The organism is Acidobacteriota bacterium (genome assembly GCA_030949985.1).
Taxonomy (GTDB): Bacteria; Acidobacteriota; Polarisedimenticolia; order J045; family J045; genus JALTMS01.
In genome coordinates this window covers 115,344-230,686 of sequence record JAUZRX010000010.1, presented here as the reverse complement: position 1 = coordinate 230,686, position 115,343 = coordinate 115,344, and the positions used below count along the sequence as shown (strand labels likewise).

The following is a 115,343-nucleotide window of genomic DNA, read 5'->3' as shown; positions in this document are numbered from 1 at the left end:
AGGATGTCGAGGATGGTGTTCGGGCCGCCGGTGGACTGGCCGATGACCACGATCCTGCCGTTTGCGGAGGGACGCGCGGCGGTACGGGTCGCGCGCTTGGTCGCCGTGGCCGGGCGGCGGACCCGGTGGTGGGAGAGGCGCTTCTTGTTGGCGCTGGCTGCGGCCTTGATCTTGTTGATGATTTCGTCAGATGAGCGACGGATATCACGGGAGATGGTGCCGCCGGGCTTGCCGACGAAATCGACAGCTCCCAGTTCGAGGGCCTCGTAAGAGGTCAAGGCGCCTTCCTGGGTCAGGGAACTGATCATCACGACGGGCCGGGGAGAGTCCATCATGATGTTTTGCAGAGCGGTCAACCCGTCCATCACAGGCATGTTGATATCGAGGGCGACCACGTCCGGGTCCAATTTGCGGGTTTTCTCAACGGCGTCCTGGCCGTTGCGCGCTGCGGCAAGAACTTCGATTTGGGGATCGCTCTCGAGAATCCGGGTCAACTCTCGGCGCATCAGCGCGGAGTCGTCGGCGATCAGAACGCGGATCTTTCCCATCACTTGCGGATTTCCTTTCCCATGAATACCGGCTAGGCCGGCTGGTTTTCCACCTGCTGGTCCGGCACGAGGTCGCGATGCGGTTTGGCCGGGCTCTGAACCTGCCCGTTGCGGCCCGAAGGGGACTCGCCGTGCCCGGTGACTTCTTCAGTATTCGGCCCGTCGGAGGCCTCCGGGACCGCAGGCTCGCCGGATCCGGGCAGGGCTTGGATTTCCGCGCGCTGCAGCAGGTCCTCGGTTTTCAACAGCAGCACGGTGCGGTTTCCGTTGTCCAGCTTGCCCACGCCGGAGACGTAGCGACTGGCGACGTTCTCCGTGAGTATTTGTGGAGTCGGTTCGATGTCTTTTTCCGGGATACGCAGGACTTCGCTCACCGCGTCCACGATGAGGCCGGTGGTCTTTCCGTCGAGTTCGACGACCAGGATTCGGCTCTGTTCGGAGTGTTCGAGATCTTCGTGGCCGAATCTCTTGCGGAGGTTGATCACCGGCAGGATATTGCCACGGAGATTGACGATACCGGAGACGAACGATGGAGCGCCGGGCACCGCCGTTATGGTTTCGACACGGACGATCTCCCGCACTTGCATGATACCGATACCGAACTCCTCATCACCAATGCGGAAGCAGACGAGGTGCCGGACGTCCTCCGTATCCTGTCTTGCGGTCATGTGCGCTTCTCCTGCGGTGGCTTGCCGATTGCCCGTGGCCTGACTGATGCTGGTCTGCTCCTCGGCGGAAAGCAGGCCCGCGAGGTCGAGTAAGAGCAGCAGACGGTCCCCGGTTCGGAGTTTTCCGACGCCCTGCAGGTAAGCCGCCTGCTCGGCGTGGGTAATATCGGGGACCGGCGCGACCTCGCGTTCGGGCAGGCGCAGTACCTGGGACACCGAGTCGGTCAACAAGCCGGTGGTCATGTTGTTGATATCGGCGACGACAATGCGCCGGGCGTCGGATTCGGGCGTGGACTCCCGCTCTGCCGGGTCGTGGCATGGTTGGGGGAGTCCAAATCGTTTGCGAAGATCGATGACCGGCAAGAGCTCGTTACGGAGAGGCATGATGCCAACGACGAAAGATGGAGCCTTGGGTATGCGCACGATGTTGCCGGGGCGCACGATCTCCCGGACATCCGTAATGTTGACCGCAAACTCCTCGTCGGCCAGTCTGAACGTGACGAGCAACCTTTCGTCCTCGATTCGGGTTTCGGTTTCGGTGACCTGGGAGGAGGACGAAGGAGGGTTCATATCCTTCGGCTGCTCGGCAACGGGGGGAAGAAGCTGGTCCTGGGAGAGGATCATGATCACCCGCCTGCCGCCCTCGATCTTGGCCAGGCCGAGGAGGGCGCTGCCGCCGGGCGTGGAAAGGTTCGGCGGCGGGGGGGCGATGTGTTCCCGGGGGACTTGGAGGACCTCGTTTACGCGATCGACGATCATCCCGGTCTGTCCGCCCTGGTGACGCACCACGATGACTCTCGAATCATCGCAATAGGTCGTATCGGCGAGGCCCAGGGATCTCCTGAGGTCGATCAGAGGGAGGATGCTTCCGCGCAGGTTGATGATGCCTTCGACGGAAGTGGAAGCGCCGGGCACCGGGGTCACATCCGGCAGTCGGACGATTTCCTGGACAGCATGGATGGGGAAGGAAAATTCCTCGCCGTCCATGGTGAAACTGACCAACTGGTTGACGCTGTCGGGCAGGATCTCGGTTGGCTCCACTGTTCGGCCTCCGTGGGTATGCTCAGTTCTGGAGCTCGTCGGCCATGGCCGAGATGTCTTCGATGGCCTGCGCCAACTCCTGCATGCTGCGCTGCTGCTGTGTGGCGAGAGTAGCCGCCTCGTTGCTTGAAGCGGACGACTCCTGCGCGGCGGCGGCTATCTGGTCGATGCCAGTCCGTGCCTGCTCGACTGCGGATGCGGCGGCTTGGGTGTTGTCGCGAATGGCGGCGGTGCCGTCGTACACCACGCCGATGTCGGTTTCCACATGTTCCAGACTCCGGATGGCGTGCTTGGCGGCTTCGACATCCTGGTCGGCGGCGGCGCCGAGCTGGAGCACGTCACGGGAGACGGTCTGAACCTGGTCCTGGATGTTGCGAACGAGGTCTTTGATTTTTTCGGCGTTGGCGTCGGAGTCCGTGGCCAGGGAGCGGATATCGGATGCGACAACGGCGAATCCTTTGCCGTACTCGCCGGCCCTGGCCGCCTCCACCGCGCCGTTGACAGCGAGCATGTTGGTTTGCATGGCCACGTTGGTGATGGCATCCACGATCTTGTCGATCTGGCGGACTCGGACTTCGAGGGCACTGATGTTCTCGGCGGAGACCTTGGCGGATTTGGCGCTCTCGGATAGATTCGCGACCAGCTCGTCCACGCTCCTCCGGTTGTTACGGATCAGCTCCCGCTGCTCCTTGACCGATTCGAGGGCGGCTTCGACGCTGGAGGCGATGTTCTGCATGTTGCTGGTGATCTGCTTGATGGCGGCGGAGGATTCTTCTGTTGCGGCGCTTTGGGCTTCGGCGCCCTTGGAGATTTGCTGGATGGCGGTCGCGATCTGCTGAGAGGCGGCGCTCATCTCCGCGATGGTGGCCGACAACTCCTCGGAGGCCGCGGCCAATTGCTCCGCGCTCTTGTCCATGTCGGTGGACGACCGCAACGATTCAGCCATTTGGGCCAGTTCATCGGTCGTGCTTTCGATGTCGCGCAGGGCCTTGGTCTGCTCGTTGACCGCGGCGGAGGCTTCCTCGGAAGCGGCGGCCGATTCTTCCGCCGCCGAAGCGATCTGGTCGGTACCCTTTGAAAACTGGGTGATCGCGGCCTGGATCTCGGTCGTGAGGTCGTTGATCTGCAGGGAGATCTGGGTGACCTTCTCCATGTCCGATTCGACCTCGGTCAGCTGAGCGGTGATCTCGTCGCCCTTGGTGGCCAACTCCTGGCCCTTCGCAGCGCTGGTCTTGATTTCCCCGGCGACTTTCTGAACGTCGTCCTGAATCGACTGGACGAGCTCTCGAATTTCCCTGGCGGATTTTTCGGCGCCTTCGGCGAGGTTGCGGACTTCGTCGGCAACGACGGCGAATCCGCGGCCGTGTTCCCCGGCCCGGGCGGCTTCGATGGCGGCATTCAGGGCGAGAAGGTTGGTTTGGTCGGCGATCCCGGCGACGGTCTTGACCACCATGCCGATCTCGGCGGCTTGCTTTTCGAGTTCGGCGATGAGTTCAGCGGATTGCAGGTTGTTGGCGGCAGCGACCTTGGCGTTCTCGACCAGCGCGTTGAGGTCACGGGAGGTCTGGCGGATGCGTTCCTGCAGCTTGAGGATCTGCTCCGTATTCTCCTTGGTGGACGAGGCGCTGTTTTCGGCGACGCGGGCGAGTTCACGTGCGGCCGCGGCGCTCTGCTCGGCGGAGGCACTGGCTTCGGTGGCGGCGGCGGCGATTTGTTCCATGGCGCCGTTGAGCTCGTCGGCCGTCGCATTGGCGCTGGGGACGGAGCTCGCCATCTCCTCCACCGCCGCGGCGATCCGCTCCGCGGCCTGTTGTCGCTTTGCGGCTGTACGACTGGCGGCGCGTTGGGCCGCTCGCTGCTTGGCCAGACGCCTCTTGGTCTCGAGGTCGGCGTTGGAGGGGGCAGTCTCGGGTGCGCTTTCGACAGAGGGTGGCATTGCCATGGTCTTCATATTGTGCTTCTCCAGCTCGGGTTGTGGATTACGACGGTGAGTGCTAAGGGAGCGGTCTTGGAGGTGAAAGGACCTCCGGTGGCTGGGAGAGGGGGGACGGGCGGAGCGAGAAAGCGCCCGGGGGGTGGGCCGGGGTTCGGTTCGACGGGCTCTGGTTGGGTGTCGGGCGTTTTGTCATTTCCGTCTGCAAGCCTCCTGCAAGGTTCACGTTAGGGTCGTGAAAGGGGCGAGGCAAGGGGAAACTCAAAAAGCAGGGTCTGGGCCAGCAAGGTATTAAAAAAAAGTGGGTTGTGGATGTTCGAGGCGGGGCGGACGCTGGCCGCGGTCGGTTGTAGGCGCGGTCGGTCGCTGAGGGCCGGGCCGGCATCGGCGTTCGCTCCCCAGGGTCCGGCAACCGATTTTCCGCACCAGGTATGGGGTGCGAGGCCAAGGGAGGCTGGAGCCTGTCCGAACGGCCTGCGGTGGGCCTCATCGACAGCCGTATTCGCCGGGTGCCGGGGGGTGGGAACCGGGTTGAAGGCCTTCGGAGAGCCTGTTGGCAACCGACCGGAAAGGAGTTCCCCGCCTCGATTGCGATCCAGAGGCCGGCCGGGGCCGCGAGCGGGGCAATTCCCGGTGCTTGGCGGCCTATGGCCGCGATCGGCGAAGAGGGCAGCCTGGCTGCTCTCGTTCCTTCCCGGCGGGGGGGCGGCGTGTAACGCGCCCAGGGAACGTCGTGGAGTGTACTTTTCAGGAGGGGCCGATCGATGGGTAAAAAAGTGCTTAACGAAGGCCCCGGCGGGACCTAGAATGAGCCAGGGCACCCTCGCGATCGTGCTGCCGAGGGGAGTCCCCGCGGAGGAGCCTGTGAGCAAAAAGAACAAGAGCCATCACAAGCCGGGCCCCGATTCCCTGACGGCGGTGTTGGACGACCATCCGCCCCGGACCGTCGATCGCCCCAAGCTCAAGCGCAAGTTCTACGAGAAGGAGCTGGCCAAACTCCAGGTGGAACTGGTCAAGCTGCAGGAATGGGTCAAGGCCGAGGGGAAGAAGATCGTGGTGATCTTCGAGGGACGCGATGCAGCGGGTAAGGGCGGCGTGATCAAGCGAATCACCCAGCGCCTGAATCCGAGGATTTGTCGCGTCGTGGCTCTCGGTACGCCGACCGAGCGGGAAAAGACCCAGTGGTATTTCCAGCGTTACGTGCCTCATTTGCCCGGCGGGGGTGAAATCGTTCTCTTCGATCGCAGCTGGTACAACCGGGCGGGCGTCGAGCGAGTGATGGGCTTCTGCGACGAACAGCAGTACCGCGAATTTTTGCGCTCCTGCCCGGAGTTCGAGCGGATGATCGTTCGTTCCGGCACGACCTTGATCAAGTACTGGTTCTCCGTCAGCCAGGAGGAGCAGGAACGTCGTTTCCAGGCCCGGGCCCGGGATCCGCTCAAGCGCTGGAAGCTGAGCCCGATGGACCTCGAATCGCGGGCCCGATGGATCGAGTACTCCAAGGCCAAGGACGAGATGTTCGCCTATACCGACATCAAGCAGGCGCCCTGGTACGTGGTCGACGCGGACGACAAGAAGCGGGCGCGGCTCAATTGCATCCACCACCTGCTGAGCCTGATCCCCTACGTGGATACGACGCCCAAGGTGATCAAGCTTCCCGAGCGGCCCAAGCAGACCGGCTATGTGAGGCCACCGATCAGCGACCAGACCTTCGTGCCCGAGGTGTACTGAAGATCAGAGAAGCGCGCTGAAAGAGCCGGCCCCGGACAAGGGGCCGGCGCGCGGCGGCCTCAGGCGCTTTGGGCCATTTTCTCGGTGATGGTGGGGAGCAGGGCCCCCAGGTCCAGCAGCAGAACGACTGAGCCGTCCCTCTCACGCCGCGCGGCGCCCGCGAAAACATCCTCGTCCAATCCACCGAGCATGTTCGGCAGTTCCTCGATGGTCTTCGCGGCCAGGTGTTCGACACCATCGACCGTATCGATGGAGATGGCAAACTCGACGTCGTCGTGTTCGAGGACGATGGCTATTTCCCTCGTCGTTTCCCTGAGCATGGTGCGGGTTCGTTCGAAGAGCCGGATCATCTCGTCGAGCAGGCCATGGCGTGCGTTGTTGATCGTCTTGAGCGCAGCTTCGTTGTCGTTGCGTGTGATCAAGTGGCCGACCTCGATCGCGATCGCATGGATTCCCTGGTGCGGTTCGGAGAATCGGCCCAGGAGTTGCTGAAGCAGCGGGTTGTTGGTGTGGAAGCCGGCAAGCCAGCGGCCGAACTTGCACTTGGTGGGATCGGTGGCCAGGCGGAATTCCCGGCCCTCCCGGACCGATGCCTCCAATTCTTCGAGCCAGTTGAGGTGATCTTTTTGGCGCTCACCGAGAAGTTGGACCAGGTCGTTGAGTTCCTCTTCGAGGGGGCGCATGCCGAGCTTGACCCGCAGGTCGACCACGGGAATCAACCGCCCCCTGAGATTGAATGCGCCCCTGACCCATGGGGGAGTTCGGGGAACCGGCGTCACCGGGGGCATGGCGATCATCTCGCGCACAGAGAAGGCCGGAAGAGCCAGGCTCCGGTCGCCGATGTGGAAGATGGTCGCGGGGCTATCACCGCCAAAGAGCGAATTGTTGGTGGACATGACATCCCCCTCTTCGGAGTCGGGCTCCAGAGGGAGATCTAGGGCGCGCGCCGCCGGGAATCCAGTCCGGGCGCCACGGCCCCTGTCGCGGGGTCGGGGCGCCCGTGGAGATCAGTCGGCGGTGGGCAGGTCGGGGTCGGCGGCCTCCTCGCCGCGGGCGAAGCGATCCTTGGCAGAGCCATAGACGTGGCGCACCTTCTCGCCGGCGTCCTCGGCCAGGGAACGCACCTTCTCGCCCGTGTCGGCCGCCAGGGTCTGGACCTTCTCCCGCGTCTTCTGGGCTGCGCCCTCGGTCCAGCGGTAGAGATCTTCCCGGGTTTCCTTACCGGTCTTCGGAGCCGTGAGCAGGGCTACGGCGGCACCGACGAGGCCGCCGAAGATGAAGGCTCCAAGAACTGCCAGTCCGGAATCGCTCTGGTTGGACATTGCCTGCTGCTCCTTATGACTTCGCGTGTTGAGAAACCTGCGGATCCATGGGCATCCAGCCTCGGCTGCGAGGTCCACGGACAACCTCTCCGAAAGTATGGACCCCAACGCTGCGCCGGCCAAATCGCCGTGGGAGCCGCTCCCGATCCGGCCGGAGCGGGAGGGGGGCGAAAGATCGCTGCCGTGCCGGCTCCCAGCGCTTACAATCCCTGACCATGCGTACGCGACCTCTCGTCCCCAGCCGATTCTTTCCCTTCCGCCCGTGGTTGTCGGCCGTCGCGCTGATGGTCGGAAGCATCCTTTCCGCGCTGGGCGCCGCCGGGCCCATGCGGGTCATGCCTGCGGAGGGTGGAGAGATGGCGGCGGTGGTGCTCTGGCCCGCGGAGGGGGCTGCACAGGCGCCGGCCTACCTCGCGGCGCGGGCCCTGGTCGAGGGCACCGGCCGGGAAGACGAAACTCCCCTGACGCTGGCCCTGCCGGGATACGTGGCGGTGGGCTACCGCCTGCCGTCGGGGCGGGTTCAGCGCCTGGCCGCGTTGCTCCGGCCCCTGCTCAGACCCCGGCTCCCCTCCCGGAAAGCCATGGACAGCGCCCGCCGGACCCTCGAGACCCGCGCCCGGGCCGCGCGTGGGGAGCCGGGCGGCCAGGCCCGGCGGATGGCCCTGCTGGCCCTGCTGGGCTCCGGCGCGGCGGCCGAGAGCCTGGAAGCCCAGCCGGGGCTGTGGGCCGAGATCGCCACCGACGAAGTGAAGCGGATGCTCGACGAGTTCTCCCTCCGGCCGCTGCCGGTGCTCTTCGCCGGGCCGCCGGCCGGGGCCCCCCGCCTGGCGGCGGAACTCGAGACCCGGGTGGAGCGGGATTTCGCGTCCTTGCGCTTCGAACTTCCGGAGGTGCCGGCGACGGTCCAGCGCCTGCGGGTGCAGGACCTCGAGGCTCCCGCCGGCACCCTGGCCCTGGTTCACGGTCTGCGTTTCGATCGCCGGGTGGCCGAGCGCCATGGCGCAGCCCTGGAACTGCTCGCCGAGTCCCTGGCCGAGGGTGAAGGTTCCCTTGCCCAGCGCCTGAGAGTCGCCCTCGGCCCGGAAGCCGTGGCTTCTGTGGAAGTGGTCGCGGCGGCCGACGGCGGCGGTGTCCTGTTGCTCGGTGCCGAGGTGCGGCCCGGGCAGGGGGCGGCCGCCTGGAAAGTGCTGATGGCGGCCTTGGACTCGGCTGCCCGGCAATCATTCCGTCGGGATGCCGTGTTGCGCGCTCGGCGACGGTTGGACGGGGCGGCGGACCGCCGGCGCTCGGAGCCGGAGCGCTTGCTGGTCGACGAGTTGCTGACGGCTTCCGCCTGGCGCTGGCCCCCGGCGGACCGATGGAAGAGGCCCATGGATTCGAGCCGGCTCAAGCCGGTCGCCGCCGATCTGCTGGCCAGCGCCGCCCGGGTGGCGGTGGAGGCCGGCGCTCCGGCGGCTGTTTCCGTGGAACTGGCGGGTTTCCCCGAGCCGCGGCTCGTCGCTCCTCTCGATCACTGCGGCCGGGACCTGCCGCGCCCCTGCCGGGTGAAGGAGGAGCAGAGGCGGGAGCGTGCCCGGCAACGGGCGCTGGAACTCCTGCGGGCGCTGGGTGGCGACGGGGCACGGCCGGTTCCCGTGGCCTACGTGGCCCGCTACTCCGTCGAGGAGATGACGCCGGCGGGACCCGTGATCTCCGAGATGCAGGTGGAGGCGGGCCCCGAGCGGGCCCGGGCGAGCTGGCGCGCGGGGGAGCGGAAGCTGGAGATCGACTCGTCCCCGGGGAGCGATCGGCTGGTCACGGGTGAGCAGCAGGAGTCCGAAGTCGGCGCGGTGGGGCTCGACCAGCTCGAGCAATGGGCGTTTCGCGAGCCGGCGGTCCTGGCCGGGGCGGTGGTCTCCGGGCTGCTTCCCGCGGAGGTGCCGGAGGGCGAGGTCGCAGGCGCCGCGCCCCGTCCTTTTCTGCGGGTCGAACTGGCCCAGGGGTCGGTGATCGAAGTCGTGGTGCAGGAGGGCGGCACGCGGCCGGAGGCCCTGCGGGTCTGGTGGCCGGGTCGTGCCGCGGACGCCGAGCCCGACGAGGAACTCGTTTTCGAGAGCTGGCGCCGGGCCGGGGGGCTCGACGTGGCGAGCCGGATCATCGTGCGGGGGCGCTTGGGGCGCCGGCAATACACCCTGCGGGAGTGGTCCTGGTCACGGCCCCTGCCGCGGGTGGGGGAATTGCCCGAAAACCGTTTGGACATAGAATGAGCCCAGCGAAGACGAAAACCACCTGGTGGTCGAGTTAGGCGTATCCGGCGGCGGGACGGTAACCCCGCCCGCTCCCACGAAGGCGCATCTTCCATGACTTCAACGAGCCCCTCCGAAGGTGGTACGCGGCGGCAGCAGGTCGAGGCGGTCATCGTTCGCCTGGCCGGAGACTCCGGCGACGGCATCCAGCTCACCGGCAGCCGTATGAGCGAGACCTCCGCCCTGGCGGGCAACGATGTGGCGACCCTTCCCGACTATCCGGCCGAGATTCGCGCCCCTGCGGGCACCCTGCCCGGTGTCTCCGGCTTCCAGCTTCAGTTCGCCTCCAAGTCGGTGCTGACCCCCGGTGACGAAGCCGACGTGCTGGTGGCCTTCAATCCGGCGGCCTTGCGGATGCATCTCTCGGGCCTCAAGAAGGGGGGCATCCTGATCGTCAACTCGGATGCCTTCGATGGAAACAACCTGCGCAAGGCGGGCTACCAGAGCTCGCCTCTGGAAGGGCACGAGCTGGAAGGTTACCGGGTCTATCCCGTGGGGATCACCAGCATCACCCGGCAGGCCCTGGCAGAGACGGAATTGAGCGTGCGGGAGCGGGATCGCTGCAAGAACTTCTTCGCCCTGGGCATGCTCTACTGGCTCTACAGCCGGCCACTCGGGCCCACCCTGGAATGGTTGCGCCGCAAGTTCGCATCCAGTCCATCGCTGGCGGAGGCCAACGAGAAGGTGTTGCGAGCCGGCTACAACTACGCCGAGACCGCCCGCATTTTCCAGACCGTCTACGAGGTGGCCCACGCGCCGCTGCCGGCAGGGCTCTACCGCAACCTGGACGGCAACGAGGCCATCGCCCTGGCGCTGGCCTCGGTGGCGCACCAATCCGGCTTGCAGGTTTTCCTGGGCAGCTATCCCATCACTCCGGCATCCACCGTGCTGCACCGCGCCGGGCGCCTCAAGGCCCACGGCGTGGTCACCTTCCAGGCCGAGGACGAGATGGCCGCCGTGGGGGCGGCCCTGGGCGCTTCCTTCGCCGGGGCGTTGGGGGTGACCAGCACCAGCGGGCCGGGGCTGGCGCTCAAGGGCGAGATGCTGGGCCTGGCGGTGATGATGGAATTGCCGTTGTTGGTGATCTGCGTCCAGCGGGGTGGGCCTTCCACCGGGCTGCCCACCAAGACCGAGCAGGCGGACCTGGACATCGCTCTCCACGGCCGCCACGGCGAGTCGCCCCTGCCGGTGCTTGCCGCGGCTTCTCCGGGAGACTGTTTCCACATGGTCTTCGAGGCCGCCCGGTTGGCGATTCGCCACATGACGCCGGTCATTCTGCTCTCCGACGGCTACATCGCCAACGGGGCCGAGCCTTTCCGTGTGCCGGCGCCGGAGGATCTACCACCGATTCCGGTCGCCTTCCACAGCGATCCCGAGAGCTTTCGGGGGACCTACGTGCGGGACGCGCGGACGGGGGCCCGGCCGTGGGTGCGTCCGGGTACGCCGGGGCTCGAGCACCGGGTGGGGGGGCTCGAGAAGGACGAGCAGGGGGCGGTCTCCTACGACCCCCGGAATCACGAGCGGATGGTGGCGGCGCGGGCGGCCAAGGTCGCCGCGGTGGCGGAGGATCTTCCGCCGGCGACCTTCGAGGAGGGTGAGGCCGGTGGCGATCTGCTGATCGTCGGTTGGGGCTCGACCTGGGGTGCGATCACCCAGGCCACCCGGGAACTGCGTCGAGAGGGTCGGAACGTGGCCTCCGTGCACTTGCGTTACCTGCACCCTCTGCCCCGGGGGCTGGAGGCGATCCTGCGAGAGTATTCGGGGCGGATCCTGTTGCCCGAGCTGAATCGCGGGCAACTCAGAGACGTGCTGACGGCGCGCTACAACGTGGCCATCGAGGGGTTGCAGAAGATCCAGGGCCAGCCCTTCCGCGTCGCGGAGATCAAGGACCGGGCTCGGAGCCTGCTGGAGGAAAAGCGATGAGCACGCCCGAAGTTCCCGGCTATACGAAGAAGGATTTCAGTTCGGGGCTCGAGGTGCGCTGGTGCCCGGGCTGCGGTGACTACGCGATCCTCAACGCGGTACAGACCGCTTTCGCGGCCATGGGCGTGCCCCGGGAGAACTTCGTCATCGTCTCGGGAATCGGCTGTTCGAGCCGTTTTCCCTACTACATGGAAACCTACGGGATCCACGGTGTACACGGCCGGGCTCCGACCCTGGCCACGGGCATCAAGCTCGCCCGGCCGGAGCTGGATGTCTGGGTCGTCACCGGCGACGGTGACGGCCTGGCCATCGGCGGCAACCACCTGATGCACGCCCTGCGGCGCAACGTGGGACTGAAGATCCTGATGTTCAACAACCGGATCTACGGTCTGACGAAAGGACAGTACTCGCCCACTTCAGAGCAGGGGAAGGTCACCGCGTCGACGCCGCTGGGCTCGATCGATCCGCCCTTTGAGCCGCTTTCGCTGGTCCTGGGCGCCGGGGCGACCTTCGTGGCGCGGACGGCGGACCGTTTCAAGGGGCACTTGCAGGAGATGATCCATCGCGCTGCCCGTCACCGGGGCGCGGCCTTCATCGAGATCCTGCAGAATTGCAACATCTTCAATGACGGTGCCTGGAGCCAGGTGACCGGCAAGCAGGAGCGCGTCGACAACGTGGTCTACCTCGAGCAGGGCAAGCCCCTGCGCTTCGGCGAGGACGGGTGCAAGGCGCTGATTCTCGAGGAGTGCGGCCGGCCCAAGGTGGTGGATTGGAACGATGGCGCCGATCCGCGCCTGATCGTCCACGACGAGACCCTGGCCAGTCCCTCCCTGGCTTTCCTGCTCTCCCACCTGGCGCCGCCGGAGTTCCCGTTGCCCCTCGGCGTGCTGCGGGACGTCTCCGCGCCCGCTTTCGAGGATCTGCACCACGAGCAGATTCGCCGCGCCGAGCAGAGCGACTCCCGCGACCTGGCCGCGCTGCTGGCCGGTCCGTCGACCTGGACCGTCGAGTAGTCGGTCGGGGGCCTCCGTGCCCGTCGGGCGGCAGGGGTCGTGGGCCTACTGCACGTACCCGAGACTGCGGAGCTGGTCGAGCATCTGCTCGTCGACGGGAGAGGGTCGGGGAGTCCGGTCGGCGGGACGGGGCGCGAGGGCCTGGTAGGTCGCGACGGGGGCCGGGAGACGATCGACAAGCCGGGGATCGAGGGCCTGCGCGAGGACGCGGCCGGGCATGTCGCGGGCCGCCGGCCGACCGAGCAGGGCCAGGATCGTGGGGGCCAGGTCGACCAGCCGGGCGTCTTCGACGACGGCCGGCCGCCGCACACCGCGACCGTAGAGGGCGAGGACTCCACGGAGCCGGTGGCGGCCGGAATACTCCCGGTTGCGGCGCGAGTCCTTCTTGCGGGCCGCCCGAAACCCGTGATCCGAGCAGACGATCAGGGTCGTCCGGGAGTCCAGGTCGCGGAGGATGCGCTGCAGGTAGCGATCGACGAACGCGTAGTAGCGGGCGATGACCTTGCCGTAGCGTTCGCGCTCGACGTCGGACGCTCCCTGGAGGGACGGATCCATGAAGCGCCAGAAGCGGTGGGAAACCGCGTCCACGCCGCCGAAGTAGACCGTGGCGAAAGCGGTGCGCTCCTTGGCGCGCAGGTGATCGAAAATGCCGGCATAAGTCCTGTCCGCCGCATGGGCGAAGCGCAGGCTGTGGAGCAGGTCCGCCTCGAGGGCTCCGGGGGCGGGCGGTGGCCGGGAGATGAAGGACCGCATCTCTTCTTCACCCACGTCGGCCATGTCGACGCGCAGGGGGAGGACCTCCGTCAGCAGGGAGGGCGGGAAAACCTGCGCCGGGACGTCCTCCCAGACGGTTCCCTTGAGGGGATTGGCGGTCCTGGCGTGGTCACCTTCGCCGCGGGTGACGGCCATCGGCGAGTAGTTGGTGACCAGGTAGCCCTCGATGGGAGTGGCCGGCCAGGTGGCCAGATGGCCGACCACCGTCGAGCGCAGGCCGGCGGCACCGAGAATCTCCCACAGTGTCGGTGCGCGGCGCATGTTGGAGGTTACGAGTTGCGGATCGCCCCGTTCGTCTTCGAGGGTCCATCCGGGAATGCCGTGATGGGCGGGCAGACGCCCGGTGAGGATCGTGGTCCACAGTGCCGGGGAGTTGTAGCCGGCTAACGATCGCAGGTCACCGGTGGCTCCTTCCTCGAGAAGCTGTCGGAAGGCCGGCAGATCGCCGGCCGCAGCCAGCGGTCGGATCAGCTCCCACTCCGCCCCGTCGATGCCGACGAGCAGCACCCGGGGCGGCGGAGCCGGGCTGGAAACAGTTCGGGTGCAGCCGGGGCCGGCCAGGGTGGCGGCCATCAGCAGCGCGGCCGGGACCAGGGGCCGGGTGACCGGCTTCATGCCCCTGCCCCCCGCCGGGTGCCGTGCTGCTCTCGCAGCACCGCCCGAACGGGCGACGCTTCGAACCCCACCAGGTGCAGGGGGAGAGCGATCAGCTCGTACAAGCCCGGTTCCACGCCGCCGAGCGCCAGGTTTTCGAGGATGCGCAGGTTGCGGCGCAGGCAGGTCTTGTGGGTCGGCAGATCCGGGGCGTCGAAGAGATCCACGCTGGGCGTGTCGATGCCGATCAGGCGCACGCCCCGGTCGGCCAGGCTCTCGGCCAGGCGGGGATCGATGGCCGCGAAATCCTCGGTGAAGACTTCCGGGTCCGGGCGGGTCCCGGTGGCGAAGAGCACGCGCTCGGCGGTGATCGCGACCGGCAGATCCTCCTGGCGGATCGCGGTGCCGCCGCCGACCTCCACCCGCACCACCTGGCACGGTCCGATGAAGTCTTCCAGGTCGAGTTGCTCGATGCTGGGGGCGCCGGCGCCGAAATGGCTGGGGGCGTCGGCGTGGGCTCCCGCATGTACCGTGCAGCGCAGCGCCGAGAGGTTCAGCGCATCGCCGTCACGCATATCCATGCTGACCTCCCGGTGAACGGCCACGTCACCGGGCCATACCGCCAGCGCGGGGGAGAGGGGTGGGGAAATGTCGTGGACCATGGCATGTCTTCCTTTCCTCAGGGAGCCCGATTATGGAACGAAAAGCCCGGGCGGCCCTTCCTGCCGCGGTTGACGATCGGCGCGGGGAATTCGTAAACTGCCGCGGTGGGTCGACAGCGGGGGAACAGTGGAGGGGAGTGCGCGAATGAACTGTGACGGGAAGATCGGCGTCGTGCCGGAGAGGGGGGTCTCCGTCGAGGTCCTGGCAAGTCTGCTGCATCTGCTGGACCGGCCGGCTCTGCTGATCGATGACGCGGGGCGGATGTTGGCCCGCAACGGCGCGGCGCAGGGGCTGGGCGAGCCGGGAAGCGACGTTCTGGCCCTGTTCGAGGCGCGGTGCCGGCAGGGCTGGTCCGATTGGATGGCTGCCGATCCGGGCAAGCGCCCTCCCGGACCGGCCTTCGCGGGCGGCCCGGGAGGGACGGCCCGGATCGAGGTCTTCGAGAAACGTGGCGGGGGGCGCGTCGCGCTGGTGGTGGCGGAGGCCGTGACCGGCGAAGATGCCATCGTCAACCTGCGCCATGACCTGGCCGGTCCGGTGACCGCGATTCTCGGTTCGGCGGAGTGGCTCCTGATGCGGGGATTCGATCTTCCTCGAGAGGTGCGTGACTGTCTGGGGCAAATCCTGGAGAATTGCGGGAGGATCTCCGAGATCCTGGCGCGGAGCGGTCCCGCCTCCCGAGCGGGCGGGTCGCGTTAGGGCCGCGCCACCACCCGCCTTCCTCCCATCCAGCTCGTGACGAGGACGAGCCCTTGACCTCGATAACGCGTACCGGCCGGGTGCTGGTGGTGGACGACGAGATGGCCGTGCGACAGATGGCGGCGGCCATGTTGCGTTCCGCGGGGCACCATGTGGCGGAGGCGGGATCGGTGCACGAGGCCGCGGCCAGGCTGCGCACCGCGAGCTGGGACCTGCTGCTGACCGACTACCTCCTCGGCGACGGCGCCACCGGCCTCGATTTGCTGGACCTGGTGCAGGCCGAAGCCCTGCCCTGCGAGGTGATCATCATGACCGGCCAGGGAGGGGTGGCGGACGCCGTGGAGGCCATTCGCCGGGGAGCCTACAACTTCATCACCAAACCCCTCGAACGGCAGCGTCTGCTGATCGACGTCAGCCGGGCTCTCGAAAAGCGTGGGCTCGAGGAAGACCTGCGTCGCTTGAGCGAAGGGCCCGCCGAGGGTTTCGGCCGCCTGATGGGCCAGAGTCCCGAGATGCAAGGCCTGTTTGCCGCCTTGCGCCGCGCGGCCGGCTGCGAGAGCAACGTGCTGCTGCTCGGCGAGTCGGGAACCGGCAAGGAGGTGGCGGCCCGGGAGATTCACCTGCACTCCCGGCGGCGGGAGGCGCCCTTCGTTCCCGTGCACTGCGGGGCCCTGGCCCCGGAGCTGCTGGAAAGCGAACTCTTCGGGCATCAGCGTGGAGCCTTCACCGGTGCGACCGGCCGGCGCAAGGGGCTGTTCCTCTCCGCCCAGGGGGGCACCCTCTTTCTCGACGAAATCGCCACCGCCCCGGCCCGGGTGCAGATCGGCCTGCTGCGAGCGATCCAGGAAAGGTGCATCCGGCCGGTGGGCGGTGATGCGGACATCAGTGTGGATGTCCGCATCATCGCCGCGACCAACGCGGATCTGGACCGGGAGATGGACGGCGGCGGTTTTCGCCAGGACCTCTACTACCGCCTGGCGACCCTGGTGATCCGCATGCCTCCGCTGCGGGAGCGACAAACCGACATTCCCCTGTTGGCGCGGTTTTTCCTCGAACGCTTTTCCCGCAGGGAGGGCCGCGACCTGGTCCTTTCCCCCGCGGCTCTCGAGCGCCTGATGACCCACCGTTGGCCGGGCAACGTGCGCGAGCTCGAGCACCTGCTCGAAAGCGCGATGGTCCGGGCCGAGGGTGAGGTGATCGGCGAAGACGACCTGGATTTGCCCTCTACGGTGGAAGGCGGCGACCGGCTGCCCACCCTGGCCGAGGTGGAGCGGGCCCATATCGCCAGGGTGCTGGAGGTTTGCGGGGGGAACAAGAAGCGTGCCGCCCGGATTCTCGGTTTGCCCCGGGCGACTCTCTACCGCCGCATCGAACGCTACGGCCTGGCTCCGCTTCCCGCGACCCGGCCGACCCGTCCCGCCGGGCCGGTGGCCTCCCCGCGTCCGCGATCGAAGGATATCCACCCTTCCTGAGGCCGGGTGTCCGGATACGGACACGCCCTTCTTTCCGTAATCCCTTTGATTCCAATTGGTTGGATCCCCGGCCCACAGGGGGTGTCAATATTTGACACCCCCTTCCGGCCCAAGGCGACCTGATTCGGACACCCCAGTCGGAGTCCTCGCGCTCCCGCTCCGGGGAGATTCCGCGCAAAGTCCCGAAAGTTCGCGGCTTTGCTGCCGAAGAGTGGGGCAGACAAGCACTCGGGGGGGGCTGGCACGAGGGTTGCTCTACGGGCTGGCGTGGAAGCGCCGGAGAAACCGGGAGAGCACTTGATGACCCAAGGAAGAGGGAAGATGAAGTCCGAAACCCAGACCACAGCCAGGATCACGACCCGCGGGGAGCAGAGCCACCACCAGCTTCGACCTGTCGACGGTTTCGTCGTCGGCGGAGATGCGGCGTGGGATTCGGGGCAGAACCTCTGGCTCCTTCTTTCCCGTCCCGGTGAGCGTTTGATCGATTTCTTCCTCGAAGACGACGAAGAGGACGGTGTGCGGGATCCTGTGCCCTGCGCCTGTGCGGGGATCCTGCCCGACGGCACCGTGATGATCGGTGAGGTCGACTGGGAGATCGATCGCTTCCTCTCGGAAATGCTCGATGAGCAGGAGGCCTCCCGGGCCGGCTGAGCAGCCGCTCCGAGAGCCAGAGAAAAAGGAGTCCAGGGGAAATGAAGACCGTCCAGTGCGAAGACCCTCTTGGCAGCACCACCGAAGAAAACAGCAGCGTCGAGTGTCTGCCCCGGCGCTGCCGCGCGGCCACCCGGGAAGACCTCGAGCGTCTCGAGGCGGGTGTCTCGGCTCAGGTACTGATCGCCTCCACCGACGAGAGCGTCGCCCCGGTGTCGATTCGTTACATGGGGCGCACGATCCACGCCCAGCCGCTCGACACGCGCCGCTTCATCCAGGAAATGGCCGCCCACATCTGCTTCAACTGACCCGCCGGCCCGCGCCCGGGCGTCCGCGGTCGCACCCCGTTCGTCAGGCGAAGCCCCGGCGGCGGTGGCGGAGCACGACCCCGGCGAAGACGACCGCCAGCAGCAGCGCCACCAGCGTGCCGGCCGGAAGCAGGGGCTGGCCCTCCGGTCCGAGGGGCAGGGGCCAGAGTCCCGCCACGAGCAGGTTGATCTGCACGTGCAGGGCGATCACCAGGTAGAGATTCCGTGAGACTTCGAGCAGGGTGCCCAGGGTCGCCGAGAGCACCAGGACAAAAAGCAGGGGCCGCAGGTTGCCGGCCGGCGTCATGCCGGGATCGTAATGCTCGACGGCGAATCCCGTACTCACGGTGAGGATCGCCAGCAGCCGGGGCATGCGCCCTTCCCCCATGCCGGTCTCGGCCAGCAGGCGGACCAATCCGGTTTGAATCAATCCCCGGTAGAAAAATTCCTCCGCCGCTCCCCGCACGGCCTGGCTGACGCCCACGGCGAGTCCCACCGCCAGGGGCAGGCCCCGGTAGGGGGGCGACCAGGCGCCGGTGGCCAGGACCAGCGCCCAGGCCGCCGTGGCGGTGATGGCAAAGCCGGCCCCGGCCAGCAGCACGGCCCTCCGCAGCCGGTTCCACTCGAGGGTGCGGGCCAGCCGGTGGCGGCTTTGCCGCAGCACCCAGGTCCCTGCCAGGGCGACGCCCATCAAGGCCAGGGCGGTCCAGCCCCGGTAGGCCGCGTCGGCCAGCCGGGGATCGCTCAGGCGGGAGTCGATCCAGTTCCAGGCCGAGGCCAGCAGATCGATCGAGACCCACTTTTCAGCCAGCACCACCGTCAGGAGCGGAATCGCCACCTCGGCCCGCAGCCCCGTGGGGCGGGCCGCCTCGCCCAGCAGGTCCCGTCCGTCACGCCGCTGGAGGAGGTGCAGGGCCAGCAGGGCGAAGGTGCCCAGGGCCAGGATGTCGCCGAACGCGCCGGGGAACAGGCGGGGGGTCTGGTCGTGGAACGAACGGAGCACGCCCGAGGTGGTGACGGCCGCCATCAGCACGGCGGCGTAGAGCGCCTGCGTACCGGGGCGAAGCCGGGCGATGGGGGCCAGGGCGCTCACCTCGTCAATCTCGCCCCCGCCCGGGGGCGAATCAACCGGGCGGGAAAGGCCGGCGGCCCTTGGACGGCCCCGGTGGGGGCGTTTGGCGGAAGCGTGTGGGAATCGAACCCACCCTCCGATGGCGCGACCACCGGAGCGGACGGCTTTGAAGGCCGCGGAGGTCACCAGACCCCTCTCGCTTCCCCCGGTTCCGGGACAGGATAGCATCCGTCCCCGGGTCGTCCGGCGGAAGGATCTCCACAAAGGGCCTTTACCGCCGGTCCCGCTTGGGGTTTAATGCTCCAGACCACTCCGGGCCAATGGTGGCCGGGCGTGCATTCTGGGATCGAGTCCCCTCAGTCATGGCAACGCGTCTTTACGTCGGCAACCTCCCTTTTTCCACGACCAACGAGGAACTGCGTGAACTGTTCTCCTCTTACGGAACAGTCACGGATGTTCACGTCGTCACCGACCGGGAAACCGGCCGTCCCCGCGGATTCGCCTTCGTTTCCCTGGAAACGCCGGAAATGGCGCAGGCCGCGGTGGAAGGCATGAACGAGCGTCGGATCGGTGGACGGCCTCTGGTGGTCAACCAGGCTCGCGAGAGAGGTGAGGCGCCGCCGCGTCGCCCCTCCGGTGGTCCCAGCGGTCCTCCACGGCCCCCTTCCCGGCCTCGCCCCGCGGCCCCCCCGCCAGCCTCGGCGGTACCCCTGGCCCCGGGTGAGGAGGGGGCCAAGGAGATCCGTCGCCGGCCCAAGAAGCGCAAGGGCAAGGCGGCCGAGGGGCGGGGTGAACGCGCCGCCCAGTCGCGGCACCAACTCCTCGAAGAGCGCGAGGTCTCGAGGGGCACCGGCGGCAACTGGCGCCAGTGGCTCGACGACGACGAGGCTGATCTCACCGACATCAAGGCTCCCTGGGAAGAGATCGAACTCGAAGAGGAAGAGACCTCCGGGACCGATGCCGCGGAGGAGGCCGTCGCCCCCGACGACGCTTCCGAAGTCGATTCCGCCGACGAGCCCACCCGGGAATGAGCCGCTGCGGCTAGCTGCCCGGGTCCAGGATCTCCCCGAGGGTCCCCGGGTCCAGCTCCCGGTGCAGGTCTCCCGATGCGGCGAGGCTGTCGAGGCTGCTCTGGCTGAGATCGATCCGAGGTGCGAAGGCGGTCTCGAGCAGCGCTGACGCGCGCCGCCGGTCGGTGTCGGACAGCCGACCCGGATCGAGCCACGACTCCCAGGGCGGCGGGGGGCGCCGGGGCGGGTCCACGGCCCTGGCAGCCGTGGGGCCGGGGTCGGTGGCGCAGGCCAGGGCGCTTCCTTCCAGGCTCTCCAGGCATAAGCGCCGGCCGTCGTCGGTTACCCTCCAGCGGGCCCGGGGGTCGAATGTGAAGCGTTCGGTGGCCGCGGCCAGGCGCGCGGCCCGGGAGGGTGTTTCCGGGCGCAGGGGCAGCGTCTGGCCCAGTCGTCGAAGCATGCCGGGATCCACGGCGAGGACCTCGTCGTAGAGGGCGGCGGCCTGGTCGAGTCGGCCTGCGTGCCAGGCCGCGTCGGCCATCCGGGCGGCCAGGCGCAGGCGAGTCAGTCGCTCGGCCCGTGGGAGTTGTCGCCGGGCTTCGGTGCCGGCGGTCAGGCAGGCCGTCCACCGCCCGCTCAGCCACAGCGCCTCGGTCTCGAGGGCCCGCAAGAAGCCATCGCGGATCTCCCGGGGCAGGAGGTCTTCTCCGGCGGGGCCCTCGGCGAGCAGGGCCCGTACCAGGCCCAGGGTGGGGCCGGGGCCCATCAGGGCCACACCGTCGAGGACCAGCCAGCCCGACGCCGAGAGTTCGGGGCGGGACAGGTCCGCGGCCGTCTCTCCGGGGCGCAAACCTCCCCTGGCCAGCAGCGGGAGCAGGCGCCGACCGACCCGCCAGGCCCGCACCCGGAGCATCATCGCCGCCAGGGCCGGGCGCCAGGCGCGGCCGAGGGGTTCGAGGGAGGCACGCTCGTCGAGATGTTCGGCCAGGGTCAGCAGCGTCGCCCGCAGGGCCAGCGCTCCCTCGCTGTTGACCTCCTCCGCCGATCCCGACCAGTGGGAGTCTCGGTCCGGCCGGTCGAGGGCCTCCTCGAGCAGGGGCAGGGCCCGTTCGGGGTGACCGGCGAGGAGCAGGAGCAAACCGCTGACGGTCACTTCCTCGGCCCGCGAATACTGTTTTTGGCGGGGGGGCAGGCGCCGGCCGTACTCGGTCATCTTCTTGGCCATGCCGAGGGCCTCGGCCAGCCGTCCCTCGGCCAGGTAGAGGGCGGCGAGATCCCGCCAGGGGTTGATGTCGGGATCCGGGTGGGTGGTGGCCTCGAGCAGGAGTCGTTCGGCCTGGTCGTAGCGGCCGAAGGTGGCGGCGGCCACGGCCAGGTTGCGCAGGGCGACGGCCGGTGGCAGTTGGGCCTTCTCGACGGCCTCGAGCATCTGGCGACAAGCCTCGTAGCCATCGAGGGCGCACAGGCCGTTGCGGGCGATGACCTCCTCGATCTCGTCTCCCGTGCCCAACGCCAGGGCGGCGGCCCGACGGGCTTCGTCGATGCGGCCCAGCTTCATCAGGGGCCAGATGTCCACACTGTAGAAGTCGTGCTCATAGAGCCGGCGCAGCCGGGCGGTCAATGCGAGCAACTCTTCGTAGTGCCCCAGATCGGAGAGCACCAGCAGCTTGGCGAGCAGGATCCGGTGATGCCAGGACTCCTGGCCGGGCAGGGGATCACCCGATTCGTCCTGGAGCAACTCCTCGGCCCGGCGGTAGTGGTTGAGAGCCAGAGGCATGTTGCCTTCGCCCTCGTGGAGCGCCGCCCCGAGGACGAAATGGGCCACCGGGTCACCCTCGTTCTTCGCCAGCAGCTGTTCGGCCAGGTGTCGCGCCCGTACGAAACGACCGCTATCGAGGGCCTCGAGCGCCTGCCTTTCTTGCGCATCGGCCGGAGCCCTGTCCTCCGCCCGGGCCAGGCCGCCGGTGAGCAGGAGCAAGATCATCAATACGACGCGCATCACGAGGACAAGCATAGCCCCGGTCCGCGGCGGCTTCCCCCCCGGACCCGAAGGCCGGGCACGGCGTGCGCCGGCAGGCGAACGAGAAAAGAGCCCCGCCACCGGGACTCGCGCGGGGCGCGAAGGTGGCGGGGCGGCAGCGTGCGGAACGGAAGAGGAGAGTGTCAGCGTCGGGCGAGCGCCTGTCCTTCGGGCAGGGTGAGAGGACGGTAGTCGGGCACGGTGGCCACGCCGGCGCTCAGGGCGGCGACCGCCACGGGATGCGGGCTGGTGTCCGGGCGACCGGCGTTCCAGGCGGCCAGGTGGAAGAAGCCACGCTCATCCCGCTGGAACACCACATCGGCACGGCCTGAACCCACACGGCGCTCGAAAGGCCGGTGGTAGATCAGGGCCACCCGGCGGCCGTCGATCTCGACCGCCAGCAACTGGCCGCTGGCACCCACCGTCTGCACCACCACGGTCCCGCCGGGGTAGAGCTGGTCACCGATCACCACGGGGCTGTCCACGTGGGCCGTGTACGTGTCCGCCAGGGTGACGGCGCCGGCGCCGGTCAGCAGGGCGAGTGTGACGAGAGTGGTGGTCCAGGTCCGCGCCTTGATCGTCATTTCGTATGTCCTCCTGCCCCCCCTGGGAGCAAGGGCGGTGCCAGGGGAAATCCCGGAAGAGGACGAACGGGGGTGTGCCGGAAAGAACGCCGGGCCCCGCCGCGGCGCGGGCCGGGGGCGCGGCGCGTCCGGTCACTTGTGGACAGGCTGTCCGATAACAGGCGCGATCAGCGGCGCAGCGTGGCCGCGGTGGCCCGCTCGAGGGGATCTTCGAGGGCGTCGAGGATCACCGCGCGGGCGTCGCCCGCGCCCGGCGCCAGCGCCAGGCGGTGGGCGAAGAGGGGCTCGGCCAGGGCCTCGATGTCCTCGGTGGAGACGAAATCGCGGCCGGTGAGCAGGGCCCGGGCCTGGAGGGCGGGGATCGCCTGGACCAGCGCCCGGGTGGAAAGGCCCTGGGCGACGCGGGCGTCGGCCCGCACTTCCACGGCCAGGTCCACCAGGCACTCCCGCAGGGCCGCGGCCACTTCCACCTGGCTTTCGAGGGCGTCCCGGGCGGCCACCAGGTCGTCCCGCGCTACCGGGGGCAGGCCGGCGGGCTGGTGGTGCAGGTGCCGGCGGAAGCTGGAGAGGATCTCCAGTTCCGCATCCCGGTCGATGGGGGTCATGCGGATCTTGAACAGGAAGCGGTCGAGCTGGGGGGCGGGCAGGGGGAAGGTACCGGCCAGCCCCAGCGGGTTCTGGGTGGCGATCACCATGAACAGGTCATCGAGCCGGTGCGTGACGTTGTCCACGGTGACTTGCCGTTCGGCCATCGCTTCGAGGAGGGCGGCCTGGACCTTGGGAGAGGTGCGATTGATCTCGTCGGCCAGCAGGATGTGAGAGAAGACAGGACCGGGCAGGAACTCGAAGGCGCCCCGGTCCGGGTCGAAGACCGACACGCCCGTGATGTCCGAAGGCAGCAGGTCCGGCGTGAACTGAATCCTGCGGAAGGGGGCGATGGGGCCCGCTTCCCCGCCGGGAGCGATGGACTCGCCCAGGGCCCGGGCCAGGAGGGTCTTGCCCGAGCCGGGGAAGTCTTCGAGCAGCACGTGGCCCCCGGCGAGCAGGGCGACGAGCACCAGGTCGATCACGTCGTCGCGGCCCACCAGCGCCGCGCGCAGGTGGGCCCGGACGCCTTCCGCAATCGCCTGGGCCGCGTCGAGGGTCATGGTCTCGGTGGACTGGGGCGGGATTTCACTCACGGGTTCGCTCCCCGGGGCCTCTGGCCCCATGGCTCTGTGGTCCTCATCGTCGGTTCTTCATCGCGTCCGGGTCCAAAGCCACGGCCGCAGCCAGCCCAGTCGTCGGCGCCAACCGGCCCGGGCCGCGATGTCCCGGGCCACCGCCCGGGCCAGGTTCCGGCCCTCACCCGGTCTCAGGGTGTGGCTGCCGAAGCTCGCCGCCAGGTGGCGCCGGATCAGGGTCGGCAGGGTAGGGGCCGCCGAGGCGGTGCGTCGGGCGAAGGACTCCCAGCTTTCTCCCTCCCGGCGCAGGTGGCCGGCCTCGGCCAGGCGGTCGAGGCTGGCCCGCAGGGCGAGGCGACCGCGGTGGTCCGCGGAAACCAGCCAGGGTGCCACCCGTCGCCAGAGCTTGACCGGGAAGCCCGCCGCCCAGATCACCACGGCCAGCAGGCCCGTCCAGCGCAGCCACTGACGCCAGCCCGGCCAGATGCGCCCCGCCGGCTCACCGCCCGTGGGGGTCGGCGGGCGCGCCAGTTCCCCGAGCAGGCGCTGGAGATCCAGGTCCGTGGGGGGCACCGGCGGATCCAGGCTCTCCGGAGAGGGATCGATGGGCACCCATCCCACGGGGTCGAGGTAGATCTCCGCCCAGGCATGGGCGGAACTGGCCCGGATCAGCAGCGCCGATCCTCCCGCCCGGTCCTCGGAGGGACAGGCATAGCCCGCGGCCACCCGGGCCGGCAAGCCCAGCGCGCGCAGCATCAGCGCCCCGGCGTGGGCCAGGTGGACGCAGTAGCCGATGCGGTCGCCGAAGAGGTAGGAGGCGGTGGGATCCGGGGCTCCGGCGTGATGGGAGCGCAGGGAATAGCGGGTGTGGGTCTCCAGCCAGGAGCCCACCGCCAGGGCCTGGGCCCAGGGATCCTGGCGCCAGCGGGGGGACAGGCGTGCGACCGCCTGGCGGGCCACGTCCAGGTAGCGGGGATCTTCCGGGGCCCGGGTATAGACCTGCCACTGGCGCGGGCTCCACTCGGCGGACCCCGCCGTTCGGCCCAGCAGATCCTCCCCCTTGCCCACCAGGACCTGGGAGACGGAGCGGAAGGCCGAGACGAAGAGAGCGGGATCCGCCACGACCATCGGCTCGATCCGTGCGCCATCGGCCAGTACCGGGGGGTAGAGCTGGTCGTGGAGCAGGGAGACCGTGCAGGCCAGCTCGGAGCGGAACCGGTGGCCGGGAGGGCGCCGGGGCGTCAGGGGCGCGCTCCGGGGAAAGCCGGGGAAGAGGTCCGTGTCGATTCCCCGCTCGAAGCTCCGCACCAGCCGCCGGCCGTTCCATGAAGAAAACGCCACTTGCCGGAAATAGAACACCCCCCAGGCGGGTTCCAGGTCGTCCTCCAGGATTGCCACGCCGACCGGGAAATCCGGCTGGTCCGTCGAATAGTCGTCCCGGAAGGGGACCAGTTGGTTGTTCGGCGCGCCGCCCTTCCTCCCCCCCCGGGAGCCGAGGCCCAGGGGGTCGGGGCGCTGCTTCTTCTTTTTCGCTCCCCTTCCGCCGTGGTCCTCCCGCTGGATCACGTCGGTGTCCTCGGGGTGGCCTTCGAGGCGCAGGGGATCGGGCGTATCGAAGTGGAACAGGGGCAGCGAGGGTATGAGCGCCACCAGCAGGGTCAGCAGCGCGACGACCAGGGCGGCCTGCAACAGGGGCCAGCGGGCCCGTCCCACCCGGTACAGGCCGAGGGCGGCCAGCACCGCGGCGCCGGCGCCGCCCAGGGCGAGAAGCAGCCCCGGGTGCAGGCCGTGGGTCCAGGCCGCGTCGGAAATCAGCCGCGGGCGATGGATCGCCCCGCCCCGGTGAGGTGCGAGGTAGGTCGCCACCGCCAGCACCAGGCCGGCCGCGGGAAGCACGCGCAGCCAGCGCACCCGGCGGGCGAGGAAGGCGAGCAGGACGGCCCCCACCAGGCTCAGCCCCCCCAGCAGCAGGGCGTCCCGCGCCAGCAGCAGGCGTTCGGGCCAGGTGCTCCCCATCCCGCCGCCGAGGAGGGCCACCAGGTGGGCCAGGCCGAACACGACACCGATGGCCGGTGGGGTGGCGGCCGGTACGACCCAGGTGCGCAGGGGACGCAGGGCCAGGCTCTGGCCCACCAGCGCTCCGGCGAAGGCCGCTGTCGCCGCGGTCGCCACGGACGACAGCGGCGCGGCGCCGATCCAGGTCGGAATCGCCGCCAGGGCCAGCACCGCGGCCAGGGGCAGCGCCTCCCGCAGGTGGCCGCTGGTCGTCCGGCTCATGCGGTGCGTCCCAGGGTGGCGTGCCCGCCGCTGAGGGCGAGGAGTTCTCCCGAGCGGCGATCCGCGGCGACGCAGGAGGCGCCCGTGCCGGCCAGCCGCCGGGCCATGGCCAGCCAGGACGGGCGGGGAAGACCGGCAGGCGGGTCCGGGAGCAGCATCCAGCGTTGCCAACGGGTCCGGGGCGGCGGATCGGGCGCCACGTCCGCGGCGACGAAGACGAAAAAGCGGCCGGGGTCGGCCTCCAGGTGGCGGATGACAGGTCGGGTCCAACCGCCCTCGAGGGCGGGGCAGACCAGAACGACCGGATCGTCGCTTCCGATCAGGGGATGGCCGAGGGCTGCCGCCAAATCGACGCCGCCCCGGTTGCGATGGGCGGCGGAAAGAGCGACGGCTTCGATGGCCGCGGCGCGATCTTCCACCGGGGTGGGCCGGCCGTCGGCGGCGAAGCGGACGCCTGCGCCGAAAAGTCCGCTTTCGATGATCAGGCGCATCAGGGCCGCGGCGGGATTGTCGCCGTCTCCCGCCACGAGGTAGATCAGCGGCTGGCGTTCCGGGCTGCGGGCCGTCTCCGGCGCCCGGACCAACAGTTCCCGGCTGCGGGCGTAGACCTTCCAGAGGATCAGCCGCGCCGGGTCGGAGCGGGTGTAGCTGCGGGCGTCGACCAGGTCCCCGCGGGCGGGGCCCCAGGGGTGGGAGAGGAGGTCGCCGCTGGCGAGGCTGCTTTCCAGTCGGGCGGCGTCGAAGCCGCCCAGGTCCGGCAGCACCCGCCAGGGCCCGTCACTGTCGGCGCGGCCCTTCAACCGCCACAGGCCGAAGAGGTCCTCGACCCGGTATTCCCGCCGGAGTCCCTCTCCCCGGCCCCGGTCGGCGGGCCGGGCGTATTCGCGCAGGGTCCGCCGGCCCTTGTGAATTTTCACGTCGGCCGGGGGGCGATGGAGTGTCCACTCCGGCTCCGCGGCCAGCCACCAGCGTCGGCGGGGCAGTTCCAGCCCGGTGGCCAGGGCCCGTCCCTCGATCCCTTCCAGGTTCCCGGGAGTCTCGGCCAGGCTGCGCGCGAGGGTTCGCGCGAAGAGCACGCGGACGGCCAGTGTGGCCAGGCCCACGACGCCCATCAGCAGCAACCCGAAGGTGCCCGCCAGGGTCAGCACCAGGTCCATTTCCCGCCGTCCCCAGGTCAGGGCCGCGGTGGCGAGCAGGACGAGTACGAGGCCCGTCGGCGTCAGCGGCCAGAAGCGCAGCCAGGCAGCGGCGAGCGACCGGAGCCGCGGGGCTCCGCTGCGGGATGGGACTGTCGACGGGGGAAGAAAGGCGTCCACGTTGGTTTCGAATATAGCAGTCCCCCGGGCCGCCGGCTCTGGCCCCTTCGGGGGGCGGGCTCTACAATGCGCCGATACCTCCCGGCCGGGTTCCTCTCGCCCGGGAGGGGGAAAGGAAAAACGATGAGCTGGAGATGCTTTTCCCTCCGCGGCCGCGCGGTCCTGGCCGCTTCGATGGCGACTTGGCTGCTCGCGGGCCTGCTGCTGGCGGGCTGTTCGGGCGAGAAGGAAGAAGAAGAGTCGGCCCTGAACAAGATCCCCCTCCAGGACGCCGTGGTGATCGTCGACGGGATCGAGATCCGTGGGGCCTGGCTGCGCAACTGGTGCCTGACCCAGCTTCTCCAGCTCAAGCGCCAGGGGCTGCCGGTGGAAGTCGACGAGTACTCCCTGATCAAGGCCGGCCGCGACCTGCTCACGCGCATCGTGGTGGTGGCCCAGGAAGCCGAGCGCCAGGGGTTGACGGTCAGCGATGAGGAGATCCAGGAGAAACTCGCCGAGGAGATGTCCCGCTTCCCCTCCACCGAGGCCTGGCTCGAGTCCCTGCGCAACTCGGGGCTGAGCCGGGAAGAGCGCAAGGAAGAGATTCGCCTCGAGGCTTTGTTCTTCAAGTACCAGGACGAGGTCGTCGCTCCCGAGGTGATGAACACGGTGGCGGCTCCCGAGATGGTTCGTGGCTACTACGACAAGTACCGCGACGAGATCTTCCTGCAGCCGCGGCAGGTCCACCTGTTGCACCTGATGCGGTCGGTGGCCCGGGATGCGCCCGAAGAAGAGCGGCTGCGGGAAAAGGAAGTCATCGACAAGGCCCGGGCACGCATCGTCGGCGGCGAGAGTTTCGAGGATGTGGCCCGCGAGCTTTCCTCCGATACCACGGCCCTCAAGGGCGGTGATCTGGGCTGGATCAACGAGAACGCGCCGATGATCCCCGAGTTGAAGGAAGCCGTGCTGGAACTGGAAGAGGGACAGCTCTCCGGCGTGTTGGAGTCGCCCCACGGCTATCACCTCTTCCTGGCCAAGGAAGTCAAGCCGGCGGGGGTGATCCCTTTCGAGGACGTCAAGGAGGAAATCCGCGATCGGCTCTTCGCCGAGGCCCTCAAGAGCCGCATGGAGCGTCACGCCGGTGAACTGGTCCAGCAGCTCCAGGCCCAGGGCAAGATCAAGATCCTGCCTTCGACCCTCTACCTCGGTCGCGCCCTGACCCCCAAGGAAGAGCAGGTTCCCGCCCCTGCGGAGGGCGATGCCACCGCGGCTCCGTAAAGTCCCCCGGTAGGTAGGGCCCGGCAGGCGCAACGGCTCACGGGTCGGCGCGCAAACGCTCCGGATCGATCAGGGCCGCCTTTTCGGCGGGGATCAGCATCGGAGTGGGGCGGTCGTCCCGGCGGGCCCAGACCCTGCCGTCCTCGTCGGCGGGCCCCACGCTGAACACCAGGTCGGGGATCTCCTCCGTGCGCCGCCAGCGCAGGGTCAGCGAGGCTTCCGGGGCGCCCGGGGGGCTGGAGTCGTCCACCAGGGCTTCGGCGTCGAGCAGGCTCAAATCCGAGAGCAGGTCCGCGGCCTTGTCGGAATCGAGGGGGAAATCCTCCGGTTCGAGGGCGATCCAGGTGTTCTCGGCGGTGGCGGAACTTTCCAGCCGTCCGACCCGGACCCGCAGGTCACCCCGCTCGATGACGAATTCCCCCACGTCCCACGGCGAGAAGTCGAGGGCCCGGCTCGAGCGCCAGCCCTGGACCTTCCGGTCGAGCTTTTCCAGCAAGGAAGCCGCCCGCACCACGAACAGGGCCTGCCGGTCGCTGACCGTGGCGAAATAGGTGCCGTCCTTCGTGCCGGTCGCCGCTCCCAGGCGCAGCACCACGTTTTGCTCCTCTCCGGCCAGTTCCACCGTCAGCCGGGGGGACTCCAGTCCCGCCGCCTCCCGCTCTTCGTCCGGGGCGATGCTCTCGGCCCTCAGGCCCACGACGGCGGAGAGCAGGCCATTGACGGCGCCGGGATCGGCCAGGTCTTCGAGGGGACGGGTGATCCACCACTTGCGGCCCTCCCGGCGCTCGAAGGCCAGGTCGCGTCCCTCGAAGACCGCGCGCTGCAAGTCCACGGTGGACAGGTCGATCAGTTCCTTGTCGCGCCAGGTCGCGGCATCCTTGTCGAGTTGACGCCAGAGTCCGTCTTCGACGATCAGCAGGTCCGCGGCGTCATCCCGGCGTGCGTAGCGGCGGCCGCCCGGAACCTCCTTCGTGCCGATCTCGAGAACATGCCGCCCGGCGTCGTCCGTCAGGATGAGCCGAAGCGCCTCGCCGCCGAGCCCCGTGGCCGCGTCGCCGCCCTCGATCCTGCCCGCCTGGAGGGTGCGGGCGGCACGGGCTTCGACCAGCGAGCGCAGGAGATCGTCGACGGCAAAGCGGTCGGCCCGGTCTTCCAGGGGCGCGACCAGGCGCCAGGCGTCCTCGTGACGCTCGATCTCGATGGGATCCCGGCCGGCGCGCTCGATGCGCAGGCGTTCGATGGCCGGCGCCTCGAGCCCGGGGAAGATGCGTCCGGCCTGCTCCCGCCGTTGATCCGTGCCCGGCTGGTCCTTTTCCCAGAGCAGGACGAAGGCGCCGAGGAGCACGGCGAGCAGCAGCAGGATCATCGTGGAGCGGTTGCTCACGGTCTCAACTCCCCCGGCGCTGCCACCAGATGCCGAGTCCCATCAGCACGGCCAGCAGGGGCAGCCCGATGATCACGACCAGCGAGAGGGCCTGGCTCTGCTCGGGGGTCAGCAGCAGCCGGGTCAACTGGCGATCCTTGGGCGGGATGCCCAGCGAACGCTCCTCGTCGATCAGCCAGGACACGGCGTTGAGCAGGAAGGCGCGATTGCTGGTGTTGTCGATCAGCAGGTTGGTAGCCAGGTCCACGTCGCCCGTCACCACCAGGCGCCCCGGAGGGGAGGCCGGGGGCTCGTCGTCGGTGGTGGTGTCGTCCGCCGCCTCGTCGCCGTCGGTGGTGGCGGCCGGTGCGGGCTCGTCTCCACCGTCACGGCGCTCGACAGCCATGGCCAGGGGCAGCGGGCCCCGGTGATCGGCGTCATCGTAAGCGGCCGGCCGGGTGCTGCCGAGCGTCGTCTCGCCCCAGCTCTGGGGCGAGCTTTCGAGCAGCGTTACGGGCAGGGGCGAAGACTGCCCGTCACCGGCGGGAGCCAGGGAGCGGGCGATGCTGACGAGCACCATCTGGCCCGCCATGGGGTCGGTGATGGGATGAGCGCCCACCTGCTCGGCGACGAAGGTCTCCGGTCCCATGAAGGCCGGGGTTCGCGGCGGGTCGAGAACGACGTCGGCCCGGGCTTCCAGGCCCCAGCGCTCGAGCAGGGCTTCGAGCCCGCTGGCCGCCAGCCGGCTGCTGTCTCCGGGCACAGGCACGGGATCGAGCAGCAGCAGCACGCGGCCTCCCGACTCCAGGTACTGTTCGACGGCCCTGGTCTCCGCCTCGAGCCAGGGTTGAGCCGGGCCGGCGATCACCAGCAGATCGGTGCCTTCGGGAACGCTCTGCCGACCGAGGGCCTCCCATGGCTCCACGTCCATGTCCTTTTGCCGGAGGGCTTCGACCAGGGTCGAAAGGCCGTGTTCCCGGGGCTCGTCGATGGAGCGTTCCTGGTGGCCGGTGGCGAAGCGGATCATCGGCCGGTGGTTGCGGGTCACCGCGGAGACGGCGGCGACGATGGCGCCCTCGGCGGTCAGCGACTTGACCGCGGTGGGGCCGCCGAAGGAGCCCGGCTCCAGCTCCACCATCTCGTCCAGGCGGACGTGACGCCGCCGGTCTCCGGACTCCACCACCACCACGTCGAGTTGATCACCGGTGCGGGGATCGATGCCGAACTCCTGGAGCAGGGTCCGGGCGCGCATGGGGTCACGCCAGGGGTCGATCTGCTCGAAGGTGATCCGGGCGGGATTGGCCGCGGCGATGCGCTCGAGGACCGCCTGGATCTCGCCCAGGGCGTCACCGCCGGCCTGGCCCGCGTCGGTCAGGAATGAGACCATGCGCACATCGGCTTCGAGGCTGCCGAGCAGGCGCCGGGACTGATCGGAAAGCGAGTAGAAGCCCGAGCCGGTCCAGTCCCACTCGGTGTAGTACTTGTGGGCGAAGTAGTTCGCCAGGCCCAACAAGGTCGCGGCGGCCAGCAGGGCGATCGCGACTCGACCTCCAGCGCTCCACTTGCGAACGGACATCCTACTTCCCTTTCGAGATTTCGATCAGCCGCGCGGTGGCGAAGACGAAGAAGACGATGCCGCTGACGGGGTAGAGAGCCCGCCGGGTGCTGACGATGCCCTTGGCGAAAGTGTCGAGGGTGTCGAGCAGGTTGAGGTGGCTCCACACCGTGCTCCAGGGCTCGCTGTGTGCGAGCTGGCTGCCGAAGAGGGGCGCCACGTAGAGCGAGAGCACCACCACGAAGCCCACGATGGCGGCGACGATCTGGTTGCGTGTCAGCGCCGAGGCGCAGACGGCGGCGGCGAGGAAGAAACCTCCCACCAGCAGCATGCCCAGCAGGCCTGACGCCGCGGCTCCCAGGTCCACCTCGCCGAAGCGGGCGAGGAGGTAGAGGTAGACCGGAAAGGGGCTCAGCAACACCAGGTAGAAGCCGAGTCCGGCGAGATACTTGCCGAGGGCCACCTGGTTTTCGGTGATCGGCGCGGTGAGCAGGGTCTCGAGGGTGCCGGTCTGTCGCTCCTCGGCGATCAGGCGCATGGCGATGACCGGCAGGGCCACCAGCAGGGGCAACCAGAAGAGGGTGGCGGTGAACAGCGCCCGTTGCATCTCGATGGCCGGGATCGAGTACACCCCGGAGATGCTGACCACCGACCAGAAGGAGAGGCCGGTGAAGAACCACAGGGCGGTGAGCACCACCCAGGCCAGGGGCTGGAGGAAGGTGGAACGCAGTTCCCTGCCGGCGACCAGCAGGGCAGGCATCGGGCCGCTCATGGCTGCTCCTCCCCGCTCGCGGCGGTCGTGTCCGGTGCCGCCGACTCGGCGGTCAACGAGTGGAAGATCTCCTCGAGGCTGAGCAGGCGCCGGGTCAGCTCCCGTAGCCGGATGCCCCGTTCGGCCGCTCGCTCGAAGAGCTGCGCTCGGGGGTCGAGCTCCGCGGTGAGCAGCACCCGCAGCCAGCCGTCGTCGAGGGTTTCCCGGCTGACTTCCCGGGCCAGGCCACGGATCCAGGTCGCCACTTGCTCCCCCTGGTCGGCGGGCAATTCCACGGTGACCCGAGCCCCGGCGCTGGAGCGGTTGCGCAACGCCTCGGTGGAGTCCTCGGCGATCACGCGGCCCCGGCGGAAGATCACCACCCGGTCACACACCTGCTCGACCTCGGGCAGGATGTGGGAGGAGAGCAGGATCGTGTGATCCCCTTTGAGGCGACGGATCAGATCCCGCACTTCCAGTACCTGGTTGGGGTCGAGCCCCGCGGTGGGTTCGTCGAGTACCAGGACCCGGGGCCGGGCCACCAGGGCGTCGGCCAGGCCCACCCGCTGGCGGTAGCCCTTGGAGAGCGTGCCGATCACGCGGCGCCGATGGTCGGCGATGCCGCAGAGGTCGGCGACTTCGTCCGCGCGTTTCGATCGCTGACGGAAGGGAACGCCCTTGAGCCCGGCGCGGAAGCGCAGGTACTCGCCGACCCGCATTTCCGGGTAGAGCGGCGTGTTCTCGGGCAGGTAGCCGATCAGCCGGCGCGTGATCATCGATTCCCGGGCCACGTCGTGACCGTCCACCAGGGCTTGTCCGCCGTCGGGGGGCAGGAAGCCGCAGAGGATGCGCAGGGTCGTGGTCTTGCCCGCGCCGTTGGGGCCGAGAATGCCGAGGATCTCCCCCTTTGCGGCGCGGAAGGAGACCGATCGCACGGCTCTGACGGAAGCGAAGTTCTTGGACAGTTCGCGGATCTCGATCATGGCACGCCGTCCGCTGCTTGGATGGGATGAGGTTCCAAGTGTTGTCGGCCGATCCGACCGGCGGCGATTATAGCCCCGCCGGGGAACGTGCAACTACTCGTCGCCGGGGGTGGGGGGGAGATAGGTGAAGGGGGGGACCTCGACCTGGACCCGGGTGCCGAAGAAGCGGTAGTCCCGGTACTCCACCACCCGCCGGCTGGTGATGCGGCGCTCGCCCCGGTGGACCTGGCGGAAGGTGCGCAGCTCGACCCGGGTGGGGTAGGTCTGCCCTTCGTGCTCGAAGCCGAAAAGCACTTCCAGTTCGAGCCCTTCGGGAGGGGGGGCGACCGAGAACCCGAGGATCCGGAACGCGGTGAGGAAGCGGTCGAGTTCGGCGAGGATCCGGTCTTCCTGGAAGTTGGGTCGGGCCACGATTTTCAAGAGGTTGCCCGTCCTGTACTCGACTTCCGCCGTACCCGACCATTCGGTGATGCGCCGGCCGGAATGGCTCGGTGCCGAGGAGATCCAGTCCAGGGGGATCGCCAGCTTCCAGGGTGTGGTGTGCCACTGCCCGACCTGGAAGCGCAAGGTCGAGCGTACGGCCGGAGAGAAGATCTGGCTCCACAGGTAGGGGTCGGGGAAGGGCAGGTCGACCCGCCGCTCCCGCCGGCCGGAGGAGCCGGGACGCGTGCGCAGGCCGCGAAAGCCCCCGGGGGCGGCGCGGTCCTCCACCAGAAGGTAGTCGTAGTCGTCGGCCTTTTCCTTGCCCGCCCCCTCGTTGCCGTAGCGCGTGCGGCGGATGCGCTCGGTGCAGGAAAAGCCCCGGGCTCGCTGGCGGTAGGCTTCGGCCTTCCTTTCGAGCACCCTGGCGATCTCGGCGGGCAGGGGCTTCCATGGGCTTCCCGTCTCCCGGGCGGGGCTGCCCGCCTGGATCGCCGGCCCGGCCATCAGCAGGAGCGCGATCGTCACCGCCCGTTTCACGAGAAGAGGCCCTCGGCCCCCGTGATGAAGCTGTAACGGGCCGCCTGCCGGTGGATACGCAGGACCTGCTCCTCGCCGCCGGGGCCCAGCCAGGAGGCCACCAGGGCGCTCTCCCGGGCCAGGTTGGTGGTGGAGACGGTGGTGTTGTCCGTGCAGATCGCGACGGGGATGCCGCGTTCGAGGAAAGTGATCAAGGGGTGGGGTCGGTCCGCCGGCACGGCGCCGGTCTGGTAGTTGCTGGTCGGGCAGCATTCCACGAGCAGTCCGTCGCGCTCGAGGCGGGCCATCAGGGCCTTGTCGCCAACGGCGCTGCAGCCGTGTCCGATGCGGGTGGCTCCCAGTTCGTCGATGGCCTCCCAGATGTACTCCGGGCCGGCGTCCTCGCCGGCGTGGGCCGTGATGCCCAGCCCCCCGGCCCGGGCGATCTCGAAGGCCTCGCGGAACAGGCGCGGAGGGTTGCCCCGCTCGGGGCCCGCGATGTCGAAACCGATCACCCCGGTGCGCTCGTGGAGGTGTTGGGCTTCGGCGATGGCCTGGCGGGCGAGGATCTTGGCGATGTGGGGGCCGTGCTGGCGCATGGCGATGACGATCAAGCCGCAGTGGATCTCGGGATGGGACCTGCGCACCCGGTTGAAGCCCGAGAGCACGGCGCGGATCGCTTGACGGACGGTCAGGCCCGCATAGGTGTGGATCAGCGGCGAGTAGCGCAATTCCAGGATGCGCACGCCGGCGCGCAGGGCGTCCCGCACGATGGCTTCGGAGATGGCTTGCAGGTTCTCGTAGAACTGGGTGATCCACAGGGGGTAGTGAAACTTGTCCAGGTAGGCCAGCAGAGACCCTTCCTCGCCGGGCTGCAATTCGAGGCGACGACGCATCTCGTCGGCGGAGTCGACGGGATTGAGGCCGTGCCGGACCAGCATGCGCCAAGTGGTGGAGAAGGGGATCGACCCGTCCACGTGCTGATGCAGTTCCACCTTGGGTGCCGCGCGGAGCGCTTTCGGGATGCGGATCCGGCCCATGGTCACGGGACTACTCCCCGGCGGCTTCACGGGCGCCCAGGCAGAGGGTTCGGGCCCAGCGGGGGCGTTTGGGGACGGTGGGGAGCAGTTCGAGATTGGCGCCGCCCTGGGGACAGCGGGCGCAGACCGCGGTCGTCTTCCAGGCATGCCGGAACACGCAGTCCTTGAGGGAATACCAGACCCCGTACTTCCAGCAGTAGAAGTCGTCTCGGGGTCCCCTGAACCCGTCCGGCACGCCGCTCCCTTCCCCGCTAGCCGCGGGCCTGGATGCGCCGGAGAATCTCCGCCTCCTCGGGGAAGTCGCCTTCCTCGTGCTTGCTGAAGATTCTCACGTCATCCACCCACACGTCGAAGACGCCCCCGCTGCCGCGCTGGAGTTCGCCGTCGACACCCAGGTGCTGCTTGAGATAGGCCGCGAGACTCGCGGCCCGGGGCTCGTAGTTTCAAACCCCGCAGTAATGAATGACCACTTTCACCGCTGCTCTCCTCGACCGGGTCGACGGCGGCGGCGCCGCCTCCCGGGAGCGTCAACTTAACCCGGATCGGCGTGAAGCGCGAGAGCCCTTCCCGGGGGGGTCAGGAGTTGAGGGGGGCGGGAACGCGAGAAAGGGCGACCCGGTTACGGCCGGCTTCCTTCGCCTCGTAGAGCGCCGTGTCCGCGGCGCGCAGAACTTCTTCGCCGGAGCGAGGGAACCGGGGGTTGAAATCGGCGACCCCGACGCTGATGGTCACCACGCCGGTGGGCGGGTTGGCCGGGTGGTGGATCCGCGCCGCCTCGGTCATTTCCCGCAGGCGCTCGGCGACGAGCACGGCGCCCTCGCCGTTCGTCTCCGGGAGCAGACAGACGAATTCCTCACCGCCGTAGCGGAACGCGGAGTCGGAGGTTCGGATGCTCTCCGCGATCACCTGGGCCACTGCCTGCAGGGTTTCGTCACCCGCCTTGTGGCCGAGGGTGTCGTTGTAGTTCTTGAACCGGTCGATGTCGATCATCAGTACCGAGTAGGGGTGCTGGAAGCGCTGGCAGTGGCCGCAGAGTGTGCGGAAGGCATCGTCGAAAGCCCGGCGGTTGGGGATGTTGGTCAGGCCGTCGACCATCGCCATGGTTTCGAGCATGCGGTTCTGGGCGGCCAGTTTCTCCTCGAGGGCGAGGACCCGCTCTCCGGCCCGAATGCGCACCATCAACTCGTCCCGGTCGAAGGGCTTGGTGATGTAGTCGTCGGCGCCCGCGTCGATGCCCCGCACCACGTCCGACTTCTGGGTCCGGGAGGTGAGAAGGATGACGTAGACGTATGGCGCGTCCTGGTTTTCCCGGGAAGAGCGAATGCGGCGGACCAGTTCGAGGCCGTCGATGTTCGGCATCTCCCAGTCGGCGATGACCAGGCGTGGATCTTCGCTGCGGAGGATGTGCCAGGCCTCGAGGCCGTCCGAGGCCGCCAGGACCTCGTGGCCCATCGTGGCCAGGGCGCGGCCGAGCATGCGCCGGGAGACCTTGTCGTCTTCTGCGATGAGGATACGCACGAGGCTACTCGAAGGTGCGCAGGTATGCCGCCAATCGATGGATCTCATCCTGCAGTTTCTCGACGAGGGCCGAGGCCTGGGAGAGATCGCCTTCGCGCCCCTGGGTCTCGATGCTCAGCGCGGTGTCCCGGATGGCCAGCGCCGAGAGATTGGCGGCCGCACCCTTGATGCTGTGGGCGACGCCGGCGACCTCTTCCGCCTGGCCGGCGGCGATGGCGGCGCGAAGCTGCTCCATGCGGCCGGGGACGTCGTCGAGAAAGATTTCGAGCAGTTCCTTGTAGAACTCCCGGTCGTCTCCGGCCCGCGCCAGGCCGTCTTCCAGGTCTACAGGGCAGGTGGTATCGGTGGACATTGAACCTCCCTCGTGGCGCGGCCCTTTTCAGGAAGCCCTGCGCCGAGTGTTGTCCCCACCACCCTGCGCCCCGTCGGGGCGCCGCAGGGAGAATCTAGGGTGATTCGCGTGCAAAATGCCAGTGCTCCCGCTAAAGTTCCTGCTCACAGCGAGGTAGAACATGCCCGGCAGCCCATCGCGCGCTCTCGAGACGGTTCCCAACCCGGCCCCCGACCGCCCCTACCGGGTTCGGATGGAGGCCCCGGAGTTCACCTGCCTGTGTCCGCGGACCGGGCAGCCGGACTTCGCCACGATCGTCGTGGATTACGTCCCGGGTCCGCGCCTGGTCGAACTCAAGGCCCTCAAGCTCTACCTCTGGTCCTGGCGGGACGAGGGCATCTTTCACGAGGCCGTGGTGAATCGGATCCTGGACGATCTCGTGGCGGCCTGCGAGCCCTGCTGGATTCGGGTGACCGGGGCCTTCAAGGTACGGGGCGGGATCACCACCACCGTGGTTGCCGAGGCGGGGGCGCTTCCCGCGGGGGCTGCCCGGCTGCCCGGCCAGGAGACGCAGCGATGAGCCGTCCGATCCCCGAGAAGGTCGTCGTCTTCCCCACGCGGGAGGTGGGAATCGTCTGGTCCGACGGGCGGGAAGACTTTTTCCCGGCACGGGACTTGAGGATTTCCTGCCCCTGCGCCGAGTGCGTCGACGAGATCACCGGCGAGCGCCGACTCGACCCGGAGTCGGTGCCCGCGGATTTGCGCGTCGAACGATGGGAGGCCGTGGGGCGCTACGCGCTGCGCTTCCACTTCTCGGACGGCCATGCCACCGGCATCTTCACCTTCGAGGTCCTGCGCGCGTAGGATCCGCTTTCCCTACCGCGCTTTCTCTACAGGGCGACTCGTTCGATCCTGACCTCCCGGGTGGGACGGCCGGATTCGGAGCCCAGGGACTCCAGGCGGCCGAGGGTCTCGTGGCCGTCCACCACCTCGCCGAAGATCGTGTGTTTGCCGTCGAGCCAGGGGGTGGCGACGAAGGTCAGGAAGAACTGGCTGCCGTCCGTACCGGGGCCGGCGTTGGCCATCGACAGCAAACCGGGGCGGTCGTGGCGCACCGAGGGATCGAACTCGCCGCTGAACTGGTAGCCGGGGCCGCCCGTGCCGCTGCCCAGGGGACAGCCTCCCTGGGCCATGAAGCCGGGGATCACCCGGTGAAACGCCAGGCCGTCGAAATAGCCCAGCTTGGCCAGGTAGAGAAAGCTGGTCACGTGCATCGGGGCCACTTCCGGCATCATGCGGATGACAAGGGAGCCCTCGCTGGTTTCCATGGTGACCCGGTACTCCTTGTCGGCCGCGAAAGTGGCCACTTCGGGGGCCGGCACGCTCAGGCGCCAGCGGGGGTGGCTTTGATCGACGCCGGCCTGGGCCAGCAGTTCTTCGATGGTCACGAGATCTCCTCTCAAGCTTGGTCCAGGCCCCGGTGGAGGGTGATCAGTCGCTGCACGACCTCCGGGTCGGCCAGGGTCGTCAGGTTACCCAGGTCCTCGTACTCTCCCGCGGCGATCTTGCGCAGGATCCGGCGCATGATCTTGCCGCTGCGGGTCTTCGGCAGGCCCGGTGCGATGAGAATCGCGTCGGGGGTCGCCACGGGACCGATCACGTGGCGCACCTGCTCCTTGAGGGCTCCTTCCACCTCGCCGGGGGCCGCGCCCTCGGCGGCGGAGTTGAGGATCACGTAGGCGAAGATCCCCTGGCCCTTGATCTCGTGAGGGTAGCCGACCACCGCCGCTTCGGCCACGGCTTCGTGGGAAACCAGGGCGGACTCCACTTCCGCGGTGCCCATGCGATGCCCGCTGACGTTGATCACGTCGTCGACCCGGCCGGTGATCCAGTAGTAACCGTCCTCGTCCCGGCGGCAGCCGTCGCCGGTGAAGTAGAGCCCCGGGTAGTGGGTGAAATAGGTCTGCTGGAAGCGTTCGTGGTCGCCGTAGACCGTACGGGCCTGGCCCGGCCAGGTGCGCTCGATGCAGAGGTTGCCCGCCACGCCGTTGCCCTCGAGCCGCTGGCCCTCGGCATCCACCAGCAGGGGCTTGACGCCGAAGAAGGGGAAGGTCGCCGAGCCCGGCTTGAGGGGCGTGACCCCGGGCAGGGGCGTGATCATGATCCCGCCGGTTTCCGTCTGCCACCAGGTGTCGACCACCGCGCAGCGGCCTTCGCCCACCACGTCGTGGTACCAGCGCCAGCTTTCCGGGTTGATCGGCTCGCCCACGGTGCCCAGGACCCGCAGGCTCTTGCGCGCATGCCGGCGGACGAATGCGTCGCCGGCCCGGGCGATGGTGCGAATGGCCGTCGGTGCGGTGTAGAAGATGTTCACGCCCAGGTCGTCGACCACCTGCCAGTAGCGACCGGCATCGGGATACACCGGCGTGGACTCGAACATCACGCTGGTGGCGCCGTTGGCCAGGGGGCCGTAGATGATGTAGCTGTGCCCGGTGATCCAGCCGATGTCCGCCGCGCAGAAGTAGACGTCGCCCGGGTGATAGTCGAAGACCAGCTTGTGGGTCAGGGCGGCGTAGACCATGTAGCCGCCGGTGGTGTGCAGCACTCCCTTGGGCTTTCCTGTCGATCCCGACGTGTAGAGGATGAACAGCGGATCCTCCGCTCCCATGTGCTCGTAGGTGCAGGTGGAGCGCTGACGGCGGCACTCCTCGTCGAGCCAGAAGTCCCGTCCCGCGGTCATGTTCACCTGCTTGTCCGTGCGGCGGGCGACGAGCACGGTCTCGACCAGGTCCAGGCCGTCCACGGCCCGGTCCACCGTGTCCTTGAGCGCCAGCCGTCGACCGCCCCGCAGGCCTTCGTTGGCGGTGACCACCACTTTGCAGCCCGCATCGAGGATGCGGTCGCGAATCGCCTCGGCGCTGAAGCCGCCGAAGACGATGGAATGCACGGCGCCGATCCGGGCGCAGGCCAGCATGGTGTAGGCCAGCTCGGGGATCATCGGCATGTAGAGGCAGACCCGGTCGCCTCGCCGAACCCCGTGGTGGCGCAGCACGTTGGCCACCCGGCAGACCTCGTGCTTGAGTCGGCGGTAGGAGATGTGCTCGTACTGCCCGGGCTCGTCCCGGACCCAGATGATGGCGTCCTGTTCGCCCCTCTCCCGCAGGTGCCGGTCGACACAGTTGTAACAGGCGTTGAGGCGGCCTCCGAGGTACCAGGCGAAGTCCACGTTGACATAGTCGTGGTCGTAGACCATCTGCCAGGGGCTGAACCAGTCGAGGATCTCCGCCTGCCGGCCCCAGAAGGTCTCGGGGTCGTCGAGGGACAGGCGGTAGAGGCGCTGGTACTCCTCCATCGAGGCGATGTGGGCCCGGGCCGCGATATCGGCCTTGGGGGGGTAGACCTCCGGCGGGTTGTCATGACTCATGGTCTCGGCTCCTGAAGCATGGCGGTCGGGGCGTAAGTTACCATAGGCGTCATGGCGGTGGACGCGGAGTTCCCGCCCCGATCCGCAGGAGGCTGACGGACATGGCAACATCGAAGATCGAGGTCGGGCGCCGAGCCCCCCTTTTCACCCTGCCCGCCGCTTCGGGGGGCAAGGTGGCGCTCCGCGACCTGGCGGGGAGCTGGGTCGTTCTCTACTTCTATCCCAAGGACGACACGCCGGGCTGCACCAAGGAGGCCTGCGAATTCAGCTCGGCGCTGAAGGATTTCGAGAAGCTCGACGCGGTGGTCTACGGCTGCAGCCCCGACAGCCTCGAGCGGCACCGGCGCTTCATCGAGAAGTACGACCTGCAGATCGATCTGCTCAGCGACGAGAAGAGGACCGTGATGGAAAAGTACGGCGCCTGGGGCGAGAAGGTGCTCTACGGGCGCAAGTCCATCGGCGTGATCCGCTCGACGGTGATCATCGATCCAAAAGGAAAGGTGGCCCACCACTGGAAGAAAGTGCGAGCCGCCGGTCACGCGGAAAAGGTACGGGAGCGGCTCGAGGCCTTGCGGGAGACCGGAGATCGGGGCGTCGGCGGCCGCTGAGCCGGCGTCCCGAAGACCCAAAAGGAGTTTTCTGGCGGTGCAGATCGAAAAGGGGGGGCATTCGTGAGTGGAGTCGCGAGAATCGGCATCCCGGCCGTTCTCGTGATGGGATGGGCGGGAGTTGCTGTCGCCGAGACCACCACGCACGTGGCTACCTTCCTTTTCGTGCCCCAGCGGTATTCCGCTCCGGCTCGGGGTGGAGGGAGACGATTTTACCTGCTCCGAGCTGGTGCCCGGCGCATACGAGTGTGTGGACCTGGCATTGGAGGATTCAGCTTCTGCCACGTGCACGCGGGGGTGCGAGAAGGTCGTGATCGGGACTCTCGCCGGGTGCTATCACGGCACGGGCAGTCCCGACATCCTGGAGCCCCATTTCAGCGTCTGCCGGGTGTCCCCACCGCCGGGTTTTTCCCGGTCGCCTTCAGCTCGTTCACCCAATGGCGTCTGCTGAGGCTCGACCCCGGGCCAGGATGGCCCATCGCCCGGCTTCTCTTTCGAGCACCCGGTACTCTCCCGTTCGCAGCAGCAGGCCGGGCCTGAACGGCGCGGCCCGGCGGCGGCCGGTCAGGGCGGCCAACAGGTAGAGCAGGATCACCCCATGGGCCAGAACCGCCACGGTGCCGCCGGGTTCGAGGGCCGCCAGTTGCCGGGCTGTGTCTTCCGCCCGGCGGCGTACCGCCGCGGGGGAGTCCACACCGACGGTCAGCCCCACCAGCCAGCACCAGCGCAGCAGAGGCGGCCACAGGGGGCGGGGCAGGGGGACCCCCGCCAGCACGGCTCCCAGGCCTTGCGGTCGGGCCAGGCCGCGCACCCTGCCGAAACTGACCTCCGCCAGGGCCGGGTCGGGTTGGGGGGTCAGTTCCAGAGGGGCAGCGAGGGTCTCGGCGGTCGCCCAGGCTCGCTCGAGGGGGCTGGTCAACAGCACCGTTGGCCTCCAGGGGGCGATCCGGCGGGCCAGGTCCGCCGCCCGGGCCCGGCCCACCGCTGTCAGCGGCCGCCGTCCTTCCGAGCGTTGCCAGGCATGGAGCCGGGCCAGGGTCGGCCAGGCGGGCAGGTCGGGCTCCTCGTCACAATGGCGGATCAGGACCAGTCGGCGGGCCATGTTCAGCGGATCCCGGCTGCCGATTGGGGCATAATGCGGAAGGGAGCAGGCGGACGGCGAGCCGGTCCTTCGGTTCGTGCCGCAGGCTCCGTGGACAGTCGAGGGCAGGGAAGATGCTCAGGAAAAAGCCGATCAAGGGAAGCCGGATGGTCTCTGTCACCTTTTCCTGCCAGGTTCCCGAGGCAGCAGGTTCCGTGGCGCTCGCCGGCGATTTCAACGACTGGGACCCCTCCGTCCATCCCATGCGGCGTCGGAAGGATGGCGCCTGGGCGGTGACGCTGCGCCTGCCCCGCGACAGTCAGTACCAGTATCGCTTCCTCGTCGGCCGGGAACAGTGGCTGACCGATACCGAGGCCGACGGCCTGGTGCCCAACGACTTCGGCACGGAGAATGCCCTCGTCCGGCTCTGAGACCCCGGGCGCGGCGCTCACTTCGATGTACGGAAGCGATCCTCCTCGTCGGCGAAGAGGATATTGAAGCTGGTCAGCGAGCCGTAGCAACCGGTGATGTACCCCTGCAGCTTGAGCTTGAGTTCGGTGGGAATATCCGCGGCGTTGACTTGCTGCTCGAGGGTGCGCAGGCGGTTACGAAGCATGACGATCTTCTTGAAGAAGACTTCGATGGGCCAGCTCTTTTCTTGCAGGCCCTCCCGGCCGGGCCTGAGCACGAGCTGACCGCCGAGCCACTTGGCCGCGGGAGCCACCGGTGTCAGACCGAGTTCTTCCCGAAAGATCCGTCTCAGGAGTGACTCGAGGCCTTCCATCTCGGATGACGGAGTGGCGGCCGCGGTGGACGCGGCAGGCGGTGAGGGCTGCGGTGCGGCGCGGGACCCACGGTAGTTGTGCTGACTGCCGCAGGAATCGCAGACCACGCGCATCGGGCGGCCCTCGCCGTCGGTGACGACGATCGTGTGGCGTCGGGTCTCCTTGCAGACACGGCAGAGATCCTCGACGCTCATGCCCGCGCGATAAGAGTTCATGTTCCCTCCCGGGCCGTCCGCCGCCGGGGGGCCGGCAGGGGCCGGAGCAGACGGCGAGTGATGGCCACGAAACGATCGGCGGCCTCCCGCAGGTCGGGAGCCGTACTGGGTCTGAAACCGTAGACCTCCACCCGCAGACCCCGTAGCTTGAGCTGCTGGACCAGGGGCACGAAGTCGCCGTCCCCGGTGGCCAGCACCACCACGTCCAGGTGCTCGGCGGTGGTCAGGGCGTCGAGGGCCATCTCGAGATCCCAGTTGCCCTTCATGCTGCGGTCGGGGCGGATCTTCAGCGGCTTGCGTTTGACCTCGTAGGCCTTCATCTGGAGCAGGTGAATAAAGGAACTCTGGTCGATCTCCGGTGTCTCCACCACGTAGGCCACCGCGCGCACCAGGCGGCGGCCGGAAGTGACACTGGCCAGCAGAGCTTCGAAGTCCAGCCGTGCGCGTTTTTCCCGGGCGCCGTAGAACATGTTCTGTACGTCGACGAACAGGCCGATACGGGGCTTGCCCTCCGGCTGGGTCGGGCGCGCCGGCTCGACCCGCGGGGCGGGTAGGGGGTCGCCCTCGAGACGACCTCGAATCGCCCCCAGTTCCCGCAGGATCTCTTCCTGGGCCCGGGCCGCCACGCGCGCCTGGGCCTCCTCCACCGACGCGACGCGTTCGAGCAGTCCGGCCAGTTGCTCGATGCGCCGGCCCTGCTCGCGCAGGATTTCCCGCCGGCCGCCCTCCCCGGCACGCAACTTGTCGAGAGTGGCGCCGGCCCGGCGCTGCTCGGTGGTCAGGCGTCGCAGCGCGGTGGTGATTTCACCCGTGCGTTCCCGGGCGCGGCGTTCGAGCAGTTCGTCGACCCGGCGCCTGAGGCGCACCGCCTCGCGCTCGAGACGGCCCCGTTCGTCCCGGGTGGATTTGAGTTCTGCCCGCAGAGTCTTGATTTCTTCCAGGCGATGGGAGAGACGCTGTTCGAGTGCGGCGGAGCGCTCGAGGGCCTTTTCCAGGCGCGTTTCGAGCTGGCGGACGCGGGTCTCCAACTCGCGCCGCTCCTGCTCGAGTTCCCGGACTTCGCCCCGGGCGGTGGCCACCTTGGCGACCCACTTGGGGCGGGATCCGGGATCCTGCTGCAACACCTCGGGAGCCACCAGTTCCGCGGCGGCTCGGATCTCGGCGGCGGGCAGGGGCGCCGGGCGGGCGCGGGCCAGGTGGTGCAGCACGGCGGCCGCCTGGGGGCCGGGAGCCCGGAGGATGCCTGCCATGGTTTCGTGGAGTTCGGCTTCGGCCCAGCGTTCCGGACGGGGCGCACGGGCGGCCGCCCGCGCGTCGAGCCGCTCGAGCAGCCGTCGGGCCACGGCGGCGTCTTCCGCGGCCAGGTCGGCGATCCACTGGGCTCGGTCTTCGTCGGGCGTCGGGGGGGGGGCTTCTCCGCGCAGGGTTTCGAAGTCGGCCTCCTCGAGCAGGGTCGAGACGACCAGGCGCAGGCCCTGGGGGCCGAGCCGTTCGAAGTAGGTGTCCCAGCCGACCTGCACTGCTCGTCTCCGGCACGGAATGCCGCGGCCTCCTGGCAGCCCGCGAAAACCGGACGATGATAGCACCCGCCCGGGCTGTCGGCCCGTCGGGGGCCTGCTAACTTGCTGATAAAACGCGCTTTGACAAGTCCCCCGAGGCGCGGTGTATGCTTTGCGGTCTTTCGGGCGAAAGTTTCGGGGCGGTCTGGGTGAAGGCGAGGAGCGATGATTCTGGGTATCGGCGTCGATGTCATCGAGCTTGACAGGGTGCGGCGGATCATGGCCCGCCATGGAAATCGCTTCTTCGACCGGGTGCTCACCGAGCGCGAACGGGCCTATTGCCTGCGGCACCGGGACCCGGCGCCCAGTGTCGGCGCGCGCTTCGCCGCCAAGGAGGCCTGGCTCAAGGCCCTGGGTACGGGTCTGGCCCAGGGGATCGGCTGGCACGACGTGGAAGTGGTGCGTCAGGCGCAGGAGGACCCGCCGCGCCTGGAGCTGCGCGGTCGGGCGGCCGAACTGGCAGCCCGGCGGGGCGCGACGGCCAGCCACCTGTCGATCAGCCACGAGCGCTCCGTGGCCGTGGCCTTCGTGATTCTCGAGGGACAGGCGTGAGCGCCCCGGGCCGACGGCGGGGCGGCCTGCGCGGCGTGCTCAGGCGGGGCCTCGAAGCGGTAGCCTGGTTTTCGGTATTCCACCCCCGCTCGGTGCTGGTGGGAGTCGCCATCGCCACGGCCGTGGCGGGATACCTGGCGGCCGACCTGCGTCTTTCCACCGACATCGACTCGCTGATCCCCGATGACGTGCACACTGCCCAGCGCATGCGCGAACTCTTCCGTCGCTACGGCGGCGCCGAGCCCATCGTGGCCGCGATTTCCGGCAAGGGCGAGGAAGACCTGGACGATCGTACGGAACTGGCCCTGGCTCTGCGTGACCGCCTCGAAGAGTGCGAGAACGTGCAGGTGGTGGCCGGGATCTTCGGTGAGGATCCGTGGGCCCTGCTTTCGGGATCCCAGGCGCGTTCGCTGATGCTCTATCTCGACCCGCAGCAGCTCGACAGCCTGGCCGGGCAGCTCACGCCGGAGGCCATCGATGCCCGGGTGGCGGCCAACCGCGAGCGACTGCTTTCTCCGCTGGGGCCGCTGACCACCCGATTGCTGCGGGAAGATCCCCTGGGTCTGTCGGGCTTTCTCGTCTCTCGCCTGGCCGAACTGAAGGGTGAATTGCGCGTCATGCCCCGCTCGGGGATGCTGGTCACCGAGGACGGCAGCTATGTCCTGCTGCTGATTCGGCCCGAGGGGGCGGCCCACGATCTGCGTTTCGCCCGCCAGGTGCTCGCCGAGGTGGCCGGCGCGGCCCGCCTGGCGCTCGAAGACATGGAAATGGAAGGAACCGTGGGCCTGGGGCCCGCCGACGAACCGGGCGGTATCCACGTGGGCCTGACCGGCGCGCCCGCGGTGCTCGTCGACTACCAGGAGATCCTCTCGCGGGATATTCGCTCGATCTCGGTGGTGGCCTTCGTCGCGGTGCTGGTGCTCTTTCTTTTCGCGTTTCGTCGCATGGTCGGCGTGCTGGTGGCAGGCGTACCCCTGCTGGTGGGACTGACCTGGTCGCTGGGCTTCGCCTACCTGGCCATCGGCGAGATCAACGTCTTCACCGCCGGATCGGTGGCGATGCTCTGCGGGTTGGGAATCGACTTCACGATTCATCTCTACAACCGCTACCTGGAGGAGACCCACGCGGGCAAGGACATGTTCACCGCTTTCGCCGCGGCCCACGGGGAGACCGGGCTGGGCATCCTCTCCGCCGCCCTGACCACGGCCTGGGCTTTCCTGGCGGCGGGTTTCTCGCGTTTCCAGGGCTTACGCCACCTGGGGCTGATCTGCGCGGCGGGCATCGCGCTTTCCCTGGTGGCCGCGCTCCTGCTGGTGCCGGCCCTGACGGCGCTGGCCACCCGCTGGCGCCCGGGTCCCGACCGGCCCCGGGGCCTGGCCGGTTTCGGTCTCGGGCCCATCCTGCGCGGGGTCCTGCGTCATCCCGGATGGGTCGCGGGGACGGGGTTGGTGGTCACCGTCGCCCTGGTGTGGCCGACCCTCAGCGTTCGACTCGACGAAGACTTCCGTCGCTTCCGCCCGACGGGCGCTCCCAGCATCCGCCTGCAACTCGACATCAGTCGCCAGGTGGGCACTTCCTTGCAGCCGGTGGCCGCACTGGTACCGGGGGAGAGCGATGCGGAGATCCTCGAAGCTTCCGCGGCGGTGGAAGAGCAGTTTCGGCGGTTGATCGGGGACGGGGAGAGTTCCCTGGCCGTGGTGGTGGGCCCGGCCAGCGTGGTGCCCCCCCCCTCCCATCAGCAGGCCGTGCTGCAGCGACTGCGGGAGTTGCGCGCGGCCGGGAAGATCCGCCCGGCGGCCGTGGAGACCGACCTGCTGGCGGCGATGGAGCGTCATGGTTTCCGTGTGGACGGCCAGGCCCGGCGGGCGGCGGCACGCATCCGGCGGATGCTCGAGGTGGACGGTGAACTGACCCTCGAGCGGGCCGAGAGCGGGATGCTGGCGGATGTGCTTTCGGATCTGATCGTCGAGGCCGGGGACGGCAGCCGGGAAGGCCTGGTGATCGCCTACCCGCGGCCCAACGCCCGTTCCCGGGATCTGGTCGAGGCTCTCCAACAGGCGGTGAAGGCTTCGGGGCATCGGGCGGACCTGGTGGGAGGCCGGGTGCTGAGCCAGGAACTCAAACCCCTGATTCTGCGGGACGGTGTCATGGCCGTCGCCTTGACGGTGGTGGGTGTGCTGCTGATCCTCTTCCTGACCTTTCGCCGTCCCCTGCTGGTGTTGTTGACCTTCCTGCCCCTCGTGGTGGGCGTCGTGGGCTCGGTGGGCCTGATGCACCTCTTCGGCATCGATTTCAACCTGGTGAGTATCTCCATGGTGCCGCTGATCCTGGGTATCGGCATCGACAACGGCATCCATGTGGTGCACCGTTTTCTCGAGCATTCCGCGGAGGATCTGGCCGAGGTCTTCGAGCACACCGGTCGCGGGATCGTGATGACCTCGCTGACCACCATGGTGGGTTTCGGCGCGCTGATCTTCGCCGACTATCCGGGCCTGATCGCCTCCGGCTTTCTAGCCATCCTCGGCGTGGGGGCCACCCTGGTCACCGCGGTCACCCTGCTGCCCGCCATGCTCCGCCTGACTCACGTCCGCTGACCCGGTCGGGACGGGGCCGGCGGGGCGGGAGGGGGTCTTCGTGGCGCGGGATCAGGCCGAGGGGACCGATGACGAGGCGAGACGGACCAGCCCGCGACGGACCAGTCGGCGCAGCAGGCGGATCGTCTCGGCTTCCCTCATGGGGGCCAGTTCCACCAGGTTGCGCACCGTGGTGGTTCCGTCGAGCCGGGAGAGCAGGAAGTATTCTTCGGAGCGAATGGTCTCGCCGGTGAGCTCCTGGAGGGGACGGCCGAGTTCGGGAACCGCGTCGGCCGGGAACTCGTCCCGGTAGACCTTGGCCAGGAAGGCCTGTTCGGTCTTTTCCAGCAATTCGGCGGCCTCCGCGTCGTCGATCGGAGGCTCTTCGCAGAGCAGCGCCATGGCCGCCTCCGGGTCGCCGGCGTCGAGGCGGTCTCGAGCCGCGGCGATGCGGGCCGGGCCGGTCAGACCCACCAGCTCGGCATCCGGGGCCTCGCCGGTGACCAGCATCAGGGGGGGGCCTTCGAGGGTCACGATGGTGGCCAGGCCCAGGCGGTAGGCTTCGTAAAGGAACTTCATCACCGGGAAGGGGCTGGCATGAAGCAGAAAGGCCAGCTCGTCGATCGAGCGGCGGCCGTCGAGGGTTTCGAGAATCCGGCGGGCCAGGGGATGCTGGAGGATCGCTTCCGGAGGTTCCTTGTCGCTGCGGGCGAGCACCACCCGCCCGTCGGGAAAGATTTCGCGGATCCGCGCCTTTTCGTCACAGCGGTGCACGCCCCGTAGCAGCACGTGATCCACGGGCAGGGAGATCAGCACGACCTGGGGCCCCGGCCTGGCATCGGGCTCGAAGTGGAAGTCGGCCTCGTCCCACTCGAACAGGGAGTAGACGATCTCCTCGGTGCGCTCGGCGAGGGCCCGCAGCAGGTCATCCCGGGTGATGAAGCCGAGACGGACGAGGATCTGGCCGAGAAACTCGCTGGATTCTCTTCGCGCCAGGAGGCCCGCCCGCAGTTGTTCCTCGGTGAGCATCCCCCGGGCGACGAGGACGTGGCCGAGCATCTCCGTGGGCTGGTTCGAGGCGGCGCCGACGATCAGGCCTTCCTGGAGGTAGACCTCCTTCACCACCGTCGACTGGCGAAAGTCGAGACGGCCCGTTTTCTGGGCAGAGGCGACCCACTGCAGCAGGTCTGCCAGATTCATGGTCCTTGTACTTCCGCTCAGGCTCATGGTCAGGGCAAAGCTAGGATCCCGGGTTCCGGGGGGCAAGTCCGGCGTGCGCTGGTGGAAGGCCGAACCTATCTTGATTCCGACGTGTTCCCGCCCCGCCGGGGGCGGAGGAGGTATCGATGAGCCGGAACGCCGAGATCACCCCTGACGCGCCTGCCGCGGGCAACGAGCAGTACCGGGTGCCCAAGGTTCAGGTGCCGCTGTGGCTGATTCTCGACGGCGGACACGCCATCGAAGGTCATGTCCATCTGCTTCCCGTGGCGGGTGTGCACGCCGGTCGGGAACGGGTGATCGACCTGCTGTGCGCCGAGCATTCCCACTTCCTCCCGGTCTCCCTGTCGGACCGGGTGCGCCTGGTTCATCGCAGCCGCGTCCTGCTGGCGGGGGTTCAAGACCCCTACGACGCCGGCCTGGGGGATGACAACGGCGTGGAGGGGCGGGACGTGGAGGTCGAACTCGAACTCAAGGGGATCGAGGCGCCGGCCCATCGTATCGCCGGCACGGTACACATCGTGATGCCACCGGGAAGTCAGCGCCTGGTGGACTACCTCAACCAGCCGGCGCCCTTCTTTCCGCTCAGGAACAGGGAGAAAGGACTGGTCCTGGTCAACAAGTCCTTCGTCGTCGACGCGTTGTTGGCCTGAAACGGGGTGGGGCTCAGGCCAGCAGGTCGAGGACCGTTCCGGTCAGCTCGTTGGCGATCTTGAGCACCGCCACGTTGGCCTCGACCGTTCGCGCTGCCGCGAGTTGTGTCGTCACTTCTCCCGCCATGTCGGTCTCGCCGCGGGCGACCCTTCCGGCGGATGCGGCGAGACGGTCGTTGGCGGCGAGGATGGCGGCGCTCGAGGCGCTTTGCACGCTGGATATCATCCCGGTGAATATAGGTTCCCGCGGCGGTCGGCGCAGCCCGTTTCCGGTGTCAGGCGTGGCGCTCCCCGCTGGTTTTCCCATGCAGGAGGCGGACGCGGTCTCCGGCCGTCAGGCCCAGGCGCCGCGCGGCGGAGTCTCGGGCCAGGGCGATCTCGAGGTAGCCCGCTGAACCCCAGAGGGCCAGCACCCGCCCGGGGTCGGCGCCGCCGTAGGTCAGGGCCGGTTCCAGGACCCAGCGGTCGGGGCCGGTTTCCAGGACGGTGGGGAGAGTGCCACCGAGGTGTTCGGGGCGCAGCGCGAGAATCACGTTGCCGAAGTGATCCACGTGGAGGACCGTGGTCTCGAGGCCGCCGTCCCGGCTGCGCACCGGTGGAGGTGTCACGCGGCGGGGGTCGGGTACGGCCGGGCCCACCTCCGCGGGATCGAGGCCGAGGGCCAGCCGGGCGGCTACTGGAGCGAAGAGATCCCGGCCGTGGAAAGTGGGGTGCGCCGGCGGCAGGCCGAGCCTTGCCGCCTCGATGGACCACAGCTCTACCTGCCGGCTGCGGTCGAAGACGGCGGTGAGCAGACCGTTGTCGGGGGCGACGAAGAGGCGGCCGTCGCAGCGGGCCACCAGGGCCCGACGGTCGGTGCCCACGCCCGGGTCCACCACGGCCAGATGCACGGCGCGCGGGGGGAAGCGCCAGGCGGCGCAGGCCAGGACGAAGCCGCCGGCGAGTATGTCGTGACGCTCGAGGTCGTGGGTGACGTCCACGAGTTGGCAGCCCGGAGCCTGCTCGAGCAGCACGCCCTTGATCTCGGCCACGTAGGAATCCCGCCGGCCGAAGTCCGTGGTCAGGGTGATCAGGGGCGGCGGCTGATGGTCGACTGGGCTACCCATGGCACGAATTCTACCCCCGCTCGTGGTTGGCGGGGCCATGATGCATTGACCGGCGCGACGACGCATCCCATGATCGCTCGGATGCCGCGAGGGGACCGCGGCCCCATGGAACCCAGGAGAAGCCGTCATGCCCCGGTGCTCTCGAGTGCGATTCCGAAAGTCTGAGCCTGTGAACAGGTCGTTGTGTGGGGTTCGTGGACCGGTCCTGCTGGCGCTGGCCGTATGGGCGAGTCTCGCCCCGGGCCTCGGCGAGGAAGTGTTGCCGGGGCAGAGTACGGCGCCGCGGCCGGGGCTGACCCTGGCCCGGGCGGTGAGCCTGGAACAGGCGCCTTCCCTCGCGCCCCTGGCTTCAGGCGGCCAGCCGGTGTGGACCTTGGTGCGGCTGAGTTGGCAGCGACTCGAAGCGACGGCGGGCCAGGTGGACACCTCGGCGCTGACCTCGGTTCTGGGGGCGATTCCGCCGGAAGCCGGGCCGGTGGTGCTGGAGATCGATGCGGACCCTCCCGCCTGGACGCGCGGTGAGGTCACCGCGCGGCGCCGGGCCTGGCAGGCCATGCTGCGGGCGGTGGCGCGCGCCGCCGGCGGTCGGGTGGACTGGTACCTGGTGGGGGGGGTCCTGACGGGCCGGGACGAGCCTTCGGCGGCGGCCTTCGAAATCAAGCTCGCCTCGGTGACTCTGCGGGCCGAGGACTCCGGGGCCGGTGTCGGCTTCCGGGTCGAGGGTGAGGCGGGCATCCGGCAGATCGCCCAGGCCTATGCGGAGACCGGCGACCTGGCTCCCTACGTGGACGCTCTTTGCCTGGCGGCCCCTTTCGCCCGGGTCGAAGCCCTGGCCGTTCGGCTGCGGCAAGCGACCCTCGAGGCCGATCCGGGGATTTCCCTGTGGGCGGAGTTGCCCGCGCCCGCCGGTGGGGAGACGGAGGTGCAGGAGCAGGTGCTGGCCCGGGCCATTGGCCTGTTCGCGGTGAGCACCGACCTGGTGACCTTCGCCCGGGCCACCGGCCCCGCCGCCGCCGCCCAGGACCGCGTGCTGGCGGCGCTGGCCGGCCATCTGCCGGAGGGACTCTCCCTGTCTCCCACCGAGGGGGCGGGAATCGAGGTGGATCCCCGGGGACCGCCTCTGCGCTGGGTGCGCTTTTTCGACGAGAAGAACTTCCAGGAGGTGGTCGCCTACTGGTCCCCGGGCCCCGTGGAAGGGGGGACGACGGGGCGGTTCCTGTTCAAGAAGGTCTTGCGTCGAGGCTACCGGGTGGTCGACCCGGTCACCGGCCGCCTGCGCTACGCCCGCAGCGAAGCGGTGGACGACGCCTGGGTCCGGGTCGAGGCGCCGCTGGACGCGCGACCGCGCTTGTTGCTGGTCACCCGGCAGAAATTCTCGCCGGGCATCATGGCCCAGCTCGAAGAGACCGAGGCCACCGGTACCCACGAGATCACGGCCGAGGAGATCATCGCCGCTCACCAGCGCTGGCGAACCTTCCAGGACGACCGCCTGATGAGTGTTTCCCGGCGGAGCGAGATCAACCTGCGTTTCCGCTACGCCCTGGTCACGGGCACCATCGACGTGACCATGGACACCGACTACTTCTGGGACCGTCAGACGGGGCAGGAGTGGTCGATTCGCGAGAAGTACGTCAACGGCGTGCGGCTGAAGTGGGACAAGCTGCCCGAACTCCCCCTGATCAACCAGGAGCAGGTGGTGCAGACTCCTCTCGACCTGAACCTGGACAAGCGCTACAGCTACCGCCGGGACGGTGAGGAGCGGGTCGAAGGCCGCGACTGCTGGCGGCTGCGCTTCGAGCCCCTCGACAGCAGCCTCTCGCTCTACAAGGGCCGGGCCTGGATCGACAAGAAAACGGGGGCGCTGGTCAAGGTCAAGACCGTGCAGACCGGCCTCGAGCCGCCGCTGATCAGTGACGAGGAAACCCAGGTCTACCATCCCTACGTGGGGCCCGACGGCACCGAGTACTGGTTGCCCGACGGTATCGACGGGCAGCTGATCTACAGCATCCAGGGCGGGAACCTGGTGGTCTTGCGCAAGATCTCCTTCCAGGAACCGAAGATCAACGAGCCCGGCTTCTACGCCGCGCGGGACGCGGCCTACGGCTCCAAGCGGCAGATGCTGCGCCAGACCGGGGAAGGCTTCAAGTGGCTCACCCGGCAGCCCGACGGCACCCGCAAGGTCAACGAGGAAGGCGACACACGCCAGCTCTTCGCCCTGGCCGGAGCCCTGAAGGACGAGGGCACCGACGGGGTCGTGCCCCTCGCCGGCGTGAACTACGTCGATCTCGATTTTCTTCAGCGCAAGATGATTCTCAACGTCTTCTTCGCCGGCGCCCTGGCCAATGTCTCCCTCTCCAAGCCCGGCGTGGGAGGCAGCAAGCTGGACATCGGCGTGATCTTCAACGGCGTGGCCTTCAAGGCCACCGACAAGCTCTACGACCTCGGTGTCGAGGATGAGAGCCAGAGGGTGCGCAGCCTGACCCAGAGCCTGGTCTTCAACGCCGGCTATCCACTGGGCGACTTCTTCAAGCTGCGGGCCACGGCGGGCTTCAACCTGGTCGACTACGACACCGCCGACGAGACGGCTTCCGACTTCACCCTGCCCCAGGATCATCTGCACACGCGCCTGGGTCTCGAATTGGCCTACGATCGTGCCGGCTGGGGAATTCTCGCCCGGCGGGAGTGGATTTCCCGCTCCAGGTGGAAGCCCTGGGGCCCGGCGGGCGACCTGGTCGACGCCGAGGCGGTGGCGGCGGCCAAGGACTACACCCGGACGTCCCTCGGGTTTCAGAAGAGCTGGTTCCTGCCCCTGTTTCAGAAGATCGAGATCGGCGGTACCTGGCGGACGGGGGAAGATCTCGACCGTTTCTCCGCCTTCGACTTCGGTTTCTTCGGCACCAGTCGCGTACGGGGCTTCGGCGGTTCGGGAATCCGCTATGACCGGGGCGCCCAGGCCCAGATCCAGTACTCTTTCAACCTGGGGGACGTGATTCGCTTCGATGCGGTGGTGGATCACGCCCGGGTGCGCGATCGGACTCTCAGCGCGGAGATGACCGATCATACCGGCGTGGGCATCGCCGCCAATTTCGTCGGTCCCTGGCGTACCCTCTGGCGGCTGGATTACGGCTACTCGCTGAAGAGCGACCTGGAGGCCGCCGAAGGACAGAGCGAATTCATGCTGGTCGTGCTGAGGCTCTGGTAGCCTCGAGGAACGGTGGATGAGCGCTGAGCCCGCCGGCGTCCTGGTCGACGGACGGCCCCTGCAGGGGGCGACCGGTCGCCGGGGCGTCGGGCGCTACGTGCGGGACCTGCTCGGCGGCCTGGCAGCCAGCGGCCGTATTCCCCGTCTCGGTGCTTTGATCGATCCTCGCCGCGAGCCCCCCGAGGGTTTTCCGGCGGGGGTCACCGCCGTCGACCCGGCTCGTCCGCCGGGGCCGACCCTGGGCTGGGGGCGGCTGCTGGGGCCCGGCTGGATCCGCGCCTTCGCCCCCGAACTGTGGCACGCGACCTTTCTCGCTCCCCCCCGGGTGCCCCGGGGCCTGCCCTGGGTGGCTACGGTCCATGATCTGATCCCCCTGCGCCATCCCCGGCGTTTCAGCCGCCGCCACCGGCTGGTCTTCGGACTCTCCTTGCGCTGGTCCTGCCGGGCTCCGTTGATCATCGCCGTCAGCCGCTGGACCGCGGATCAGCTCGTCACGCGCTTGGGCGTGGAGGCGGCACGGATCCGGGTGGTGCCCCCTCCCGTGGATCTAGGGGCCATCGCCTCGGCGGGGTCGGCCGGCGTGGAGGGGGTGGAAAGCCCGTACCTGCTGCACACCGGGGGCTTCGATCCTCTCAAGGGGGTCGACGACCTGCTGCTCCCGGCTTTCGCGCAACTGGACCGGCCGGAGATCGCCCTGGTGCTCACCGGAGGGAGCGCGGCCCAGCGGCGAAGGATGCGGGACGTGGTCCAGGCCCTGGGGCTCGAGGGGCGCGTGCACCTGACCGGTCACCTCACCGCGGCCGATCTGGGGCGGGCGCTGGCCGGTGCGGCGGCGGTGGTGGTCTCCTCCCGCGAGGAAGGTTTCGGGATTCCCGCCGTCGAGGCGCTGGCGGCCGGTACGGCCCTGGTCGTGGGTCCGGCGGAGGCCACCCGGGAGATTGCCCGCGGCGTCGGTCACCTGGCCGACGGGGACGACCCGGCAGCACTGGCCCGGGCCATGGAAACCGCCCTCGAGGAAGGGGGCGCCGAGAGCCCCGCCGCCGAGTCCCGCCGCCGCCGCGCCCGACTCTACTCCCGGGACGTCGTGGCCGAGCGCATGATCGAGGTCTACGGGGAGGCGGCGGGATGGTGATGCGCCTGGCGGTGGACGCCCGGGTGCTCTCCCACCGGCCCACGGGCGTGGCCCGCTACCTGCGGGGGCTGCTCGGGGCGATGGTGCCGCAACTCGCCCCCGGCGAGCAGGTGGAGCTGTGGAGCGATGGTCCCATCGAAGATCCCCCCGGTGGCCTGGAGGTACGACCCCTGCGCTGGCTCCTGCCGGGTGGGGATCCCGCCTGGAGGCAGATCCGCCTGGCGGTCGCCGCCGGGCGCCGTCGTCCCGACCTGCTCTTCTGCCCGTTCTACAGCGTGCCGCTGCTGGCTCGTGTGCCCCGGGTGGTGACGGTGCACGACGTCTCCTTCGCAGCTCACCCGGAGTGGTTCAGGCGACGCGCACGGGTGGCCTTCTCCCTGGCCGGCCCGTCGGCCCGGCGGGCGCGGGCGGTGCTCACTCCCAGTCACTTTTCCGCGGGAGAGATCGAACAGCGGCTGGGGGTGCCGCGGGAGAAGATCCATGTCACGCCCCTGGGGGTCGAGGCGAACTGGAGTGACGAGGTCGGCGCCGCCGAGCGCAGGGCCCTGCGGAAGTGGCTGGGGTGGGAGGGACCGTACCTGCTGCACCTGGGAGCGGTGCACCTGCGGCGTCACGTGGACGTGACCGTCGAGGCCTTCGCCCGCCTGGCGACGGCGCGGCCCGAGTTGCGACTGGTGGTGGCGGGTCCCGACCAGCCCCCGGCTCCCGATCTGGCCGGGCTGGCGGCGCGCCTGGGTGTGGCCGGGCGCGTTCAGCGTCGCCCCTGGGTTCCCGGGGAGCATCTGAGGGGACTGGTGGCCGAGGCCCGGGCGCTGGTCTACCTCTCCGACTACGAGGGTTTCGGCTTGCCGGCCCTGGAGGCCATGGCCTGCGGGACGCCGGTGGTCGCCCTGCGTCGGGCCAGTCTGCCCGAGGTGCTGGGCGAAGCGGCGGTGTGGGCCGATCGCCCGGACGCGGAACAGGTGGCCACGGTCACCGCGCACCTGCTGGACGACGAGCTGCTGGCGGCGCGCCTGGCCCGGGCGGGACGCGGCCGGGCCCGGGATTTCACCTGGCAGGCATGCGCCCGGCGGACGCTGGCCGTGCTGCGCAGGGCCGCCCGGCTGGAGGTCTGAACCGGCGCCCGCCGCTCGTCGACAAAGTCTTTTCGGCTCCTCGCGCGCAAGAGATTCCTGGAGCGGGCTGCCGGGTCCAGGCGGCGTGTCGTGCTGCGGCCCGGGGGGGCGACGGACTTTGCCGGCCCCTCTGGCCCGGCCTGTTCGTGAAGATCGAGGAGGGGGGGGCACGCCGACCGCGGGGAGGCGTGACGAGGCGCGTCAGTCGTTTGCGAAAACCGTCCGGACCCCTTCCGCGCCGCCTTGTCGGGGAGCGGGACGGGCTTCGGCGCACGCGGGGTTCGCGGAAATGGTTTCGAGGAAATTTGTCTGCTATGGTACCGGGGAGAACCCGGCCAGCCGAGGACCAGCCGAGGAGACGACCATGGCCTACACCCCCCCGGGGCAGACGCGGCGGAAAATCTACGAGTTCATGCGGGAGCGACTGCTGGCCGGGCGGCCGCCGAGCTTGCGGGAGGTGCAGGACGCCTTCGGCTTCAGGGCCGTGGAGTCGGCGCGTTCCCAGCTCGAGGCCCTGGTGGCCGAAGGGCTGCTGGTCAAGGAGCCGGGCCGCTCCCGGGGCTACCGCCTGCCCAGGGGACAGGAGGGCGGGGTGACCCTGGTGCCCCTGGTGGGCCGGGTCCAGGCCGGTCGGTTGACCGAGGCCGTGCGCGATCCCGAAGGCTACCTGGCGCTGCACTCCCCCCTGCCTTCCGGCAAGCTCTTCGCGCTGCGCGTGGAGGGCGAGAGCATGACCGGTGTGGGCATCCTGCCCGGCGACCTGGTCATCGTACGACGCCAGGGGCGGGCCGAGCCGGGGGAGGTGGTGGTGGCCCAGGTGGACGACGAGGCCACGGTGAAGATTCTCCGTCGACGGCAGCGCCGGGGGCGGGTGCAGTGGCTGCTCGAGCCCGCGCATCCCGACTTCGCGCCGATCGTGCCCCGCCAGGGAGAGTGGCGGCTGCTGGGCAAGGTGGTCGAGGTGCATCGCTATCTCGAGCGAGTGCCCCTGGTCGACAAGGCACCATGAGCCGCCGAGCTGTCCGCGACGAGGCGGCCCTCGAGGGTATCCGGCTTTCCGGCCGCCGCTGGTTGGATCTTCGGCGTCGTGGCGCTGTCGGTGGGAGTGCCGCCCACTGGAGTCTCGACGAAATGGCTGGAAGGGTGGGGGAGCTTTCCGGGGTGGGTGCCACGGCGCGGTTGAGCCTGGCCTTCAGCCTGGTCCGCGAGGCCCAGGGTCGTGGCGAGCCGGTGGTCTGGATCTCCTCCCGGGAGAGCACCTTCTTCCCCCCCGACGTGGCCGCCGCCGGCGTCGATCTCGAGGCCCTGCCGGTGATCTTCGTGCCTGACGGGGCGGCGGCGGCCCGGGCCGCCGAGCGACTGGCGCGCTCCGGCGCCTTCGGGCTGCTGGTGCTCGATCTGGCCGGCTTTCCCGCCGGGCCGGCGCAGGACGTTCCGGCGCCCCTCCAAGCCCGCCTGGCCGGCCTGGCCCAGCGCCACGAGGCCGTCGTTCTCTACCTGACGGAGAAGGCTCCGGATGCCGCTTCCCTGGGTCCCCTGGTCTCCCTGCGCTGTCAGGCCCTGCTCGAGGCGGCGGAACCGGCGGCCCCAACGGTCTCCTACGCCCGCTGGCGTTGCCGGCTCCGGGTGCTCAAGGACAAGCGTCGCGGTCCCGGATGGGAACATGCCGAGATGCGCCGCGCTCCCGCCGGCCTGCGCTGAAGGGGCGTTGCCGACCGGGCGTCCGTGGTGGCCGGGGGGTGGACTTCGCCGTAGCTTTCCAGGCCGGTTCGGGGGTTCGAGGAGGCGCTTGTGTCGATCGCGCGGACGTTCAAATTCCGATGGAGGTGTGTCGCCGGTCCGGCGGTGGTGCTGGCCCTGGCCCTGCCCGCGACGGTGGCGGTGACGGAGCTGTCGGGGACGGTGGTTTCCGAGGAAGACGGCCTGCCCCTCGCCGGCATCACCATCGGTGTCACCCGCCGAAGCCAGGCGGACTCGGTCGCGGCGGATGCGGCCATCGTGGTGGAGTGGACCGTGGACACCGACGCCGAAGGTGTCTATCGCTTCGATCTCGACGAAACCCTGCCCGGCATGGATCGGCTGCTGGTTTTCACCAACCACCACACCCGCTACAACGAACTCTACCCGGCGGTGGACCTGCGCGGTATGACACCCAAGGGTGCCGACCTCGATGAGCCGGGCGTGGTGACCATCGACCTGACCGCGGGCGCCGCCACCGGCATCGACTTCGAGGTGGCCCTGGCTCGCACGAAAGAGATGGTGTTGATGCGTGACGGGGTGACCCACCTCGATACCCGCATCTGGCGCCCTTCCCGGCGGCCCGGTATGAGTTGGCCGGTGGTGCTCCAGCGCACGCCCTACGCGCAGGTCGGCCCACCTCGCTTCATCATCGGCAACGACTTCGTCTTCGTCATGCAATCCACCCGCGGGCGCTTCGATTCGGAAGGGGTCGACGACGTCTTCGACGACGACGGGTGGCTCGAAAACCAGGATGGTTACGACGCGGTGGAGTGGATCGCCGCCCAGGATTTCTGCGCCGGGGGACGGGTCTGCACCTATGGCCCTTCGGCCTCGGGAATCACCCAGTACATGATGGCCGGCGCCGCGCCGCCGCACCTGGTGTGCCAGATCGCCGAGGTGGCGACGGGCAATCCGTACCACGACATGTATTTTCCCGGAGGCGAGTTCCGCAAGAACTTGGTGGAAACCTGGTTGGGTGACCAGGGATCGCTGCACAAGCTCGACGAGGTCTTCGAGCATCCCAACGAGGATGCCTATTGGAACCAGCGCAACCTGCTGCTGCGCCTGGACCAGGTGGTGGTGCCGATCCTCCACATCGGCGGCTGGTACGACATTTTTTCCCAGGGCACGGTCGACCTTTTCAGTCGCCTGCAAACCGAGGGGGGGGCGGGCGCCCGTCGTAATCAGAAGCTGGTCATCGGCCCCTGGGTGCACCGCCGGTATCTGGTTCCCAAGCAGGGCGAACTGCTCTATCCCCTGCACAGCCTGTTCAGCGACGTGGAAGATGTGATGCTCTCCTGGTACGAGTTCTGGCTCAAGGGGAAGGACACGGGAATCATGGACACGCCTCCGGCGCGGGCGTACGTGATGGGACCGGGGCTGCCGGAGGGGTTCACCGCGCCGGGCAACTTCTGGCGCACCTCCGCCGGTTGGCCGCCGCCCTCCACGGAGACGGCTTTCTACCTCCACGCCGGCGGGCTGCTCAGCCGGGATCCTCCCACCGAGGCTGCGGCGGAGACGACTTTCACCGCCGACCCCAACGACCCGGTGCCCACCCTCGGCGGCAGCAACCTCTACGACGAGATCGGCAAGGGGCCGATGGATCAGCGGCCGGTGGATGATGAGCGCGCCGACGTGCTGGTCTGGCAGACTCCCCCCCTGAGCCGGCCGGTCGAGACCAGCGGGCCGGTGTCGGTGGTGCTCCATGCCGCCTCCGACCGACCGGACACGGACTGGGTGATCAAGCTGGAAGATGTCTACCCCGACGGCCGGGCGATGCTGGTCACCGACATGATTCTTCAGGGGCGCCACCGGCTGGGCTTCGACCGGGAAGACCTGCTCTCCCCGGGCCAGGTCTACGAGTTCACGATCGGGCTCTGGGATACGTCGATCACCTTCCCCGCCGGCCACGCCATCCGCATCGCCGTCGCCTCGACCAACTACCCCCGCTTCGAAGCCAACCCCCAGACCGGCGAGCCTTTCAACCGGCACACCACCACCGCGGTGGCCTTCAACCGCATCGTCCACGACCAGGGCCACCCCTCCCGCCTGTTGCTCTCGGTGGTCGATCCCGCCGAGGTCGAGGGTTGCCCCGCCACCGCCCATGTCACGGGCCTGACCGTCACCCGCACGGGGCCCGACGAGGTGCGCCTGAGCTGGGCCCCCGTCGCCGATGCCTGCCACCGTCGGTACCGCGTTTTCGCCGGCATCGAAGGCCCCCGGTGGCCCTGGATCGTCCGCCGCCCCGTGGCCGAAACCACCGGCACGACACTGACCACCTCCGATGCCGGCGTGTTCTGGCAAGTGGTCAGCGAAGGGACCGACGGGGGGAACGGGCCCCATGGGGTGGCGCCCTGAGTCCCGGGCCCCGGTCCGGGGATGGCCGGGCCGCCCCGTCCCTTCCCGGGCCGCCGGATCTCCCCTGACGGAAGCGCCCCACGCAGGCGAGACCTGCGGGCCGTTGCGGCTCGAGCCGAGACCGGAACGGCCCGGTCTCCTGCCGGTTGGCGGCCGTTGATTGGCAGAATTTTGTCTTGTATGATGAAGCCCTTTGCCGGGGAGGGACGCTTTCATGAGCCCGAACTTGCCGAGGAAGGGGTCGAGCCTGCCGCCGCTGGCCTGCGTCGATCTGCCGGCCCTTCCGCTGCAACTCCTGCTCCGCCGCCACCCCCGGTGGGCGGAGTCTCCCGTGGTGGTGGTGGAGCGGGACGAGCCCCGGGGGCGGATCTCGTGGGCGAGCGGCCGGGCGCGACGGCTGGGCATCCTGCCGGGACAGACCTATGCGGCGGCCCTGGCCACGAGTGGCAGCGTGCGTGCGGGCGTGGTGGCGCAGGCCGATGTCGAGCGGGCGGTGGCCGAGGTTTTGGAGCTGCTGAGGAGCCTGACGCCGGAGGTGGAGCCCGCGGGGCGCGATGGCCTGGGCGGGCCGGGGGTTTTCTGGCTCGGGGGGGCGGGGCTCGACCGGTTGTGGCCCACGGCGGAACTGTGGGCCCGGGCGGTGCACCGGGCCGTGGCGGCGACGGGCTTTTGCGCCACGGTGGTCACGGGTTTCCGCCGTTTTGCCACCTACGCCGTGGCCCGGGGAGGTCCGGGGGGCGTGCGGGTGCTGCGGGATCCGGCGGAGGAGGCCCGCGCTCTCGAGCCGGTGCCCCTGGCCCGCCTCGATCTCGCTCCCACCCTGCGGGAGGCCCTGGCCGCCCTGGGGGTGAAGACGGTGGGCGCCTTTCTCGCCCTGCCGGCCGTGGGGTTGCGGGAGCGCTTCGGCCCCGAGGCCTGCCGCTGGCATCGCCTGGCCCGGGAGCGGGAGGAGGCGGCTTTGCTTCCCGCGGCTCCCTGCGAGCCTCTCGAGGCTGCGGCCCTGCTCGACCGCCCCGAGGAAGACCTCGACCGCCTGCTCTTTCGCGTCAAGAGCCTGCTCGACCCCCAACTCGATGAGCTGGTGCGCCGGGGTTGGCGGCTGGTGGGAGTGGGCCTGGATTTCCGCCTGGAGGGGGGAGGCCGGCGGGAGGAGTGGCTGCAGACCGCCGAGCCGACCTTGCTGGGGGCCCGAGTGCTGGACCTGGTGCGCCTGCGCCTCGAGGGACGGCCCCTGGGAGCGCGGGTGGAGGAAGTGCGGGTGGAGGTGCGGGGGGAAGCCGAAAAGTGGCAGCAGCTTCGGCTCTTCGTGGAGCGTTCCCGGCGGGACGCAGCCGCCGGCGCTCGAGCCCTGGCCCGGCTGCGGGCGGAGTTCGGTGAGGAGGCGGTGGTGCGGGCTCGGCCACGGTCGGCCCATCTGCCCGAAGGTCGCTTTGCCTGGGAGTCCCTGCCGGCGGAGTGGCGACCGGCCCGACCGGGGCCCTGTCTCCAGGTCCCCCTCGTGCGCCGGATCCTCCGCCGTCCCCGGATTTTGCCCCCCCGCGCGCATCGGCTGCGGGACGACGGCTGGCTGATCCGGGGTGTCGAGCATGGCCCGGTGGTGCGGATGAGCGAGCCCTGGATCGTGGCCGGAGGCTGGTGGACCCGTCCCCTGCGGCGGGAGTATCGCTACGCCACCTGCCGCCGGGGCGACGTGCTGTGGGTCTTCTACGACCAGCGCCGTCGCCGGTGGTTTCTCCAGGGGCAGGTGGAATGAGCGCCGGGTACGCACCCCTGTGGTGCAAGAGCAACTTCTCTTTCCTCGAAGGGGCTTCCCACCCGGAAGAGCTGGTGGCCGCGGCGGCGGATCTGGGGCTGAGTGCCCTGGCGTTGACCGATCGGGATGGGGTCTACGGGGTGGTGCGGGCCCACCTCGAGGCCCGGGAAGTGGGTCTGCGGCTGATCCTCGGCTCGGAGATCCACCTCGACGACGGCTCGCCCCTGGTGCTGCTGGCGGAAAACCGCCGGGGCTACGGCCACCTCTGCCGGATGATCTCCAGCGGTCGCCTGCGTTGCCCCAAGGGTGAGTGCCGGGTGCGCCTGGAGGAGGTCTGCGGGCAGGCCGAGGGATTGATCGCCCTGTGGGGCGGTCCCGCCGGCGCCCTGGCGGGAGAGGTGGAGCCGGCTTCCACCCTGGGGGCCCTCAAGGAGGCTTTTGGCGAGCGCTTGATGGTGCTGATCGCCCGCCACCGGGCGGAAAGCGACAGCGTGATCGAGGCCCGGTTGCGCCGCCGGGCCGAGCGTTGGGGCCTGCCGCTGGTGGCGGCCACCGAGGTGCTCTACCACAACCCCGGCCGCCGGGAGTTGCAGGATGTGCTGGCCTGCCTGCGGGCGGGAGTGGGCCTGGCGACGGCAGGGCGGGTGATCCGCCCCAACGCCGAACATGCCCTCAAATCTCCCCACGCCTTCCGTCGCCTCTATGCCGACTTGCCCGGGGCGGTGGAGCGCACTTTGGATATCGCCGCCCGTTGCCGCTTCAGTCTCGACGAGGTCCGCTACCGCTACCCCTCCGAGCGTCTGCCCGACGGCAGCACTTCGGCCCAGTGGCTGAGACGGCTGACCTTCGAGGGTGCGCGGTGGCGTTACGGAGACGCCGTTCCGGAAGCGGTCCGCTCCCAACTCGAAAAAGAGCTGTCCGTGATCGAAGAACTCGACTACCCGGGCTATTTCCTGACCATGTACGAGATCGTGCGTTTTTGCCGGGAGCGGCGGATCCTCTGCCAGGGACGGGGATCGGCGGCCAATTCGGCGGTTTGCTACTGCCTGGGTATCACGGCCGTCGATCCCGTTCGCTCGGGGCTGCTTTTCGAGCGCTTCCTTTCGAGGGAACGGGCGGAGCCACCGGACATCGACCTGGATATCGCCCACCAGCGCCGAGAAGAGGTGATCCAGCACGTCTACGCCCAGTACGGCCGGGAGTACGCGGCGATGGTGGCGGTGGTGATCCGCTACCGTCCCCGCTCGGCGGTACGGGACGTGGGCAAGGTGCTGGGCCTGAGCGCCACGGCTCTCGATCGCCTGGCCCGGCTGCTGCCCCATGACGGCGAGGTGGAAGAGACCCTGTTGCGGCAGGCCGGTCTCGATCCGGAGGTTTCGCCTGCTGCCGGACACTTGCTGCGCCTGGCCAACGAGGTGCTGGGCTTTCCGCGCCACCTCTCGATTCATCCGGGCGGGTTCCTGCTCGGCGAGAGACCGGTGTGCGAGCTGGTGCCGGTGGAAAACGGCGCGATGGAGGGTCGCACGGTGATCCAGTGGGACAAGGACGACGTGGCGGCCCTGGGGCTGTTCAAGGTGGATCTGCTGGGGCTGGGGGCCCTGACCCAGATCGACACGGCTTTTCGCCTGATTGAACGGCATCGGGGCGAAAGGCTGTCGATGGCGACGATTCCGCCCGACGACCCCGAGACTTACGAGGCGATCCGCCGGGCGGATACGGTGGGAGTGTTCCAGATCGAGAGTCGGGCCCAGATGGCCATGCTGCCGCGATTGCGGCCGGAGCGCTTCTATGACCTGGTGGTGGAGATCAGCATCGTGCGTCCCGGGCCGATCTCCGGCGGCATGGTGCACCCGTATCTGCGACGTCGGAACGGCGAGGAAGAGGTGCAATATCCTCACCCCAGCCTGCGTCCCGTGCTCGAGAAGACCCTCGGTGTGCCTCTGTTCCAGGAGCAGGTCATGCGCCTGGCGGTGGTGGCCGCGGACTACACCCCCGGTGAGGCCGACCAGCTGCGCCGGGACATGGCGGCCTGGCGCCGCACGGGGCGCATCGAAAAACACCACCAGAGACTGGTCTCCCGGATGGTGGCCAAGGGCATCGCCCCGGAGTTCGCCGAGCGGGTCTTCGAGCAGATTCGGGGTTTCGGGGAGTACGGTTTTCCCGAGTCCCACGCGGCGAGTTTTGCGCTGATCTGTTACGCCGCAGCCTATCTCAAGCGGCACTACGCCCCGGAATTCACCTGCGCGTTGCTGAGGGCCCAGCCGATGGGCTTTTATTCGGTGGCGACGCTGGTGGAGGACGCCAGGCGTCACGGGGTCGAAGTGCGGCCCATCGATGTGACCCGCTCGTTTTGGGAGTGCACCCTCGAACCTGCCGCGGACGGGGATCACCCGCTGGCCCTGCGCATGGGGGCCCGCTGGGTCAAGGGTCTGCGTCGGCAATCCTGGCAGCGGTTGGAGGCGGTACGGAAGCAGGCGCCCTTCGCTTCTTACGAAGACTGCGTGCGTCGCAGCGGCGTGCCCGAGGCCGACCTGCTGCGCCTGGCCGGGGCGGGGGCTTTCGAATCTCTCGTTCCGGGGCGCCGCCAGGCCTTGTGGGAGGGGCGACGGCTGGCGCGCCGCCGGGGGCGGGCGCTGCCCCTGCCGATGGAAGACGAGGATCAGCGTTTCGATCCCCTCGATCGGTTCGAGACCGTGCTTTGGGACTACCGGTGCACCTCCCACTCGCCCCGGGCGCACCCGGTGGAAACGGTGCGCGGGCAACTCGCCGCCCAAGGGCTGCCTACCGCCGAGCAGGTGCGCCGGATGCCGGATGGCCGCCGGGTGCGCTACGCCGGCGCCGTGATCTGCCGCCAGCGCCCCGGCACTGCCGGGGGGGTGACCTTCCTCACCCTCGAAGACGAGACCGGCTTCGTCAACGTGGTGATCTGGAAAGACGTCTGGCGGCGCTACGCCCTGCTGGTCAAGACCCGTCCCCTGCTGGGTTTGACAGGCAAGGTGCAGGCGGGCCGGGGCGTCGTCCACGTGGTGGCGGAGCGTTTCTGGGCCCCTCGACTCGAGCGTGTTCCGTCCCGCAGCCGAAGCCGTGATTTCCATTGATCGAGGCATGGGAATCCCGTGAGGCTGGCTCGACCCGGCCGATAATTCAGGCGCTGCGGCCTTCAATTCTCGGCCTGTCCGGGGTGGGATGATATCCGGTCATGTTTCGGCGCCTAAATCTCATGTGCGGGAAATCTCCCGCTCGTTTTTATGCTTCCTGACGTAAATTCATTTGTAATGCATGTTGACAATGATAGTTTTTTCGACTTAGTATGATTCGGGATGGAGGGTCTCACGGGCTGACGCCGGTGCTTCCGGGGAGGGACGGGGCCGCAAAAAGAACAAAAAGAAGTCGGAAGAGTTCCTGGCGGACGGCCGGGAGGGGCTTCGGCCGGCTCATGGCCTGGCATGGGGGTCGCTCTTCTTCGCGCCCGGGGTGTCACGTCGTGGCAGTCGGCGAGGCGGCCTTGCATCGTGCCGACGGTCCATTCTCAGGCATGGGAAAATAAAACCTTTTGTCAATAAAAAGAATCTATAATTCTTGCTGAATGAGGTTGACAGGGTAATTTTTTCTCGCGTAGCATGGGCCGGTGAGGAGGAATTCACGGGCTTGATGCCCAAGCTCTCGAGGAGGGAAGGGAGTGCAAAAAGAAATCGGAATGGCTCTTGGTGGGCGGTTGAAGGATCTTCGACTGGCTCATGGCCTGACGCTGGAGTCGCTTTCTTCGCGCCTGGGGGATCACGGCGTGGAAGTCAGCGAGGCGACCTTGCATCGTGCCGAGAAAGGTACGTGCATGCTTCGCCTGGACACCGCCCGGGCCGTCTTCAACTGTCTCGGTGTCTCGCTGGGCTACGTCGATGAGGTGATCGCCGAAGCCCAGGTCCGCGAAGATGTCGACCTGAGTGGTCGCTCTTTCGACGACTTGATGAGGGAAGGCCGGGAATTGCTGGAATATGGCGACTACCGCAGCGCCCTGGATCGTTTCAAGGCGGCGCAGCAGTGGAGCGCTCTCGCAGAGGATGATGATCCCGAGCGACTTGCGCTGGCGCTCATTTCCGAAGCCGACTGTCAGCGGCGACTTCGCCGGTTTCAGCTGAGTGAGATCGCGCTGCGCCGTGTCCTCAATCTGCCCGGCGCCCCGGAAGAGCGCCGGCTTCAGGCGGCGCTCTTCCAGGTGAACCTGGGCTACGCCAGCGGAGATTTCTTCTCCGCGAGGCTGCATGCCAAACATGTCGAGCCTCTTCTGGCTGCCTGTGACGGCCGGTTCGCGGCGCAGGGTTATGCGATCATCGGCAATCTCTTCGTGGCTCAAAAAGCATGGGCGGATGCTGTCCCCCGTCTCGAGAAGGCCAAGCAGGCATTTGAACGTGAGGGGCTTGACGTTCAAGCGAATCAGGTTCGCATCCATCTGGGGCTTTGTTTTTTCAAGACGGGGCACCGGGAGTCGGGCCGGAGAATGGTCAATCGGGCTCTCGACGAAGCGCGAAGCGGTGAGAAAATGGTTGTGGTTCTCTCCGCGCTGCGGGTGTTGGGCGAAATGGCTGCCGAAGAGGGTGGCATCGATCGCGCCCGAAGAGAGTACTCTGCGGCCGCGAGCCTGGCGCGTAAGCTTCGGCTGGAAAATGAGGAGTTCGAAGTGTGTTTTCGGATTTGGCGCCTCGAAGTTTCTGCGGGAGATCGCGTCGACCTGGAAAGAATGGCACGGCGGGCGTTGCAGAGACTGGTGAAGAAGGTGGACAGGGCTCTCCCGGAAGTCAAGGAGTACGTTGCCCGGATCAAGTTGGAAGCGAAGGAGGCAGGGCAATGATGGATTCGAAGTTGCGCCCGGTTTTTCTCATCGTAGCGGCCTCCCTTCTACTCCCGCTTTCTGTTGCGGAGATCTCCGTTGGCAAGGGCGCCACGGGTCGTGGTTTCTTGATGGCGGGGGGAGGAGGCAGTGGTGCGGATCCGTTCCCCGTATTCGACATCATTCGCATCGACATCGACCCGGCGTTGATTCTCAACGCCACGGGTGCGGGCAACGGGGACTACGGGCCGTCGTTCGCGATCGATCCGGTGACGGGCGATCCTGAAGTGGCGTGGGCCTGGTGGGACGGGAACGACTACGAGATCGCGTTGTCGCGTTGGACGGGCGGCAGTTGGAGTCCGTGGGAGATCCTGACCGACAACGCGGTGGACGATCTGGAGCCCGCGCTCACGATCGATGCGGCGGGGACGCGTCGCGTGAGCTGGTGGCGGTCGGGATCGGAGCCGCAGGTCTGGCTGCTCGAGCGTTTCGTCGGCGACGAAGTCTGGACGCCGGAAGAGCGGGTGACCCGGGTGGTAGAGGGCGGTTCCCGGCCGGGGGTGGTGGCGCTTTCGGGCGTGGTGCGGGTGGCCTACCAGCGGGAGGGGGCGGCGGTGCGCGAGGTGGTGGTCTCGACCCGGGACGGCGCGTGGCAGCCCGAGGTGCTGGCGGTGACCGGCTATCAGGGTCCGGGTGGCGATGGGGACATCGACGTGGTAGCCCACCGGAAGGGGACGACTCTCTGGGTCGACTGGATCGATGCGGAGGGCGTTCTGGCCTACCGGGTCTATGACCCCCACACGAACACCTGGGGTGTGCGGCAGACCCAGGTCTATTCCTGGGACACGGCTTCCGGAGAGACGGAGTACTGGGCGCGGGAGAGTGCGCGCGCGCTGATCCGGCGCGGTCTCGCGCCCTGAAGGTCGGCCCCCCCGCGGCGTGGCCGCGGGGGGGCGCTTTCCCTGCCGGGTCGCGGGTCGCAGCATCCCTCCTGCGCGGGATCTGCCCGCCCGCAACGGCGCGCACCAGGGCGGCTGCGGCCCCGGGGCCTGCTGCGTCGGCAGGGCGCCTGGTCACCCGCGTATCCCACCCTTACGACCGGGTACGGTGGGGTGGGTTTCCCCGCCGGCCGGGGAAGCGGTAAGGTGACCTCCATGACGACGCGGAGTGAAGGGCGCTGGTGGCGCCGGCTGGGCTGGTCCTTTCTCGCGGGAGCCTTGCTCGACACGGGTTTCGGGTTGGCGATTCTGCTCGTGCCGGGGCCGGCGGCGCGGCTGCTGGGGGTCAGCCTGGTCGCGCCGGCCGTCTACCTCGACCTCAACGGTCTGTTCCTCGTCGCCCTGGGGGGGATCTACCTTTTGATCTTCCGGCAACCCCGGCGACTGGCGCCGGTGGCGGTCGTGGCCACCTGGTTGCGCTTCGCCGGCTGCGCCCTTTTCGCGGTGGACGTGGTCACCGGACGCGCCGATGAGATTTTCGCCCTGATCGCTGTCCTCGACGGCGCCCTGGCGCTGGTCCACTTCTTCTTGCTGCGTCGCGCCGCAGGGTCACTGGTCAATGCGTTGAGTCAATGGGAGACTCCTCCTTCCCCGGGTGCCGGGGAGGAGTGAGGAGCGGCGCATGTCCTATCTGGCCGATCTGGTCCGCAGGGTGGGCGACATCACAGTGTTGACCGGCGCGTGTCTGCGGGAGTTGCTGCGCCGTCCCTTCGAGTGGGCCCTGGTCAGCGAGCAGATGTTCCGCCTCGGCGTGCGGTCGTTGCCCCTGGTGGGCCTGACCATCGCCTTTACCGGCGCGGTGATGGCCCTGCAGGTCTCCTACACCCTGGCTGCCTACGGGGCCAAGCTCTACGTGGGTAGCTTCGTCGCCGTGACGTTGATCAAGGAACTCGGCCCCGTGCTCACCGCGGTGATGTTCGCCGCGCGGGTGGGCGCCGGGATCACCGCCGAGCTGGGCTCGATGAATGTCACCGAGCAGATCGACGCCCTGCGGGCGTTGGGCGCCAGCCCGGTCAAGAAGCTCGTCCTCCCGCGGTTGGTGGCCTTGATGGTGATGGTTCCCATTCTGACCATGATCGGCGACCTGTTGGGCATTCTGGGGGGGATGTACGTGGCGGTGGCGGAGATCGAGCAGGGAGCGGGCTATTACTGGTCCAAGGTGCGAGAGTTCCTCGTCCTCGGTGACCTGCTTTCGGGAGTGGGCAAAACCTTCTTCTTCGCTTTCTTCATCGGCATCATCGCCTGCTACAACGGGTTGAGCACCCGGGGGGGGGCCTCCGGGGTGGGGCGGGCGACGACGAACACGGTGGTGGCCGCCTCGATCGCCATCTTCACCAGCAACTTCTTCCTGGCCAAGCTTTTCCTCGTCCTGCAATCCACCTTCGGAGGGGCGTCGTGGTAGAACCGCTCCAGCACGGCACCGAGGACTTCTCCTGCGCCGACGAGGAGGGCCGGCAGGCCTTCATCTGCCTGCACGGCATCCACAAGCGCTTCGGCGACAAGGTGATCCTCGAGGACTTTTCCCTCAACGTCTTTCCCGGCGAGACTCTGGTCATTCTCGGCGGTTCGGGCACCGGCAAGTCGGTCAGCCTGCGCCATATCATCGGCCTGATCCGTCCCGACAGGGGCGAGGTGTTGGTCGACGGCCAGGAGGTGCATACCCTGCGGGAGAGCCGGCTCGTGGAGGTGCGTCGCAAGGTGGGCTACCTCTTCCAGGGCGGGGCCCTGTTCGATTCGATGAATGTTTACGACAACATCGCGTTTCCCTTGCGGGAAGCCGGCTGGAGTGCCACGGACATCGCCTCGAGAATTCCCGAGGTGCTCGCGCTGGTGGACCTGGACGAGGATGTGGCGGCGCAGATGCCTGACTCCCTTTCCGGAGGCATGCAGAAACGGGTGGCCCTGGCTCGGGCCATCGCCGTCAAGCCCCGCGCGATTCTCTATGACGAACCCACCACGGGGCTCGATCCGGTCACCGCCAACACCATCAACGAGTTGATCCGCTCGATGCAACAGCGCCTGGGAGTGACTTCGGTGGTGGTCACCCACGATATCCAGTCGGCCTTCCGTGTGGGAGACCGTATCGCCTTTCTCTATCGGGGAAGGATCCGTTTTCTCGGCACCGTGCAACAGGCGCGGGAGACCGATGACCCGGTGCTCGCGGCCTTCATCGCCGGTCGCAGCCTGGAGGAGGGACGAAGCGATGCGTAGCTTGGCCGTCGGCCTGGTCGTGATCTTGGGTCTGGCGATTTTCATGGGGGCCGTACTCGTCGTCGGACAGGAAACTCACCTTTTCGCCGCCAAGATGACCTACCGCACCAACTTTCCCGATGCCTCGGGACTGCGGGTGGGTTCGCCGGTGACCATCGCCGGCGTGCGAGTCGGCACGGTCGCGCGCATCGTGTTGCCCACCAACCCGGATTCCGAGGGCATCGAGGTCTTCCTCAGCGTGGACCGGAGCTATGCCGCCAGGGTCCGGCAGGGAACCGAGGCCTCGCTGGTAATCCTGCAGTTCGTGGCCAACGAGAAGTCCGTCGACCTTTCGCCCGGCGACCCCGACAAGAATCAACTCGGTGACGGGGCCTTCATTCCGCCCGCGGTGCAGCAGGCGATTCTCGAGCAGGGGCGCACCATCGCTTCGACCCTGGAGTTGGCCACCAGCGACCTGAGCGAAATCCTCGGCGCGATCCGTCGCGGAGAAGGTCTGCTGGGCAAGGCCATCGTCGACCCGGAGTTCGGCACCGAGGGGCTCGAATCCCTGCAAAGGGCTCTCGACGCCTCCGAAGCCCTGTTGGCGCGGGTCAATCGAGGGGAGGGCCTGATGGGGCGCATGGTGTCCGACCGGGAATTCGCCGAGGCCGTGACGGGGGACCTCAAGACGGCCACTTCCGGCATCGCGGCAGTGGCCCAGCGCATCGAGCGGGGCGAAGGCCTGCTCGGCCGGCTCAGTACCGGCAGCGAGGGGGAGGCCCTGGCCGAGGATCTCCGCCAACTGGGCCGGGCCCTGCGCTCGGTGGCCGACGGCCTGGAGCATGGTGAAGGGCTGGCCGGGGTCCTGCTGCGGGACGAGGCCCTGGCCGAGCGCGTTTCCGCCAACCTCGACGAAACCCTCGCCCGCCTGGCGTCCATCAGTCGCAAGATCGACGAGGGGGAGGGGACCCTGGGGCTGCTGGTCAACGACCGGGGTCTGTACGACGAGGCCCAGACCCTGGTGACGGGGGTGCGCTCGAGCCGGCTGGCCTCCTGGCTGATTCGCCGCTATCACCGGCGGGGGGAGAGGGAGCGGGAGAAGGCCGAAAAGCGCCGCAGCCGGGAGGAAGTCCCGGAAGGCGCTGGCCTGACGGGGCCCGAGGCGACATATTGGCCTCCGTTCCCCGGTGCGGACAGCCGCGGGGAGCGGGCTGCCGTGGAGGCGGCGGAGGCGATGCCATGACTCAGTCGGAAACGGTGGCGGCGATGAAGAACGCGCTGCTCGAGAAGATTGCCAACAAGACGGCCCGCGTGGGTGTGGTGGGCCTGGGATACGTGGGTCTGCCCCTGGCGGAGGTCTTCTCCCGGTCCGGGCTCGAGGTCCACGGATTCGACGTGGATCCCAAGAAGATCGAGGCGATCCGTGCCGGGCGGACCTACATCGGGGATTTGACGGACGATCAGGTCCGGGCCCAGGTGGAGGCGGGCCGTCTGCACGCCAGTTGCGACTTCGATGGTCTGGCCGAAATGGACGCGGTGCTGATCTGCGTGCCGACCCCCCTGCGCAAAACCCTCGATCCGGACATCTCGTACGTGGTCTCCTCGGCCCGGGAGATCGCCCGGCGCCTGCGTGTGGGGCAACTGGTGGTGCTCGAGTCGACCACCTACCCGGGAACCACCGAAGAGGTGATCCTGCCCCTGCTGGAGGAGAGCGGCCTGAAGGTCGGTGAGGGCTTCTTCCTCGCCTTCTCCCCCGAGCGGGTCGATCCCTCGAATCCCCAGTACAAGACGGAGAACACGCCCAAGGTCGTCGGCGGTACCACAGCGGGCTGCCGGGAGGTCGCCGAGGCTCTCTATCGCACGGCGATCCCCGCCGTGCACGTGGTCTCGTCGGCCCGGGCGGCGGAAATGGTCAAGCTGCTCGAAAACACCTTCCGCCTGATCAACATCGGCCTGGTCAACGAGGTGGCGGTGATCTGCGAGAAGCTCGGATTGGACGTCTGGGAGATCATCGACGCGGCGGCCACCAAGCCCTTCGGCTACATGGCGTTCTATCCCGGACCGGGGCTGGGTGGGCACTGCATTCCGATCGATCCCCACTACCTGAGCTGGAAGCTCCGCTCGCTGAACTACTTCACCCGCTTCATCGACCTGGCCTCCGAGATCAACCGCTCCATGCCGGCCCACGTGGTCGATCGCCTGGCCGAGCTCCTCAACGAGGTGCGCAAGCCGATCAAGGGCTCGAAGGTTCTGATCCTCGGCGTGGCCTACAAGCGGGACTGCGCCGACACCCGGGAGTCGCCGGCGGAAGACGTGATCCACCTGCTGCTGCAGCGGGGCGCCGAGTTGAGCTTCCATGATCCCTACGTGGCGGCCTTCTCCGTATCGGGGACTTCGATCCCCGCGGTGGATCTCGATCCCGCCATGCTGCGCGAACAGGACGCCGTGCTGATCATCACCGACCACAAGGGCGTCGACTACGAGAAGGTCTGCCGGGAGGCGGCCCTGGTCTTCGACACGCGCAACGCGACCCGCGACGTCGGGGACAAGAGCAAGGTCGTCCGTCTCTAGGAGGGTCCGTGGCGAGTACCTACCTGGTCACCGGGGCGGCGGGCTTCATCGGCTCCCACGTCACCGACCGGCTTCTCGAGCGCGGCGACCGGGTGGTGGGCCTGGACAATTTCGACGACTTCTACGATCCCGGAATCAAGCGCGCCAACCTCCGCCGATGGGATGGCCACGAGGCCTTCCGCCTGGTGGAAGGGGATATTCGGGATCGGGAGCTGGTCCGCCGGCTGATGGCCGCCGAGTCGGTCGACGTGCTGGTGCACCTCGCGGCTCGGGCCGGCGTGCGGCCGTCCCTCGAGCAACCTGAACTCTACGCCGATGTCAATGTGCGGGGGACCACGGTGCTGCTGGAGGCTGCCCGCCAGGCCGGCGTGCGGCGGGTGATCTACGCCTCGTCTTCATCGGTCTACGGGGGCAACGAGAAGGTGCCCTTCTCCGAGGACGACCCGGTCGACCACCCGGTCTCGCCCTATGCCGCGACGAAAAAGGCCTGTGAGGTCATCGCGCACACCTTTCACCATCTCTACGGCCTGGATACCATCGGGCTGCGCTTTTTCACCGTCTACGGGCCCCGGCAGCGCCCGGAAATGGCGATCCACAAGTTCACACGGCTCATCGACCAGGGCCGTCCCGTGCCCATGTTCGGCGACGGTAGCAGCGAGCGGGACTACACCTACATCGACGACATCGTCGCCGGCGTGCTGGCCGCCATCGACGCGGCCCGCGGATGCCGGGTCTACAACCTGGGCGAGTCGGCCACGATTTCCCTGGCGGATCTGGTCGCTCTGATCGGTCGCGCCCTGGGTCGTGAGCCGCAGATCGAGCGCCGGCCCTTCCAGCCCGGCGACGTACTCCGGACCTGGGCCGATGTCTCGCGCGCCCGGCGGGAATTGGGGTACGATCCGCAGGTTCCCGTCGAAGAGGGGATCGAGCGTTTCGTCCGCTGGTACCGGGAGTCGGCCCCCTGAATCCGGACGGGGTTCCTGCAGACGACCGCGCCGGCGCAAGCGCCAGGGAGGCCGCGAAGAGATGAATATCGCCGTCATCGGCACGGGGTACGTGGGCCTGGTTTCCGGGGCCTGCTTTGCCGAGTTTGGGACCACCGTCACCTGCGTGGACAGCGATGCGGCCAAGGTCGACTCGCTCCAGGCGGGCAAGGTGCCGATCTACGAGCCCGGACTCGAGCAGCTCGTGGCCCGCAATACCGCCGCCGGTCGGCTGCGCTTTTCCACCGATCTCGAAGAGGCCGTGCGGGACAACCTGGTGCTCTTCATTTGCGTCGGCACCCCCCAGGATCCCCATGGGCGGGCCGATCTTTCGTCCGTGCTCGCCGTGGCGGGATCGATTGCCGAGGCGATCAACGGTTACAAGGTGATCGTGATCAAGTCCACCGTGCCGGTGGGCACGGGGGACAAGGTCGAGGCGTTGATCGCCGAACGCAGCGGGGGCGGGCATCCCTTCTCGGTCGCCTCCAACCCCGAGTTCCTGCGGGAAGGTGCGGCCCTCGAAGATTTCATGCGGCCCAACCGGGTGGTGATCGGCACCGAAGAGGAGCAGGCCCGGGCGATCCTGGAGGATCTCTACCGCCCGCTCTACCTGATCCAGACCCCGATCCTCCACACCTCCCGCCGCACCTCGGAACTGATCAAGTACGCCTCCAACGCCTTCCTGGCGGTGAAGATCTCCTACATCAACGAGATGGCCGCCCTGTGCGAGAAGGTGGGGGCCGATGTCCACGACATCGCGCGGGGCATGGGGCTCGACCAGCGTATCGGGCCCAAGTTTCTTCATCCGGGACCCGGCTACGGCGGTTCCTGCTTCCCCAAGGACACCCAGGCGATTTTGGCTACCGCCGAGGAGTTCGGCGAACCCCTGCGGATCATCGGGGCTGCGGTGAGTGTCAACGATGATCAGCCGCGGCGGATGGTGAACAAACTGCGGGAGGCGGTGGGTGGCGAGTTGAAGGGCCGGACGGTGGCCATGCTGGGCCTGGCTTTCAAGCCCAACACCGACGATGTGCGGGAGTCCGCCGCGTTGAAGATCGCCCACCAGGTCCGGCGGGAGGGGGGTCGGGTGCGGGCCTTCGACCCGATCGCCGTGGAGACCGCCCGGGCCGCCGGCTTCGACGGCGAGATCGGCGAGGACGAATACTCCACCTGCCGGGGTGCCGACGTGGTGGCCCTGGTCACCGAGTGGAACCAGTTTCGCAACCTGGACCTCCAGCGCCTGAAGGAGGCCCTGGCCCGGCCGGTGCTGGTGGACATGCGCAACATCTACGAGCGCGAGGACGTGGAGCGGCAGGGCTTGCGCTACATCGCCGTCGGGCGTTAGACATTTCCCAAGGCCGGCGGTGAGGACCGGCAGGAGGTAGGACCTTGCGAGTTTTGGTAACGGGCGGTGGTGGATTCATCGGCTCCAACCTGGTGGAGGCCCTGCTGCGCCGCGGCGACGACGTGCGCGTGATCGACGACTTCTCCACCGGACGCCGCTCGAATCTCCAGCAGGTGGAGGCCTGGCGCGCCCTGGGGGGCGGCAGCTTCGAACTGCTTGAAGGTGACATCGTCGATGCCGAGACCGCGCGCCGGGCCGTGGACGGGTGCGAGGTGGTGCTGCACCAGGCCGCGATTCCCTCCGTGGCCCGCTCGGTGGCCGATCCCGTCAGTTCCCACCGGGTGAACATGGACGGTACCCTCAACCTGCTGCTCGCCGCCCGGGACCTGGGTGTGCGCCGTTTCGTGGCGGCCTCCTCCTCGTCCCTCTACGGTGAGTCTCCGGCATTGCCCAAGGTGGAGACCATGACCCCCGCGCCCCTCTCCCCCTACGGCGTGGACAAGCTGGCGGCGGAGACCTACTGCCGCGTCTTCACCCATCTCTATGGACTCAAAACCGTGGCCCTGCGCTATTTCAACGTCTTCGGGCCGCGCCAGGACCCCGGCTCGGAGTACTCGGCGGTGATCCCGAAATTCGCCTCGATGATGCTGGCCGGCCAGGCGCCGACGATCAACGGCGATGGCCGGCAGACGCGGGATTTCACCTTCATCGAGAACGTGGTGCAGATCAACCTGCTGGCCGCCGAGGCCCCCGAGGAGGCCTGTGGCGAGGCTTACAACGTGGCCTGCGGCGAGAGGATCTCACTGCTCGACCTGGTGGACCGCCTGAACAAGATTCTCGGCACCGCTATCGAGCCGGTGCACGGGCCGCCCCGGGCCGGTGACATCCAGCACTCCCTGGCGGACATCTCCAAGGCCGAGCGCCTTCTCGGCTACCGGGTCAAGGTGGGGCTGGATGAAGGCCTGGCCCGCACGGTCGAGGCCCTCCAGGAGGCCTAGTCCGTGCTCGACCGGGCCGTGATCCTCGCCGGAGGCGGCGGCAAGCGCCTGTGGCCCTGGACCGGTCCGGATCGGCCCAAGCCCCTGCTGCCCCTCGGCGGAGACGGGCGCAGTCTGCTCGAGGCCACCGTCGAACGCCTCCTGCCGCATCTGCCCCTCGAACGCATGGTGCTCCAGGCCGAGCCTCGTCTCGGCCGCCGGCTCCTCGAGGCCTGCCCGCGCCTGGCGGGGCTTCCCCTCGGCGAGGAGCCGGCCCCCCGGGACACGGCCGGGGCCGTCACCCTGGCCATGGAGCGGCTGCGCCGGGAGGATCCCCGGGCCGTGGTGGGTGTGTTCCCCGCCGATCACCGGGTCGCGGATATCCGGGCCTTCTCCCGGACCCTCGGCACCGCCGCCCGGGCCGCCCGGGAAGGGGCCCTGGTGATTCTCGGCGTACGCCCGGATCGGCCCGCCACGGGCTTCGGTTACGTGGAAGCGGGTTCCGCCGACGGCGGGGTTCTCCCCGTGCGGCGCTTTGTCGAAAAACCCGATGCCGCCGCCGCCGCCGAGTACCTGGCCGGTGGCCGGCACTTCTGGAACGCCGGGATCTTCATCTGGCAGGCGGAGGTCTTCCGCCGGGCCATGGACCGGCACGCTCCGCAAGTGGCGTCGGCCGTGGAGCGATACGTGGACTCGGGACGTTTCCAGGAATGGGAACAGGTACCCCGGACCTCCATCGACTACGCCTTGCTGGAACGGGCCGGGAAAGTCGTACTGGTGCCCCTCGAGGCGGGCTGGAGCGACATCGGCGGATGGGAAGCGGTGGCGGCCCTGGCGGCGCGGGGCGACGCGGGGCCCGCGGTCTGCCTCGAGGTGCGCGGCGAGGGGGCCGGGGACAGCGTCGTGCTGCGGCTCGACGGTGCCGGGGGGCGGGCGGTGGTGCTCGGCGAGGGCGGTCGGATGGTGGTGATCGGCCCCGAAGGCGTGCTCGTCTGTCCCCGCCATACTTCACAGCGGGTCAAGGACTTCCTCTCCTGATCCGAACCGCCGGGCCCTGCCGGATTCTCGCCGAAACAGTCCGCGATTGCCCGAAGGGGGCCGCATGCATTATGTTGTCAGCCGACTGGCCCGGTCCCGTCCGGTCCGGGTGTGGGGAGAGTGCCCGATGCAGGATCGTCCCGCCGAGATGGCTCCCGAGCAGAACGCCGAGGGGGATTGGAGTCTGAAAGCCGTTCAGCGTCTGCTTTGGCAGCGACGCTGGCTGGTGGTCGCCATTGCCGCCCAGGTTTTCATCGTCACCGGCCTGGTGACCTTCCTGCGCACGCCGCTCTACGACGCGTCCGCCCGGATCCTCATCGAACGTTCCACGCCCAAGGTGCTGGAGTCGGACGACGTGATGCCGATGGTCTGGAACGAGTTCGAGATCCAGCGCTTCTACCAGACCCAGTACCTGCTGATCAAGGACGCCAAGGTGCTGATGCGGGCACTCCATCGGGAGGACTACCCGATTCGTGAACGCATCGTCGAGTTGTTGACCTCCAGCGACGAGGAGAGCGCCGACGCCACACCGGACGACAAGCGGATGGCCCGCTGGATTCGTGAGCGGCTGAAGGTCGAGCAGCTCGAGTACTCCAGCGTGGTGGGGGTGAGTTTCCGGCATGCCTCGCCGGAACTGGCCGCCGACGTGGTCAACGCCGTGGTCCATGCCTACCAGGATTTCTTCGTCGAAGAGATCGGTCTCGCTCCGCGGAGGCGGGCGCTGGAAGTGATCGAAGACGGCATCGAGGAGGCCAACGCCGAGCTGCGGGAGATCGAACGCGAGCTGGAGCTGGCGACCCGGACCCACGATGCGGCGCTGGTGGCTTCCGACAGCGACATGCGCCGTACCCGGCTCGAGCGTCTCGACGCGACCCTGACGGAAGCCAAGTCCCGCCGGGCCAGTGCCGAGGCCCGGCTCCATGCCTACGAGCAGGCCGAGCCCATGGCCCTCGACGTGGTGCGTTCGAACCTGCAGGTGCTCAAGTATCACGAGCAACTGGCGTCGATCCAGGCCGCGATCGCCGACATGGAAGGCAAGGTGGGGCCGAACTGGCCTCGCCTGCGAGAGTTGCGCACCGCCGAGCAGGAGACGCGGCGGAATCTGCTCGCCGAAGCCGAAAAGCTCTACCACCAGGCGATCGCCGGCGCCCGGGCGGACCTGGTGGCCGCGCGGGAGCAGGAGCAGCGCCTGCGCCAGCTCTACGAGCAGGAAAAACGGCTGGCCAACGCCAAGCAGTACCAGGCCAGCGAGGTGGAGTCGCTTCGCCGGGAGTACGAGCAAAAGAAGGCCAACCTCGAGCGTCTGCTGGCGCGCCGGGAAGAAGTGGCCCGCAGTTCCGACCTGCGGGAGATCCTCGAGCGCCAGGTGGCGATCATCGGGCCGGCCAGCGTGCCGGAGAGTCCGGCGGTCCCCCGGGTCAAGCTCAACCTGGCGCTGGGCCTGGTCTTCGGCCTGTTCCTGGGCGTGGGCGCGGCCTTCCTGGCCGAGGCGATGGACAACAAGGTCCGTGGAGGCGCCCACCTGGCAGAACTGACCGGGCTGCCCCTTCTCGGGAGCATTCCGCGCCTGGTCACGCCCCACAAGCCGCGGCTCGCCTTCTCACGCAAGCGGAGCGGCACGACACCGATGATGGCGGCCCAGAGGAACCACGACGTGGAGGAGGCCTTCCGCGCCATGCGCTCGGCCCTGCTCCTGGCCCAGGCCGGGCGTCCGCCGGCCTCGCTGATGGTCACTTCGGGCTTGCCCGGGGAGGGCAAGAGCACCATCGCGGCCAACCTGGCTCGCACCCTCGCGTCCTTCGGCCATGGGGTGGTGCTGATCGATGCCGACCTGCGTCATCCGCGGCTGCACAGGGTCTTCAAGGCGGACAAGAACCGGGGCTTGACCAACGTGCTGGCCAGCACCCTGCCCATCGAGGACGTGGTGGTGCCGACGGTCTATCCCAACCTCTTCCTGGTGCCCGGGGGGCCCTGTCCGCCGGATCCGGCGACCCTGCTCGACCGGCGGAAGCTCAGCGAGGTGGTGCGTCGCCTGGGAGAGCGTTTCGAGTTCGTGATCGTCGACACGCCCCCGGTGCTGGTCTTCGCCGACGCCTTCAACATCGTTCCGGCGGTGGAGGGGACGATTTTCGTCGCCCGCTCGATGGCGACCCAGAAAGACGCCGTGCGCCAGGCCATGGAAGCCCTGCGCAAGGTCAAGACGCGGCTTGTCGGTGTGGTCCTCAATGGCGAGATCACCGAGGAGCGTTCCGGCAGCTACTACCGCTACTACCACTACCGGCGGGGCTACTACCGCAAGGCCATGGAGCGGCGGGCGAAGGGGGAGACCGTCCCCCAGGCGCCGCCGGCCCAACGGCCCGAGACGCGACGTCGTTCCGCCGGAGGCTGACGGCCGGGCCGGGTGACCGGGAAGCGCCCGCGGTCACGGTCTTCTCGAGAGATCGGCGAAAAAGCGCCGGACCTCCGGGTGGGAGGGGTCGATCTTCCGCGCGTTGCGGTAGGTCTCGAGGGCCTTGCGGTACTCCCCCCGCCCCCGTTCGAGCTGGCCGAGGAGGATCAGCGCGCGCAGGCGCGTGGGGTCGGGAAGAGGGTTCTTCCGGGCGCTGACCGCTCGCTCGAGAAGTTCGATGGCCTGTTCCTTGTCGCCTTCCTTGACGTGTACCAGGGATCGGTAGTAGTCGATCCAGGGCCGGGCTTCTCCTCCGGCCTCCAATGCGTCGATGGCCCGGCGCATCTCCGCTCCGCGCCCGAGGGCGGTGAGAGCCTGGATCCGCGTGCGCAGGACAGCCCGCCGCCAGCGCGGGTCCTCAGGCAGGGGCCGGGCGTCGAGAATCTCGAGGGCGCGCTCATGGCGGCGCGCTCCCGACTCCCGCTGGGCCAGTGCGACGCGGAGCTGCCAGGCCTCGGGGTGCCGCTCGAGGGCCCGGGTGAGGACGATCCTCGCCCCGGCCGGATCCTTGCACTCGAGCACCAGGTAGCGGGCGAGCTGGGCCGCGGCCCCCGGCGTATTGGGCGTGGCTTCCATCAGGTCGGCGAGGGCGAGCCGGGTGCCGCCGAGGATCTCCCAGGCCTCGCGGGCCATCGACGGGCGCATGGCGAGCAGGTCGCGGACCACCTTGCGGGCCTTGTCGGGGCGGCCGGCGAGCATCCACTTGCGGGCCAGCACGAGCCTGCGCTGTCGATCCGCGGGGGCCAGCTCGAGGGCCCGGTCCAGGTAGTGGTCGAGCAGTCGGCCGACCTCCGGTTTCCGGCCCAGGCGCGCGGTGTCGAGGGCGACGAGGGACTGGCCGGCCAGCCACTGGGTGATGCGCAGTTCGCTGCGGAGGGGCGCGCGACGGGCGGAGCGCTGGAGGGTCAGCCAGGCTGCGGACAGGGCCTGGCGGGCTTCCTGGCCACTTCCAGGCCCCCCGCGAGCCGCCTGGCGAAGCACCCGGTCGATCTGCTGTCGGGACCACTTCCGGGCCGACTCCACGGCGATCAGGCCCCCGGGAGGTGTTTCGGGCCACGCGGGCAGGGGCCGCAGACTCACCAGGCGCACGCCCGTCGCCGTCACCAGGACCAGGCTCAGGGCGAGCAAGGTCCGGGGCCAGGTGGCCGGCCCGCTGTCCGCCGGGCGGCCCGGGCCCCACGCCACCGGTGCGAAGAGCGCGCCGGCGAGCAGGGCCGCCGGAATCGCCACACCGGGAAGCTGGAGGGAGAAGTCCACTGTCTCGTGCAGGCCGAGGGCTGCCAGCCCCGCAACCATGGCGGCGGAGAGCGGGCGCTCCGATCCCTCGGAGCGCAGGATGCGCCTCGCCGCCAGGAGCAGCACGGTCAGCCAGGCCACCAGCAGGAGCGCGCCGGGCAGGCCGGTATCGCTGATCCATTCCAGGTAGTCGTTGTGGGCGTGGACGAAGCGGGTGTTGGATGCCGCGCGGCGGTAGAGGGGGTGCAGGTAGCGGAAGGTGCCGATACCGCTGCCGCTGCGCCAGAAGTCCCCGACGATGGCGACGGCCGAACCCCAGATGCCCACCCGGCCCCCCATGTCCACCGAGATATTCTCCACGTCGTTGGCCAGGGGCTCGGGAGGGCGGATCCAGGCCGCGCCCGCGACCAGGGCGATGATCAGCGCCGCACCCGCGGCGATGCCGGTCCAGCCCAGGCCCCCGCCTTCCCGGCGCCCGGAGCGGAGCAGCCAGAAGAAAAGCAGCATGCTCAGGGCCGCCGCCCCCAGGGCGGCGCGGGAGGAAGACCAGATCATCGCGATCAGGATCACGCCGGCCACGGTGGCGGCCAGAGAGGTCTTCGCCCGCCGGTCGCCGGCGCCGGGGCCGGCGCGGAGCACCTCGATCAGGAGGCCCAACAGGGCGAACAGGCCCAGCGAGAGCAGGGCGGCGAAGTGGTTGGGGCAGATGAAGGTGCCGCTGGCCAGGGGACGGTAGTGCTGCTTGGCCCAGGTGAAGATGTGGTGGTGTCCCGAGAGGGATTCGGCCAGGCCGTAGACGGCCTGCAGGGAGGCGCTGGCGCCTATGGCGGCGAGCAGCAGGCGTCGATCGCGGTCGTCGCGCACCGCCAGCAGGCCCAGGCAGAACGCCCCGAAGGCCATGGCCAGGCGCAGGAGGCCGTCGAGACCGCCGTCGGGATCGGCCACCAGGGGGTGCCAGGTGGTCTCGTCCCGCTCGCCGCCCGCAACGGCGCTCAGCTCGCGTTCTCCCTGCGCCAGTCGCGGATCTTCGTCAGGGCGGCAGAGGGAGGCCCGGGCCTCGGCGGCCAGCCGTGGTGAGAGCCAGTCCACCGCCGTGGGGGGCAGGGGGACGAACTGGAAGCCGATCCAGGCCCCGGTGACGGTGATCAGCAGGGCGAAGGCGGCGGGCGGGCGGGCCAGGCGGCTGCGGTCGGTCCAGAGCAGGGCCAGGCCGGTGGCCGTGGCCAGGGCCAGCAGGATGACCGCCATCGGGGGCGTGCCGCCGAAGGGCAGGGGGGCGACGAGCGCGAGAGCGACGGCCAGGAGCAGGGCCGCGCTGCGGCCATGGAAAGACATGACTCCTCCCGCCCGGCCGGAATCCCCCGGCCCGAGAAAGCCGTTTTATATCGTGGACGCCCGCCCGGGTCCATGGGCATCACCGGCGGCCCCCTCGCCGCCCCCGCCGCGGCTCACCCGGCCCGGTTCGTGTGGCCCGGCATCCTCCCCGGGGTGGGCGCCTGGCGGCCTGGCCGGGGGCGCGGCGAGGAGGTGGGGAGAGGGTGTGGAGGACGCGCCCCGGCGGGATCGGGCGATCCGGCGGTGGGGGGGCGGGTGTGGGCCTCCCGCTGTTCCGGCTCGCACCGCCGGGTGGGTGCGGGTGTGGCGGGGGGAAGGTAGATTGACCGCCATGCCGATGCCGGAGACCATCGGAGCCGGGGTGCTGGCGGGTGTCGCCTGGCTGGCCATCGCCGCGGCTCTCTACGCCTACGCGGGCTATCCGCTGCTGGCCGCGTGGCTGGTGCGGCGCAGACCCCTGGCCCGGGCGGCGCCGCCCGTCGCCTGGCCGGCGGTGAGCGTTTTCATCGCGGCCCGCAACGAGGCGCGGGTGATCCGCCGACGCATCGACAACCTGCTCGAACAGGAATATCCCGGACCGCTCGAGGTGCTGGTGGTCTCCGACGCCAGCGACGATGGCACCGATGGTCTCGTCGAAGAAGTGGCCGATCCGCGCGTGCGGCTGTTGCGCCAGGAGCCGCGGGAGGGCAAGACCGCGGGGATCAACCGCCTGGCCCGGGAGGCCCGGGGGGAGATCTTCATCCAGACCGACGCCAACGTCATCTTCGCTCCCGGTGCCGTGCGGGCCCTGGTGGAAGCGTTGACACCGCCCGAGGTGGGGGTGGCCATCGGCCGGGTGCGCTTTACCAACGAGGACGATCCCCTGGTGGCTGCGGGCGAGGGCCTGTACTGGCGCTTTGAGAACTGGACCAAGCGCATGGAGGCCGAGCGCGGTCTGCTGGCGGTGGCCAACGGGGGGATCTACGCCCTGCGCCGGGATCTCTGGCAGCCCCTGCCGGCCTTCATCTCGGGGGACGCCGCCGAGCCCCTGCTGGCGGCTCGCGCGGGCTACCGGACCGTCGTCGCCGAAGGCGCCCTGGCGTACGAGCGGGCGGCGGATTCCCACCGGGAGGAGTTCCAGCGCAAGGCGCGGATCATCGCCCAGCAAGTGGCCTGTGCCCGATGGATCGGCTTGCCGGGACTGCCTGTCCGCATCGCCTGGGCCTATCTCTCCCACAAGCTGCTGCGTTACCTCGTGGCGCCGATCGGGGCGCTGGGCCTGATCGCGGGCCTGGCGGCGGCCGCCCTCGGCTCGGTGGCCGGCGCGGTGGCCGCGGCCCTGCTGGCCGCCCCCCTGTTGACTGCTCCTCTGGGGTTGCTGCCCTGGCCCGGTGTGCCGGGTAAGGTGTTCAAGCTCCCCCTCTACCTGGTCACCGTCAACCTGGCGGCGGCCGCCGGGCTGTGGCGTGGCCTGCGTGGCCGGGCCCAGGCCACCTGGGAGGTTCCCGACTCCACCCGCCGCGCGGCTCCTGATTGACGAGTCGTGGGGGCTCGGTAGGATGGGCCCTTCCCGCTTGGCACCCTCCGGGTTCTTCAGGGGTTCGGATGAAGATCCTCGTCTTCCTCATCGCCGCCCTGGCGGCCTCGGGGCTCGCGCCCCTGGCTCGCGCGCTGGCCCTGCGCCTGGGGGCGGAGGATCGTCCCGGCCCCTCCCGCAAGATTCATGACCGTTCCATGCCCCGCCTGGGCGGACTGGCCCTGGCGGCGGCGGCGGGGGTGGCGGTGATCTTCGCGGCCTGGATCGGCACCCCCGGCGGTGATCTGATCCGGGAGTTTCCCCAGCCCGTGCTGCGACTCGCCCTGGCCGGGCTGGTGGTGGCCCTGGTGGGCATCGTGGACGACATCCACAACCTGGGTCCGTGGCCCAAGCTGGCGGCCGAATGGATCGCCGGCGGCCTGGCCTTCTGGGCCGGCTTTCGGATCGAGGTGCTCGACCTGGGCTTCGCTTCCTTCGGCCTGGGCGTGCTGGCCCTGCCGGTGAGTTTGTTGTGGTTCGTGACGATGATGAACGCCCTGAACCTGATCGATGGGCTGGACGGCCTGGCGGCCTCCCAGGCCCTGATCGCTCTGGGGGCGTTGCTGATCCACTCCCTGCTGCACCGGGGCGCGGTGGCGGGCACCCTGTCGGTGGCCCTGGCGGGAGCGACCGTGGGCTTTCTGGTGCACAACTTTCACCCCGCACGGCAGTTTCTCGGCTCCTGCGGCGCCCTCCCTCTGGGGCTGGTCCTGGCCGCCCTGGCGGTGGGCACCGTGCAAGGTCGTGCGGGGCTCAATCCCGTGTTGCCCGTGCTGGCGGTCGGCGTGCCGTTGCTGGACATCGTGCTGGCGGTGGCCCGGCGTCTGCGCCAGGGACGCTCGCCGCTGTCCGCGGACCGCGGACACCTGCACCACCGGCTGCTCGATGGGGGCCACGGGCAGACCCGGGCGGTGCTGCTGCTGGCCGCGTTGGGGTCGGCCTTCGCCGTGCTGGGCCTGACCAGCGAGCTGCTGCCGGCTCCCTGGCGCCTGGCACCGTTGCTGCCGGCCGGAGGGCTCGCCCTGGAGGTGACCCGGCGGCTGGGATATTTCCGTTCACAGGTCCGGGCGACTTCCGCCGGAGACCACCGGTGAGGGGGCGGCCGGCCGACGATGCCGCCCTGGTCGAGGCCCTGTGTCGGGGGTTGCACCCCGCCAGGCCGGATGTCGAGGCGCTGGGGGCGGTGGCCGCCTCACCCCGGGGCCTCGACCTGGCTCTCGAGCACCTGGTGGTCGGCCTGGTGGCCCGTGAACTCGGCGCAGCCGGGGCCCTGGCCTCGCTGCCCGAAGACCGGCGCCAGCGGTGGCGGCTGCGACTGATGGAAGTCCAGCGCCAGCGCGCCACCCTCGATGAAGCGGCCGATGCGGCAGTGGCGGCCCTGGCCGAGGCCGGGATCGTCCCCGTTCTGCTCAAAGGCGCCGCCCTCGGGCGAACGGTCTACGCCGAGCCCCACCTCAGGCCGATGAGCGACGTGGATCTGCTGATCGATGCCGGCCGGCTCGCCGGGGCGCTGGCGGCGCTGGCCCGCGCGGGAATGCGCGTGCCGCCGGAGGAGGATGTCGATTTCTGGCGCCGGGCCTACTACAACCTGCCGGTGGAGTGGACCGGTCGCGGCAGCGTGCAGATCGAGATGCACTGGTCGATCTCGCAGCCCGACCGCCATCCGGTGGCGGTGGCCGGGCTGCTCCGGCGGGCGGTGAGCTTGCCTGCCGGGGTGGGGCGTGTGCTCTCGCCGGTGGACCTGCTGCTGCACCAGGCCCTGCATCACTCCTACCACTTCTTCCAGCCCAAGCTGATCTGGGTCCATGACCTGGCCCTGCTGCACCGGGATCCTCCCCCCCTCGAGCCGGTGCTCGAGCGGGCCCGGCAGTGGGGCATGCTGCGTCCCCTGGCCCTGTCCTGTCTGCAGGTGGAGAAGGTCTATCCCGGCTGTCTGACCGAGGCCTATCGTCGTTGGGCCGCGGACTACCGGCCCGCCGTACGCATCGAGCGGCGCTTCCGCAGCGCCGATCCGGTGGCCCTTCTCGATGGCTGGCAGCGCCGGCGCCGACAACTCGTGTTGAGCTTTCTGATGCTCGATGGGCGGGCCCAGCGCCTGGGCGCCATGGCGGGATGGGTCGGGCGGGTACTGCGCTTCGGCGACCGGGAGGGGCACCGGCGCCTGGAAGCGTTCCGTCCCCGCGAGAAGTGACAAAATGGCGGCGGCGCGTTTTCGAACCCGCCCCGAGGAGGCTAGCGATGTTCAGATGGAATCTCCCCCGACTCCTCCCGCCCCTGGTCGTCGTGGCCGTGCTTGGGGTGGCCTGTGGACCTCAGGATCCTCTCGCGACCCTGGCCCGGGCCCGGGCGGCCCACGAGATCGAGGCCCTGTCGTGGGTCATGGGTACGCCCGAAACCGACGACCAGGGCGTCGAGCATGTTTTCGGGGTGGTTTCCCTGCGGGTGACCGATACGGGCTCGCCCCTGGCTCTCGACTGCCTGACGGTGGACGTGATCTTCAAGGCCGCGGGAGAGGACGGCGCCGAACTCGGCCGGGTCCCCGTCGAACTCGACTTGGCAGGCTTGATCGATGCAGGCGGATCGCTGGAGCTGACCCGCCGGGTGGAGTTGCCCGCCGGCACCGAGAACATCGGCCTGGCCCTGCACGCAGCCGAGGGCGAGGCCTTGCGCGCCCTGTGTGAGGCCCGGGCGATCGACGCCGGAGAGTCGTGAGCGCGGAATCCGTCGGCTCTTCCAGGGGAGAGCTCTCCCCCCTGGTCCGCACCCTCGTCCCTCCGTTGGCGGCGGGGGTGATTCGCGTGTTGCGCGCCGGCGTGCGGCTGCGTTGCCACGGCCGGGAGATCGTCGAGGAGTTCGCGGCCCGGAATCGGCGCTATGTCCATGTTTTCTGGCACGCGCACCTGCTGTTGATGGTCTACAGCTACGTGGGCCCGCAACTGGTGTTCATGATCAGCCGCCACAGGGACGGCGAGATGATCGCGCGCACGGTGGAGCGATTCGGTTACGTGCCCGCCCGCGGCTCGAGCAGCCGCGGTGGCGCGGCGGCCCTGCGGGGCATGCTGCGGCACCTGAAGCAAGGTAGCGACATCGGCTTCACCCCCGACGGCCCTCGGGGGCCGGCCCGCAAGGTGCAGCCCGGATGCGTGATCGCCGCGCGGCTGGGTCGGGTGCCGATCATTCCCGTGGCCGTGGGTTACGACCGGGCATGGCGCCTGAACTCCTGGGACCGTTTCATGATTCCCCGTCCGGGCAGCCGGGGCCTGATGGCCTACGGCGAGCCTCTCGAGATCGCCCCGGGTGAGGACCTGGAGGTCGCGGGCCGGCGGGTGGAACAGGCTCTCAATCGCCTGGAGGCCTTCGCCGCCGAGCACGCCGCCGATCCCGGTGTGGGGAGGCCGTTGTGAGCGCACCGCGGGTGATGGTGATCGCCGGCGAGGCTTCCGGCGACGCCCATGCGGCGGGGCTGGTGCGTCAGGCGCGGCTGCTCGACCCCTCCCTGCGTTTCGAGGGTACCGGCGGCGATGGGCTCGAGGCGGAGGGTGTGCGACTCTTCCACCGGGTGGAGCGGCTCTCGGTGGTGGGGATCACCGAGGTCTTCGCCCGACTGCCGGCCCTGCGGGCCGCGCTCGGGGATTTGCGCCGCCGCCTGCGGGAAAGTCCTCCGGACCTGCTGCTGCTGGTGGACTTCCCCGATTTCAACCTGATGCTCGCCCGTACGGCCCGGAGGTTGGGCGTGCCGGTGCTCTACTACATCAGCCCCCAGCTCTGGGCCTGGCGCCGGCGGCGGGTGAAGATCCTCGAGAAACTGGTGCGGCGGATGATCGTCTTCTTTCCCTTCGAGGAGAGCTTCTACCGCGACCACGGCGTGCCGGTGAGCTTCGTGGGCCACCCCCTGGCCGACGACCACCGGCATCATCCCGACGCGGCCGCCGCCCGCCGGGCCCTGGGGATCGAGCCGGAGGGCGAGGTGCTCGGCCTGCTCCCCGGCTCTCGTCCCGGGGAGTTGAGGCGTCACCTGGCGCCGATGCTGGAAGCCGGGCGGCTCCTCCGCGACCGCCGACCCCATACGCGCTTCGTGCTGCCCCTGGCCGCCGGTCTCGACGCCGAGGCCGTCACCGCCCGGGTGGCGGCTTCGGCCCTGCCGGTGAAGGTGGTGGCGGGCGATTTCGCCGCCGCGGTCGAGGCCTGTGACGGGGCGCTGGTGGCCTCGGGAACCGCCAGCCTCGAGGTGGCTGTCAGGGGCGTACCCGAGGTGGTGGTCTACCGCACCTCCTGGCTCACCGCGACGGTGGGTAGAATGGCTCTCGATATCGACCACGTCAGCCTGGTCAACCTGGTGGCCGGGCGGGAGGTGGTGCCCGAACTGTTGCAGGAAAGATTCACCGCCCGGCGGGCGGCGGCGGCGCTGCTGCCCCTGCTGGACGAGGGGCCGGCCCGGCGGGCGATGCTCGAGGGGCTGGCCGATGTGCGGCGACGCCTGGGTGAGCCGGGGGCCTACCGGCGTGCGGCCCAGGTGCTGATCGGGGAGTTACGGGCCACGACCCGCCCGGCGCGGGAGGAGCGAGACGGCAGATGATGCGTAGCATGACGGGCTACGGCAGGGCGCGGGCCGGGGCCGACGCGATGACCGCGACGGTGGAGATTCGCTCGGTCAACTCCCGCCAGCGGGAGGTGCGGTTCCGCTTGCCCCAGGTGCTGCTGGCCGGTGAGAGCCGCTGGCGCGAACAGGTGCAGGAGACGGTCGCCCGGGGCCGGGTGGACGTGATGGTGGCCCTCGAGGGCGAGCGGGCCGCCGCCAGCCGCCTGAAGCTGAACCTGGTCGTGGCCGGGGAGCTGGTGCAGGCCTGGCGCCGGCTGGAAGAGGAGTTCGATCTCGACGGCGGTCCCCGGGCCGAGGTGCTGTTGCGCCTGCCCGGTGTGCTCGAGTCGGCGACCATCGAAGAAGAGCAGGTCGAAGAGCTCTTCTCCCTGGTGGACCGGGCCCTGGTCGATGCCCTGGCGGCCTTCGACGCCAGCCGGCGCCGGGAAGGCGAGACGTTGCTGGCCGACTTGCGGCTGCGGGAGCGCGCCGTGCGCGATGCGGTGGCCCGGGTGCGGAAGCTGGCGGGCCCGGTGCCCGCAAGACTGGCCGCGGAGTTGCGGCGCCGGGTCGAAGAACTGCTCGGGGAGACCGCCGTGGACCCGGCCCGGGTGGCCCAGGAGGCGGCGCTGCTGGCCCAGCGGGCGGACGTCACCGAAGAGCTGGTGCGCCTGGCGGCTCACCTCGACCGGCTCGAGGAACTCTTCTCCGGCTCCACCGGCGAGATCGGCCGGGCGGCGGAGTTCCTCGTCCAGGAGATCCGCCGGGAGGTGAACACCATCGGCTCGAAGGCCTCCGATCCGGCCGTCGACGAGCAGGTGCTGCGCATCAAGGGCGAGCTGGAGAAGATTCGCGAGCAGGCCGCCAACCTGGAGTAGGGAGAGCGAGAACGGGATGACAGGGCGAGGTGATCTCTTCGTGGTGTCGGCCCCCTCGGGGGCGGGCAAGAGCACCCTGATCGGGGAACTCGTCGCCCGGATCGAGGGGCTGCGCTTTTCCGTCTCGTGGACGACACGGTCGCCGCGCCCGGGGGAACAGGACGGGCGGGAATATCATTTCACCGACATTCCCACCTTTCGCGAGATGATGGGACGGGGCGAGTTCCTCGAGTGGGCGGTGGTGCACGGTGAGTACTACGGCACCTCCCGGCGGCAGATCGAGGCCCTGCGCGCCGCCGGTGCGGACGTGATACTCGACATCGACGTGCAGGGCGCCGAACAGGTGCGGCGGGCCGTCGGGGATTGCCGGACGATCTTCATCTTGCCGCCGGACTTCGAGACTTTGCGTCGGCGGCTGGTCGCCCGGGGCACCGATGCGCAGGAGGTGATCGAACGGCGCCTGCGGGGAGCGCGCCAGGAACTCCTGCGCTGGCGGGACTTCGATTTTCTGGTGATCAACGACGACCTGGAGCGGGCCGCGGGAGAGCTGTGCGGCATCGTTCTCGCCGCCCGCTGCCGGCGCGAGCGCCGCGTGGAGCAGGCGTCCCGGATCGTCGATGGCTTTCCGGTGGAGGGGACCGGGGAAGGGGAAGGGTCGTGAGCCGTCGTCCCCCCCGCGTTCTCTTCGGCGTCAGCGGTGGCATCGCGGCCTACAAGGCCGCGGAACTGGTGCGGGCGCTGGTCCGGGAAGGGGCCGAAGTGAAGGTGGTGCTCACCGGCCGGGCGGCGGAATTCGTCACACCTCTGACCCTGGCCACCCTTTCGGGCAACCCGGTGGCCACCACCGAGTTTCACGAACAGCCCTCGCCGGCCATCGATCACATCGACCTGGCCCGTTGGGCCGACGTGTTGCTGGTGGCTCCGGCCACGGCCAACCTGCTGGCGCGCTTCGCCCGGGGGTTGGCCGACGATCTGCTGTCGACGATCCACCTGGCCTTCCGCGGGCCGGTGGTGCTCGCGCCCGCGATGAACCCCGGCATGTGGGAACACGAGCAGACTCGCGAGAACGTGGCCCGCCTCGAGGCCCGCGGCGTGGTGGTCGTACCGCCGGAGGAGGGGTTCGTGGCCTGCGGAGACGACGGGGCCGGACGCCTGGCGGACCTGCAGAGGATCACCGCCGAGGCGCTGATCGCCGCCCGCCGCTCCCGCTCGATGGAAGGGCGCCGGATTGTCGTCTCGGCGGGGCCGACCCGGGAGCCTGTGGATCCGGTGCGCTACCTGGGCAACCGCTCGTCGGGGAAGATGGGCTACGCGATTGCCGCCGCGGTACGGGCCCGCGGCGCGGAGGTCGTGCTGATCAGCGGACCGGTCTGCCTGCCGCCGCCGTGGGGAGTCGATCGAGTGTCCGTGGAGACGGCCTCCGAGATGCATCAGGCGGTCTTCGAGGCGGCGGCAGGGGCGGCGGCGGTGGTGATGGCCGCGGCGGTGGCCGATCACCGCCCCGCGGATCCGCCACGGGAGAAAATCAGCTTGCCCAAGGGCACGGGTTATACCCTCGAGTTGGAGGCCAACCCGGACATTCTCGCCGACCTGGCGCGGGCGCGCGCCGGGGGGCGTCTGCCGGCGGAACTGCTCCTGGTGGGCTTTGCGGCGGAAATCGGGGACGCGGTGGCCAAGGGCGTGGCCAAGCGCGAGCGCAAGGGCTGTGACCTGCTGCTGGCCAACGACGTTTCTCGTCCGGGGTCGGGTTTCGAAGTGGAGACCAACGAGGTGGCCCTGATCGGCCCGCAAGGAGGCGTCGAGCGCTGGCCGAAGATGAGCAAGCGGCAGGTGGCCGAGCACCTGGCCGACGCCATGGAAAAATGGTGGCGCCGGTGAGTGCCTCGCGTCGACAGGCTGCCGAATGGCTGCGGCTCTATCGCGACCTGGGGGTCGAGGCGGTGGCTTTGCACGGGCCTGCGGTGGCGGAGTCCGGCGGTGGCGGCGGGAGCGGCGGCGCCGCCGAGGCCCTCGAGCGCCTGCGGGAGGAGACCCTCGGCGATTGCCGGCGTTGCGCTTTGTGGAAGGGCCGGACCCGGCTGGTCTTCGGTACCGGCAACCCGGAAGCCCGCCTGGTCTTCGTCGGGGAGGGGCCCGGGGCCGACGAGGACAGGCAGGGCGAGCCCTTCGTGGGCAAGGCCGGTCGGCTCCTCGACAAGATCATCGGCGCCATGGGCCTGAGTCGCGAAGAGGTCTACATCGCCAACGTGGTCAAGTGCCGACCCCCGGAAAACCGTGCGCCTCTACCCGACGAGTCGGCGACCTGCCTGCCGTTTCTCCACGAGCAGATTCGCATCATTCAGCCGGAGGTGATCGTCACCCTGGGCCGTACGGCTCTCGAGGGCCTGCTGGGCGAGCCGGTGCGGTCGATCACCCGCGCGCGGGGCCGCTGGTTCCGTGTCAAGGGCGTACCGGTGATGGCCACCTTTCACCCCGCCTACCTGCTGCGCAACCCCGCCGCCAAGCGCCCGGTGTGGGAGGACATGCAAGAAGTGCTCGCACGCCTCGGGCTGTCACCGCCGCCGCGACAGGGCCGATGATCTTCGACCCGCCCCTCGCCGAGGCGGTGCTGCGGCGGCGCTACAAGCGCTTTCTGGCCGACCTGGAATTGCCCGCCGGCGGGATTCTGACCGTGCACGTGCCCAACACCGGAGCGATGACCCTCTGCGCCGAGCCGGGGAGCCGGGCCTGGTATTCGGTCCGCGACGATCCCCGGCGCAAGCTGCCCGGCACCCTGGAGATCGTCGAGTCCGTGGGGGCGCTGGCCGGGGTCAACACCGCGCGAACCAACGCCCTGGTGGAAGAGGCCCTCGCCACAGGGACGATTGCGGAACTGGCGGGCTACCCGCGCCGGCGTCGCGAGGTGCGCATCGGCGACAGCCGCCTCGACTTCCTGCTCGAGGGGGCCGGTCCTCCCGCCTGGGTCGAGGTGAAGAACGTCACCCTGGTCGACGGCGCCGCGGCGATCTTTCCCGACGCGGTGACCACCCGGGGACTCAAGCACATCGGGCGGTTGCGCGCGCTGGCGGGGGAGGGCGCCCGGGCGGTGTTGCTCTTCGTCGTCCAGCGGGAAGACGCCGATCATTTCCGTCCCGCCGGTGCCATCGATCCCGCCTACGCCCGTGCCCTGGCCGCGGCCCACGCCGAGGGCGTCGAGATCCTCTGCTACCAGGCCCGGGTCACACCCGGGGAGATCCGCCTGCAGCACCGGCTGCCGGTGGTCGTCGGCTGAGCCGCGGTCTGCGGCGGCGCTGGAGGCCCTTGCCGCGACCCGGCCCGCGCATTATCCCGCGTCCGTCCCCGCCGGTAGAATGGGCGGGATACGCTGGAGGGAGCCATGAGCGCCGAGCCTGTCACGTTCCGCGACGAGATCGCCCGGGGTCTGCCCGCGAGCCTTCCTGACCCGCCCCCCATCGATCCGGCCGTCGATCGGGCGCCGGCCAGGCAGCCGGGACTCGATGCCGTCGGTCGGCGCCTGGCCCTGGCCAACGCCTTGCGCTACTTCCCCCGGGCGTGGCACGAGGCTCTGGCTCCGGAATTCGCAGCGGAGTTGGAGGCGTGGGGCCACATCTACATGCATCGCTTCCGCCCCCACTACCCGATGCATGCTCGCCCCATCGGCGCCTACCCCGCCCGCTGCACCCAGGCGGCGGCGATCATGTTGATGATCCAGAACAATCTGGATCCCGCGGTGGCCCAGTTTCCCTACGAGCTGGTGACTTACGGGGGCAACGGCGCGGTGTTTCAGAACTGGGCCCAGTATCTGCTGACCATGGCCTACCTGGCCCGAATGACCGACGAGCAGACCCTGGTGCTCTACTCCGGTCACCCCCTGGGACTCTTCCCCTCCCACCCCGAGGCGCCGCGGGTGGTGGTGACCAACGGGATGGTGATTCCCCATTACTCCTCCCTCGAAGCGTTCGAACGTCTCCATGCGCTGGGGGTGACCTCCTACGGGCAGATGACGGCCGGCAGCTACATGTACATCGGCCCCCAGGGCATCGTGCACGGCACCACCATCACCCTGCTCGGTGCCGGTCGGCGCTACCTGCGTTCGGGAGAGGATGGATTGGCCGGCCGGCTCTTCGTCTCCTCGGGGCTGGGTGGGATGAGCGGCGCCCAGGCCAAGGCGGCGGTGATCGCCGGGGCGGTGGGCGTGGTGGCCGAGGTCAACCCCGCCGCCACGGCCAAGCGTCACGCGCAGGGCTGGGTGATGGAAGTCGAGGCCGATCTCGACCGCCTGCTGGCGCGCATCGAGCGAGCCCGCCGTGACCGGGAGGCGGTCTCCATCGCCTACGACGGCAACGTGGTCGATCTCTGGGAACGACTGGCGCGGGAGGGGGTGAGCGTCGATCTGGGTTCGGACCAGACCTCCCTGCACAACCCCTACTTCGGGGGGTATTACCCGGTGGGGCTGAGCCTCGAGCAGGCCCGCACGATGATGCACGACGATCCGGAGGGCTTTCGCGAGGTGGTTCACGCTTCCCTGCGGCGGCAGGTCGAGGCGATCAACACCCTGGCCGATGCGGGGATGGCTTTCTGGGACTACGGCAACGCGTTTCTGATTCGTGCGCGGGACGCCGGGGCGCGGGTGGCCGGTGAGGCGACCGAGTTCCGCTACCCCTCCTACGTGGAGGACATCATGGGGCCGGTCTGTTTCGACTACGGTTTCGGTCCCTTCCGCTGGGTCTGCACCTCGGGAGACCCCGCGGACCTCGAGCGCACCGACGCCATCGCGGCGGAGGTCATCGCGGGCCAGGCGGAGGGAGCGCCCCCGGAGATCCGCCAGCAAATGCTCGACAACCTGCGCTGGATCCGCCAGGCGGGAGCCAACCGCATGGTGGTCGGCTCTCAGGCCCGGATTCTCTACGCGGACCGGGAGGGGCGGCGGGCCATCGCCCTGGCCTTCAACGACGCCGTCGGCGACGGGCGGATCCGCGCTCCGGTGGTGCTGGGCCGGGATCACCACGACGTTTCGGGCACCGACTCCCCCTGGCGGGAGACGGCCAACATCCGCGACGGTTCCCGCTTCTGCGCCGACATGGCCGTGCAGAACGTGATCGGTGACGCCTTCCGCGGCGCGACCTGGGTCAGCCTGCACAACGGCGGCGGGGTGGGCTGGGGCGAGGCGATCAACGGTGGCTTCGGACTGGTGCTCGACGGCAGTCGCGCGGCCGGCGAGCGCGCGGCGCGCATGCTCTGCTGGGACGTGGCCAACGGCCTGGCCCGCCGGGCATGGGCCCGCAATGACGAGGCGGTGTTCGCGGCGCGGCGGGCGATGGAGGACGAGCCGCGGATGACGATCACCTTGCCGGAAGCCGCGGACGACGATCTGATCGCCCGGGCGCTGGACGCCGCCGGCCGGCAGGAGTGATGGGGGAGCGGGTGCGGCTCCGCGGGGAGGACCGGGAGGGCGAGGCCGCCGCGGTCCGTTCCGCTTCCCGCTGCCTTGGAGGGGGGCTGCCGTGAGTCGCGCCGCCCCCCTGCTGGCGCAGGTGGCCGTACCCGCACCGCTGCCCGAACCCTTGACCTACCGGGTGCCCGAGGTCCTGGCGGGCCGGGTGGGACCGGGCGTGCGGGTGCGGGTGCCTCTCGGTCGCCGGCAGGTGGTGGGTGTGGTGATGGGTATGGCCACCCGCCCGCCGGAGGGTGTCCGCCTGCGGGAGATTCTCGAGGCTCTCGACGAGGTGGACCGGCCGGCGCTGCCTGCGGACCTGCTGGCCACCGTGGAGTACGCCGCGCGCTACTACCTGGCGCCTCCGGGCGAGGTGGTGCGCGCCGCGCTGCCCGCGGCCGTGGCTCCCGGTCGCGGAGCGCCCCCGCGACGCAAGCTGCTCGTTCCGGCCGGGGAGGTGGCGGCCGACCCCCAGGCGGCTCTCGACAGGCTCGCTCGCACCCCCGCGCGCCGCAAGCTGCTGGCCGAGGCCCTGGCCGGTCCGCCCCGCACGGCCGCCGCACTGGCCCGGGCGGCGGGTGTCGGGGCCGCGGCGGCCACCGCGTTGCTGCGGGCCGGAGTCCTCACCGCCCAGATGGAATCGGTACCGGTCCCGCCCCCGCCGCCGGTGGATTTCCCCGTCAAGCCGCCTCCTCACCTGTCCGAGGCGCAGGCTCGCGCCGTGGATGCCTTCTGCGGCTGGCTCGAGCCTCGTCGTTACCAGGCCGGAGTGCTCTACGGCGTGACCGGATCGGGCAAGACCGAGGTCTATCTGCGGGTGGCCGAGCGCTGCCTGGCACTGGGCCGCCCGGTGCTCTTCCTCGTGCCCGAAATCGCGTTGGCTCCCGGGCTGAGCCGGGCCCTGGCCGGGCGCTTCGGCGAGGGCCTGGCCGTGCTGCACTCGGGCCTGTCCGACCGCCAGCGCCACGAGGCCTGGCAGCGCTGCCGCCAGGGGCGAACGCGCATCGTCGTCGGGGCCCGCTCGGCCCTCTTCGCGCCCCTCGTGCGCCCGGGACTGATCGTCGTCGACGAGGAACACGACGGGGGTTACAAGCAGGAGGAATCCCCCCGCTACCACGCCCGTGATCTGGCCCTGGTGCGGGGCCGGGAGGCGGAGGCCGTGGTGTTGCTGGGCTCGGCCACGCCTTCGCTGGAGGCCTGGGTGCTCTGCGAGCGGGGCAAGGCCGAGCTGCATCGGCTGCCCGAACGGGTGGGAGGAGCGAGCCTGGCGGAGGTCGAGATCGTCGACATGCGCAAGGAATTCGCCCGGGCGGGAGAAGATCGCCCCCTGTCGGCGCGCCTGGCCGAGGCGCTGGAAGCCACCCTGGCCCGGGGAGAGCAGGCGATGATCCTGCTCAACCGGCGGGGCTACACCCGGGTGCTGCACTGCCGGGCCTGCGGGCAGGGGGTGGGCTGTCCGGCCTGCTCGATCTCCCTGACCTGGCACCAGGTCGGCGCGCGCCTGCGCTGCCACTATTGCGGCTACAACGCGCCGCGGCCCGCGGCCTGTCCCACCTGCGCCTCGCCCCACCTGGCGGACGTGGGCTACGGCACCCAGCGGGCCGAAGAGGCGGTGCGGGAGGTGGTGCCCGAGGCCCGGGTGGATCGTCTGGACCGGGACGTGGCCCGCTCCCCGCGGCGGCTGGGAGAGTTGCTCGGCCGCTTCGCCCGGGGCGAGATCGACGTGCTGGTGGGGACCCAGATGATCGCCAAGGGGCACGACTTCCACCGGGTGACCCTGGTGGGGGTGCTTTCCGCCGACATGACCCTCGAGATGCCCGACTTCCGTGCCGGCGAGCGCACCTTTCAGCTGCTGACCCAGGTGGCGGGTCGCTCCGGCCGGGGCGAGCGGCCGGGCAAGGTGGTGGTGCAGGCCTTTCGCCCGGCGCATCCCGTGCTCGCCGCCGCCGCCCGCCAGGACTACGACACCTTCGTCAAGCGGGAGTGGCACGCCCGGCGCACCCAGCACTATCCCCCCGACTCGGCTCTGGCCAACCTGATCGTGCGCGACGAGGACCAGGCCCTGGCCCTCGAACGGGCGGGCTCGCTGGCCGCCCGTTTGCGGGAGGCGGGGGAGGGGAGGGTGGCCGTGGTCGGCCCGGGCATCGCGCCGCTGGCGCGTCTGCGAGGCTTGTGGCGGGTGCAGATCCTCGCCCGGGCCCGCAAGCGCTCCCGCCTGGCCACGGCCCTCGCCCGCGCCGTCGCCCCCCTGCGCCGGGGGGACGGCGCCCTGCCGCGTTGGCTGATGCTCGACGTGGATCCCCAGCAGTTACTGTAGGTTTGCAGGTCCGGGAAGGTGTCGCTCCCGCTTCCTTCGGTCCGGCTCGGACGCGAGGTTAGGTTTGACGACCGGCCGCCCCGGGTGGGGCTGCGGCAAGGTGGAAAAGGGAGCGAGGCGTGCTGCCGTCGGAGCGAGTCGAGGGGGCCTTTCCAGCGGTGATCCGGCATCGCGGCGAGCACTACCTGTGCGCGGGCCGGGTCGTCGAGGCCCGAGGTTGGGAGCAGGGGCTGTTGGGCGTCGTCGAGGGCAGCGGGGGACGCGGGTACATGGTCGGGTTGCGTTGCCTCGCCGGCGGAAACCGGCTTCTGGTCAGTTGCGAGTGTCCCTATGGTCTGTCGGGCAGGCTGTGCAAGCATGCCTGGGCTCTCCTGCGGGAGGGAGAAAGCGGGGCGGCGCTGGAGCGTCTGCGCGACGGTTGCAAGGTGCAGGTCGCCGGTCCCGCCGATGTCTATCCTCCCCGGGGGGCTCGTCTGTTCTCCCTCGGAGAGGACACGCGGAGCGGGCCCGAGCGAACCTGGCAACAGGCCCTCGCCGAGCTCGAGCCGGAGCCCGCCGACGGCTTGCCGGTGGTCGACGCCGAGGTGGTCGTGCCACCGGCTCGGGAAGAACTGGTCTATCTGCTCGACCGGGAGCCGGGCCAGCGGCTGGCCGGCGACGTGAAGGTGCATCTGCGTCTCCGCCGGCAACTCAAGGGTGGGCGTTGGGGCAAGCTCAGGCCCGCCATCTTGCAGCGAAGCCACCTGTCGAAGCTGCCCCGGGCCGATCGCCGGGCACTCACCCTTCTCTGGGGTGGCGGGTTGAGTGTCGAGCCCGGCAAGCGCTGGTTCATGGGCCAACCGGACTCCGACGCCGTGCCGGAAATGTGGCTGGTCGGAGAAACGGCGGTCCCCGATGTGCTCGAAGCCCTGTGCGCCACCGGACGGCTGCGCCTGCTCGACGGCGATCGGGGAGAGGTGGGAGAGCCCCTGAGCTGGGATGCGGGGCCGCCATGGGAATTCCATGTCGAAGTCAGGAGGCGGGAAGGCGGCGGCGCCGAGATCGGCGGAACGCTGGTCCGGGATGACCAGCGTCGCGATCCGGAGAGTATCGGCCTGCTCTTCCGTGACGGTTTGCTGCTGCTGGACGATGCCATCGCCCGCTACGAGGATCATGCCGCCCAGCTCTGGTTGGTGGCCATGATCACCGGTAGCGGCATGCCGGTGATACCCGAGGAAGAGGTGGCATGCTTCACCCGGGAATTGGTCGGCAGACCGGGGCGCCCCCCGGTGGCCCTGCCCGAAGACCTGGCCTGGGAGAAACGCAGCGTGTCGATGCATCCGCGGCTGTCCGTGCGCGCCCCGCTCGAATCGCGGCGCAAGCGCCTGTCGGTGCCTTTGCAGGTCTTTTTCGAGTATGGCGACCGGCCGATCCTGGCCGGAACGCCCGGCCGGGAAGTGCCCTTGCCCGGTTCCCGGCAGATCCTGATGCGCGACCCGGCGGCGGAGCGCCGGGCTCTGCGGCGCCTGGCGACACTGGGTTACCGGCCGATGGTCGATCAGGAGCGCGGCGTGGGCACCGGCACCGTGGACGATCGCCTGCTGGCGCCGATGATCGCCGCCCTGCTCGAGGAGAGGTGGCTGGTCGAAGCCCAGGGCAAGCGATATCGCCATGCGGGCAACGGCTCCCTGCGGGTGTCTTCGGGAATCGACTGGTTCGAGGTGCGGGGTGAGGTGGAATTCGATGATCAGTCCGCCAGCCTGCCGGCTCTCATCGCGGCCCTCGCCGAAGGCAGTCCCGCCGTGCGCCTCGGCGATGGCAGCTACGGCATCCTGCCGAGCCAGTGGCTCGAGCAGTGGCGGCCTCTGGTCGGCTTGGGCCGGGTCGAAGGGGAGATCCTGCGTTTTTCCCGCACCCAGGTGGCTCTGCTCGACGCGCTGCTGGCGGCCCAGCCCCGGGTCGAGGTGGATCGCGTCTTCGACCAGGCCCGCCGACGGCTGCGTCGTTTTGCGGGTATCCCACCCCATCCCGAACCGCGGACCTTCGAGGGGGAGTTGCGTGACTACCAGCGCGAGGGGCTGGGCTGGATGCTCTTCCTGCAGCACTTCGGTTTCGGGGGGTGCCTGGCCGACGACATGGGCCTGGGCAAGACGGTCCAGGTGCTGGCCCTGCTGGAGAAGCTGCGTACGGCCCGCGGCCGCGGGGCCCGGCGTCCTTCCCTGGTGGTGGTGCCCCGCACGCTGATCTTCAACTGGAAGCAGGAGGCGGCGCGCTTCGCCCCCCGGCTGAAGGTGCTCGAGCATACGGGCCCCGATCGAGGGCGGTCTCCCGGCGATCTGGCCGGCGCGCACCTGGTGCTCACCACCTACGGTACCTTGAGGCGGGACATCCCCTGGCTCAAGGATCTGCGTTTCGAGATGGCGATTCTCGACGAGGCCCAGGCGATCAAGAACCCTCACACCGCGTCCGCCAAGGCCGCCCGCCTGCTCCAGGCCGATCATCGCCTGGCTCTCTCGGGAACTCCCATCGAAAACCACCTCGGCGAGCTGTGGAGCCTGTTCGAGTTTCTCAATCCCGGCATGCTCGGAGCCAGCTCCGCCTTTCGCGCCTGGGTTTCCGGGAGCGGCGACGGTGACGAGGGCGATCGAGAGACCCTCCGCCGGGCCATCGCGCCGTTCATCCTGCGCCGCACCAAGGAGCAGGTGGCGCGGGAATTGCCTCCCCGGCGGGAGCAGACGATCTACTGCGAGATGTCCGGGCGCCAGCAGAGCCTCTACGACGAGCTGGCGGCGTATTACCGCAACTCCCTGGCCGGCCGTATCGAGACCAGGGGCCTCGAGCGCTCGAAGATTCAAGTCCTCGAGGCCCTGCTGCGCCTGCGGCAGGCGGCCTGCCACCCGGGGCTGGTGGACCGGGCCCGGCGGAACGTGCCCTCAGGCAAGATCGAGGTGCTGCTCGCCCGCTTGGAGGAACTCAGTGCGGAAGGACACAAGTCGCTGGTCTTCTCCCAGTTCACCTCCCTGCTGGCCATGGTGCGCAAGCAGCTCGACGAGCGAGGCGTCGGTTACACCTATCTCGATGGGCGAACCCGCAAACGGGAAGAGAAAGTGCGTGTCTTTCAGGAAGACGCGTCCTGCCCCGTGTTTCTGATCAGCCTCAAGGCCGGCGGCCTGGGCCTCAACCTGACGGCGGCGGAGTCCGTCTTCCTGCTCGACCCCTGGTGGAATCCCGCGGTCGAGGCCCAAGCCATCGATCGTACCCACCGTATCGGCCAGACCCGGCCGGTCTTCGCCTATCGACTGATCTCACGCGGTTCGGTGGAAGAGAAGGTGCTCGCCCTGCAGGACAGCAAGCGCGAACTGGCCGAGTCGATCATCCGCGCCGACGACGGTTTGCTGCGCCGCCTGACGGCCGAAGATCTGAACTATCTTCTGTCGTGATTCACGATTTTCTCCCGCCGTCCGCCCCGGCCAGCGTCTGCGTCGATCGTCCGCGCTTTCCGTCAGACCGGACTGGTGTTGGATTCTCGCTGGGCGATCCGGCGCGCGCATGTCTCCAGGACAATCTTGAGAGTTTCGGCTCGCACGGGCTTGGTGATGTATTCGTCCATGCCCGCCGCCAGGCACTCGGCGCGGTCCTGATCCATCGCTCCTGCCGTCATCGCGACAATCAGCGGCCTGCTTCCCGGCGGCCACTTGGCGCAGATCAGCCGGGTGGCCTCGAGTCCATCCATCTCCGGCATGCGGACGTCCATCAGGATGACGTCGTACGAACGTCGATCCAGCGCCTCGATCGCCTCCACGCCGTTGGCCGCCACATCCGCCCGCAGGCCCATCTTCTCCAGCATGCGGAGAGCGACCTTCTGATTGACCGGATTGTCTTCGACCAGGAGAATCCTGAGCTTCAGCTTCTCCCCGAGGCGATGATCCACCTCGAGTCCGCCGGGCTGGGGCGAGGCGGCGGGATCGCGGTGGGCGATCACCTGGGTCAAGACCCGCTTGAGGACCGCGGCTTTGACCGGCTTGGGCATGATGGCCGAGAATCTCGAGGCCATCGCGGCATCCGGCCGGCCGCCAATCGAAGAAAGCATGATCAGGGGCATGTCCTTCGCCAGGGGTTCGGATGCCATGGCCCCGGCCAGCATCCATCCGTCCATCCCAGGCATCTGCATGTCGATAATCGCCAGGTCGAAGACTTCTCCGTTGCGAATCCACTCGAGAGCTTGAGGACCTGAACATGCCGCCCTGGGAATCATCTCCCACTTCTTCGTCTGCAAAACGAGGATCCGGCGTGCCGTGGCGTTGTCATCCACGATCAGCAGCCGCTTGCCGGAGAGCTCGGCGGCCGCATCCACGCCGGCGGCGTGCGGCCTTTGGCTGGCGGCCTCGCCACGGATCGTGAAGTGAAAAGTCGATCCACGGCCCGGCGTGCTTTCCGCCCATAGCCTGCCGCCCATCATCTCGCTCAGCCGCCGGCTGATGGACAGGCCCAGGCCGGTGCCGCCGTAACGCCTGGTCGTCGAGGCATCGGCCTGGGTGAAGGCGTCGAATAGCGACTCCAGTCGATCGGGCGGGATTCCGATCCCGGTGTCCCGCACAGAGAAGTGTACGATGCAGGGTGTACCGGCCTGGCTGCCGGCGTCCTCTTCGCCTTCCACGGAAGCCGAGACCTCGATGACGACTTCTCCCCGGTCGGTGAACTTGATAGCGTTGCTGAGCAGGTTGACCAGGATCTGGCGCAGCCGTGCCGCGTCTCCGACAAGAGCGTCGGGTACGGTAGGGTCGATGAAGTAGGCCAGTTCGAGTTCTTTGCCCGCGGTGGCGGGAACGACCAGGTCGAGAGACTCCTCCACGAGGGTTTGGACATCGAAGGGGTGGACTTCGAAGTCCAGCTTGCCCGACTCGATCTTGGAGAAATCGAGGATGTCGTTGATCAGGTGCAGCAAGACCTCCGCGCTGTTCCGGGTCGTCTCCACGTACTCTCGTTGTTCGTCGGAGAGTTCGGTGTCGGCAAGCAGGCTGGTCATGCCGATGACGGCATTGAGCGGGGTGCGGATCTCGTGGCTCATGTTGGCCAGGAACTCCCCCTTGGCGCGCGCAGCCGCTTCAGCTTCTTCCCTTGCTTTCTCGAGGGACTGAGTCGCTCGCTCGAGTCCCGCTGCGTGATCGGCGAGTTTTTTCATCAACACCCGCTGTCGATGAGCGAAGCCGGCCACCAGGAAGAGCATCGCCGAGGAGGCGCCGAGAATCATCCAGAGGGCCATTCTCTTCAGCGTTGTCACGTGGCCCAGCAGATCGGCGCTCCGGGCGCCGACCGCGACGTACCACCGCGGACCCTGGACGCCATCGGGCAGTGGAACTTCCGCCGACCGGATGCGGATCTCGCCGTGGTCGGGGTGAGTGAGGATGTTGTCACCGAGCGGCACCTCCCGGCCCAGGTCCGGTCCGTGCTGGACGACCAGCTTGCCGGAAGAGTCGGCGAGGGCGACCCACCACTGCTCCTCGACTTCGAGGAAGGCGTCCATCGAAACCGTCGCCTGGAGGCAACCGATTCGTTCTCGCCGGTCGAAGACCCACGACACGGGAATGGTGAGCCGGATGTTGTGGCCGGGCGGAGCTGCCGGCTGAAGAACGGCTTCGGAGGCGGAACAGGGATCTGTATCGCTCTTGGTCGTTTCGGCAGGCTGGTCGAGCGATCCGGACCAGGCGATGAGTTGTCCGTCGAGACGACGACACGTCAGATCGATGACGTACGGGGAGCGACGCAGTGCCGTGTCGAGGAGGTCCGCTATCTGTCGATCCACGTCCAGATCCAGGATGCGAATCATTCCCGGTTGGCGGGCGAGCATTTGGAGATCATCGACGAGGCTGGTGATGGCCCTCCGGGTCGTGTTCCTGGCGGCGCGCAATTCCCGTTCCAGTTGCCGTTCGGCGCGCTGCCGCAGGATGACCGCGCTCTGCTGGTAGATCAGGTAGGTGGCCGTCGTCACGATCGCAAGGATCAGGACACAGAGCAGGATCACCGGCCCCAGGCCTGGCAAGGAGCCGTCTCTACGGCGCATCGCGGGACACCTCGAGAAGGTGGATCACCTTCAGCGACGCGTCGATATCGGCTTCGTAGAGATAGCCGATGCCACCCTTGACGCGGCGGAGATAGCTCTTGAGGAGAGTTGTGCTGTGGCAGATCGCAGGACCTTTCAGGCCCCTGGTGAGCTTCAGGTTCAACCAGTACTCGGCAAGACGCTCGGGGCTCTTTCGAAGGACCAGGCTGGAGAACTGCCTGCGTATCGGGTGGTCGCTCGCCCATTCGAAGACGGTGATCATCCAGCCGTTTTTCCACTTGATCTTCTGCCGCAGGAAAATGCGTTCGAGTTGGGCGGGGTCGAGACTGTCGACGGGATTCAGGGGGTTGACCACCACCGCGATACGTACCGGCCCGTCGGTTCCGGTCGATGCGTCGTCCTCGGCGCGCGCCGCCGGCGTGGCGACGGTGACGGCGCAGGCGAGCAGGCAGAGGGCGAGCGATCGGGTCCGCATGAGCAACGCCCTAGAAGGCCATGGCCACCGACGGCGCGATGCCGAAGAAAGCGGGTTCGTCCGGAACTTCCGCGCGGTAGATCTCGAATTTCAGGGAGACGAGGGGCTGGGGGCGGAAGTTGAGTCCCCAGGTATATTCGGTCCTCCTTCCGGATCCTGAGACGTCGAGGCGGTCGTACCGCAGGTAGGTGGCCCAGCGGTTGTCGAATCGCCAACTCGGTTGGATGTAGAGGCCGCTGCGGTTTTCGGCAGAGTGACGGCGGGCGTACTCCGACAGGAGGCTGAAGCGTCCCATGGCGAATTGAGCGTCGTAGCCGACGGTACGCGTGCGGGGGCCTTCCGCGGGGTTGTCCGTGTAGCCGCTGATCCCCAGGCGGAGGCGGTCGATGGCCCGGTTCGGCGACAGGTCGAAGGAGAGGTGCCCGCCGACGGCTTTGCTCTCATTGTCATCGTTTTTCGTGGAGAAAGCGCCGGAGCCGTTTCCGATGTAGGCGTTGTAAAGGAGGCCGAAACGGCGGCGATACCACGAGCCATAGCCCATCACCCCGGTGATGCTCTTGGGGAAGATCTCGTGGACGAGCAGTGGGTTCCGGGTAGAGAGAATCACGTTCGGGTAATGGTTCACGTTCCAGTAACCCGGGGTCAGGACGATTCCGCTGCGGAGGGTGAAGAGATCGGATTGGACCCATTCGACCCAGGCGCGTTCGAGCTTGATCGCGCCGTGGGCCTCGTCGAGGACGGTGTCGCCGGATCCCGAGAACTCGGGGCCGTATTCGAATTCCAGTTCACTGAAGAGGCGGAAACTGTCGAGTTCCTTGGAGAGATGAAGCGACATGCGGTGATGTCGAAAGGCCCCGGGGCTGTTCTTGCGGTTGTCGTTGCGGTATTCGAAGTCGAAGTAGCCGGAGATATCCGGGAGGAAGGCCAGGCGCGAGTCGATGATTTCCATCTCGTCCGGCCATGCTTCCCGGGGGCTGTCTTCGCCCAGGGTTGCGGCCTCGGGGCTCGTGGGCGCGGTCGCCGGGGTGGGTGGAGCCGGCTTGCAGGCGGAGCGCTCGAGGGCTTCGATGCGTTCGAGCAGGCTGTGGATCAGGGCCTGCTGTCGGGCGACAGTGGCCTCCAGGGACTCGATTCTTCGCGGAACGGTGGGGCCGGGCTGGGCTGTCTCCGCCTGTGCCGCGGTGAGCGAGAGCGCAAGCGCGAGTAAGCCGACGGATGCCCGGACGTCGCCCCCGGAAAACCAGGAAGCCGGCCGTGGTCGGGCGATCCTCTCGGGCATCAGAACCTCGATCGTTCGGGGTGCCAGGCGGAAGACCTGGGTCTTCCGCTGCCTACGGGAGGCTCATCGGAAGCGGAAGGGGGGAGCTTGAGACGCAAAAGTAAAGTGAGTGCGGATATCGGATTTGTCGGGCTGCCGGGGCCCAGGATCACTCCGCCTCGATGTCCCCTGCCGGCTTGCCCGGGGCGGAGTCCTTTGGCTTCGGCAGGCGTCCGGCGCGAGCCAGGGCGTCGCGCAGGAGGAACTCGATCTGGGCGTTGACGCTGCGGAGTTCTTCGTCCGCCCAGCGGCGGATCGCCTCGTGGAGACGAGGATCGATCCGCAGCAGGAGGGACTTGCGCGTGGCCATGGCTCCAGGTCTCCCGGCCGGCGCTAGGTGTAGAGGCTCCCGGTGTTGACCACGGGCTGCGCTTCGGTCTCAGCGCAGAGCACTACGAGGAGGTTGGAGACCATCGCCGCCTTGCGCTCCTCGTCGAGTTCGAGGACATGGCGCTCGGCGAGGAGTTCGAGGGCCTGCTCGACCATACCCACTGCGCCTTCGACGATTTTCTGGCGGGCGGCCACCACGGCGGTGGCCTGCTGGCGCCTGAGCATGGCCGAGGCGATTTCCGCCGCGTAGGCCAGGTGGCTGATCCGGGCTTCGATGATCTGCACACCTGCCTTCTCCAGTCGGGCCTGGGTCTCCTCGCAGATGCGCCTCGAGATCTCGGCGGTGTGGCTGGCCAGGGCCACCTCGCCCTCTTCGTGGGCGTCGTAGGGGTAACCCGTCGCCATGTTGCGCAGGGCGGCCTCGCTCTGCACCCGGACGTAGTTCTCGTAGTCGTCGACCTGGAAGGCGGCCTCGGCGGTGTCCACGACTCGCCAGACCACGATCGCGGCGATCTCCACCGGGTTGCCGCGGGAGTCGTTGACCTTCAGCTTGCCGGTTTCGAAGTTGCGGACCCGCAGGGAGATCGTCTTCTTGGCGTAGAACGGGTTGGCCCAGCGCAGGCCGGGCTCCCGGGCCGTCCCCCGGTAGTCGCCGAAAAGCTGGAGCACCTTGCCCTCGTTGGGGGCCACCATGAACAGTCCCGCCAGCAGGAAGACCACGAGGACGATCAGCACCCCGCCGGCGATGATGCCGGGGACGGCCTGGATGAGGATCATCCGGAGCATGCCGAGGACGGCGGCGGTCAGGGCGATGATGCCCAGGACGAGGACGGGAACACCGGGCAAACCGTTTCGGATCGTTTCACGGAGCATGGCTGCACCTCATTCGATGGGGTTGAGGATTCATGGGTTGATAGTAATGTGATATCACTATGATTGCAATCCGCCCCCTTCGGCAGGGCCCAGGTCCATGGGGGGAGAACGGGAACGCCCGGCCCTGCGCGAATGGTTCCGGTGGCGCCTGAACGGGTTCCGGTGTCGCCGGCGGTCTACTGGCAGGGCGCGCCGCCCAGGTCCAGGTCGTTGCGCGGGTCGGGGGCGATGCCCACCCCGTCGCCGAAGGAGCTGCGGTCCGCGCCATTCTGGGAGCGCACCAGGTAGTAGTGGGCATCGCCGGCGGGCGGGGGGGTGCGCCAGTCCTGGAAGGGCGTGTCGGGCCAGTCCTCGGCCAGGCACTCGGAGGCGGAGTAGTCGCCGGTGGCCAGCAGCGTGCCGACCCGTCCGGTCACCAGGTCGTAGCGGGTTTCCGGCCCGTAGAGGGGGTCCTGACTGGTCCAGGAGACCACCACGGGGAAGCCCTTTGCCACCTGCAGGTCCTGCACCTCGTCGAGGGGCAGGCCCACGGTGACCGGGTAGTAGTCGTAGAAACTCTGTACGCGGCTCGAGCCCACTTGACTCGACTCCACCCGCAGTCGCAGGGTCCAGGGCCCCTGGGCCAGGGCCGACGTGTCCCAGGTGCCAAGGAACTGGTGCTCGGTGTAGCCGCTGTCACCGGTGACGCCGGTGGGCGTCCAGCTCCCGTCCAGGTCGCAAGCGTGGAAATCGCTGCCCGGGCAGACGTCCACGCTGTAGGTCGTGTTGACCTGTGCCGGATCGCGGCCATTGATCGCGCTGCCGTAGAGCGGTACGAAAGCGTCGATCGCCAGGTCGTCGTCGTTGAAGTAGTCGAGCCGTACGGCCACCGGCGAGTAGAGGGGATCGCCGTAGAGGATGCCGCTGTTGTGGGGCTCGGCCCACCATACGGCGTCGCCCAGGGGCAGGCCGCGCAAGAAGTAGAGCAGGGTCTCCTGGGGGTGATTGTCGAAGGAGTGCCCCCCCGACTCGTGGTGGCTGAGGGAGCCGAAGAAGGCGGCGCCGTTGAGGCGCGAGAGGAAGTTGGCGGCGTGGTCGCCACCGCTGACCTGCTCGTGGCCCTGGTCGAAGCTGCCGTTGACGGCCAGTTCGGTGGGGTCTCCCACCTCCTGGATGGAAACATCGTCGAGGGCCAGAAAGCCACCGAAGACACCGTTGGTATCGAGGCGGATCCGCAGGCCGTCGTAGAGTCGATCCCCGCGGGTGTGAAGCGCGGGATCGAGAGTGAAGGTCGCTGCGGCGTAGGTCCAATCGGTGGTAGCGCCGACCGTGGCGAGGGTCTGGATGCCGTAGTCGATGGCGTCGCTGCCCGCGTCGACCTCCCGGATCCAGAGCTGGACCCGCAGGTTGCGCGTCGGTGACATGCCTTCACTGCGATACCACAGGCCGATGCGGTACTGCTGGGGGCTGGTGGTGTCCACGGCCCGCTCGGTGAAGACGACGCGCTGGTTGATCATCATCCGTTCTTCGTCGGGGCAGGGCTCGGTCGGCGCGCCGCTGAAATCGCTCGTCGCGTAGCACAGAGGGTCGGCGACCTCGTCCCGGTTGCCGAACCACAGGCTGTAGCTGTCGGTGCGGCCGACGGTGTCCCGCACGTCGGGGAAGGCCAGCCGGTTCATGTCGCCTCCGCCCAGGCTGGTGAAGCTCGACCCGGAGTTCTGGTACCAGGCCGTGGGCCAGGCGGTGAAGTAGGAGACGGGGTAGGACTGGAAGTTGTAGCCCCAGAAGCCGTCCGCCACGCCCATGCAGGAGGTGTCGATCTCGCGGAAGACGTCGGTGGAGGCGGCCTGGCAAGCTGCGGGGTCGGCAGCTTCCCGGCACAGGGTGTTGGTGCAGGTGTCGTCCTTACGCCAGTTGCGGAATTCGTTGAAGGATCCCGTGGTGGGCTGGCCATCGAGAGAGCCGAGATAGAACAGGCCATCGAAAGGATTCGGTTCGCGGGAGCTGGCGCGGCCCGGGGGCGGGTCGTTGCCCGAGGTCATACGAGCCCGGCAGTCGTCCGGAGCCTTGCCCGCGGCCGAGGAGGCGGGCTGATCGAGGTAGTCCATGCAGGCCGTGCGGTCCTCGCCGACCAGGCCGAGCTGCACCCGCCAGGATGTACTCGCGTCGCCGTAGACGTAGCGGTTGTTCTGGTAGTCGTACCAGCGGGCCAGGCCTCCCGTGCTGCCGTACTTCGAGCCATAGAGCTTGCCGTAGATGCCGGTGGCTTCCGCGGCCTTGGCCCGATCGACCAGGGCCCTGGCGTGGTCGAGATCCAGCCCGTCGATGCGGGAGACGATCAGCTCTCCGTCGGTGGGAACATCCACAGTGCGCATCCCGCGGCCATCGAGGAAGGCATGGCGTCGCTCGGTGAAGGAGAACGGCACGTCGTCGGTGAAATAGCGGACGATCCAGTACTTCAGGTAGTTGTCCGCCGAGGTGGGGCCGTTGTAGGGCAGGTTGGAGTTGTCGACCTTCATCCGGGTCGGCACGCCGCGGGTCATCACCAGGTAGCGGATCTTCGAGTGCTGCCGGAGCTGGTCCACCGACTCCTGGCAGTAGTAAGGCGAGTCGGTCCCCGTGCAGACCACCGGCTCCAGGTTGGGATCGTCGAAGGTGTTGTCCTGCATGCAGCGGATCATCTGGTCGCGAAGGTTGAGAAATTCGGTCCAGGTGAAGAAGTAGCCGGCGGTGACGCGGACGTGGCAGATGTTCGTGCGCGGCACGTCGCGCTGTCGGGCGTAGTCTTCGCCCACCAGGGGCGAGTCGGTCGAATTGTCGTTGACGACGATCAGGATGTCGTCCCGCACCCCCTGGGCTGCCACCGGCCCGAAGGCGAGGGCCAGGCCTGCCGCGAACAAAAACGCTGCCGTGGTCCTGGTCACCCCGATACCCTCCTGCCGCGCGAAGCCTTCCTGGTATACGGTGAAATCTTCGCGGGTGCAGGCCCGCAACGATCTTCGCGGGCTCCTCGCCCCCACGATCGGCATCGGTGATAATCAGCGGCGGGAGAAAGAAGATGAGAGCGTACCGCCTTGTGATGAGCCGCTGGGTCGTCGCCGTGTTCCTGCTGGTCCTGCTCGGCGGCTGCCACTATCGCGGCATACTGCCCCGGGAGGAAGGACTGCACCCCCGGCTGACTCCCTTCACCTACCTCGAAGAAGGCAGGCTGATCGCCTTCGCGGTGGATACCGAGGCGGCCCGGCAGCGGGAGAAGGACCTGCTGATTCCCTTCGGCATCGGTGTGACCAACCTGGGCCTCAAGTCGCTGAGCCTCAGCCGGGAGTCCTTCACCCTGATCGACGACGCCGGCCGTCGCTACGGCATGGTTTCGCTGCAGGAGATGAGGGCCGCGGTGGTGGCTCCCGATTTCGACGTCAAGGTGAGCCGGGACTTCTTCGGCATCTGGAAAACCCGAAACCGTCCGTGGCCCCGGGTCGCCTCGTCGTTCTTCCCCCTCGCCCGGTCGCGGCGTCTCGTGCAGGATCGCGTGCAGCTCCACCGCCACGCCTGGATGAGCGATCTGGTCTATTTCTCCCATCCCGAAGGACGGCTGGTGGGGCGGGTCTACGAGATGTGGATCGACGCGCCGGAGCTTCCCGAGCCGACTTTCGTCAAGTTCCGCATCAAGTGATCCTGCCCACTCGTACCGTGGTCGACGGGGTCAGCGATCCCGGCCAGGCCGCCGAGGCCGCCGCCCTGGGGGTCGATGGGATGGTCCTGCGTGTGGGAGAGCCCGGGCCGGTGGGCATCGATGCCCGCACGGCGCAGGCCATCGCCGCGGCGGTGCCACCCCTGGTCGACCTGTGGTGTCTGCCGGCGTCGGGGGTCGAAGCGCCGGGCCTGGCCGACGCGGTGGTCACCGCCGCCCGGACCCGTCCCCCCCTCCAGGCACGCCGCCACATCGTGCGTGTGGCTCACGACCAGCTCGATGCGACGGCGATCCCCGAGACGGCGGACGCGGTCTGGGTTCAGCCTCGCGCGACCCGGAGCGGCGCCGCGACGGCCTTCGACTTCCGTCGCCTCGAACGGGCCTCCCGAAGCCTGCGCCTGGTGCTGGAGATTCCCGACGGCGCCGCGGGGGTGGAGACGGCCATGCGTTTGGGCCGCCCCTTCGCGCTGCTTTTCGCAGACGCCGTCTGGCGCCACCCCGGCATCATCGATCTCGATCGTCTCGAGGCCGCCATGGCGGTCACCGCCCGCCTGAACAAGGCGGCCTATCCCTGACACGGATCCGCGGGCACCGGATCGGCAGGCGGCGGGAGAGTCTGCCGCCGATACCGGGCGCCCGGTCCCCCGCGCGGAAGAGGCTTGTCGAGCGGGCTGCTAGGGGCGAGCGGCGCGCCGGGGACCTGCCCGGCGGCGACGGAGCCTGCGTCCGCACCAGGGACAGCCGTTCCAGCGGGGGGAGACCCCCCACGCGCAGCTCGGGCAGGGAACCTTGAACTCCACGTCCCAGCTCAGGCGCTCCCGGCAGTGCGGGCAGAAGCGGGCGTAGAGGGGCACGCTGCGCCGGCAGGAGGGACAGTGGCCCCGGGCGATGGCGGGATCTTTGCGCCCCCGCGGGCGGGAGAAGGGGTTGCCGCACCAGGCGCAGTAGTGCCAGTTGGAGGCCTTTTCCCAGCCGCATTCCTGGCAGCGGCCGGGCAGGGAATCGGACCAGGTCAGGCGCTTGCGATCGGCGCACTGGGGGCAGTAGCTCATGTGGGTGATCAGGTCCGAGCCGCAGGCCGAGCAGACCCGCCGGATGTTGTAGTAGGCGTCGAGGAGCTGTTCGAGGTTGCGGCCGCGGCGGCGCACGCGCAGTGCGGCCAAGGCTCGCCGCAGGGCCGCCGCCGAGGCGAAGCGTTGGCGGGGATCCCGGGCCATGGCCCGCAGGAGGACCGGCCGCAGGCCCTCGGGCAGGCTGCTCATCTGCCGCGAGAGGCGCTTGCGGTCGAGCCGCAGGATGCGATAGGCGATGATCGCCGTCTTGGCCTCGCCCCAGGGCACCTGGCCGGTGAGCATCTGGTAGAGCAGCACGCCCAGGGCGAAGATGTCGCTCTTCGGTGTGGAGCGGCCCCGCATCTGCTCGGGGGGCATGTAGGCCAGGGTGCCGGCGCCCGAGCCGGTCTGGGTCGACAGCCCCAGGTCCCGGGCGATGCCGAAGTCGCAGAGGATCGGGCGCCGGGTGCGGCGGTCGAGGATCACGTTCGAAGGGGTCAGGTCCCGGTGCACCAGGCCTTCACCGTGGATCGCTCCGAGGGCATCGGCGATCTCGTCGGCCAGTTGCACCGCCACGGCCATCGGCAGCTTGCGGTGGAACTCGAGGAAGTCGTGGAGGGTCGGCCCCTCGAGGAAATCCATCACCAGGAAGGGGCGGCCCCGCTCGTCGCAGTCGACCTCGTGGACCCGCACGATGCCCGGGTGGGAGAGGTAGCGCAGGCCCCGGGCTTCCCGCAGCAGGGACTCGTCGCCGGAGCGATTGGCCACCTTCACGGCCCGAAGTTCGCGACGGATGCGGTCGCGGCAGAGCAGTACCCGGGCGAAGCCTCCCGTCCCCAACTCGTTGAGGATGCGGTAGCGCTTCTGGGTATCCACGTAGGCGTCGAGCACCGGTGCTGCCCCCTCGAGAATCCGCCCGCCAGCGGAGATTCATTCTACCAGCCCTTCCCGCAGGCGGTCGGCGCCCGCATTGGCCAGCAGCACCGCCAGGGCCAGGGCCAGGCCGGGGAAAGCCGTCAGCCACCACGCCTCGAAGAGCAGATCGCGGCCGTCGGCCAGGATGTTGCCCCACGAGGGCAGGGGGGGGGCGATGCCGAAGCCGAGGAAGGAGAGCGCCGCCTCGAGAAGCACGAAGGGACCGACCCGCAGGCTCATGGCCACCAGCACCGTGGGAGCGGCCAGGGGCCCAAGATGTCGCCAGGCGATACGTCCCGGGCCCGCTCCGGCGGCCCGGGCGGCGAGGACCCGTTCCGACTCCGCCCACGAGCGCACTTCGGCGCGCACCATGCGGGCGATGGGGGCCCAGCCGGTCAGCCCGACCAGCAGGGCGATACCCCAGGGGGCCGGACGCCAGAGCGCGGCGATGGCCATCACCAGCACGATGCGCGGCACCGCCAGCAGGGCATCGCCCAGGCGGGAGAGGATCGCGTCGACCCAGCCGCCGAACAGGCCGCCGGTGAGCCCGGCCAGTGCTCCGAGCCACCCCGCCAGCAACACGGCTCCCAGCCCGACCAGCAGGGAGGTGCGCGCCCCGACCAGCAGGCGGGAGAGCAGGTCGCGGCCGAAGCGATCGGTGCCCAGCGGGAAGTACGTGGTCGTCAGGCGGGGGGCTCCTCCGGGCTGTCGCTGCAAGGCGGCCAGGTCCACCTCGACCCATCGCCGACCCCTCAGATAGCGCACCCGTGAGCCTTCCACGCGGAAACCCGGTTCCGCGTCCCGGGCCAGGGGCAGCAGGGAGCCGTCCAGCCGGACCAGCGCCCGGGCCTGGGAGACCGGGGGCAGGAGTTTGAGGTTCACTGGGTCGGGGGAGACCAGGGGATCGGCTGGAGCCAGCCAGGGGCCCGCCGCCGCTGCCAGGGGCAGCAGGGCCAGCAGTAGCCAGGCCCGCCTCACCGCGCCTCCTCCGAGCCGAGACGCTGGCGGGGATCGAGCCAGGCGCCGAGCAGATCGGTGAGAATGCCACCGACCAGCACCGCCGCCCCCACCAGGATCAACCCCCCGAGCACCAGGGGCAGGTCCCGGGCTTCGAGGGCCTGGTGGTGGACCCGGCCCAGTCCCGGCCAGGAGAAGACCACCTCCACCACCACCGCTCCACCGACGGTGACCGGCAGGGCCAGTCCCGCCAGGGCCACCACCGGCTGGGCGGACTCCCGCAGGGCGCGGCGCAGCAGCACGCGCCGCGGAAGACCCATGGCGCGACCGGCGAGGGCGGCCGCGCCGGCCAGGCTCTCTGCCAGGCGCGTGGCGTGGTGCCGGGCCACCGCCGCGGCCGACGGCACGCCGATCACCAGGGCGGGCAGCAACAGGTGCCGCAGCAGGTCGGGGAGATCGAACCCCTGGGCTCCGGCTCGCCGCATGTGAGAGGCGGGCAGCCAGTCCAGCTTCCAGGCGAAGAGCCAGATCGCCAGCAGACCGAGCCAGAAGGGAGGCAGGGCGTCGAGGGCCGGGAGCAGGCGGTGGACCACCATGCCACTGGGCCCCCGCGGATGGAGGGCGGCCCGGGTGCCGAGGGTCAGGCCCAGGGTGAAGGCGATGGCCAGGGCCGTTCCGGTCAGCAGCAGGGTGGGTCCCAGGGCCGTCAGCAGGACTTCGAGGACCGGTCGGTGGCGGCTGAGGGAAATGCCGAAATCGCCTCGCAGGGCATGGCTCACGAAGGTGAGAAAACGCTCGGCGGGAGGCCGGTCGAGGGCGTAGACCGCTTCGAGACGCTGGCGGTCGGCCAGGGTCAGCGACGGGTCGTCGCCCCGGGGCAGGGGATCGCCGGGGAGAGATTCGAGCAGCAGGAAGGCTGCGGCCACTACCACCAGCAGGGTCAGCGCCGCCTGGGCCACGCGGCCTGCGATCCACCGGAGCACCGCCTCAGGGCTCCCGCCGCCACCGCTCCACGCCGGCCAGGGGCGCGCCGGGGAGGATGCTCTGTTCGGGGCCCTGCCACAGGGAGCGGACCGCGGTCGCTTCGACGGGGGCATAGAGCAGCGTGTAGGGCAGCTCCCGGTGGAAGAGGCTTTCCCACCGGCGCCAGAGGGCGACCCGCTTCCCGTCGTCGATTTCATCCCGCGCCCGCTCCGCCAGGGCGTCGGCCTCCGGGTGGCTCCAGCAGCCGAAGTTGGCCCCGCCGCTGGCGCAGGCCGAGGCGTGGAGCATCTCGCTCATGTCCACCCGCAGCGAAGTGCGCCAGCCGCCGATCCAGGCGTCGATGCGGTGGGCGCCGAGGGCCGGGTAGAAGGCGGCGTTCTCGACCGGGTCGAGTTCCACGCGGGCCCCCACCGTAGCGAGCTGCCGGGCGACCATCTCCGCCGCCCGGCGCCGTCCGGCGCGGCCCGCCTGCACGGTCAGGCGGAAGGCCAGGGGCCGGCCTTCACGCTCCACCACACCGTCGCCGTCGGTGTCGGCGAAACCCGCGGCCGCGAGCAGCCGTCGAGCCTCGGCGGGGTCGAAGGGCCAGGGTTCGATGGCCGGATCGTGCTCCTCGAGGGGTGGAGGCATGGGGCTGGGTGGGATCGAGCCTTCCCCGTCGAGGAGGGTGTCGATCAGGGTCCGGCGATCGATGGCGAGGGTCAGAGCCCGTCGCACCCGGGGGTCGCCGAACAGGGGGTGGGGATGCAGGCGTGCGAGCCGGGCCATTTCTTCGGCGCTGTCCAGGCAGGCGTCGTCTCCTTTCCGGCGGCAGCCGTCCTCCTTGCTCCGGCGCCAGGTCGCGTAGGCCTGGGGGTCGAGCACGTTCCAGCCCAGGTAGGTGTAGCGGTGCCCCGGGCGACGAACGATGCGCACGTCGGGGTCGCGCTCGAGGCGCGGCAACTGGTCGGGGGCCACGGCTTCGATCAGGTCCAGGTCGCCGGCGAGCAACTGGGTCGTGCGGGAGGATGCGTCGGGCACGACGCGCAGGATGATCTCCTCGATCGCTCCCGCCGCAGCGGGAGTGCGGCGGGTGAGGACGATCTCCTGGCCCGCGGACACTCTCTCGATACGGAAGGGGCCGCCGGCCACCAGGGCCTGGGCCCAGTCGGTCTTGCGCCACTGGTCGAAAGGGATCGACTCGAGGCTGCTGGAGAGCACGTGCAGGTCGTTGATGTCCATGACCTGTCCCGGGTAGCCCCGGTCGAAGTGGTAGACCGCCGTCAGGGGGTCGGGACATACGAGCCGCTGGATGTGGCGCTTGATCGATGCGCCGCGCCAGGCGACGGCCTCGCTGGTCTGAGCGGCGAGGGTGAACTGAAGGTCTTCGCAGGTCACGGGCCGGCCGTCATCCCAGCCGTGTCCATCCTCCAGGTGGAACGTCACCCGCCGGCCCTGGTCGTCGATCTCCCAGCTCGCGGCGAGGTCCGGAACGAGGCCGCCGGGATGTCCCTCGAAGGGCAGTTCCTCCCGGGCCAGGCGGGGCAGCACCAGGTCGGCCACCAGCAGCGAGGCTGCCGAGCGCGCGAGGTAGATGTTGAAGGAGTCCGGCTCGGCGCCCAGGCCGACCACCAGCCGCACCGGCCCCCCGGGCTCTTCGGCGCCGGGGCCCCCGCAGCCCGGGGCGGCGATGCCGCAGATCAGCATCAACGGGAAGGTCGCATTCCAGATCCAGTTTCGGCTCAACTCTCCTCCTCGCACCCGGCGGGGCGGGGCAGCACCACCGTGAAACGTGAGCCCCGGCCCGGGCTCGAGTCCACCTCGATGGTGCCGCCGTGGGCTTCCACCGCCTGGCGGGCGATGGGCAGACCCAGCCCGCTGCCCGTCTCCCGGGTGGTGACGTCGGGTTCGAAAAGACGCCCCAGGGTGCCGGGTTCGATGCCCGGGCCGTCGTCCTCCACGCGGATCCAGATCGCCGGCGCCGGTTGATCCCGTACCCCCCAACGGACCCGCACGCGGCCCCCGGTCTCCGCGGCCGCCGCCCGGGCGTTGTCCACCAGGTTGACCACCGCCCGGCGCAGCAACCGGGTGTCGGCGGGCAGGGGCGGCAGGTTCGCGGGTCCGTCCATCTCCAGCGGCGTGGCGTCATCTTCCGCCATGGC

General features: G+C 69.2%; 96 protein-coding genes and 1 tRNA gene (2 of these 97 cut by a window edge). 53 read left to right on the top strand and 44 right to left on the bottom strand.

The window, feature by feature from the left end:
- The 3 genes in view from Q9Q40_02330 to Q9Q40_02320 are tightly spaced (at most 32 nt apart) and all read right to left on the bottom strand, a layout consistent with a single transcriptional unit that may run on beyond the window.
- Window positions 1-548 carry the 5' portion of a chemotaxis response regulator protein-glutamate methylesterase gene (locus Q9Q40_02330; GenBank protein ID MDQ7006048.1) on the bottom strand. It extends 541 nt beyond the left edge of the window, so 548 of the gene's 1,089 nt are visible here — the first part of the coding sequence; the start codon lies at window positions 546-548; its stop codon lies off the left edge, out of view.
- 32 nt (window positions 549-580) lie between these two features.
- Complete coding sequence (locus Q9Q40_02325; GenBank protein MDQ7006047.1) at window positions 581-2,257, bottom strand: chemotaxis protein CheW; 1,677 nt, start codon at window positions 2,255-2,257, stop codon at window positions 581-583.
- 22 nt (window positions 2,258-2,279) lie between these two features.
- The gene (locus Q9Q40_02320; protein ID MDQ7006046.1) at window positions 2,280-4,208 is read right to left on the bottom strand and encodes a methyl-accepting chemotaxis protein; all 1,929 of its coding nucleotides are present in this window, start codon (window positions 4,206-4,208) and stop codon (window positions 2,280-2,282) included.
- An 891-nt stretch (window positions 4,209-5,099) separates the two neighbouring features.
- Here Q9Q40_02320 and ppk2 point away from each other — a divergent pair.
- Entirely contained in the window at window positions 5,100-5,921 is an 822-nt protein-coding gene (gene ppk2, locus Q9Q40_02315; GenBank protein MDQ7006045.1) for a polyphosphate kinase 2, read from the top strand.
- A gap of 59 nt (window positions 5,922-5,980) precedes the next feature.
- Here the strand turns inward: ppk2 and Q9Q40_02310 are convergent, their stop codons facing one another.
- The gene (locus Q9Q40_02310) at window positions 5,981-6,817 is read right to left on the bottom strand and encodes a chemotaxis protein CheW (protein MDQ7006044.1); all 837 of its coding nucleotides are present in this window, start codon (window positions 6,815-6,817) and stop codon (window positions 5,981-5,983) included.
- 111 nt (window positions 6,818-6,928) lie between these two features.
- On the bottom strand, window positions 6,929-7,243 hold the full coding sequence (locus Q9Q40_02305) for a YtxH domain-containing protein (GenBank protein ID MDQ7006043.1): 315 nt from the start codon (window positions 7,241-7,243) through the stop codon (window positions 6,929-6,931).
- A 215-nt stretch (window positions 7,244-7,458) separates the two neighbouring features.
- Between Q9Q40_02305 and Q9Q40_02300 the strand changes: the two genes are divergently transcribed.
- The 3 genes from Q9Q40_02300 (at window position 7,459) to Q9Q40_02290 (ending at window position 12,464) form a co-directional block, all read left to right on the top strand.
- The gene (locus Q9Q40_02300; GenBank protein ID MDQ7006042.1) at window positions 7,459-9,489 is read left to right on the top strand and encodes a hypothetical protein; all 2,031 of its coding nucleotides are present in this window, start codon (window positions 7,459-7,461) and stop codon (window positions 9,487-9,489) included.
- A gap of 93 nt (window positions 9,490-9,582) precedes the next feature.
- Entirely contained in the window at window positions 9,583-11,451 is a 1,869-nt protein-coding gene (locus Q9Q40_02295; protein MDQ7006041.1) for a 2-oxoacid:acceptor oxidoreductase subunit alpha, read from the top strand.
- A complete protein-coding gene (locus tag Q9Q40_02290) occupies window positions 11,448-12,464 on the top strand; it encodes a 2-oxoacid:ferredoxin oxidoreductase subunit beta (GenBank protein MDQ7006040.1) in 1,017 nt (338 codons plus the stop codon). The genes Q9Q40_02295 and Q9Q40_02290 overlap by 4 nt, the downstream gene beginning before the upstream one ends.
- Before the next feature lie 45 nt (window positions 12,465-12,509).
- Here Q9Q40_02290 and Q9Q40_02285 read toward each other — a convergent pair whose 3' ends face one another.
- Window positions 12,510-13,853: an alkaline phosphatase family protein gene (locus tag Q9Q40_02285; GenBank protein MDQ7006039.1), complete on the bottom strand. Its 1,344-nt coding sequence runs from the start codon at window positions 13,851-13,853 to the stop codon at window positions 12,510-12,512.
- Window positions 13,850-14,494, bottom strand: coding sequence for a cyclase family protein (locus Q9Q40_02280; protein ID MDQ7006038.1), 645 nt, complete (start codon window positions 14,492-14,494; stop codon window positions 13,850-13,852). Before Q9Q40_02280 ends, Q9Q40_02285 begins: the two co-directional genes overlap by 4 nt.
- 145 nt (window positions 14,495-14,639) lie before the next feature.
- Between Q9Q40_02280 and Q9Q40_02275 the strand changes: the two genes are divergently transcribed.
- The 4 genes from Q9Q40_02275 to Q9Q40_02260 all read left to right on the top strand — a co-directional run bounded on the left by Q9Q40_02275 (window position 14,640) and on the right by Q9Q40_02260 (window position 17,625).
- Window positions 14,640-15,194 (top strand): hypothetical protein, encoded by a 555-nt coding sequence (locus Q9Q40_02275; GenBank protein MDQ7006037.1) that lies wholly within the window; start codon window positions 14,640-14,642, stop codon window positions 15,192-15,194.
- A gap of 53 nt (window positions 15,195-15,247) precedes the next feature.
- Window positions 15,248-16,666 (top strand): sigma-54 dependent transcriptional regulator, encoded by a 1,419-nt coding sequence (locus tag Q9Q40_02270; GenBank protein MDQ7006036.1) that lies wholly within the window; start codon window positions 15,248-15,250, stop codon window positions 16,664-16,666.
- A gap of 300 nt (window positions 16,667-16,966) precedes the next feature.
- Entirely contained in the window at window positions 16,967-17,317 is a 351-nt protein-coding gene (locus Q9Q40_02265; GenBank protein ID MDQ7006035.1) for a hypothetical protein, read from the top strand.
- A 41-nt stretch (window positions 17,318-17,358) separates the two neighbouring features.
- Entirely contained in the window at window positions 17,359-17,625 is a 267-nt protein-coding gene (locus tag Q9Q40_02260; GenBank protein ID MDQ7006034.1) for a hypothetical protein, read from the top strand.
- A gap of 43 nt (window positions 17,626-17,668) precedes the next feature.
- Here Q9Q40_02260 and Q9Q40_02255 read toward each other — a convergent pair whose 3' ends face one another.
- Both Q9Q40_02255 and Q9Q40_02250 read right to left on the bottom strand, forming a co-directional pair.
- Complete coding sequence (locus tag Q9Q40_02255; protein ID MDQ7006033.1) at window positions 17,669-18,718, bottom strand: CPBP family intramembrane metalloprotease; 1,050 nt, start codon at window positions 18,716-18,718, stop codon at window positions 17,669-17,671.
- Between the two features lie 83 nt (window positions 18,719-18,801).
- A tRNA-Sec gene (locus Q9Q40_02250) sits at window positions 18,802-18,901 on the bottom strand.
- Window positions 18,902-19,059: 158 nt separating this feature from the next.
- On the opposite strand from Q9Q40_02250, the gene Q9Q40_02245 reads away from it, so the two are divergent.
- Complete coding sequence (locus Q9Q40_02245; protein ID MDQ7006032.1) at window positions 19,060-19,728, top strand: RNA-binding protein; 669 nt, start codon at window positions 19,060-19,062, stop codon at window positions 19,726-19,728.
- Window positions 19,729-19,738: 10 nt separating this feature from the next.
- On the opposite strand, the gene Q9Q40_02240 is transcribed toward Q9Q40_02245, so the two are convergent.
- From Q9Q40_02240 to Q9Q40_02220, 5 genes are all read right to left on the bottom strand, one after another.
- Window positions 19,739-21,706, bottom strand: a complete 1,968-nt coding sequence (locus Q9Q40_02240) for a tetratricopeptide repeat protein (protein MDQ7006031.1) — start codon at window positions 21,704-21,706, stop codon at window positions 19,739-19,741.
- 164 nt (window positions 21,707-21,870) lie between these two features.
- A complete protein-coding gene (locus tag Q9Q40_02235; GenBank protein MDQ7006030.1) occupies window positions 21,871-22,311 on the bottom strand; it encodes a hypothetical protein in 441 nt (146 codons plus the stop codon).
- 167 nt (window positions 22,312-22,478) lie between these two features.
- Window positions 22,479-23,492, bottom strand: a complete 1,014-nt coding sequence (locus Q9Q40_02230; GenBank protein MDQ7006029.1) for a MoxR family ATPase — start codon at window positions 23,490-23,492, stop codon at window positions 22,479-22,481.
- Between the two features lie 57 nt (window positions 23,493-23,549).
- Window positions 23,550-25,751 (bottom strand): transglutaminase family protein, encoded by a 2,202-nt coding sequence (locus Q9Q40_02225; GenBank protein ID MDQ7006028.1) that lies wholly within the window; start codon window positions 25,749-25,751, stop codon window positions 23,550-23,552.
- Window positions 25,748-27,067 carry a DUF58 domain-containing protein gene (locus Q9Q40_02220; GenBank protein ID MDQ7006027.1) on the bottom strand — a complete coding sequence of 440 codons (1,320 nt, stop codon included), beginning with the start codon at window positions 27,065-27,067 and terminating at the stop codon, window positions 25,748-25,750. The genes Q9Q40_02225 and Q9Q40_02220 overlap by 4 nt, the downstream gene beginning before the upstream one ends.
- Before the next feature lie 123 nt (window positions 27,068-27,190).
- Here Q9Q40_02220 and Q9Q40_02215 point away from each other — a divergent pair, with 123 nt between their 5' ends.
- Entirely contained in the window at window positions 27,191-28,324 is a 1,134-nt protein-coding gene (locus tag Q9Q40_02215) for a peptidylprolyl isomerase (GenBank protein ID MDQ7006026.1), read from the top strand.
- 37 nt (window positions 28,325-28,361) lie between these two features.
- On the opposite strand, the gene Q9Q40_02210 is transcribed toward Q9Q40_02215, so the two are convergent.
- The 10 genes from Q9Q40_02210 to Q9Q40_02165 all read right to left on the bottom strand — a co-directional run bounded on the left by Q9Q40_02210 (window position 28,362) and on the right by Q9Q40_02165 (window position 36,825).
- On the bottom strand, window positions 28,362-29,708 hold the full coding sequence (locus Q9Q40_02210) for a DUF4340 domain-containing protein (GenBank protein MDQ7006025.1): 1,347 nt from the start codon (window positions 29,706-29,708) through the stop codon (window positions 28,362-28,364).
- Between the two features lie 4 nt (window positions 29,709-29,712).
- Entirely contained in the window at window positions 29,713-31,263 is a 1,551-nt protein-coding gene (locus Q9Q40_02205; GenBank protein ID MDQ7006024.1) for a GldG family protein, read from the bottom strand.
- Window position 31,264: 1 nt separating this feature from the next.
- A complete protein-coding gene (locus tag Q9Q40_02200) occupies window positions 31,265-32,014 on the bottom strand; it encodes an ABC transporter permease (GenBank protein ID MDQ7006023.1) in 750 nt (249 codons plus the stop codon).
- The gene (locus Q9Q40_02195; GenBank protein ID MDQ7006022.1) at window positions 32,011-32,976 is read right to left on the bottom strand and encodes an ATP-binding cassette domain-containing protein; all 966 of its coding nucleotides are present in this window, start codon (window positions 32,974-32,976) and stop codon (window positions 32,011-32,013) included. The genes Q9Q40_02200 and Q9Q40_02195 overlap by 4 nt, the downstream gene beginning before the upstream one ends.
- A gap of 93 nt (window positions 32,977-33,069) precedes the next feature.
- The gene (locus Q9Q40_02190) at window positions 33,070-33,924 is read right to left on the bottom strand and encodes a hypothetical protein (GenBank protein ID MDQ7006021.1); all 855 of its coding nucleotides are present in this window, start codon (window positions 33,922-33,924) and stop codon (window positions 33,070-33,072) included.
- 8 nt (window positions 33,925-33,932) lie between these two features.
- Window positions 33,933-34,955 (bottom strand): adenosine deaminase, encoded by a 1,023-nt coding sequence (add, locus tag Q9Q40_02185; protein ID MDQ7006020.1) that lies wholly within the window; start codon window positions 34,953-34,955, stop codon window positions 33,933-33,935.
- Between the two features lie 10 nt (window positions 34,956-34,965).
- Window positions 34,966-35,190: a hypothetical protein gene (locus tag Q9Q40_02180; GenBank protein MDQ7006019.1), complete on the bottom strand. Its 225-nt coding sequence runs from the start codon at window positions 35,188-35,190 to the stop codon at window positions 34,966-34,968.
- A gap of 16 nt (window positions 35,191-35,206) precedes the next feature.
- Window positions 35,207-35,431, bottom strand: a complete 225-nt coding sequence (locus Q9Q40_02175; GenBank protein ID MDQ7006018.1) for an Rdx family protein — start codon at window positions 35,429-35,431, stop codon at window positions 35,207-35,209.
- Between the two features lie 100 nt (window positions 35,432-35,531).
- Window positions 35,532-36,473, bottom strand: coding sequence for a diguanylate cyclase (locus Q9Q40_02170; protein ID MDQ7006017.1), 942 nt, complete (start codon window positions 36,471-36,473; stop codon window positions 35,532-35,534).
- Between the two features lie 4 nt (window positions 36,474-36,477).
- Entirely contained in the window at window positions 36,478-36,825 is a 348-nt protein-coding gene (locus Q9Q40_02165; protein MDQ7006016.1) for an Hpt domain-containing protein, read from the bottom strand.
- Window positions 36,826-36,985: 160 nt separating this feature from the next.
- Here Q9Q40_02165 and queF point away from each other — a divergent pair, with 160 nt between their 5' ends.
- Window positions 36,986-37,384, top strand: a complete 399-nt coding sequence (gene queF, locus Q9Q40_02160; GenBank protein MDQ7006015.1) for a preQ(1) synthase — start codon at window positions 36,986-36,988, stop codon at window positions 37,382-37,384.
- A complete protein-coding gene (locus Q9Q40_02155; protein MDQ7006014.1) occupies window positions 37,381-37,668 on the top strand; it encodes a DUF971 domain-containing protein in 288 nt (95 codons plus the stop codon). The genes queF and Q9Q40_02155 overlap by 4 nt, the downstream gene beginning before the upstream one ends.
- 26 nt (window positions 37,669-37,694) lie before the next feature.
- On the opposite strand, the gene Q9Q40_02150 is transcribed toward Q9Q40_02155, so the two are convergent.
- Complete coding sequence (locus Q9Q40_02150) at window positions 37,695-38,252, bottom strand: peptidylprolyl isomerase (GenBank protein ID MDQ7006013.1); 558 nt, start codon at window positions 38,250-38,252, stop codon at window positions 37,695-37,697.
- Between the two features lie 11 nt (window positions 38,253-38,263).
- On the bottom strand, window positions 38,264-40,228 hold the full coding sequence (gene acs / locus Q9Q40_02145; GenBank protein ID MDQ7006012.1) for an acetate--CoA ligase: 1,965 nt from the start codon (window positions 40,226-40,228) through the stop codon (window positions 38,264-38,266).
- Between the two features lie 101 nt (window positions 40,229-40,329).
- Here acs and Q9Q40_02140 point away from each other — a divergent pair, with 101 nt between their 5' ends.
- On the top strand, window positions 40,330-40,836 hold the full coding sequence (locus Q9Q40_02140; protein MDQ7006011.1) for a peroxiredoxin: 507 nt from the start codon (window positions 40,330-40,332) through the stop codon (window positions 40,834-40,836).
- 430 nt (window positions 40,837-41,266) lie between these two features.
- On the opposite strand, the gene Q9Q40_02135 is transcribed toward Q9Q40_02140, so the two are convergent.
- Window positions 41,267-41,938 carry a histidine phosphatase family protein gene (locus tag Q9Q40_02135; GenBank protein MDQ7006010.1) on the bottom strand — a complete coding sequence of 224 codons (672 nt, stop codon included), beginning with the start codon at window positions 41,936-41,938 and terminating at the stop codon, window positions 41,267-41,269.
- Window positions 41,939-42,051: 113 nt separating this feature from the next.
- Between Q9Q40_02135 and Q9Q40_02130 the strand changes: the two genes are divergently transcribed.
- A complete protein-coding gene (locus tag Q9Q40_02130; protein ID MDQ7006009.1) occupies window positions 42,052-42,348 on the top strand; it encodes an isoamylase early set domain-containing protein in 297 nt (98 codons plus the stop codon).
- 17 nt (window positions 42,349-42,365) lie between these two features.
- On the opposite strand, the gene Q9Q40_02125 is transcribed toward Q9Q40_02130, so the two are convergent.
- Together Q9Q40_02125 and Q9Q40_02120 are read right to left on the bottom strand one after the other, a co-directional pair.
- Window positions 42,366-42,917 carry a hypothetical protein gene (locus Q9Q40_02125; GenBank protein MDQ7006008.1) on the bottom strand — a complete coding sequence of 184 codons (552 nt, stop codon included), beginning with the start codon at window positions 42,915-42,917 and terminating at the stop codon, window positions 42,366-42,368.
- Window positions 42,914-44,437: an NYN domain-containing protein gene (locus tag Q9Q40_02120; protein MDQ7006007.1), complete on the bottom strand. Its 1,524-nt coding sequence runs from the start codon at window positions 44,435-44,437 to the stop codon at window positions 42,914-42,916. Before Q9Q40_02120 ends, Q9Q40_02125 begins: the two co-directional genes overlap by 4 nt.
- Window positions 44,438-44,641: 204 nt before the next feature.
- On the opposite strand from Q9Q40_02120, the gene Q9Q40_02115 reads away from it, so the two are divergent.
- Both Q9Q40_02115 and Q9Q40_02110 read left to right on the top strand, forming a co-directional pair.
- Window positions 44,642-45,028: a holo-ACP synthase gene (locus tag Q9Q40_02115; protein MDQ7006006.1), complete on the top strand. Its 387-nt coding sequence runs from the start codon at window positions 44,642-44,644 to the stop codon at window positions 45,026-45,028.
- Window positions 45,025-47,622, top strand: coding sequence for an MMPL family transporter (locus Q9Q40_02110; protein MDQ7006005.1), 2,598 nt, complete (start codon window positions 45,025-45,027; stop codon window positions 47,620-47,622). Before Q9Q40_02115 ends, Q9Q40_02110 begins: the two co-directional genes overlap by 4 nt.
- A gap of 51 nt (window positions 47,623-47,673) precedes the next feature.
- Here the strand turns inward: Q9Q40_02110 and Q9Q40_02105 are convergent, their stop codons facing one another.
- A complete protein-coding gene (locus Q9Q40_02105; GenBank protein MDQ7006004.1) occupies window positions 47,674-48,828 on the bottom strand; it encodes a DUF4388 domain-containing protein in 1,155 nt (384 codons plus the stop codon).
- Window positions 48,829-48,947: 119 nt separating this feature from the next.
- On the opposite strand from Q9Q40_02105, the gene Q9Q40_02100 reads away from it, so the two are divergent.
- Window positions 48,948-49,472, top strand: a complete 525-nt coding sequence (locus Q9Q40_02100; protein MDQ7006003.1) for a hypothetical protein — start codon at window positions 48,948-48,950, stop codon at window positions 49,470-49,472.
- Between the two features lie 13 nt (window positions 49,473-49,485).
- On the opposite strand, the gene Q9Q40_02095 is transcribed toward Q9Q40_02100, so the two are convergent.
- Window positions 49,486-49,686 (bottom strand): flagellar hook protein FlgE, encoded by a 201-nt coding sequence (locus tag Q9Q40_02095; GenBank protein MDQ7006002.1) that lies wholly within the window; start codon window positions 49,684-49,686, stop codon window positions 49,486-49,488.
- Between the two features lie 61 nt (window positions 49,687-49,747).
- Window positions 49,748-50,578 (bottom strand): SAM-dependent chlorinase/fluorinase, encoded by an 831-nt coding sequence (locus tag Q9Q40_02090; protein ID MDQ7006001.1) that lies wholly within the window; start codon window positions 50,576-50,578, stop codon window positions 49,748-49,750.
- Between the two features lie 169 nt (window positions 50,579-50,747).
- Between Q9Q40_02090 and Q9Q40_02085 the strand changes: the two genes are divergently transcribed.
- From Q9Q40_02085 to Q9Q40_01990, 20 genes are all read left to right on the top strand, one after another.
- Window positions 50,748-53,780, top strand: coding sequence for a sigma-E factor regulatory protein RseB domain-containing protein (locus tag Q9Q40_02085; protein ID MDQ7006000.1), 3,033 nt, complete (start codon window positions 50,748-50,750; stop codon window positions 53,778-53,780).
- A 16-nt stretch (window positions 53,781-53,796) separates the two neighbouring features.
- The gene (locus Q9Q40_02080; protein ID MDQ7005999.1) at window positions 53,797-54,912 is read left to right on the top strand and encodes a glycosyltransferase family 1 protein; all 1,116 of its coding nucleotides are present in this window, start codon (window positions 53,797-53,799) and stop codon (window positions 54,910-54,912) included.
- Window positions 54,906-56,027, top strand: coding sequence for a glycosyltransferase family 1 protein (locus Q9Q40_02075; protein MDQ7005998.1), 1,122 nt, complete (start codon window positions 54,906-54,908; stop codon window positions 56,025-56,027). Before Q9Q40_02080 ends, Q9Q40_02075 begins: the two co-directional genes overlap by 7 nt.
- A 364-nt stretch (window positions 56,028-56,391) precedes the next feature.
- Window positions 56,392-57,036: a transcriptional repressor LexA gene (gene lexA, locus Q9Q40_02070; protein MDQ7005997.1), complete on the top strand. Its 645-nt coding sequence runs from the start codon at window positions 56,392-56,394 to the stop codon at window positions 57,034-57,036.
- A complete protein-coding gene (locus Q9Q40_02065) occupies window positions 57,033-57,728 on the top strand; it encodes a recombinase A (protein MDQ7005996.1) in 696 nt (231 codons plus the stop codon). The genes lexA and Q9Q40_02065 overlap by 4 nt, the downstream gene beginning before the upstream one ends.
- A 90-nt stretch (window positions 57,729-57,818) precedes the next feature.
- The gene (locus tag Q9Q40_02060; GenBank protein ID MDQ7005995.1) at window positions 57,819-60,125 is read left to right on the top strand and encodes a CocE/NonD family hydrolase; all 2,307 of its coding nucleotides are present in this window, start codon (window positions 57,819-57,821) and stop codon (window positions 60,123-60,125) included.
- Window positions 60,126-60,339: 214 nt separating this feature from the next.
- A complete protein-coding gene (locus tag Q9Q40_02055; GenBank protein ID MDQ7005994.1) occupies window positions 60,340-61,878 on the top strand; it encodes a DNA polymerase Y family protein in 1,539 nt (512 codons plus the stop codon).
- Window positions 61,875-64,976 (top strand): error-prone DNA polymerase, encoded by a 3,102-nt coding sequence (locus Q9Q40_02050; GenBank protein MDQ7005993.1) that lies wholly within the window; start codon window positions 61,875-61,877, stop codon window positions 64,974-64,976. Before Q9Q40_02055 ends, Q9Q40_02050 begins: the two co-directional genes overlap by 4 nt.
- Before the next feature lie 581 nt (window positions 64,977-65,557).
- The gene (locus Q9Q40_02045; GenBank protein ID MDQ7005992.1) at window positions 65,558-66,724 is read left to right on the top strand and encodes a helix-turn-helix domain-containing protein; all 1,167 of its coding nucleotides are present in this window, start codon (window positions 65,558-65,560) and stop codon (window positions 66,722-66,724) included.
- On the top strand, window positions 66,721-67,623 hold the full coding sequence (locus Q9Q40_02040) for a hypothetical protein (GenBank protein ID MDQ7005991.1): 903 nt from the start codon (window positions 66,721-66,723) through the stop codon (window positions 67,621-67,623). Before Q9Q40_02045 ends, Q9Q40_02040 begins: the two co-directional genes overlap by 4 nt.
- A gap of 234 nt (window positions 67,624-67,857) precedes the next feature.
- Window positions 67,858-68,313 carry a hypothetical protein gene (locus Q9Q40_02035; GenBank protein ID MDQ7005990.1) on the top strand — a complete coding sequence of 152 codons (456 nt, stop codon included), beginning with the start codon at window positions 67,858-67,860 and terminating at the stop codon, window positions 68,311-68,313.
- A 10-nt stretch (window positions 68,314-68,323) separates the two neighbouring features.
- Window positions 68,324-69,103, top strand: coding sequence for an ABC transporter permease (locus Q9Q40_02030; GenBank protein MDQ7005989.1), 780 nt, complete (start codon window positions 68,324-68,326; stop codon window positions 69,101-69,103).
- Window positions 69,104-69,165: 62 nt separating this feature from the next.
- A complete protein-coding gene (locus Q9Q40_02025; protein MDQ7005988.1) occupies window positions 69,166-69,912 on the top strand; it encodes an ATP-binding cassette domain-containing protein in 747 nt (248 codons plus the stop codon).
- The gene (locus Q9Q40_02020; GenBank protein ID MDQ7005987.1) at window positions 69,905-71,134 is read left to right on the top strand and encodes an MlaD family protein; all 1,230 of its coding nucleotides are present in this window, start codon (window positions 69,905-69,907) and stop codon (window positions 71,132-71,134) included. Before Q9Q40_02025 ends, Q9Q40_02020 begins: the two co-directional genes overlap by 8 nt.
- Entirely contained in the window at window positions 71,131-72,462 is a 1,332-nt protein-coding gene (locus Q9Q40_02015; GenBank protein ID MDQ7005986.1) for a nucleotide sugar dehydrogenase, read from the top strand. Before Q9Q40_02020 ends, Q9Q40_02015 begins: the two co-directional genes overlap by 4 nt.
- Window positions 72,463-72,470: 8 nt before the next feature.
- Window positions 72,471-73,427, top strand: a complete 957-nt coding sequence (locus Q9Q40_02010; protein ID MDQ7005985.1) for a GDP-mannose 4,6-dehydratase — start codon at window positions 72,471-72,473, stop codon at window positions 73,425-73,427.
- Window positions 73,428-73,488: 61 nt separating this feature from the next.
- Complete coding sequence (locus Q9Q40_02005) at window positions 73,489-74,790, top strand: UDP-glucose/GDP-mannose dehydrogenase family protein (GenBank protein MDQ7005984.1); 1,302 nt, start codon at window positions 73,489-73,491, stop codon at window positions 74,788-74,790.
- 44 nt (window positions 74,791-74,834) lie between these two features.
- Window positions 74,835-75,788 carry an SDR family oxidoreductase gene (locus Q9Q40_02000; protein ID MDQ7005983.1) on the top strand — a complete coding sequence of 318 codons (954 nt, stop codon included), beginning with the start codon at window positions 74,835-74,837 and terminating at the stop codon, window positions 75,786-75,788.
- Between the two features lie 3 nt (window positions 75,789-75,791).
- Complete coding sequence (locus Q9Q40_01995) at window positions 75,792-76,805, top strand: mannose-1-phosphate guanylyltransferase (protein MDQ7005982.1); 1,014 nt, start codon at window positions 75,792-75,794, stop codon at window positions 76,803-76,805.
- A gap of 127 nt (window positions 76,806-76,932) precedes the next feature.
- Window positions 76,933-79,194, top strand: a complete 2,262-nt coding sequence (locus Q9Q40_01990; GenBank protein MDQ7005981.1) for a polysaccharide biosynthesis tyrosine autokinase — start codon at window positions 76,933-76,935, stop codon at window positions 79,192-79,194.
- A gap of 33 nt (window positions 79,195-79,227) precedes the next feature.
- Here the strand turns inward: Q9Q40_01990 and Q9Q40_01985 are convergent, their stop codons facing one another.
- A complete protein-coding gene (locus Q9Q40_01985; protein MDQ7005980.1) occupies window positions 79,228-81,825 on the bottom strand; it encodes an O-antigen ligase family protein in 2,598 nt (865 codons plus the stop codon).
- Between the two features lie 331 nt (window positions 81,826-82,156).
- Between Q9Q40_01985 and Q9Q40_01980 the strand changes: the two genes are divergently transcribed.
- The 14 genes from Q9Q40_01980 (at window position 82,157) to Q9Q40_01915 (ending at window position 100,007) form a co-directional block, all read left to right on the top strand.
- Window positions 82,157-83,341, top strand: a complete 1,185-nt coding sequence (locus Q9Q40_01980; protein ID MDQ7005979.1) for a glycosyltransferase family 2 protein — start codon at window positions 82,157-82,159, stop codon at window positions 83,339-83,341.
- A gap of 68 nt (window positions 83,342-83,409) precedes the next feature.
- The gene (locus Q9Q40_01975; GenBank protein ID MDQ7005978.1) at window positions 83,410-84,474 is read left to right on the top strand and encodes an MraY family glycosyltransferase; all 1,065 of its coding nucleotides are present in this window, start codon (window positions 83,410-83,412) and stop codon (window positions 84,472-84,474) included.
- Complete coding sequence (locus tag Q9Q40_01970) at window positions 84,471-85,571, top strand: nucleotidyltransferase family protein (GenBank protein MDQ7005977.1); 1,101 nt, start codon at window positions 84,471-84,473, stop codon at window positions 85,569-85,571. The genes Q9Q40_01975 and Q9Q40_01970 overlap by 4 nt, the downstream gene beginning before the upstream one ends.
- A 47-nt stretch (window positions 85,572-85,618) precedes the next feature.
- The gene (locus tag Q9Q40_01965) at window positions 85,619-86,092 is read left to right on the top strand and encodes a hypothetical protein (GenBank protein MDQ7005976.1); all 474 of its coding nucleotides are present in this window, start codon (window positions 85,619-85,621) and stop codon (window positions 86,090-86,092) included.
- The gene (locus Q9Q40_01960; GenBank protein MDQ7005975.1) at window positions 86,089-86,784 is read left to right on the top strand and encodes a lysophospholipid acyltransferase family protein; all 696 of its coding nucleotides are present in this window, start codon (window positions 86,089-86,091) and stop codon (window positions 86,782-86,784) included. Before Q9Q40_01965 ends, Q9Q40_01960 begins: the two co-directional genes overlap by 4 nt.
- Entirely contained in the window at window positions 86,781-87,956 is a 1,176-nt protein-coding gene (lpxB, locus tag Q9Q40_01955; protein MDQ7005974.1) for a lipid-A-disaccharide synthase, read from the top strand. The genes Q9Q40_01960 and lpxB overlap by 4 nt, the downstream gene beginning before the upstream one ends.
- Window positions 87,953-88,837 (top strand): YicC/YloC family endoribonuclease, encoded by an 885-nt coding sequence (locus Q9Q40_01950; protein MDQ7005973.1) that lies wholly within the window; start codon window positions 87,953-87,955, stop codon window positions 88,835-88,837. The genes lpxB and Q9Q40_01950 overlap by 4 nt, the downstream gene beginning before the upstream one ends.
- A 16-nt stretch (window positions 88,838-88,853) precedes the next feature.
- The gene (gene gmk / locus Q9Q40_01945) at window positions 88,854-89,498 is read left to right on the top strand and encodes a guanylate kinase (GenBank protein MDQ7005972.1); all 645 of its coding nucleotides are present in this window, start codon (window positions 88,854-88,856) and stop codon (window positions 89,496-89,498) included.
- Window positions 89,495-90,715, top strand: a complete 1,221-nt coding sequence (gene coaBC / locus Q9Q40_01940; GenBank protein ID MDQ7005971.1) for a bifunctional phosphopantothenoylcysteine decarboxylase/phosphopantothenate--cysteine ligase CoaBC — start codon at window positions 89,495-89,497, stop codon at window positions 90,713-90,715. Before gmk ends, coaBC begins: the two co-directional genes overlap by 4 nt.
- On the top strand, window positions 90,712-91,416 hold the full coding sequence (locus tag Q9Q40_01935) for a uracil-DNA glycosylase (GenBank protein MDQ7005970.1): 705 nt from the start codon (window positions 90,712-90,714) through the stop codon (window positions 91,414-91,416). Before coaBC ends, Q9Q40_01935 begins: the two co-directional genes overlap by 4 nt.
- Window positions 91,413-92,108 carry a DNA/RNA nuclease SfsA gene (gene sfsA / locus Q9Q40_01930; protein ID MDQ7005969.1) on the top strand — a complete coding sequence of 232 codons (696 nt, stop codon included), beginning with the start codon at window positions 91,413-91,415 and terminating at the stop codon, window positions 92,106-92,108. The genes Q9Q40_01935 and sfsA overlap by 4 nt, the downstream gene beginning before the upstream one ends.
- A 105-nt stretch (window positions 92,109-92,213) precedes the next feature.
- Window positions 92,214-94,250 carry a urocanate hydratase gene (locus Q9Q40_01925; GenBank protein ID MDQ7005968.1) on the top strand — a complete coding sequence of 679 codons (2,037 nt, stop codon included), beginning with the start codon at window positions 92,214-92,216 and terminating at the stop codon, window positions 94,248-94,250.
- Window positions 94,251-94,341: 91 nt separating this feature from the next.
- Window positions 94,342-96,588 carry a primosomal protein N' gene (gene priA / locus Q9Q40_01920; protein ID MDQ7005967.1) on the top strand — a complete coding sequence of 749 codons (2,247 nt, stop codon included), beginning with the start codon at window positions 94,342-94,344 and terminating at the stop codon, window positions 96,586-96,588.
- A 119-nt stretch (window positions 96,589-96,707) separates the two neighbouring features.
- Complete coding sequence (locus Q9Q40_01915) at window positions 96,708-100,007, top strand: DEAD/DEAH box helicase (protein MDQ7005966.1); 3,300 nt, start codon at window positions 96,708-96,710, stop codon at window positions 100,005-100,007.
- Between the two features lie 62 nt (window positions 100,008-100,069).
- On the opposite strand, the gene Q9Q40_01910 is transcribed toward Q9Q40_01915, so the two are convergent.
- The 6 genes from Q9Q40_01910 to Q9Q40_01885 form a co-directional block, all read right to left on the bottom strand.
- Entirely contained in the window at window positions 100,070-102,628 is a 2,559-nt protein-coding gene (locus Q9Q40_01910) for a response regulator (GenBank protein ID MDQ7005965.1), read from the bottom strand.
- On the bottom strand, window positions 102,618-103,103 hold the full coding sequence (locus Q9Q40_01905; GenBank protein ID MDQ7005964.1) for a hypothetical protein: 486 nt from the start codon (window positions 103,101-103,103) through the stop codon (window positions 102,618-102,620). The genes Q9Q40_01910 and Q9Q40_01905 overlap by 11 nt, the downstream gene beginning before the upstream one ends.
- Window positions 103,104-103,113: 10 nt before the next feature.
- Entirely contained in the window at window positions 103,114-104,382 is a 1,269-nt protein-coding gene (locus tag Q9Q40_01900) for a porin (GenBank protein ID MDQ7005963.1), read from the bottom strand.
- A 148-nt stretch (window positions 104,383-104,530) separates the two neighbouring features.
- Window positions 104,531-104,731, bottom strand: coding sequence for a hypothetical protein (locus Q9Q40_01895; protein MDQ7005962.1), 201 nt, complete (start codon window positions 104,729-104,731; stop codon window positions 104,531-104,533).
- A gap of 23 nt (window positions 104,732-104,754) precedes the next feature.
- Window positions 104,755-105,624, bottom strand: a complete 870-nt coding sequence (locus Q9Q40_01890; protein MDQ7005961.1) for an SPFH domain-containing protein — start codon at window positions 105,622-105,624, stop codon at window positions 104,755-104,757.
- A gap of 176 nt (window positions 105,625-105,800) precedes the next feature.
- The gene (locus tag Q9Q40_01885) at window positions 105,801-108,527 is read right to left on the bottom strand and encodes a TIGR03790 family protein (GenBank protein MDQ7005960.1); all 2,727 of its coding nucleotides are present in this window, start codon (window positions 108,525-108,527) and stop codon (window positions 105,801-105,803) included.
- Between the two features lie 134 nt (window positions 108,528-108,661).
- Here Q9Q40_01885 and Q9Q40_01880 point away from each other — a divergent pair, with 134 nt between their 5' ends.
- Window positions 108,662-109,276, top strand: a complete 615-nt coding sequence (locus Q9Q40_01880; protein MDQ7005959.1) for a hypothetical protein — start codon at window positions 108,662-108,664, stop codon at window positions 109,274-109,276.
- On the top strand, window positions 109,273-109,869 hold the full coding sequence (locus tag Q9Q40_01875; protein ID MDQ7005958.1) for a hypothetical protein: 597 nt from the start codon (window positions 109,273-109,275) through the stop codon (window positions 109,867-109,869). The genes Q9Q40_01880 and Q9Q40_01875 overlap by 4 nt, the downstream gene beginning before the upstream one ends.
- A 99-nt stretch (window positions 109,870-109,968) precedes the next feature.
- On the opposite strand, the gene Q9Q40_01870 is transcribed toward Q9Q40_01875, so the two are convergent.
- The 5 genes in view from Q9Q40_01870 to Q9Q40_01850 are tightly spaced (at most 39 nt apart) and all read right to left on the bottom strand, a layout consistent with a single transcriptional unit that may run on beyond the window.
- On the bottom strand, window positions 109,969-111,237 hold the full coding sequence (locus Q9Q40_01870; protein MDQ7005957.1) for a serine/threonine-protein kinase: 1,269 nt from the start codon (window positions 111,235-111,237) through the stop codon (window positions 109,969-109,971).
- A gap of 39 nt (window positions 111,238-111,276) precedes the next feature.
- Complete coding sequence (locus Q9Q40_01865; protein MDQ7005956.1) at window positions 111,277-112,239, bottom strand: ABC transporter permease; 963 nt, start codon at window positions 112,237-112,239, stop codon at window positions 111,277-111,279.
- Window positions 112,236-113,201: an ABC transporter permease gene (locus Q9Q40_01860; GenBank protein MDQ7005955.1), complete on the bottom strand. Its 966-nt coding sequence runs from the start codon at window positions 113,199-113,201 to the stop codon at window positions 112,236-112,238. The genes Q9Q40_01865 and Q9Q40_01860 overlap by 4 nt, the downstream gene beginning before the upstream one ends.
- 4 nt (window positions 113,202-113,205) lie before the next feature.
- Window positions 113,206-114,927 (bottom strand): ABC transporter substrate-binding protein, encoded by a 1,722-nt coding sequence (locus tag Q9Q40_01855; protein ID MDQ7005954.1) that lies wholly within the window; start codon window positions 114,925-114,927, stop codon window positions 113,206-113,208.
- A protein-coding gene (locus Q9Q40_01850; GenBank protein MDQ7005953.1) for an ATP-binding protein crosses the window boundary here: on the bottom strand, window positions 114,924-115,343 show its 3' portion. 3,687 nt of this gene lie beyond the right edge of the window; only the last 420 of its 4,107 coding nucleotides appear in the window; the start codon falls outside the window, past its right edge; its stop codon occupies window positions 114,924-114,926. Before Q9Q40_01850 ends, Q9Q40_01855 begins: the two co-directional genes overlap by 4 nt.

Coding starts and splice junctions, on each gene's coding strand:
- Q9Q40_02320 (MDQ7006046.1), bottom strand. CDS start 4,208: ATGAAGACCATGGCAATGCCACCCTCTGTCGAAAGCGCACCCGAGACT.
- Q9Q40_02310 (MDQ7006044.1), bottom strand. CDS start 6,817: ATGTCCACCAACAATTCGCTCTTTGGCGGTGATAGCCCCGCGACCATC.
- Q9Q40_02305 (MDQ7006043.1), bottom strand. CDS start 7,243: ATGTCCAACCAGAGCGATTCCGGACTGGCAGTTCTTGGAGCCTTCATC.
- Q9Q40_02300 (MDQ7006042.1), top strand. CDS start 7,459: ATGCGTACGCGACCTCTCGTCCCCAGCCGATTCTTTCCCTTCCGCCCG.
- Q9Q40_02295 (MDQ7006041.1), top strand. CDS start 9,583: ATGACTTCAACGAGCCCCTCCGAAGGTGGTACGCGGCGGCAGCAGGTC.
- Q9Q40_02290 (MDQ7006040.1), top strand. CDS start 11,448: ATGAGCACGCCCGAAGTTCCCGGCTATACGAAGAAGGATTTCAGTTCG.
- Q9Q40_02285 (MDQ7006039.1), bottom strand. CDS start 13,853: ATGAAGCCGGTCACCCGGCCCCTGGTCCCGGCCGCGCTGCTGATGGCC.
- Q9Q40_02280 (MDQ7006038.1), bottom strand. CDS start 14,494: ATGGTCCACGACATTTCCCCACCCCTCTCCCCCGCGCTGGCGGTATGG.
- Q9Q40_02275 (MDQ7006037.1), top strand. CDS start 14,640: ATGAACTGTGACGGGAAGATCGGCGTCGTGCCGGAGAGGGGGGTCTCC.
- Q9Q40_02265 (MDQ7006035.1), top strand. CDS start 16,967: ATGACCCAAGGAAGAGGGAAGATGAAGTCCGAAACCCAGACCACAGCC.
- Q9Q40_02260 (MDQ7006034.1), top strand. CDS start 17,359: ATGAAGACCGTCCAGTGCGAAGACCCTCTTGGCAGCACCACCGAAGAA.
- Q9Q40_02245 (MDQ7006032.1), top strand. CDS start 19,060: ATGGCAACGCGTCTTTACGTCGGCAACCTCCCTTTTTCCACGACCAAC.
- Q9Q40_02240 (MDQ7006031.1), bottom strand. CDS start 21,706: ATGCGCGTCGTATTGATGATCTTGCTCCTGCTCACCGGCGGCCTGGCC.
- Q9Q40_02235 (MDQ7006030.1), bottom strand. CDS start 22,311: ATGACGATCAAGGCGCGGACCTGGACCACCACTCTCGTCACACTCGCC.
- Q9Q40_02225 (MDQ7006028.1), bottom strand. CDS start 25,751: ATGAGCCGGACGACCAGCGGCCACCTGCGGGAGGCGCTGCCCCTGGCC.
- Q9Q40_02215 (MDQ7006026.1), top strand. CDS start 27,191: ATGAGCTGGAGATGCTTTTCCCTCCGCGGCCGCGCGGTCCTGGCCGCT.
- Q9Q40_02205 (MDQ7006024.1), bottom strand. CDS start 31,263: ATGTCCGTTCGCAAGTGGAGCGCTGGAGGTCGAGTCGCGATCGCCCTG.
- Q9Q40_02200 (MDQ7006023.1), bottom strand. CDS start 32,014: ATGAGCGGCCCGATGCCTGCCCTGCTGGTCGCCGGCAGGGAACTGCGT.
- Q9Q40_02195 (MDQ7006022.1), bottom strand. CDS start 32,976: ATGATCGAGATCCGCGAACTGTCCAAGAACTTCGCTTCCGTCAGAGCC.
- add (MDQ7006020.1), bottom strand. CDS start 34,955: ATGGGCCGGATCCGCATCCCGAAAGCGCTCCGCGCGGCACCCAAGGTG.
- Q9Q40_02165 (MDQ7006016.1), bottom strand. CDS start 36,825: ATGTCCACCGATACCACCTGCCCTGTAGACCTGGAAGACGGCCTGGCG.
- queF (MDQ7006015.1), top strand. CDS start 36,986: ATGCCCGGCAGCCCATCGCGCGCTCTCGAGACGGTTCCCAACCCGGCC.
- Q9Q40_02155 (MDQ7006014.1), top strand. CDS start 37,381: ATGAGCCGTCCGATCCCCGAGAAGGTCGTCGTCTTCCCCACGCGGGAG.
- acs (MDQ7006012.1), bottom strand. CDS start 40,228: ATGAGTCATGACAACCCGCCGGAGGTCTACCCCCCCAAGGCCGATATC.
- Q9Q40_02140 (MDQ7006011.1), top strand. CDS start 40,330: ATGGCAACATCGAAGATCGAGGTCGGGCGCCGAGCCCCCCTTTTCACC.
- Q9Q40_02135 (MDQ7006010.1), bottom strand. CDS start 41,938: ATGGCCCGCCGACTGGTCCTGATCCGCCATTGTGACGAGGAGCCCGAC.
- Q9Q40_02130 (MDQ7006009.1), top strand. CDS start 42,052: ATGCTCAGGAAAAAGCCGATCAAGGGAAGCCGGATGGTCTCTGTCACC.
- Q9Q40_02125 (MDQ7006008.1), bottom strand. CDS start 42,917: ATGAACTCTTATCGCGCGGGCATGAGCGTCGAGGATCTCTGCCGTGTC.
- Q9Q40_02115 (MDQ7006006.1), top strand. CDS start 44,642: ATGATTCTGGGTATCGGCGTCGATGTCATCGAGCTTGACAGGGTGCGG.
- Q9Q40_02105 (MDQ7006004.1), bottom strand. CDS start 48,828: ATGAGCCTGAGCGGAAGTACAAGGACCATGAATCTGGCAGACCTGCTG.
- Q9Q40_02100 (MDQ7006003.1), top strand. CDS start 48,948: ATGAGCCGGAACGCCGAGATCACCCCTGACGCGCCTGCCGCGGGCAAC.
- Q9Q40_02090 (MDQ7006001.1), bottom strand. CDS start 50,578: ATGGGTAGCCCAGTCGACCATCAGCCGCCGCCCCTGATCACCCTGACC.
- Q9Q40_02080 (MDQ7005999.1), top strand. CDS start 53,797: ATGAGCGCTGAGCCCGCCGGCGTCCTGGTCGACGGACGGCCCCTGCAG.
- Q9Q40_02075 (MDQ7005998.1), top strand. CDS start 54,906: ATGGTGATGCGCCTGGCGGTGGACGCCCGGGTGCTCTCCCACCGGCCC.
- lexA (MDQ7005997.1), top strand. CDS start 56,392: ATGGCCTACACCCCCCCGGGGCAGACGCGGCGGAAAATCTACGAGTTC.
- Q9Q40_02065 (MDQ7005996.1), top strand. CDS start 57,033: ATGAGCCGCCGAGCTGTCCGCGACGAGGCGGCCCTCGAGGGTATCCGG.
- Q9Q40_02055 (MDQ7005994.1), top strand. CDS start 60,340: ATGAGCCCGAACTTGCCGAGGAAGGGGTCGAGCCTGCCGCCGCTGGCC.
- Q9Q40_02050 (MDQ7005993.1), top strand. CDS start 61,875: ATGAGCGCCGGGTACGCACCCCTGTGGTGCAAGAGCAACTTCTCTTTC.
- Q9Q40_02040 (MDQ7005991.1), top strand. CDS start 66,721: ATGATGGATTCGAAGTTGCGCCCGGTTTTTCTCATCGTAGCGGCCTCC.
- Q9Q40_02035 (MDQ7005990.1), top strand. CDS start 67,858: ATGACGACGCGGAGTGAAGGGCGCTGGTGGCGCCGGCTGGGCTGGTCC.
- Q9Q40_02030 (MDQ7005989.1), top strand. CDS start 68,324: ATGTCCTATCTGGCCGATCTGGTCCGCAGGGTGGGCGACATCACAGTG.
- Q9Q40_02020 (MDQ7005987.1), top strand. CDS start 69,905: ATGCGTAGCTTGGCCGTCGGCCTGGTCGTGATCTTGGGTCTGGCGATT.
- Q9Q40_02015 (MDQ7005986.1), top strand. CDS start 71,131: ATGACTCAGTCGGAAACGGTGGCGGCGATGAAGAACGCGCTGCTCGAG.
- Q9Q40_02005 (MDQ7005984.1), top strand. CDS start 73,489: ATGAATATCGCCGTCATCGGCACGGGGTACGTGGGCCTGGTTTCCGGG.
- Q9Q40_01990 (MDQ7005981.1), top strand. CDS start 76,933: ATGCAGGATCGTCCCGCCGAGATGGCTCCCGAGCAGAACGCCGAGGGG.
- Q9Q40_01985 (MDQ7005980.1), bottom strand. CDS start 81,825: ATGTCTTTCCATGGCCGCAGCGCGGCCCTGCTCCTGGCCGTCGCTCTC.
- Q9Q40_01980 (MDQ7005979.1), top strand. CDS start 82,157: ATGCCGATGCCGGAGACCATCGGAGCCGGGGTGCTGGCGGGTGTCGCC.
- Q9Q40_01975 (MDQ7005978.1), top strand. CDS start 83,410: ATGAAGATCCTCGTCTTCCTCATCGCCGCCCTGGCGGCCTCGGGGCTC.
- Q9Q40_01965 (MDQ7005976.1), top strand. CDS start 85,619: ATGTTCAGATGGAATCTCCCCCGACTCCTCCCGCCCCTGGTCGTCGTG.
- Q9Q40_01950 (MDQ7005973.1), top strand. CDS start 87,953: ATGATGCGTAGCATGACGGGCTACGGCAGGGCGCGGGCCGGGGCCGAC.
- gmk (MDQ7005972.1), top strand. CDS start 88,854: ATGACAGGGCGAGGTGATCTCTTCGTGGTGTCGGCCCCCTCGGGGGCG.
- sfsA (MDQ7005969.1), top strand. CDS start 91,413: ATGATCTTCGACCCGCCCCTCGCCGAGGCGGTGCTGCGGCGGCGCTAC.
- Q9Q40_01925 (MDQ7005968.1), top strand. CDS start 92,214: ATGAGCGCCGAGCCTGTCACGTTCCGCGACGAGATCGCCCGGGGTCTG.
- Q9Q40_01910 (MDQ7005965.1), bottom strand. CDS start 102,628: ATGCGCCGTAGAGACGGCTCCTTGCCAGGCCTGGGGCCGGTGATCCTG.
- Q9Q40_01905 (MDQ7005964.1), bottom strand. CDS start 103,103: ATGCGGACCCGATCGCTCGCCCTCTGCCTGCTCGCCTGCGCCGTCACC.
- Q9Q40_01900 (MDQ7005963.1), bottom strand. CDS start 104,382: ATGCCCGAGAGGATCGCCCGACCACGGCCGGCTTCCTGGTTTTCCGGG.
- Q9Q40_01895 (MDQ7005962.1), bottom strand. CDS start 104,731: ATGGCCACGCGCAAGTCCCTCCTGCTGCGGATCGATCCTCGTCTCCAC.
- Q9Q40_01890 (MDQ7005961.1), bottom strand. CDS start 105,624: ATGCTCCGTGAAACGATCCGAAACGGTTTGCCCGGTGTTCCCGTCCTC.
- Q9Q40_01880 (MDQ7005959.1), top strand. CDS start 108,662: ATGAGAGCGTACCGCCTTGTGATGAGCCGCTGGGTCGTCGCCGTGTTC.